105 protein-coding genes and 3 pseudogenes (1 of these 108 cut by a window edge) are annotated in these 114,427 nt (G+C 57.3%); 42 read left to right on the top strand and 66 right to left on the bottom strand.

Features of this window, described 5'->3' with window-relative positions; translation table 11 throughout:
• Together EAW52_RS04955 and EAW52_RS04950 are read left to right on the top strand one after the other, a co-directional pair.
• Positions 1-73, top strand: the end of a protein-coding gene (locus tag EAW52_RS04955) for an efflux RND transporter periplasmic adaptor subunit (RefSeq protein WP_122041632.1). Its footprint begins 1,070 nt before the window's first position; only the last 73 of its 1,143 coding nucleotides appear in the window; its start codon lies beyond the left edge, outside the window; it ends in the stop codon at positions 71-73.
• A gap of 9 nt (positions 74-82) precedes the next feature.
• The gene (locus tag EAW52_RS04950) at positions 83-3,229 is read left to right on the top strand and encodes a multidrug efflux RND transporter permease subunit (RefSeq protein ID WP_122041631.1); all 3,147 of its coding nucleotides are present in this window, start codon (positions 83-85) and stop codon (positions 3,227-3,229) included.
• Between the two features lie 110 nt (positions 3,230-3,339).
• Here the strand turns inward: EAW52_RS04950 and EAW52_RS04945 are convergent, their stop codons facing one another.
• The 5 genes from EAW52_RS04945 to EAW52_RS04920 form a co-directional block, all read right to left on the bottom strand.
• Positions 3,340-3,813, bottom strand: a complete 474-nt coding sequence (locus EAW52_RS04945; RefSeq protein ID WP_122041630.1) for a GNAT family N-acetyltransferase — start codon at positions 3,811-3,813, stop codon at positions 3,340-3,342.
• Between the two features lie 15 nt (positions 3,814-3,828).
• The gene (locus EAW52_RS04940) at positions 3,829-4,458 is read right to left on the bottom strand and encodes a LysE family translocator (RefSeq protein WP_122041629.1); all 630 of its coding nucleotides are present in this window, start codon (positions 4,456-4,458) and stop codon (positions 3,829-3,831) included.
• Between the two features lie 230 nt (positions 4,459-4,688).
• Positions 4,689-7,265 (bottom strand): EAL domain-containing protein, encoded by a 2,577-nt coding sequence (locus EAW52_RS04935; RefSeq protein WP_122041628.1) that lies wholly within the window; start codon positions 7,263-7,265, stop codon positions 4,689-4,691.
• Between the two features lie 931 nt (positions 7,266-8,196).
• Positions 8,197-8,913 carry a class I SAM-dependent methyltransferase gene (locus EAW52_RS04925; RefSeq protein WP_122041626.1) on the bottom strand — a complete coding sequence of 239 codons (717 nt, stop codon included), beginning with the start codon at positions 8,911-8,913 and terminating at the stop codon, positions 8,197-8,199.
• Between the two features lie 240 nt (positions 8,914-9,153).
• Complete coding sequence (locus tag EAW52_RS04920) at positions 9,154-11,418, bottom strand: MHYT domain-containing protein (protein ID WP_122041625.1); 2,265 nt, start codon at positions 11,416-11,418, stop codon at positions 9,154-9,156.
• 534 nt (positions 11,419-11,952) lie between these two features.
• Between EAW52_RS04920 and EAW52_RS04915 the strand changes: the two genes are divergently transcribed.
• Positions 11,953-12,486 carry an AAA family ATPase gene (locus tag EAW52_RS04915; protein WP_122041624.1) on the top strand — a complete coding sequence of 178 codons (534 nt, stop codon included), beginning with the start codon at positions 11,953-11,955 and terminating at the stop codon, positions 12,484-12,486.
• Between the two features lie 38 nt (positions 12,487-12,524).
• Here EAW52_RS04915 and EAW52_RS04910 read toward each other — a convergent pair whose 3' ends face one another.
• Positions 12,525-13,592, bottom strand: a complete 1,068-nt coding sequence (locus EAW52_RS04910; protein ID WP_122041623.1) for an NAD(P)-dependent alcohol dehydrogenase — start codon at positions 13,590-13,592, stop codon at positions 12,525-12,527.
• A gap of 153 nt (positions 13,593-13,745) precedes the next feature.
• Here EAW52_RS04910 and EAW52_RS04905 point away from each other — a divergent pair, with 153 nt between their 5' ends.
• From EAW52_RS04905 to EAW52_RS04875, 7 genes are all read left to right on the top strand, one after another.
• The gene (locus EAW52_RS04905) at positions 13,746-14,696 is read left to right on the top strand and encodes a nucleoside hydrolase (RefSeq protein ID WP_122041622.1); all 951 of its coding nucleotides are present in this window, start codon (positions 13,746-13,748) and stop codon (positions 14,694-14,696) included.
• Between the two features lie 223 nt (positions 14,697-14,919).
• Positions 14,920-15,171: a hypothetical protein gene (locus EAW52_RS04900; protein ID WP_122041621.1), complete on the top strand. Its 252-nt coding sequence runs from the start codon at positions 14,920-14,922 to the stop codon at positions 15,169-15,171.
• 293 nt (positions 15,172-15,464) lie between these two features.
• Entirely contained in the window at positions 15,465-16,484 is a 1,020-nt protein-coding gene (pstS, locus tag EAW52_RS04895) for a phosphate ABC transporter substrate-binding protein PstS (protein WP_010795785.1), read from the top strand.
• Between the two features lie 71 nt (positions 16,485-16,555).
• On the top strand, positions 16,556-17,536 hold the full coding sequence (pstC, locus tag EAW52_RS04890; protein WP_122041620.1) for a phosphate ABC transporter permease subunit PstC: 981 nt from the start codon (positions 16,556-16,558) through the stop codon (positions 17,534-17,536).
• Entirely contained in the window at positions 17,536-18,411 is an 876-nt protein-coding gene (pstA, locus tag EAW52_RS04885) for a phosphate ABC transporter permease PstA (protein ID WP_122041619.1), read from the top strand. The genes pstC and pstA overlap by 1 nt, the downstream gene beginning before the upstream one ends.
• Positions 18,408-19,181 (top strand): phosphate ABC transporter ATP-binding protein PstB, encoded by a 774-nt coding sequence (pstB, locus tag EAW52_RS04880; RefSeq protein ID WP_010795788.1) that lies wholly within the window; start codon positions 18,408-18,410, stop codon positions 19,179-19,181. Before pstA ends, pstB begins: the two co-directional genes overlap by 4 nt.
• Before the next feature lie 127 nt (positions 19,182-19,308).
• Entirely contained in the window at positions 19,309-19,944 is a 636-nt protein-coding gene (locus tag EAW52_RS04875; RefSeq protein ID WP_122041618.1) for a LysE family translocator, read from the top strand.
• 38 nt (positions 19,945-19,982) lie between these two features.
• Here the strand turns inward: EAW52_RS04875 and EAW52_RS04870 are convergent, their stop codons facing one another.
• A complete protein-coding gene (locus EAW52_RS04870) occupies positions 19,983-20,891 on the bottom strand; it encodes a M23 family metallopeptidase (protein WP_010795790.1) in 909 nt (302 codons plus the stop codon).
• Between the two features lie 427 nt (positions 20,892-21,318).
• Between EAW52_RS04870 and EAW52_RS04865 the strand changes: the two genes are divergently transcribed.
• The gene (locus EAW52_RS04865) at positions 21,319-21,909 is read left to right on the top strand and encodes a Yip1 family protein (protein WP_122041617.1); all 591 of its coding nucleotides are present in this window, start codon (positions 21,319-21,321) and stop codon (positions 21,907-21,909) included.
• Between the two features lie 285 nt (positions 21,910-22,194).
• Here EAW52_RS04865 and EAW52_RS04860 read toward each other — a convergent pair whose 3' ends face one another.
• From EAW52_RS04860 to EAW52_RS04835, 7 genes and pseudogenes are all read right to left on the bottom strand, one after another.
• Positions 22,195-22,638 carry a DUF192 domain-containing protein gene (locus EAW52_RS04860; RefSeq protein ID WP_122041616.1) on the bottom strand — a complete coding sequence of 148 codons (444 nt, stop codon included), beginning with the start codon at positions 22,636-22,638 and terminating at the stop codon, positions 22,195-22,197.
• Positions 22,639-23,086: 448 nt separating this feature from the next.
• Positions 23,087-23,677: a methyl-accepting chemotaxis protein gene (locus EAW52_RS26750; protein WP_372238903.1), complete on the bottom strand. Its 591-nt coding sequence runs from the start codon at positions 23,675-23,677 to the stop codon at positions 23,087-23,089.
• A gap of 522 nt (positions 23,678-24,199) precedes the next feature.
• Positions 24,200-24,700, bottom strand: a pseudogene (locus EAW52_RS26745) (MCP four helix bundle domain-containing protein); the annotation flags it as partial.
• Positions 24,701-25,107: 407 nt separating this feature from the next.
• Positions 25,108-25,881 (bottom strand): Fe(3+) dicitrate ABC transporter ATP-binding protein FecE, encoded by a 774-nt coding sequence (fecE, locus tag EAW52_RS04850; RefSeq protein WP_122041614.1) that lies wholly within the window; start codon positions 25,879-25,881, stop codon positions 25,108-25,110.
• A gap of 4 nt (positions 25,882-25,885) precedes the next feature.
• A complete protein-coding gene (locus tag EAW52_RS04845) occupies positions 25,886-26,854 on the bottom strand; it encodes an iron chelate uptake ABC transporter family permease subunit (protein WP_122041613.1) in 969 nt (322 codons plus the stop codon).
• Complete coding sequence (gene fecC / locus EAW52_RS04840; protein ID WP_122044723.1) at positions 26,851-27,813, bottom strand: iron-dicitrate ABC transporter permease FecC; 963 nt, start codon at positions 27,811-27,813, stop codon at positions 26,851-26,853. Before fecC ends, EAW52_RS04845 begins: the two co-directional genes overlap by 4 nt.
• 35 nt (positions 27,814-27,848) lie before the next feature.
• A complete protein-coding gene (locus tag EAW52_RS04835) occupies positions 27,849-28,760 on the bottom strand; it encodes a Fe(3+) dicitrate ABC transporter substrate-binding protein (protein WP_122041612.1) in 912 nt (303 codons plus the stop codon).
• Between the two features lie 249 nt (positions 28,761-29,009).
• Between EAW52_RS04835 and EAW52_RS04830 the strand changes: the two genes are divergently transcribed.
• Positions 29,010-29,462: a hypothetical protein gene (locus EAW52_RS04830; RefSeq protein ID WP_162997587.1), complete on the top strand. Its 453-nt coding sequence runs from the start codon at positions 29,010-29,012 to the stop codon at positions 29,460-29,462.
• Between the two features lie 68 nt (positions 29,463-29,530).
• Here EAW52_RS04830 and EAW52_RS04825 read toward each other — a convergent pair whose 3' ends face one another.
• Positions 29,531-31,147: a catalase gene (locus EAW52_RS04825; protein WP_122041610.1), complete on the bottom strand. Its 1,617-nt coding sequence runs from the start codon at positions 31,145-31,147 to the stop codon at positions 29,531-29,533.
• A 427-nt stretch (positions 31,148-31,574) separates the two neighbouring features.
• On the opposite strand from EAW52_RS04825, the gene EAW52_RS04820 reads away from it, so the two are divergent.
• The 3 genes from EAW52_RS04820 (at position 31,575) to xopAW (ending at position 34,274) form a co-directional block, all read left to right on the top strand.
• Positions 31,575-32,339, top strand: coding sequence for a response regulator (locus EAW52_RS04820; RefSeq protein WP_122041609.1), 765 nt, complete (start codon positions 31,575-31,577; stop codon positions 32,337-32,339).
• A gap of 3 nt (positions 32,340-32,342) precedes the next feature.
• A complete protein-coding gene (locus EAW52_RS04815) occupies positions 32,343-33,455 on the top strand; it encodes a cell wall metabolism sensor histidine kinase WalK (RefSeq protein ID WP_122041608.1) in 1,113 nt (370 codons plus the stop codon).
• Between the two features lie 117 nt (positions 33,456-33,572).
• The gene (gene xopAW, locus EAW52_RS04810; protein WP_122041607.1) at positions 33,573-34,274 is read left to right on the top strand and encodes an EF-hand domain-containing protein; all 702 of its coding nucleotides are present in this window, start codon (positions 33,573-33,575) and stop codon (positions 34,272-34,274) included.
• A 45-nt stretch (positions 34,275-34,319) separates the two neighbouring features.
• On the opposite strand, the gene EAW52_RS04805 is transcribed toward xopAW, so the two are convergent.
• Both EAW52_RS04805 and EAW52_RS04800 read right to left on the bottom strand, forming a co-directional pair.
• Positions 34,320-35,399 carry a M42 family peptidase gene (locus EAW52_RS04805; RefSeq protein WP_122041606.1) on the bottom strand — a complete coding sequence of 360 codons (1,080 nt, stop codon included), beginning with the start codon at positions 35,397-35,399 and terminating at the stop codon, positions 34,320-34,322.
• Positions 35,400-35,465: 66 nt separating this feature from the next.
• Positions 35,466-35,645, bottom strand: coding sequence for a hypothetical protein (locus tag EAW52_RS04800; RefSeq protein WP_074822038.1), 180 nt, complete (start codon positions 35,643-35,645; stop codon positions 35,466-35,468).
• Between the two features lie 351 nt (positions 35,646-35,996).
• Here EAW52_RS04800 and EAW52_RS04795 point away from each other — a divergent pair, with 351 nt between their 5' ends.
• Entirely contained in the window at positions 35,997-36,287 is a 291-nt protein-coding gene (locus EAW52_RS04795; protein WP_162997586.1) for a hypothetical protein, read from the top strand.
• A gap of 23 nt (positions 36,288-36,310) precedes the next feature.
• Here EAW52_RS04795 and EAW52_RS04790 read toward each other — a convergent pair whose 3' ends face one another.
• From EAW52_RS04790 to EAW52_RS26735, 8 genes and pseudogenes are all read right to left on the bottom strand, one after another.
• Positions 36,311-37,012 (bottom strand): response regulator, encoded by a 702-nt coding sequence (locus EAW52_RS04790; protein WP_122041604.1) that lies wholly within the window; start codon positions 37,010-37,012, stop codon positions 36,311-36,313.
• Between the two features lie 60 nt (positions 37,013-37,072).
• Entirely contained in the window at positions 37,073-39,718 is a 2,646-nt protein-coding gene (locus EAW52_RS04785) for a sensor histidine kinase KdpD (RefSeq protein ID WP_122041603.1), read from the bottom strand.
• Positions 39,715-40,260 (bottom strand): potassium-transporting ATPase subunit KdpC, encoded by a 546-nt coding sequence (gene kdpC / locus EAW52_RS04780; protein ID WP_122041602.1) that lies wholly within the window; start codon positions 40,258-40,260, stop codon positions 39,715-39,717. Before kdpC ends, EAW52_RS04785 begins: the two co-directional genes overlap by 4 nt.
• 28 nt (positions 40,261-40,288) lie before the next feature.
• Complete coding sequence (gene kdpB, locus EAW52_RS04775; protein ID WP_122041601.1) at positions 40,289-42,334, bottom strand: potassium-transporting ATPase subunit KdpB; 2,046 nt, start codon at positions 42,332-42,334, stop codon at positions 40,289-40,291.
• A gap of 1 nt (position 42,335) precedes the next feature.
• Entirely contained in the window at positions 42,336-44,036 is a 1,701-nt protein-coding gene (kdpA, locus tag EAW52_RS04770; protein WP_122041600.1) for a potassium-transporting ATPase subunit KdpA, read from the bottom strand.
• Between the two features lie 10 nt (positions 44,037-44,046).
• Positions 44,047-44,136 (bottom strand): K(+)-transporting ATPase subunit F, encoded by a 90-nt coding sequence (gene kdpF, locus EAW52_RS04765; protein WP_010795812.1) that lies wholly within the window; start codon positions 44,134-44,136, stop codon positions 44,047-44,049.
• 149 nt (positions 44,137-44,285) lie between these two features.
• Positions 44,286-45,014, bottom strand: a complete 729-nt coding sequence (locus EAW52_RS26740; protein WP_372238902.1) for a methyl-accepting chemotaxis protein — start codon at positions 45,012-45,014, stop codon at positions 44,286-44,288.
• Between the two features lie 132 nt (positions 45,015-45,146).
• Positions 45,147-45,851: pseudogene (locus EAW52_RS26735) on the bottom strand (cache domain-containing protein); the annotation flags it as partial.
• A gap of 314 nt (positions 45,852-46,165) precedes the next feature.
• On the opposite strand from EAW52_RS26735, the gene EAW52_RS04755 reads away from it, so the two are divergent.
• The 9 genes from EAW52_RS04755 (at position 46,166) to EAW52_RS04715 (ending at position 57,922) form a co-directional block, all read left to right on the top strand.
• Positions 46,166-47,059 carry a chemotaxis protein gene (locus tag EAW52_RS04755; RefSeq protein WP_010795814.1) on the top strand — a complete coding sequence of 298 codons (894 nt, stop codon included), beginning with the start codon at positions 46,166-46,168 and terminating at the stop codon, positions 47,057-47,059.
• Between the two features lie 82 nt (positions 47,060-47,141).
• On the top strand, positions 47,142-47,420 hold the full coding sequence (locus EAW52_RS04750) for a DUF3820 family protein (protein WP_083397824.1): 279 nt from the start codon (positions 47,142-47,144) through the stop codon (positions 47,418-47,420).
• A gap of 177 nt (positions 47,421-47,597) precedes the next feature.
• Positions 47,598-49,721, top strand: coding sequence for a TonB-dependent siderophore receptor (locus EAW52_RS04745; RefSeq protein WP_122041598.1), 2,124 nt, complete (start codon positions 47,598-47,600; stop codon positions 49,719-49,721).
• Positions 49,722-49,814: 93 nt separating this feature from the next.
• Positions 49,815-50,543 (top strand): DUF4198 domain-containing protein, encoded by a 729-nt coding sequence (locus tag EAW52_RS04740; RefSeq protein ID WP_122041597.1) that lies wholly within the window; start codon positions 49,815-49,817, stop codon positions 50,541-50,543.
• A gap of 91 nt (positions 50,544-50,634) precedes the next feature.
• Positions 50,635-52,428: an ATP-binding protein gene (locus tag EAW52_RS04735; RefSeq protein WP_122041596.1), complete on the top strand. Its 1,794-nt coding sequence runs from the start codon at positions 50,635-50,637 to the stop codon at positions 52,426-52,428.
• Positions 52,425-53,759, top strand: coding sequence for a sigma-54 dependent transcriptional regulator (locus tag EAW52_RS04730; RefSeq protein ID WP_122041595.1), 1,335 nt, complete (start codon positions 52,425-52,427; stop codon positions 53,757-53,759). Before EAW52_RS04735 ends, EAW52_RS04730 begins: the two co-directional genes overlap by 4 nt.
• A 193-nt stretch (positions 53,760-53,952) precedes the next feature.
• Entirely contained in the window at positions 53,953-55,263 is a 1,311-nt protein-coding gene (locus EAW52_RS04725; RefSeq protein WP_122041594.1) for an MFS transporter, read from the top strand.
• A gap of 142 nt (positions 55,264-55,405) precedes the next feature.
• A complete protein-coding gene (locus tag EAW52_RS04720) occupies positions 55,406-57,148 on the top strand; it encodes a ClcB-like voltage-gated chloride channel protein (RefSeq protein ID WP_122041593.1) in 1,743 nt (580 codons plus the stop codon).
• Between the two features lie 207 nt (positions 57,149-57,355).
• A complete protein-coding gene (locus EAW52_RS04715; RefSeq protein ID WP_122041592.1) occupies positions 57,356-57,922 on the top strand; it encodes an HD domain-containing protein in 567 nt (188 codons plus the stop codon).
• Between the two features lie 5 nt (positions 57,923-57,927).
• On the opposite strand, the gene EAW52_RS04710 is transcribed toward EAW52_RS04715, so the two are convergent.
• Positions 57,928-59,850 (bottom strand): PAS domain S-box protein, encoded by a 1,923-nt coding sequence (locus EAW52_RS04710; protein WP_122041591.1) that lies wholly within the window; start codon positions 59,848-59,850, stop codon positions 57,928-57,930.
• Between the two features lie 179 nt (positions 59,851-60,029).
• On the opposite strand from EAW52_RS04710, the gene EAW52_RS04705 reads away from it, so the two are divergent.
• On the top strand, positions 60,030-61,379 hold the full coding sequence (locus tag EAW52_RS04705) for a sodium:proton antiporter (RefSeq protein ID WP_177411892.1): 1,350 nt from the start codon (positions 60,030-60,032) through the stop codon (positions 61,377-61,379).
• 12 nt (positions 61,380-61,391) lie between these two features.
• On the opposite strand, the gene EAW52_RS04700 is transcribed toward EAW52_RS04705, so the two are convergent.
• The 4 genes from EAW52_RS04700 to EAW52_RS04685 all read right to left on the bottom strand — a co-directional run bounded on the left by EAW52_RS04700 (position 61,392) and on the right by EAW52_RS04685 (position 64,734).
• The gene (locus tag EAW52_RS04700; protein WP_074822007.1) at positions 61,392-61,754 is read right to left on the bottom strand and encodes a response regulator; all 363 of its coding nucleotides are present in this window, start codon (positions 61,752-61,754) and stop codon (positions 61,392-61,394) included.
• Between the two features lie 27 nt (positions 61,755-61,781).
• Positions 61,782-63,224 carry an ATPase domain-containing protein gene (locus EAW52_RS04695; protein ID WP_122044721.1) on the bottom strand — a complete coding sequence of 481 codons (1,443 nt, stop codon included), beginning with the start codon at positions 63,222-63,224 and terminating at the stop codon, positions 61,782-61,784.
• A gap of 231 nt (positions 63,225-63,455) precedes the next feature.
• Positions 63,456-64,094 carry a peroxiredoxin gene (locus tag EAW52_RS04690; protein ID WP_010795827.1) on the bottom strand — a complete coding sequence of 213 codons (639 nt, stop codon included), beginning with the start codon at positions 64,092-64,094 and terminating at the stop codon, positions 63,456-63,458.
• Positions 64,095-64,152: 58 nt separating this feature from the next.
• Positions 64,153-64,734: an alpha/beta hydrolase gene (locus EAW52_RS04685; RefSeq protein WP_122041590.1), complete on the bottom strand. Its 582-nt coding sequence runs from the start codon at positions 64,732-64,734 to the stop codon at positions 64,153-64,155.
• A 274-nt stretch (positions 64,735-65,008) separates the two neighbouring features.
• Between EAW52_RS04685 and EAW52_RS04680 the strand changes: the two genes are divergently transcribed.
• Positions 65,009-65,182, top strand: a complete 174-nt coding sequence (locus EAW52_RS04680; protein WP_010795829.1) for a general stress protein — start codon at positions 65,009-65,011, stop codon at positions 65,180-65,182.
• Between the two features lie 688 nt (positions 65,183-65,870).
• On the opposite strand, the gene EAW52_RS04675 is transcribed toward EAW52_RS04680, so the two are convergent.
• Entirely contained in the window at positions 65,871-66,137 is a 267-nt protein-coding gene (locus EAW52_RS04675; RefSeq protein ID WP_010795831.1) for a hypothetical protein, read from the bottom strand.
• A gap of 54 nt (positions 66,138-66,191) precedes the next feature.
• A complete protein-coding gene (locus EAW52_RS04670; RefSeq protein ID WP_019367346.1) occupies positions 66,192-66,401 on the bottom strand; it encodes a cold-shock protein in 210 nt (69 codons plus the stop codon).
• A 528-nt stretch (positions 66,402-66,929) separates the two neighbouring features.
• Between EAW52_RS04670 and EAW52_RS04665 the strand changes: the two genes are divergently transcribed.
• A complete protein-coding gene (locus EAW52_RS04665; RefSeq protein WP_010795833.1) occupies positions 66,930-67,139 on the top strand; it encodes a cold-shock protein in 210 nt (69 codons plus the stop codon).
• A gap of 116 nt (positions 67,140-67,255) precedes the next feature.
• Here the strand turns inward: EAW52_RS04665 and EAW52_RS04660 are convergent, their stop codons facing one another.
• Both EAW52_RS04660 and EAW52_RS04655 read right to left on the bottom strand, forming a co-directional pair.
• Positions 67,256-67,606: a DUF3509 domain-containing protein gene (locus EAW52_RS04660; RefSeq protein ID WP_019367347.1), complete on the bottom strand. Its 351-nt coding sequence runs from the start codon at positions 67,604-67,606 to the stop codon at positions 67,256-67,258.
• An 80-nt stretch (positions 67,607-67,686) separates the two neighbouring features.
• Complete coding sequence (locus EAW52_RS04655) at positions 67,687-67,905, bottom strand: cold-shock protein (RefSeq protein ID WP_122041589.1); 219 nt, start codon at positions 67,903-67,905, stop codon at positions 67,687-67,689.
• 348 nt (positions 67,906-68,253) lie between these two features.
• On the opposite strand from EAW52_RS04655, the gene EAW52_RS04650 reads away from it, so the two are divergent.
• On the top strand, positions 68,254-68,871 hold the full coding sequence (locus EAW52_RS04650; RefSeq protein ID WP_122041588.1) for a hemolysin III family protein: 618 nt from the start codon (positions 68,254-68,256) through the stop codon (positions 68,869-68,871).
• Positions 68,872-69,312: 441 nt separating this feature from the next.
• On the opposite strand, the gene EAW52_RS04645 is transcribed toward EAW52_RS04650, so the two are convergent.
• The 14 genes from EAW52_RS04645 to EAW52_RS04585 all read right to left on the bottom strand — a co-directional run bounded on the left by EAW52_RS04645 (position 69,313) and on the right by EAW52_RS04585 (position 80,451).
• Positions 69,313-69,528 (bottom strand): molybdopterin-binding protein, encoded by a 216-nt coding sequence (locus tag EAW52_RS04645; RefSeq protein ID WP_010795839.1) that lies wholly within the window; start codon positions 69,526-69,528, stop codon positions 69,313-69,315.
• 24 nt (positions 69,529-69,552) lie between these two features.
• Positions 69,553-70,356, bottom strand: coding sequence for an aliphatic sulfonates ABC transporter ATP-binding protein (ssuB, locus tag EAW52_RS04640; protein WP_122041587.1), 804 nt, complete (start codon positions 70,354-70,356; stop codon positions 69,553-69,555).
• The gene (gene ssuC / locus EAW52_RS04635; RefSeq protein ID WP_122041586.1) at positions 70,353-71,144 is read right to left on the bottom strand and encodes an aliphatic sulfonate ABC transporter permease SsuC; all 792 of its coding nucleotides are present in this window, start codon (positions 71,142-71,144) and stop codon (positions 70,353-70,355) included. The genes ssuB and ssuC overlap by 4 nt, the downstream gene beginning before the upstream one ends.
• Before the next feature lie 9 nt (positions 71,145-71,153).
• A complete protein-coding gene (gene ssuD / locus EAW52_RS04630) occupies positions 71,154-72,317 on the bottom strand; it encodes an FMNH2-dependent alkanesulfonate monooxygenase (protein WP_122041585.1) in 1,164 nt (387 codons plus the stop codon).
• A 68-nt stretch (positions 72,318-72,385) separates the two neighbouring features.
• Positions 72,386-72,526, bottom strand: a complete 141-nt coding sequence (locus EAW52_RS25845; protein WP_162997585.1) for a hypothetical protein — start codon at positions 72,524-72,526, stop codon at positions 72,386-72,388.
• Positions 72,523-73,512 carry an aliphatic sulfonate ABC transporter substrate-binding protein gene (locus EAW52_RS04625; protein WP_122041584.1) on the bottom strand — a complete coding sequence of 330 codons (990 nt, stop codon included), beginning with the start codon at positions 73,510-73,512 and terminating at the stop codon, positions 72,523-72,525. Before EAW52_RS04625 ends, EAW52_RS25845 begins: the two co-directional genes overlap by 4 nt.
• A complete protein-coding gene (locus EAW52_RS04620) occupies positions 73,509-74,483 on the bottom strand; it encodes a sulfonate ABC transporter substrate-binding protein (protein ID WP_122041583.1) in 975 nt (324 codons plus the stop codon). Before EAW52_RS04620 ends, EAW52_RS04625 begins: the two co-directional genes overlap by 4 nt.
• Positions 74,484-74,578: 95 nt before the next feature.
• Positions 74,579-75,163, bottom strand: a complete 585-nt coding sequence (gene ssuE / locus EAW52_RS04615) for an NADPH-dependent FMN reductase (RefSeq protein WP_122041582.1) — start codon at positions 75,161-75,163, stop codon at positions 74,579-74,581.
• Between the two features lie 228 nt (positions 75,164-75,391).
• Positions 75,392-76,408 carry a TRAP transporter substrate-binding protein gene (locus tag EAW52_RS04610; RefSeq protein WP_122041581.1) on the bottom strand — a complete coding sequence of 339 codons (1,017 nt, stop codon included), beginning with the start codon at positions 76,406-76,408 and terminating at the stop codon, positions 75,392-75,394.
• A 62-nt stretch (positions 76,409-76,470) separates the two neighbouring features.
• Positions 76,471-77,748, bottom strand: coding sequence for a TRAP transporter large permease (locus EAW52_RS04605; protein ID WP_010795849.1), 1,278 nt, complete (start codon positions 77,746-77,748; stop codon positions 76,471-76,473).
• Between the two features lie 65 nt (positions 77,749-77,813).
• Positions 77,814-78,950 carry a gluconokinase, GntK/IdnK-type gene (locus EAW52_RS04600; protein WP_177411891.1) on the bottom strand — a complete coding sequence of 379 codons (1,137 nt, stop codon included), beginning with the start codon at positions 78,948-78,950 and terminating at the stop codon, positions 77,814-77,816.
• Between the two features lie 174 nt (positions 78,951-79,124).
• Positions 79,125-79,553, bottom strand: coding sequence for a VOC family protein (locus EAW52_RS04595; RefSeq protein WP_019367358.1), 429 nt, complete (start codon positions 79,551-79,553; stop codon positions 79,125-79,127).
• Positions 79,553-79,936 carry a DUF3140 domain-containing protein gene (locus EAW52_RS04590; RefSeq protein ID WP_122041580.1) on the bottom strand — a complete coding sequence of 128 codons (384 nt, stop codon included), beginning with the start codon at positions 79,934-79,936 and terminating at the stop codon, positions 79,553-79,555. Before EAW52_RS04590 ends, EAW52_RS04595 begins: the two co-directional genes overlap by 1 nt.
• Complete coding sequence (locus EAW52_RS04585) at positions 79,933-80,451, bottom strand: Rho termination factor N-terminal domain-containing protein (protein ID WP_122041579.1); 519 nt, start codon at positions 80,449-80,451, stop codon at positions 79,933-79,935. Before EAW52_RS04585 ends, EAW52_RS04590 begins: the two co-directional genes overlap by 4 nt.
• A 118-nt stretch (positions 80,452-80,569) precedes the next feature.
• Here EAW52_RS04585 and EAW52_RS04580 point away from each other — a divergent pair, with 118 nt between their 5' ends.
• The 3 genes from EAW52_RS04580 to EAW52_RS04570 all read left to right on the top strand — a co-directional run bounded on the left by EAW52_RS04580 (position 80,570) and on the right by EAW52_RS04570 (position 83,146).
• Positions 80,570-81,100: a GNAT family N-acetyltransferase gene (locus EAW52_RS04580; protein ID WP_162997753.1), complete on the top strand. Its 531-nt coding sequence runs from the start codon at positions 80,570-80,572 to the stop codon at positions 81,098-81,100.
• 476 nt (positions 81,101-81,576) lie between these two features.
• A complete protein-coding gene (locus EAW52_RS04575; RefSeq protein ID WP_122041577.1) occupies positions 81,577-82,476 on the top strand; it encodes an alpha/beta hydrolase in 900 nt (299 codons plus the stop codon).
• Positions 82,477-82,630: 154 nt separating this feature from the next.
• Positions 82,631-83,146, top strand: coding sequence for a hypothetical protein (locus EAW52_RS04570; RefSeq protein WP_010795858.1), 516 nt, complete (start codon positions 82,631-82,633; stop codon positions 83,144-83,146).
• Between the two features lie 86 nt (positions 83,147-83,232).
• Here EAW52_RS04570 and EAW52_RS04565 read toward each other — a convergent pair whose 3' ends face one another.
• Positions 83,233-84,540 carry an MFS transporter gene (locus tag EAW52_RS04565; protein WP_010795859.1) on the bottom strand — a complete coding sequence of 436 codons (1,308 nt, stop codon included), beginning with the start codon at positions 84,538-84,540 and terminating at the stop codon, positions 83,233-83,235.
• Between the two features lie 222 nt (positions 84,541-84,762).
• On the opposite strand from EAW52_RS04565, the gene EAW52_RS04560 reads away from it, so the two are divergent.
• The 5 genes from EAW52_RS04560 (at position 84,763) to EAW52_RS04540 (ending at position 87,879) form a co-directional block, all read left to right on the top strand.
• Positions 84,763-85,455, top strand: coding sequence for a TetR family transcriptional regulator (locus tag EAW52_RS04560; protein ID WP_122041576.1), 693 nt, complete (start codon positions 84,763-84,765; stop codon positions 85,453-85,455).
• Positions 85,456-85,550: 95 nt separating this feature from the next.
• A complete protein-coding gene (ureE, locus tag EAW52_RS04555; protein ID WP_122041575.1) occupies positions 85,551-86,051 on the top strand; it encodes an urease accessory protein UreE in 501 nt (166 codons plus the stop codon).
• On the top strand, positions 86,048-86,719 hold the full coding sequence (locus EAW52_RS04550) for an urease accessory protein UreF (protein ID WP_122041574.1): 672 nt from the start codon (positions 86,048-86,050) through the stop codon (positions 86,717-86,719). The genes ureE and EAW52_RS04550 overlap by 4 nt, the downstream gene beginning before the upstream one ends.
• A 13-nt stretch (positions 86,720-86,732) precedes the next feature.
• Entirely contained in the window at positions 86,733-87,347 is a 615-nt protein-coding gene (gene ureG / locus EAW52_RS04545) for an urease accessory protein UreG (protein WP_019367367.1), read from the top strand.
• A gap of 58 nt (positions 87,348-87,405) precedes the next feature.
• On the top strand, positions 87,406-87,879 hold the full coding sequence (locus EAW52_RS04540) for a hypothetical protein (RefSeq protein WP_122041573.1): 474 nt from the start codon (positions 87,406-87,408) through the stop codon (positions 87,877-87,879).
• On the opposite strand, the gene EAW52_RS04535 is transcribed toward EAW52_RS04540, so the two are convergent.
• The 6 genes from EAW52_RS04535 to EAW52_RS04510 all read right to left on the bottom strand — a co-directional run bounded on the left by EAW52_RS04535 (position 87,851) and on the right by EAW52_RS04510 (position 94,015).
• Positions 87,851-88,474 (bottom strand): phosphatase PAP2 family protein, encoded by a 624-nt coding sequence (locus tag EAW52_RS04535; protein WP_122041572.1) that lies wholly within the window; start codon positions 88,472-88,474, stop codon positions 87,851-87,853. The genes EAW52_RS04540 and EAW52_RS04535 overlap by 29 nt on opposite strands.
• 58 nt (positions 88,475-88,532) lie before the next feature.
• On the bottom strand, positions 88,533-89,777 hold the full coding sequence (locus EAW52_RS04530) for a phospholipase D-like domain-containing protein (protein ID WP_256680734.1): 1,245 nt from the start codon (positions 89,775-89,777) through the stop codon (positions 88,533-88,535).
• 61 nt (positions 89,778-89,838) lie between these two features.
• Positions 89,839-90,489, bottom strand: coding sequence for a MotA/TolQ/ExbB proton channel family protein (locus EAW52_RS04525; protein ID WP_122041571.1), 651 nt, complete (start codon positions 90,487-90,489; stop codon positions 89,839-89,841).
• A 33-nt stretch (positions 90,490-90,522) separates the two neighbouring features.
• Positions 90,523-92,805: a TonB-dependent receptor gene (locus tag EAW52_RS04520; RefSeq protein WP_122041570.1), complete on the bottom strand. Its 2,283-nt coding sequence runs from the start codon at positions 92,803-92,805 to the stop codon at positions 90,523-90,525.
• A 22-nt stretch (positions 92,806-92,827) separates the two neighbouring features.
• Positions 92,828-93,604 carry an energy transducer TonB gene (locus EAW52_RS04515; RefSeq protein ID WP_122041569.1) on the bottom strand — a complete coding sequence of 259 codons (777 nt, stop codon included), beginning with the start codon at positions 93,602-93,604 and terminating at the stop codon, positions 92,828-92,830.
• 3 nt (positions 93,605-93,607) lie between these two features.
• Entirely contained in the window at positions 93,608-94,015 is a 408-nt protein-coding gene (locus EAW52_RS04510; protein ID WP_010795870.1) for a biopolymer transporter ExbD, read from the bottom strand.
• 209 nt (positions 94,016-94,224) lie between these two features.
• Between EAW52_RS04510 and EAW52_RS04505 the strand changes: the two genes are divergently transcribed.
• On the top strand, positions 94,225-94,929 hold the full coding sequence (locus tag EAW52_RS04505) for an aspartate/glutamate racemase family protein (protein ID WP_122041568.1): 705 nt from the start codon (positions 94,225-94,227) through the stop codon (positions 94,927-94,929).
• A gap of 21 nt (positions 94,930-94,950) precedes the next feature.
• On the opposite strand, the gene EAW52_RS04500 is transcribed toward EAW52_RS04505, so the two are convergent.
• From EAW52_RS04500 to EAW52_RS04485, 4 genes are all read right to left on the bottom strand, one after another.
• A complete protein-coding gene (locus EAW52_RS04500) occupies positions 94,951-96,300 on the bottom strand; it encodes a hypothetical protein (protein WP_162997584.1) in 1,350 nt (449 codons plus the stop codon).
• A gap of 157 nt (positions 96,301-96,457) precedes the next feature.
• Positions 96,458-97,831 carry a hypothetical protein gene (locus tag EAW52_RS04495; protein ID WP_122041566.1) on the bottom strand — a complete coding sequence of 458 codons (1,374 nt, stop codon included), beginning with the start codon at positions 97,829-97,831 and terminating at the stop codon, positions 96,458-96,460.
• Between the two features lie 100 nt (positions 97,832-97,931).
• On the bottom strand, positions 97,932-98,987 hold the full coding sequence (locus EAW52_RS04490; protein ID WP_122041565.1) for a hypothetical protein: 1,056 nt from the start codon (positions 98,985-98,987) through the stop codon (positions 97,932-97,934).
• Between the two features lie 135 nt (positions 98,988-99,122).
• Positions 99,123-100,187 carry a hypothetical protein gene (locus tag EAW52_RS04485; RefSeq protein WP_122041564.1) on the bottom strand — a complete coding sequence of 355 codons (1,065 nt, stop codon included), beginning with the start codon at positions 100,185-100,187 and terminating at the stop codon, positions 99,123-99,125.
• A 396-nt stretch (positions 100,188-100,583) separates the two neighbouring features.
• Between EAW52_RS04485 and EAW52_RS04480 the strand changes: the two genes are divergently transcribed.
• Positions 100,584-100,877 (top strand): YciI family protein, encoded by a 294-nt coding sequence (locus EAW52_RS04480; protein WP_122041563.1) that lies wholly within the window; start codon positions 100,584-100,586, stop codon positions 100,875-100,877.
• 33 nt (positions 100,878-100,910) lie between these two features.
• Here the strand turns inward: EAW52_RS04480 and nhaA are convergent, their stop codons facing one another.
• Both nhaA and EAW52_RS04470 read right to left on the bottom strand, forming a co-directional pair.
• Positions 100,911-102,086: a Na+/H+ antiporter NhaA gene (gene nhaA, locus EAW52_RS04475; protein ID WP_122041562.1), complete on the bottom strand. Its 1,176-nt coding sequence runs from the start codon at positions 102,084-102,086 to the stop codon at positions 100,911-100,913.
• Between the two features lie 36 nt (positions 102,087-102,122).
• Positions 102,123-103,211 (bottom strand): AI-2E family transporter, encoded by a 1,089-nt coding sequence (locus EAW52_RS04470; protein ID WP_218567937.1) that lies wholly within the window; start codon positions 103,209-103,211, stop codon positions 102,123-102,125.
• A gap of 463 nt (positions 103,212-103,674) precedes the next feature.
• Here EAW52_RS04470 and ahpC point away from each other — a divergent pair, with 463 nt between their 5' ends.
• Both ahpC and ahpF read left to right on the top strand, forming a co-directional pair.
• Positions 103,675-104,238 (top strand): alkyl hydroperoxide reductase subunit C, encoded by a 564-nt coding sequence (gene ahpC / locus EAW52_RS04465; protein WP_122041560.1) that lies wholly within the window; start codon positions 103,675-103,677, stop codon positions 104,236-104,238.
• A gap of 121 nt (positions 104,239-104,359) precedes the next feature.
• Complete coding sequence (gene ahpF / locus EAW52_RS04460; protein ID WP_010795880.1) at positions 104,360-105,916, top strand: alkyl hydroperoxide reductase subunit F; 1,557 nt, start codon at positions 104,360-104,362, stop codon at positions 105,914-105,916.
• An 86-nt stretch (positions 105,917-106,002) separates the two neighbouring features.
• Here ahpF and EAW52_RS04455 read toward each other — a convergent pair whose 3' ends face one another.
• The 4 genes from EAW52_RS04455 to EAW52_RS04440 form a co-directional block, all read right to left on the bottom strand.
• On the bottom strand, positions 106,003-106,356 hold the full coding sequence (locus EAW52_RS04455) for a rhodanese-like domain-containing protein (protein WP_122041559.1): 354 nt from the start codon (positions 106,354-106,356) through the stop codon (positions 106,003-106,005).
• A gap of 36 nt (positions 106,357-106,392) precedes the next feature.
• Positions 106,393-107,742: a chromate efflux transporter gene (chrA, locus tag EAW52_RS04450; protein ID WP_122041558.1), complete on the bottom strand. Its 1,350-nt coding sequence runs from the start codon at positions 107,740-107,742 to the stop codon at positions 106,393-106,395.
• A 59-nt stretch (positions 107,743-107,801) separates the two neighbouring features.
• On the bottom strand, positions 107,802-108,749 hold the full coding sequence (gene dmeF / locus EAW52_RS04445) for a CDF family Co(II)/Ni(II) efflux transporter DmeF (RefSeq protein ID WP_122041557.1): 948 nt from the start codon (positions 108,747-108,749) through the stop codon (positions 107,802-107,804).
• Between the two features lie 132 nt (positions 108,750-108,881).
• A complete protein-coding gene (locus tag EAW52_RS04440) occupies positions 108,882-110,168 on the bottom strand; it encodes a sodium:alanine symporter family protein (protein WP_122044718.1) in 1,287 nt (428 codons plus the stop codon).
• Positions 110,169-110,502: 334 nt separating this feature from the next.
• On the opposite strand from EAW52_RS04440, the gene EAW52_RS04435 reads away from it, so the two are divergent.
• On the top strand, positions 110,503-111,126 hold the full coding sequence (locus tag EAW52_RS04435) for a hypothetical protein (protein ID WP_122041556.1): 624 nt from the start codon (positions 110,503-110,505) through the stop codon (positions 111,124-111,126).
• A gap of 57 nt (positions 111,127-111,183) precedes the next feature.
• Here the strand turns inward: EAW52_RS04435 and EAW52_RS26730 are convergent.
• A pseudogene (locus tag EAW52_RS26730) lies at positions 111,184-113,961 on the bottom strand (glycoside hydrolase family 5 protein).
• Positions 113,962-114,427: the final 466 nt, after the last annotated feature.

Below are 114,427 nucleotides of genomic sequence, written 5' to 3'. Positions count from 1 at the left end.
CCTGAAGGACGGTCAGGCCGTAGAGCCCAAGCAAGCCGCCCTGACGACCCAGCCCGTCGCCTCAAAAGAGTAAGCGCAGACCATGTCCTCGTTTTTCATTGCCCGCCCGGTGTTCGCCTGGGTCGTCGCCATCATGATTTTTCTGGGCGGCGGCCTCACGGCGCTGCGTCTGGCGGTAGAGCAATACCCCAACGTCTCGCCTCCGCGGGTAGGCATACAGGCCTATTACCCAGGCGCATCAGCCGAGGTTATCGAGCGCACTGTCACCTCGGTGATCGAACGCGAGCTGAGTGGTATCGAGGGACTGCTGTACTTCGCCTCCGACAGTACCGCCACGGGCGAGGTAGAAATCGGCCTGTCCTTCGAGCCGGGCACCAATCCGCAGATCGCTTCCATTGAAGTGCAGAACCGCATCAAGCGCGTCGAGGAGCGTCTGCCGGAAAGCGTGCGGCGCCAGGGCATCGAAGTGGACAAGAGTGGTGACAACGACCTGCTGTTCGTCACGCTCCTGGCAGACAACCCGAACGTCACACATATCCAGATGGGCGACTACGCCACCACCGTGGTACGCCCTGCCCTGCTGCGCGTGCCCGGCGTAGGCAAGGTAGAGGTCTATAGTCCCGAATACGCCATGCGGATCTGGCCGGACGTCCACAAGCTCACCGCCATGGGCGTGACCACTTCAGATATGGTCAGCGCCATCAACCGCTACAACGAGCGCATTACCCTCGGCGCCATTGGCACGCCTCCGGTGCCCGCCAATACCACACTGACGGCCCCGCTGACGGTTGAGGAAACCCTCGATACGCCGCAGTCCTTTGGCGCGGTTCCCTTGCGAGTCAACCCGGACGGGTCGGCCCTGCGCATTCAGGATGTGGCCCGTGTCGAGCTGGGCGGCAACTACTACACCTATCCGTCTTACGTGAACGGCAGGCCTTGCGGCGCCATTTCCATCAAGCTTGCCCCCGGCGCCAACGCGCTTAGCACGGCGCAGGCGGTCAAGGCCACACTGGCGGAGTTGTCCCAGCAGTTCCCACCGGGCATGCACTACCAGACGGCGTTCGATACGACGACCTACGTGCATATGTCCATCGTGAAAGTGGCCTATACGCTGATCGAGGCGATGGTGCTAGTCTTTCTGGTCATGCTGGTGTTTCTGCAAAACCTGCGCGCCACGCTGATCCCGTCCATCGTGGTACCAATAGCCCTGGCCGGCACCTGTGGCGCTATGTTGGCACTGGGTTTCTCCATCAACGTGCTGACCCTGTTCGGCATGGTCCTGGCTATCGGGATTCTGGTGGATGATGCCATCGTAGTGGTGGAAAACGTCGAACGCATCATGCGCGAGGAAGGACTGGCGCCCCGTGAGGCAACGCTCAAGGCCATGCAGCAGATCAGCGGCGCTATTGTGGCAATTACGCTGGTACTCACTGCCGTGTTCATCCCGATGGCGTTTTTCGAGGGCGCTACGGGCTCGATCTACCGGCAGTTCTCCGTGGCGCTGGCCGTGCCGATGGCCTTCTCGGCATTTCTGGCGCTCACGCTGACGCCCGCCCTGTGCGCAACGCTGCTCAAACCGGCAGTGTCCCATACGCTCAGCCTGGGCAAGGTGGGCCGCTGGGCGGCTTCCCTATCGGCAGGCTATCAACGCAGCCTGGGCGGTGTCCTGAATCGCCCGGTGCGCTTCGTGCTGCTGTATCTCGTTCTGCTGGCCGTGCTGGCGCTTCTGTTCAGCCGCCTGCCCGGCTCCTTTGTGCCGAACGAAGACAAGGGCAGTTTTGCCACTGTCGTGCTGCTTCCCACCGGCTCGACGCAGGAAATGACGCATCAGGTGGTAGAGGAGGTACAGGCCTATCTGCGCAGCGACCCTTCGGTCGGCCAGCTCTTCACCCTGCAGGGCTTTAGTTATTTCGGCGGCGGCGAGAATGCCGCCATGATCTGGCCAAGCCTTAAAGATTGGTCCGAGCGCAAGGCCCCTGACCAACATGTGGATGCCATTATCGCGCGGCTGAATCAGCATTTCGCCGATGGCTCTTCGTCTATTCCCAACGTCACTATCCAGGCGCTGAACACTCCGCCCCTGCCCTCCATGGGGCGCACGGCGGGTATCGACATGCGCCTGCAGGATCGCGCAGGGCTAGGACATGAAGCGCTGATCGCGGCAAAGGACAAGCTCCTGGCACTGGCACGGCAGAATCCTGTATTCGCCACCGCCACCTACTCGGGGCAGGACGACACGCCGCAGCTCAAGGTCTCCATCGACCGCTTGAAAGCCCAAAGCATGGGCGTCTCGGTGGATGAGATCAATTCGACCATGGCGACCCTTTACGGCTCGCTCTATGTGGGAGATTTCATCCATGACAATCAGGTCCGCCGAGTCGTCATCCAGGCCGAGGGCAAGGACCGGCAACAACCTGACAGCCTGCTCCAGGCTCGCGTTCGTAATGCCGACGGCGAGATGGTGCCGCTAAGCACCTTCGTGACGCTTAGATGGACGGTGGGCACGATGGCTATCGAGCACTTCAACGGCTTCCCGTCGCTCTCCATCAACGCCACACCGGCGGCGGGCTACAGCACCACCCAGGCGATGGACACCATGGCACGCCTGGTAGGTGAGCTACCCACCGGCGTCGGCTACGAATGGGCAGGCCAGTCCTATCAGGAGCGGCTGTCCGGGGATCAGACACCTCTGCTGTTCGGTCTGTCCATTCTGGTAATCTTCCTGTGCCTGGCGGCGCTCTACGAGAGCTGGTCGGTACCTTTTGCGGTCATCCTGGCGATTCCGCTGGGCATCATCGGTGCGGTCATGGCCACTACGCTGCGCGGACTGCCGGACGACCTGTACTTCAAGGTCGGCCTCATCACCATCATGGGCCTCACTGCCAAGAACGCCATCCTCATCATCGAAGTCGCCCGCGAACTCCAGCTTGAGGGCACTCCCTTGCGTCAGGCCATTCTGGACGCCGCCCGGATGCGCCTGCGCCCTATTGTCATGACGTCCCTAGCCTTTATGTTCGGCGTGCTGCCCCTCATGTTTTCCCAGGGCCCGGGATCGGCCAGCCAGCACGCCATTGGCACCAGCGTTTTCGGCGGCATGCTCTCGGCCACGCTGCTGACCCTGTTTTTCGTCCCGCTCCTGTATGCACTGGTCATGCGCTTCAAACGGCGCACGACCTCTGCTGCGTCTTCCGCCCCTACGGACAGGACGGCGCATGAGCTTACGCCCTGATGCGCCGCTTTTGCTCTGGTTTCGCAACCTATAGGTCCTGCCAAACACTTGGGTTTCCAGTGGGCGGTAGACCGGTTGATCTGGCTTTTAAAGAATGAGCCGCTCGGCTGCTAACCGGCTTGCTCGGCCAGGATCAGTCGCATGCCAATGACATCCACATCCGAGCGCAGCTCCACTGGTTTGAAGCCGAGCTTGTGGTACAGCGACTGTGCCACGGCATTGTCCCGGTAGACGCGCAGCGTAACCATGGAAGCGCCTGTGTCCGCCACAGCCTGCCGAATCAGTTGCTCGCACAACTGCTTGCCATAACCGTGGCCCCGCCAGTCAGGCGAGACGATAATGCGGCACAGGTGGACGGTATCGGGCGAGACGGTTCGGTATTGCCCAAAGGCAAGCGGCCGGTTGACGCCCTCTACCAATGAAAAGCTCTTACCGGGCACCTCCAGCAGTTCCGGCAACTCAGTGGCGGTGAACGGATATCTAAGTTGGGGCCCTGCCCAGCGTGCGCAGGCGTCAGCCGTAGGCACCCAGGCAACCAGTGCCTCGTAATCACTGGGAATCGGTGCGCTTAGTGTGGCAGTCATGGTGCAAACCTCCTCTTAGGCCTGCCGGGCCATCAACAGCTTTACGCCCAGCCCTACGAATAACACGCCGCTGGCCCGCTTGATCGCCGTGACCCAACGGCTCGCGGAAAGCCGCCTGCTGAGCCTGGACACACTGAAGCAATACACACAGTGTACCGTCACGACAATCAAGGCGATGGTCAGGTACATCGTGGTGAACTGTACAACCAATGACCGTCCCGGCTCGATGAATTGCGGCAAGAAAGCGGAAAAGAAGATAAGCGTTTTCGGATTGCTGATTGATACCAGCAGCGCTTCGCCAAAAACCTTGGGCGACGAGACACGGGGCGCACTGGCTGGTGTGACCGTAGACGATCCGGGCTGACGTTTGAGCAGCTGCACAAAACCAAGATAGATCAGATAAGCCGCTCCGATCAGCTTCATCGCCAGAAACGCCATCGGCATGGCTGCCACCAGAGCGCCTATGCCAAGCGCCACAAGAATGATCACGAATAGCTGCGCCGTCAGGTTACCTGCCAGGGTCGCCAGCGTTCCCCGTGCGCCATAGCGCAAGGTATTGCGAATGACCAAAAGGACGTTGGGCCCGGGAGAAAGCGTTGTTACCAGGTAAGCAACACAAAAGACAAACCAGACATGCAGCGTCATGGAGCTCTCCACAGGATCACAGATGTTACCGCATCACTATCGTGACACTTTACCTGCCCTGCCAAGAGAATGCTGAAGTTCGAGCTCGGTTGATGAGAAGGTTAAGACCCTCATTTCAGGTCAGGCCCTTTATGTACTCAGTGAGAGCCTTTTTGTGTAGCCCTTAGGGCATACATCAAGCGATACGGCATGATGATCAAGACGTCAAAACCCAGAATTGGCAAGGATAGTCAGTCGCTCGTCACTGACACCTTATCTACGTAAGCAAGTAGCTCAGGCCACGGTAGCGGTTTTGCGAATAGATAACCTTGCGCCTCGTCGCACTGAGCTTTGCAAAGGAGCTCCAAGGTCTCCTTGTCCTCTACACCCTCTGCGACGACATAGAGCCCTAGCGCATGGGCCATGTCCGATAATGCCTTCATGAACCCTGATGAATTGGACTCACAACCATTGGGTGCGATGAACGTACGATCCAGTTTGACAACATTGATAGGAAATTGGCGCAGATACGATATGCCGGCATGTCCCGTTCCGAAATCATCAACCGCCAATAGTACACCGAGTGATTTCAAGTCCTCCATGGCCAGGGCTGATGCTTCGATGTCGTGAATGAAAGCGCCCTCGGTCAGTTCGAGCTCCAGCTGCTCTGGCGACAGGCCTGCTTGATTCAAAGCACTTTTGACCTTCTGGGTCAGATTGGAGCACATCAATTGTTTGGGCGACAGGTTTACTGATACGCACAGGGCGTAACCCATACGCAAACTTAAGGTCTTTATGTCAGCGCAGGCTTGTCTTAGCACCCAGGCTCCGATTTCGTTAATCAGACCGGTCTCTTCAGCGATTGGAATAAAATCTAATGGCGAAACCAGGCCGCGCTCCGGGCTTTTCCAGCGGATCAGGGCTTCGAAGCCCTTGAGTTTCTCATCGGGTAAACTGACCCTCGGTTGGTAGTAGAGTACGAACTCGCCTCGGTCAAGCGCGCCTTGAAGAGCAATCTCCAATGCCATGCGGTCTTTCATGGCAGTGCTCATTTCTTTTGAGAAGAAGCTATAGCGATTCCCTCCGTCTGCCTTGGCCTTGTACATAGCGATGTCAGCATTTTGTATAAGAATGTCGTTACGCTGACCGTCATCTGGGTACAGGCAGATCCCAATTGATGCATTAGAAAAAAGCTGATTACCACCAACGTATACGGGTAAGGCAACAATGCCCAACAATCTTTTTGCCAGTAATTCCGCCGAAGTTTTTCCATCATTGGCATGCGCTACGATTATGAACTCATCCCCACCCAGACGAGCGACTAGGTTACCTGTCAGAAGCGCGTCCTGCAGGCGCTTGGCAATGATGCAGAGCAGCTCGTCACCTGCCTTGTGCCCCATCGAGTCATTGATGCGCTTGAAACGATCGAGGTCAATTAGCATGATTGCGATACGCTCGGTGGGCGAGGTGAAATCGAGTAGCTCCTGCAAATGCTCGTTAAGGTATGCTCGGTTAGGCAAGCCCGTCAGAGCGTCGTATGTAGCCATGTGACGGAGACGGTTCTCGGACTGCTTGCGTTCGGTGATATCCACGTAACTACCTGCCCATTCTTTGACCGCACCCGAGGAGTCAAGAATGGGCACAGCGTGCAACTCCATTTCTCGGAACTCGCCATCGGCACGCTTCAAACGCACCTCGGTGTGAATAGGGGTAGCCTCGTGGCGCATACGGGAAACTAGATTTAGCATAATGTCGCGATCATCTGGATGAATCGCATTGAGCCACCCCATCCCATCCACTTGTTCGGGAGTGAAGCCTGTAAATCTGGCCCACTCGAGCTGAGGCGTAAAGACTTCGACGTCTTTGGACGTTGTCCAGACGATGGCATTCGTTGCGTTCACCAATGAGCGGAAGCGCAACTCAGCCCTGTTTCGCTCTTGTGTCTCACGATAGCGCTCGATAATCAGTGAAGCGGTATTGGCCAATAGCTCTATCGAGTAAAGCTCCCAGTCGGTGGGGCTTCTCATTTTTCGGCTATAAAGCGCCATTATCCCCTGCACAGTGCCTTTGGTTGAGAGCAGAGGTACTGACCAACAGGAGCGAAATCCGTAGGGTGATACCAAGTGAGAAAACTGACGCCAGCGTTCGTCATTCTCGATATCTGTAGCGATTATTGTCTTGGCAAAAAATGCAGCGGCCCCACAGGAACCAACATCTGGTCCAATGGCTAAGCCATCAAGCGATAGACTGTATTTAGCTGGCAATGATGGAGCCGCGCCGCTTCTTAAATGCTTCTGATCCGTATCGAGCAGCATAATGGACGACACTACCTTGCCACCAATTTGCTCCTCGGCCAGATTGCACAAAAGCTCAAGGACCTCTTTCAGCGGAGCGCTGGTCATGGCTAGCTCAAGAGCTTGCCTTTGACCTTTGGCGATGATGTCGGCACGTTTACTCTCAGTAATGTCTTGAGTAAATCCATACAACCGCTCGATGCAACCAGCTTGTCCCTCCGAGCAGCCGTTGACAGCAATCCAGCGTATGTCACCCTGACTTGTGACAAAGCGGCATTCGTAGCGAAAGCGGTTGGCCTTGAGCAAGATGCTTTTAGTAATACGCTTGGCCACGTCCCTGTCTTCAGGGTGCAGAGCCTCGAAAAAGAGTTCTATGCTGCCTATATCTTTGAATATCCCCGGGTCGGTCGAAAAGGTCAGTCTCCCCGTCTGGATATCTAGCTCCCACTCGTGAACGTCGTTTTTGCCGAGCGCAAAATGGAAACGTTCTGGAATGTTTGCAAGTAAACGATTAAGAGCTGCGGTTATAGACATGCTCAATCTGCACCAAAATATAGGTAAAGTTATAGATACGCTGGAAGTGAATCAGTGCCCGAAAACGTGATACGCAGGCTGTATACGTCTTCATCCATTTGGCATCTCACTCTTACGCACTTACTTTGTTCAACAAGCAGCAAAAAGCTACTAGATCGATATAGGCTGTGACTGTTCCCTGCCGTGTCGGATGAAGATTTCAATTCTTCAGGCTGCAACCGGTGCGGGATTAAATTTACGCAAGCCTCTATTGGCAGAAGCGACAGACCTTGGCTTTAACTTCTCTTTTAACGTCAGTTCAATACATATGCCGTAATGAGTAATAGCCTTCGCCTCAACGTACCCAGTATTTCTAAGGACAACGACATTCGAGTCGTTGTCTAGGTCTAGCATTTTTTTGCAGGCGGCACATAGCAGTACGGGTACATGGGTAGTCTCGCTTGTATCGGTCTGATCCAGTGGTATCTCCCATGCAGGCTGAACCTTGATAGGTATGCCTGCTAAGGGACAGCTGATGCTGGCGACACGACCGAGGTACTCTGAGCCCATGCCGATGATGAAATGGATTTTCGCGGCCATCTGAAGCTGACACGAGTCACCGTCGTCAAGATGCGGCCGCCATGGGAAAGGCTGGTCCGCTATACCCTCTACTAACGGCTCATCCAGTCTACGATCTTGTAGAGAAGCTACACACTGATAGCTAGGGATCACTGATCGAATCGCACGTAAAGGAAAAGCAAGAAACGGCTCGGCCAGCACCGCTGGGGTAATGGAGCATACCCACGCCTGGTGGGCTGATAGGGATAAACTGCGTATTCAGTTTGAACGCGGGCTCGATATTCACCGAACCTTGTTATCCCTAGCCTGCAGCTTCATCTGTCTACATTCATTGGAGGGGGTTTGTTAGCGGCTCTAAGAGCCAATGACTGTTTTAGATTACCTTATGTGTTACCCAGGCGCCCCAGAAAAGGCTACTGAAAAAACGCTGGAAGTCACTAAATCCAGCTTCATACAAAAGGCCCTGAACGGCGGACTCGGAATGAGGCGGATCTGCTCCTTGTAAAATTTTGCCGAGCTTGGCTCTGACCTCATCTGCAGTAGCACCCTGCTGCCGCCAGCGCTCACCCCATACCTTGAGCAAAAATGGTTGATCTGCATAGGCATAGTGGTTAGCTGCCACAACCAGCGGGGCACCCGCTTTCAAGCGAGTCTGGATCGAGCGCAGCAACTTTTTCTTGGGATCATCTCCCGGAATATGATGCAGCACACCGATCAACGTCGCAGCGTCATATGCCGTATCGGTTGGTAGATCCTCAACCGTGCCCAACAGCAATTGAACCTTATCCATCAGCCCATGTTTTTTTAACTGCTCGGCTGCGGTCTCCAGCATGGATGGCGATGGATCAACAGCAACGAAGCTCCACGTTGGCTCAAGGGCCGACAGCGATATGATTTCTTGAGCAGTACCTCCCACGCCAACGACTAAGATACGTGCAGAAGTTATATTTCCAAGACTGGCTGTAAGAACACAGGCAGCTAGATCATGACAGGCTTCATAACCAGCAAGAGCAATTCGGCTCTGTTGTCCATATTCATTAGCGCGGGATGAGTCAAACTTTGCAGCAGGATTTTCAGTGCTGTGGTCCATAGAGATTCTCCAGTTCTCAAGACACTCTATGGCCAATTGTTCAATAAATAAAAATCGGTTTTTTTATATTATCCATTCCTCTTGGGAATGGATAATACTTGGTTGCGCTCATTAGAGAGTTTTGTTAACCGCTCTTGATATAGCTGCAAGGCAGAGGATTACCTTATCCAGGCTTGGAAGGTAGCGGATGGAGACATCTACGATGCCTCCATCCGGTTAGTCATTACCGGAACGGTATCACTACTGCTTTTTAGGTGCGACACTTGCCTCATTGAGTATTTTAGCCAACACCCGTTGAGTAAAGGGTTTTGCCAGCTTTGGTAGTGCTGTATCTGTATAAGAAGACAGATCGACATAACCACTCATAAGCAGGATTGGCAAATCAGGCCTTTCACTTCTTACCATTTCGGCTAGTCGCGTCCCGCTTATCTCCGGCATGACCAGATCAGTTAGCAGGACATCAAGGCGAGGCTCCTGCCTTAAGATTTCCAATGCGGCAGTACCTGTGGCAGCACTGAGCACGGTGTGACCGAGATCTTCCAGCATCGCTACGGTATTTCTCAGAACAAGCGTGTCGTCATCCACCACAAGGATTTTTAACGATTTGTCTGACGGTTCGGCGCTGTTTAAGCCCTTATCAATAGCGAGAGCGGGCTGATTGATGATGAACTCCACTTCAGCTGTAGGGAGCCATAATTCAATCGTTGTACCCTGCCCTTGTTTACTGTTAATCAGAAGTTGTCCCCCCGATTGCTCAGCCAACCCCAGCGCCATGGAGAGCCCCAAGCCTGTGCCCTTGCCAACGGCCTTTGTTGTGAAAAAGGGCTCGGTAGCTCTGGCTTGGGTTTCTTTATCCATGCCTTCTCCCGTGTCGGTTACAGAAAGGCAGACATAGCGACCAGGCTTTAAACGGCTGAGGGAAGCATGGTTTATGCTCCGCTCTATGGCGGTAAGGCTAATCGTACCGCCCTCTGGCATAGCATCTCTTGCGTTTACCACAAGATTCAACAGAACCATTTCCAGCTGATGACCATCCACGTAAGCTTTGGACAACGTGAGGGGAAAGTGGATGTCAATCTGAGTACCATCCCCTACCGAGCGCTCAAATAATTGACTCATACCGCGAATAAGGTCCGGCACATCAACAGCTGCGGGGCTAAGTTGCTGTTTGCGAGCAAAGCCTAGCAAACGTTGCGTGAGGTTAGCTCCACGCTCAGCCCCAAGCAGAGCGTTTTCGATCAGCGCAAGCCCTTTAGGATCATTTACCAGGCGTTTGCGCAAAAGCTCAAGATTACCCATGACCACCGCCAATAGATTGTTGAAGTCATGCGCGACGCCACCCGTTAGTTGGCCTATGGCTTCCATTTTCTGGGACTGCCGCAAAGCCTCTTCAACCCGTTTACGCTCGGTAATATTGATAAGGCCGCCTAAAACATACAGGAAGGCGCCTTGTTCATCTTGCTCGATGCGTGCAGAGACCAATACGTCCAGAACCTCATCTGCACGAGTAACTACCCGGCACTCAAGATCCTTAATCTCACCTGTTTGGAACAGACCTGGCCAGTCATGCTTGATGAATTTACGTGCCGAGGCTTCCGTCATAAAGTGACTCAGAGGCTGGCCAATCACATCCTTTCGCTCATAATCAAGCAACGTCAGCCAAGCCTCACTCACCGACTCAAGTCGCCCGTCATCATCCAGGGAATAAAGTGGAAGCGGCGTTTTTTTGTAAAGCGATCGGAAGCGGGCCTCGCTTAATCGGAGTAAGTCGGCTTCCCGCTGCGCCATAAAGGCAACACGCTTATCGTACATAGCGGCAATTAATGCCAAAAAAAGGATAAGTAGCGTTGAAGCAGAAACAGCAATAGCAAGCGTAACCTGATCAACGTTGTCGTAATAATGAGTCATGCCAGAGGGCATAGTGACGTTAAAACTTGCCCCATGCATCGCTGTGTAATGCATACCAGATATAGCGATGCCCATGGCAAGTGCAGCTAGCATTCTTGCCAACAGTCGATTCGTCCTTCTGGAAAGCCACAGCGAAACGACAGACGCACCTATGGCTATCAGAATCGAAACGCCTACCCAAAACGGATCGTTATCGATGCTTCCAGGCATGTCCATTGCTGCCATGCCTAGATAATGCATACTGGCAATGCCTAACCCCATAAACAGACCGCTCGCTAACAGACCTGCTTTGGATTTGATGTGATTGGCTGACAGAAAGCTGACGCTTGTTACAGCGACTGGGACAAGTAGCGATATAACCGTTAGATAGACGTCGTACTGCATTGGCATTTCCGGCATCTCAAACGCTAGCATGCCGACAAAATGCATCGCCCAAACGCCACCCCCCAAGGCGGTCGCTGCTGTTAATAGCCAGTAATGACGTGCCCATCCCATTGCGGTACGCGCACGTCCAGCAAGGTCTAAAGCAGTAAAGCCTGCAGTTATGGCAATAAGAATCGAAAGACAGACAAGAACAACATTGTAGGAACCATGCATCTTTGGATAGATCTCTTACTCCGGGCAAATGACTTTCCACTAATATGGTCATTGCTTGAGATAAGGAACGCTTTTCTGTCACTCCCTTGATCAAAGCCCTAAAATTTTGATCAGATGCAAGATCTGTTCCCCGGTGCTGAAGGATTGGAATTTCCGGCTTTTCAGTAGTCTATTCTGCTGCTTTTTTAGCTAACTGTATTACTGCTGTCCGAGCCTGCCCGCCTTTAATTAAGAAACCTATCTTAAAAGGCGATCTGTCAAACTTCTGAACAGAGGCCAGAGATAACAGTCCGTTACAAGTGGATTAATCAATCTTAGTAGCTGGCTAGCCGCGACGGACGAACTGCGTATCCGATTTGAGCGCAGGCTTGATATTCCCGAGCACTCTATCTCTAGTCTGCAGCATCAGCCGGGTGTGCTCATCAGAAAGGCTTTGTTAGTCGCTCTAAATATTCCGGGATAACTATCAAATAATCGCACGAACCGTTTAGCGCTTTTCTGCTCTGTCCTCATCTCCAAGGTGGAGCCTGCTTTGTGAACATACTGATTACGGGCGCCTCGGGCTCTGGTACAACAACGCTGGGTGTCGCACTGGCCACACATCTGCATGGCGTGGCCCTGGATGCAGATAGCTATTACTGGTTATCCACTGAAACACCCTATACCCACCAGCGACGCGACAAGTCCGAGCGTAATGCGTTGTTGATTAAAGACATGCAGGCCAGTGAGACGATGATTATTTCCGGCTCGATCATGAACTACGGGGACTCCCTCGAAAACCTGTTCGACCTGACTGTGTTTCTTTACCTGCCCGCTGAAATCCGCATACCTCGCCTCAAGGCACGGGAGGAAGCCCGTTTCGGCTCAGCCAGCCCCGAGTTTCTGGACTGGGCTGCTCAATACGATAGTGGTCCCGCGGTTGGGAGCAGGAGCCTTGCTAACCATACCGTCTGGCTGTGCCAGCGTACCTGCCCGGTGCTTAGGCTGGAAGGTGATATGACCGTGGAGGCACGCGTAAGGTGTGTTGTGGCTGAACTCAAGCGACTGGCCCTTCTACCCCACCCATAAAAAAGCCCGCACAAGGCGGGCTTTTTGTCTGTCAGTGATCAGGCGGCCACAGAAGCGGCCTCTTTCAGCGAGGCCATATCGATCACGAAACGGTACTTCACGTCCCCCTTGAGCATGCGCTCATAGGCTTCGTTGATGTCCTGCATCTTGATCATTTCGATGTCGGAGACGATATTGTGCTTGGCACAGAAATCCAGCATTTCCTGGGTCTCGGCAATTCCGCCAATCAGCGATCCGGCAATCTGACGACGCTTGAAGATCAGATTGAACACTTCGGGAGACGGATGCGGCTCAGCGGGCGCGCCCACTAACGTCATGGTGCCATCACGCTTGAGCAGAGAAATGAACGCGTCCAGGTTGTGCGAGGCAGCTACGCAGTTGAGGATGAAATCAAAGCTGTTCAGGTGTGCATTCATCTCGTCCTGATTTTTCGACACTACCACTTCGTCAGCACCCAGTCTCAGCGCGTCGTCCTTTTTGTTGGGCGAGGTCGTGAACAGTACGACATGGGCCCCCATTGCATGGGCAATCTTGACCGCCATGTGACCCAGGCCGCCCAGACCAACGACACCGACCTTTTTGCCCGGACCGACCTTCCAGTGACTAAGTGGCGAGTAAGTTGTAATACCGGCGCACAGGAGCGGCGCAACGGCAGCCAGATTTTCGGTATGGGTGATCTTCAGAACAAACTTTTCGCTGACGACGATATTGTCGGAGTAACCGCCATAGGTATTCTCGCCGCCAAAGACCGGCCCGTTATAGGTACCGACGAAACCGTTCTCGCAATACTGTTCCAGCCCTTCATTGCAGGAAGAGCATTGCTGACAGCTGTCGACCATGCACCCTACGCCAGCCAGATCGCCTACCTTGAAACGGGTCACATGATCACCAACCGCTACGATACGGCCAACGATTTCATGTCCCGGTACTGACGGGTATAGCGTGTTCTTCCATTCATTACGCGCAGTGTGCAGGTCCGAATGGCAGACGCCGCAGTACAGGATATCGATCTGTACATCGTGTGGGCCTACATCACGCCGGTCGAAATTGTACGGTACCAGTGGATCCTGAGGGGAATGAGCGGCATAGCCCTGAGACTTGATCATGCTTATCGTCCTCTTGCAGAAGGCCGTAACGGCCAGAAAAAGGCAGGAAACAGTGGACTCGTTTCCACCGGCAAAGTTACCGTGCCCCTATCGGGTCCTGGCGCGCCTTGATGCAAACGCCACCACCCACTTTAGCAAGAAGGACATGACCGCATGACAACCCCTATCATTTTCGACACCGATCCGGGCATTGATGACGCCCAGGCCATTGCCATCATCATGGCTGATCCGGGCATCGAAGTGGTTGGCCTGACCACCACCTTCGGCAATGTCTCGATCGAAACGGCTACGCGCAATGCATTATCGCTTGTCGAGCTGGCGGGTCAGGACATTCCTGTGGCCCAAGGCATGGGTACTCCGCTGGAAAAAACGCCTCACCCTGTTCCCGCCCATGTGCATGGCGATGACGGCCTGGGCAACCTGAACCTGCCCGCCCCGACGCGTCAGGCGGTGCCCCAGAGTGCGGCCGAGTTCATTGTCGAGGAAACTCGCAAGCGTCCCGGCGAGATCACCCTGGTGGCTGTCGGCCCGCTGGGTAATCTGGCTAAGGCCCTGGAGCTTGATCCAAAGGTTATCCACCGCGTAAAGCAGGTGATCGTCATGGGCGGCTCGATCCGTGAGGGCGGCAACGTCACGCCACTGGCGGAAGCCAACATGTTTTCCGACCCGCATGCAGCCGCCCGCGTCATGACGGCTGGCTGGCCGCTCACGCTGGTAGGCCTGGACGTTACCCACCGCACCTGCCTTGATCCGTTGCGCATGCAGCGCATCACCGAAGCGCACCGCACCCTGGGTCCGCTCTTGGCCCATAGTTACGCCTTTTACGCCAAGTTCTACAAATCGGCCCTGGGCATAGACGGCTGTACACCCCATGACAGCTGCGCCGTAGCGTTCCTGCGTCATCCGGAGTGGTTCCAGACCGTACGCGGCCACCTGAACGTGATAACCGAGGGGCTTGCCGAAGGCCAGACCGTATTTGCACCCGAAGGCCGCCAGTTCGTAGGAGACCGGTGGAGCCAGTCACCTCTCGTCGACGTGTGCATGGGCATCGATGGCGAAGCAGTCGTGCACTGGATGGAAGAGGTCCTGACAGCCAACACCTAAGCCCGGCCATGGCGCTACGGCTCATTTCGTAGCGCCCGCATGATGGGTGGCGCACAGCGATACCCATCGCCTCTACCGCCACAGCTTTTTTCTGCTCAAGCATTGCCGTAGTTCTCACTTTTCAGGCTCAACCACTGCAGACAGCCGCTTGCGTGGCCCTCGCTGGAACTAACGCAAAGCGGCTGTCTTCCAAGCGACATCATTATGTGAAGGGGAGTACACCATGCGCCAATGGTTAGCCATCCTGTTTACAGCCTTGGCCCTGGCAGGACTCGGCGGGTGTAATGACCAGCCTGAGGACCACCGCAAGGAGGCTGCTGAACACGCGCAAAAGGCCAAGGAGCATGAAGCCGCCGGTAATCAGCAGGCAGCCGATGCCGAGCGTGCCGCCGCGGCAGAAGCCGATCATGCCGCGCGCCTTGAGGAAGCTGAAAAAGATCCTCAGAAAGAAGGTAATGCCGAATCACCGCGTTAAGCCTTCCAGGCTGACTCACGTAATAACCTGTCTTAAAACCGACCGTGACAGCCCCCACACGGTCGGTTTGCACAAATAGACAAAAAATTTCGGATAAACCTTCCATATCCTCCGGAACCCTTTGTTTTCAGGGGGATCAAGACAATTTAAAAGCTAAAAAACACGCCTGGATACAATCTCCTGATGGCTCAGTGCCGCTTGTTCATAATTCTGTAACATATTTGTCGCTTTAATTTCACGTACACAAACTAGCTTCTGCCTCACTTAACAGCCAGACATGCCTAGGAGGCATCGTGTACGCCACTCGCACTTTCCGTCTTGCCGCTCTTCTGTCTGCTCTCTGCCTGAGCACGGTCGCTCATGCCACAGACGTTACAGGCGCCGGTTCCAGCTTCGTCTACCCGGTACTGTCGAAGTGGTCTCAGGCTTACAGCCAGAAAACCCAAAACCGTATTAACTACCAGTCCATTGGTTCGGGCGGCGGTATTGCCCAGATCAAGGCGGGCACGGTTGATTTCGGTGCCTCCGATGCCCCGCTGAGCACTGACGATCTGCAAAAGTCAGGTCTGGGTCAGTTCCCCAGCGTGATCGGCGGTATCGTACCGGTCGTCAACGTGGAAGGTATTGCGCCCGGCCAGTTGAAGCTGGACGGCGAAACCCTGGCCAAGATTTTCATGGGTACCATCAAGACCTGGAACGACCCGGCCATCGCCGCGCTGAACCCGGACCTGAAGCTGCCTTCGGCCAACATCACCGTCGTACACCGCTCCGACGGCTCGGGCACCTCCTACAACTTTACCAACTACCTGGCTAAGGTTAGCCCTGAGTGGAAGGAAAAGGTCAACTTCGGCACCACCATCAACTGGCCGACCGGTGTAGGTGGCAAGGGTAACGAAGGGGTTTCTGCTTATATTAAGCAGATCAAGAACTCCATCGGCTACGTGGAATACGCCTATGCCCTGCAAAACAAGATGTCCCATGCTCAGCTGAAAAACGCGGCAGGCACCTTTGTTGAGCCGAACGCGAAGAGCTTCCAGGCCGCTGCTGATACCGCAGACTGGGGCGCTTCCAAAGACTTCAACCTGTTGATGACCAACGCGCCAGGTGCCGACGCGTGGCCAATCACTGCCACGACGTGGGTGATCATGTACAAGGAGCCGAAGAATGCTGAGCGTAGCAAGGTAGCCTTCGACTTCTTCAAGTGGTCCCTGGAAAATGGCCAGAAAGATGCCGCAGCCCTGGACTATGTCCCGCTACCGGACTCTCTGGTTGAGAAAATCGAGGCGTATTGGGCATCTGACTTCAAGAGCTGATTCCCCTCTGCCCTCCCCGTGCACCCTGCCCCGATCTTCGAGGCGGGGTGCATTGCTAAGGATCCTTTAAAATGCCCGCAATACCCTACACGACCGCCAATCGGGAACAACGGGAGCGCCGCGCCAGACGCGATACGCGCCATGACCGCTGGTTCCGTATTATTTTGTTGACCGCTGCGCTTCTTGTCTTGTCCGTCATGCTGGGCGCTGCGATTTCTACGCTTTGGGGCGGTCGCCTGGCCTTTTCTACTTTTGGCTGGTCCTTTCTGACCAGTAGTGAATGGGACGTGGTCAACGGACGCTTCGGCGCACTCGTACCGATTTACGGCACTCTTGTAACTTCCCTGATTGCACTGATCCTGGCCGTACCGGTCAGCTTTGGTATCGCGCTGTTTTTAAGCGAGATCGCACCACCATGGCTGCGTACGCCGGTTGCGTCCGCGGTTGAACTGCTTGCGGGTATTCCCTCGATCATCTACGGCATGTGGGGCCTGTTCATATTCGGCCCGTTCATGGCGGAATACCTTGCACCTTGGATCAATGATTACTTGGGCGCCATTCCCGTTATCGGCGGCCTGTTTCAGGGTCCAGCCTTGGGTATCGGCATGCTGAGCGCCGGCATTATTCTGGCGATCATGATTCTGCCCTTCATCACCTCGGTGATGTATGAAGTCTTCCGTACCGTTCCACAACAGCTGAAAGAGTCGGCCTATGCCTTGGGCTCAACGACGTGGGAAGTGTGCTGGGACATCGTTCTGCCTTACACACGCTCAGCGGTAGTAGGCGGTATTTTTCTGGGCCTGGGACGCGCGCTTGGGGAAACCATGGCCGTAACCTTTGTACTGGGCAACTCGCACCAGCTGTCTATGTCGCTAATGATGCCCAGCAGTTCTATTGCCTCGGTTATCGCCAATGAATTCAACGAGGCCTACACTGATTTGCATCGCTCCTCGCTGATCGCTCTGGGCTTCTTGCTGTTCGTCGTCACGTTCATCGTGCTGATGCTGGCCCGTCTCATGTTGGCGCGTATGTCGCGCCGGGCAGGTAACTGATGGCCGTTAATGAAAACCTTTATCGCGCACGCAAGATCAAGAACGCCATTGCCATGGCGCTCAGCAGCGCGGCGGCGATCATCGGCCTTGGCTGGCTGGTCTGGATTCTGGCCACTACCCTGATCAAGGGTGGTAGTGCGCTGAGCCTGACGCTCTTCACCGAAATGACTCCTCCACCAGGCGCCGAAGGGGGCTTGGCCAACGCCTTGTATGGCAGCGTGCTGATCAGCCTGCTTGCCCTGGCCATTGGTGCGCCCATCGGCATCCTGGCCGGCCTATGGCTGGCCGAGTTTGCCCGTAACTCCAAACTGGGCACCGTGATTCGTTTCGTGAACGATATTCTGCTGTCGGCGCCGTCCATCGTAATCGGCCTGTTCGTCTATACGGCTGTCGTGATTCCGATGAACCATTACACCAATGGGTCGATCAGTTTCTCCGGCTTTGCCGGTGGGCTGGCGCTGGCCATGCTGGTGGTCCCGGTGGTGACCCGTACCACGGACGAAATGCTTCAGTTGCAGCCTGCGTCTCTGCGCGAGGCGGCACTGGCTTTGGGTATTCCGCAGTGGAAAGTCACTATTGAAATCCTGCTACGTGCAGCCAAGGCTGGCGTAGTAACAGGCGTACTACTGTCCATGGCGCGTATCACCGGTGAAACGGCGCCGCTGCTGTTTACCGCCTTTGGCAATCAGTTCTGGAACTCTAACCTACTCAAGCCAATGGCAAGCGTGCCGGTCACCATCTTCCAGTTCGCCATGAGCCCCTTCGAAAGCTGGCAGGCCCTGGCATGGGCAGGTGCGCTGTTGCTGACTATCTTTGTCCTGGTCCTGAGTCTTCTATCCCGTTTCGTCTTCTCCCGTAATAAAGGTGCCCAATGAGCAATCTTCAGACGCATATGCCAGAAATCTGCGCGCGCAACGTTGGGTTCCAGTACAAGAACCATATCGCGCTGAAATCCATCAATCTGGATATCCCGGCCAACAAGATCACTGCGATCATTGGCCCATCCGGCTGCGGCAAGTCCACGCTTCTGCGTATCTTCAACCGCATCTATGCCGAATACCCCAATCAGAAGGCTACCGGCGAGATCCTGCTTGATGGCGAGAACATCCTCGATCCCAAGTATTCGCTGAGCCGCCTGCGCAGCACCGTGGGCATGGTATTCCAAAAGCCGGTGCCCTTCCCGATGTCGATCTTCGACAACGTGGCCTATGGCATCCGCCATCACGAGAAACTGTCGCGCGTCGAAATGAACGATCGCGTAGAGCAGGCCCTTCGCGGCGCAGCATTGTGGGATGAGGTGAAGGACAAGCTCCAGCAGAGCGCCTTGGGTCTTTCCGGTGGTCAGCAGCAGCGCCTGTGTATCGCTCGGACCATTGCCCTGCGTCCCCGCGTACTGCTACTGGACGAACCCACGTCAGCGCTCGACCCAATCTCAACCATGAAGATTGAACAGCTGATCACGGACCTGAAAGAGCAGTTCACTGTTGTGATCGTGACCCACAACATGCAACAGGCCGCCCGCTGCTCGGATATCACTGCGTTTATGTACCTGGGTGAATTGATCGAAGTGGGGTCGACAGACCTGATCTTTACCAAGCCTAAGCAAAAGCAGACCGAAGACTACATCACCGGACGGTTCGGTTGATGTAACGCAACAGCACGCCACGCCTCGCTTATGGATCTTGAACGAGGCGTGGCGCCTCTATAGATCGCCCCCCTTTACGTTGTACCGCCCTCCCTGCACTATCTCTTGCTCCCCATTACGAGAAGAGATGATTCACATGCTCTCACCTGAGCAATTCTTAAGCTTTCTGGCCGTAGCCCTTTTGATCACCGCCTCGCCGGGTCCAGACAATTTGATGGTCCTGGGTATTGGCGTCTCCAAAGGACGACTGCGCGGCATGGTATTTGGCTTTGGCTGCGCACTCGGCTGTCTGGCGCATACCGCCTTGGCTGCGCTGGGCGTCAGTGCGCTGATTGCCGCCTCGGCCACGGCCTTCACTGCCCTCAAGATTGCCGGCGGGCTCTACCTGATATGGCTTGGTATCCAGGCACTGCGCAGTACCGGGCAGACGCGTATCAACAATGATGTTCAGATTGATGAGTCGCTGAGCAAGCTGTTCTTCAAAGGTCTGTTCGCCAATGCAATCAATCCAAAAGTCGTGCTGTTCTTCCTGTCCTTTCTGCCGCAGTTCGTGATTGCCGAACAGGGTCATGCCAGTCTGCAAATCCTGCAGCTGGGCGTACTGTTCACACTTCAGGCGGCGGTGCTGTTTGGTCTGTTGGGGTACTTCTCGGGCGCAGCTGGGCAATGGCTGCAGCGAAAGCCTCGTATTGGGCTATGGCTCGATCGAATCGCAGGCGGTATTTTCGTTGCGCTGGGTGTGCGTCTGATCGTTTCACGCTGATAGGCAGGCGGGGCCAAGCGGGCCCCGCCATGCGATGTTTACTGCCCGCCCAGCGCGAAGTTGGGCAACTCGCCTACAGGTCTGGCGAAGCGGAAAGGAATGGACACCAGCGCATCCCCCTCGCCCTGCTGAACCACGAAATGCAGGTGCGGCCCGGTACTGCGTCCGGTATTGCCTGACTGTGCCAGGGGTGTGCCTGTCGTAACCTTCTGCCCTTCCCTTACGACAACCGAGCCACGCTTGAGATGCAGATAGGCACTCTGCGTACCATCATCATGCTGGATACGAACAAAGTTGCCTGATGGACTCGGTCCATGCCCGAACTGGCGATTCTGGATCTCGATAACAGTACCGCTACGCGCCGCTACGACGGGCGTGCCTTCAGGCATGGCGACATCCACGGCATAACGGCCTTTGGGCGTATGGTGGCTGAAGTCACCGTTCGCGCCCTGGCTGATGAAGAACGGACCGCCCTGCCAGGGCAAGGAATAGGCGTAGCCGGCTGTAATACTGGCCAAACTGTTGGGGTTGCCCAGCCCGCCGCCACTGCCTGGTGCGAAATGAGGAGAAAAGCTGAACGCCTGGTCATAGTGCATCGGGAAGCCCTGCTGACGTTTCTGTAGCGTGGCTACACGAAGCTGACTATTGGCTGGGACCGTCTGGCGAATCACGCCATTACCAACCCCGCCTACATTGACAGTACGGCTCAAGCGCACCGTCACCGTTACGGGTACGTCCATATCATTGCGGACTTCCAGCGCTTTGCCTGCTTTGGTGTTCAATGTCAGGAGACGAACACCGCCCTTACGCTTGGCACGAGGCTTTTCCGTGAGGCTCGTTTGATCAGCCTTGCTGATCAGGGAGGTTTCCTTGCTTTGCTCTGCCATGGCCCACGTGGGCGAGGCCAGCAGCCATGAAGTCAACAAAGCTGAACACAAATAGCGCATGCTGTGATCCGTCACTCGGTAAGGTCTGTACCCACGCTTGATTGGGCGGGCGAAGGGTCGCCGATTGCATGGCGTGATCGGCCTATGATCCAGAGTGAGGAGGTTGAGTTCCAGCGCACACTTTCAAAGTGAGAGGCAAATCAAACTTCCTGATAGCGACCTGACACCAGGCCTTACCATCTATCGGCTCTATGGTGCCTAGCCCAGCTCAGGTAGACCATTCATCGGTCAGTAAGCAGGTGGCCGATCTCTTCATTTCGGATTGATCTTTAAGGTTTGTTACTTATGACCAAATGCTCATAGCAATGACCTGACCAAGCATTTTGACTTTCTATACTGAAAACAGGCCGCACCTCTCGCAGCGGCCTGCTGCGGAGGACCTACAACGTTTCGCCGATAGCGTCCTTCGGCGAAAGTGAGGTGTGTCATGATCAATCACGTTTGGGGCCTTCTGGCCCATCCTGATCGTGAATGGAAGCAGATCGATAACGAGAGGGAGTCAGTTTCCCATGCGTATGCGCATCACATCCTCTGGTTGGCTGCGATTCCAGCAGTCTGCGCCTTTATTGGCACGACCCAACTGGGTTGGAGCTTTGGCGGTAACCATCTTCTTCGCCTGTCACCCTGGACAGCCTTCACGATAGGGGTAATGTCCTACGCCTTGATGCTGGGTGCCGTTTACGTGATGGGCAGTGTGATTCACTGGCTGGCACGGCGCTATCCTGACCGGCCCAGCAAGGAACGCTGCGTAGTCTTTGCAGGTTACATTGCTACGCCTATGTTTTTAAGCGGCCTTGTTGCGCTTTATCCGCTGGTCTGGTTGTGTGCATTGGTCGGGATTGCCGGGCTCTGCTATACCGCCTACCTGCTCTATGTAGGTATCCCGAACTTTCTGAATATCGATCGCCGTGAAGGCTTCATCATGTCGGGCTCGACACTGGCCATTGGCGTGCTCGTGCTGGAACTGCTGATGGCGATGACCGTATTGCTTTGGGGTTACGGTCTGCAATTTGGCTAATCCATGTGCACCGCTCCTAAAGTCGGAGCGGTGCACACCTTTTTATCGCAAGTGACAAGCAATACATCACTGAACTACACCATGTAATTCAATGTGATCTGAGCATAGGGATCGAATTCAAGCTCAGACAATACGAGTTCGTAATCCGGGATAATCAAGACTTTCATCGTGTCCCTATGAAAAAAACAGCCCCGGTCTTTCAACGGTAGACACTGCCGCTCTGCAGGCCCAGGTTTCAGCCATAGACCGGTTAGTTATCTGGCAAGCCCTTAGCGCAGCGATGCCTTACAAACCCTGTATCCGGTCTCCAGCCTTGATGGCATGCCGCTCGAACCAGCCTTGATTCATCTCTAATGCTCTTTCGACTTTGGCAGGAGCACAGTGGACGGTTTCACTCAGTGGCTCCATATCCTGTATTTCAAGAATACGCCCCCGTTCGTCCACAAATGCAACCGAAAGCGGCAATGGAGTATCCCGCATCCAGAAACAGGCTTTCCTGGGTTGATCGAATACAAACAACATGCCTTGTGTGTCGGGCAGGTGCGTGCGTTGCATAAGACCCTGTTGGCGTTTTTCAGCCGTGTCGGCCACTTCAACCGTTACGGCATGTCCCCCTACCTTTATTGGTCGTACTTCTAACGACTGCGCATAACCCGACCCGGCAGCGATTGCCCCTGTCAGCCCAATAACGCCGGCCGCTACCCATGAGCACAACGATGATTGGGGCATATGGCGAGCCCTTTCCTTTGTGTAATGAAAGAAACCTAAGCGAATCGCCTGGGCTACTTAAATCCCGCGGACCGGGATCAGGTCGATTAAAGGTTATGTCCTGGCAATAAGAATAGCATTTGACTCCTTGGTACTGCCGTCCCACCCGGTTCCTTCACCGTTGAAGAAAGACCATGAGCAGTAAACAAGATACTCATAAAATTAAGGGCTTATAGTGTAAGTGCAGTCCAGCATTGACCAACCAACTATGGCAGCCGTTACCAAGGCTCCACTGCAATAATCACCCAGCCAGTGCCAATAAAATTGCTGTGTATATAACCGGCCCGATTAGCTCAACCTGTGTTCTGATTACAAGAGCTGTTAGCTTATATGCAGATGCAGAGCCAAATATGGAAAGTAGATGGCATCACAACATTATCAATGCGCGATGCCATCATGGAGCCCTGTCTTAGCGCGTTTTGAATTGCGCTGAAATTCGGCTCAATTCATGAGCCAGTTCAGTCAGCTCATTGGCTGTGCCTGCCACCTCATTGGACGAATGGCTGTTCTGCTCGGATAGGGTTGCAATATGTTCTACCGTGCGAGCAACTTCCTGACTGGCAGTAGAATTTTCCCTTACCGCATCGCTGATGTTTCGTACGATACTGACCACTTCTTCTGTAGCTTTCTGGATCGTACTGATTGCTTCAGCACCATGGCTGGCCAGCTGCTCGCCCTGAGTGACCTGCTCTACGTTATGGTCCATGATCGCAACCACAGCCTTGACGTTGCTCTGGATACCCTGGATTTTGCTGGCAATCTCTTGTGTTGATTGCGTCGTACGCTGCGCTAACAATCGCACTTCATCTGCAACCACAGCGAAACCTCGACCCTGTTCACCGGCCCGAGCCGCCTCGATAGCCGCGTTTAGCGCCAGGAGGTTGGTCTGATCAGCAATGGACTGGATCAGTCCTACGATTGAGCGAATCTCATCCGACTGCTGCCCAAGCTCAGCCACTTTACCGGCCGAGTCCCTTACACTGACAGACAATGTAGCCATACCATTGGCAAGGTCCATAACGGTAGAGCTACCGCTTGCAGCAATCTGGCCAGTCTGGCGAGTTGTTTCTGCTGCAGCAGATGCATTGTTTGAAAGATCCGAGATGCTTGTAGTCATCTGTTCGATTGAGGCAGCAATACTTGATGCGGCATCACTACCACGCCCAGCGCCTTGCGCTACGGTCTCCGAAGCCTTCGCCAACTCTCCTGAAAAGGAGACCAGCCGGTCTGCGCCGCCCTTCAGGCGAGCAATAACCGAGTTAAGCTCACACCGCATAGCTTCCAGATGCCCAAGCAGACTGTCAGGGCGGCTACTGGGGATTGGTTGAGTCAGATCACCTTGAGCGATCAATGCAACGCTACGCGCCGCATCGGCAGGTTCGCCACCTAATGTTCTGAAGACAGATCGAGTGATCCAGGTAATCAATGCCAGGGAAGCCAGAATTCCAATCAGCAGCGTCACGACGACAAGGGTACGAACCCGGCTAACCGTGTTAGTCGCAAGCTCTTGATCCTTTTTCAAGGATGCAGCCTGATAGTCACTCATCGTGTTATAGGCGTCCTGATACGCCTTCACCTTATCGCCCAGCTCCCTATCTACCGTAGCCATCAGCGTGGTACGGTCAGCGCCTTTGGACTTCTGAACGAACGCCGCTAACGAATCCAGATAAATCTTTCGCTTTTCCCGCATGGTTTGTAGCAAGGCAATCCCTTCAGGATCCTTGACGCTGGCCTCGAACTCTTTGAGATAAACGTCGTTCAGCTGAACCGTTCGCGCACGCTCAGCGTCCAGAGCACGAATATCTTCTGGATCATCAAGGAATAAACTCTTGATAGCGCGCTCGCGGTTCAAGTTAAGAATACCGGGAATTACGAGGGAGAGCTGGACCTTACGAGCAGCCGATGCCATTTCCTCGGTACGATCCTGCAGAGTCCCAAGACTCCAATAAGCCAGAAGTCCTAATGACAGAATCATTAAGAACATACCGCCAAATGCTGCCCACAATTGATGCTTGAGTTTCATAGGTTTCACAACTGATAGTGGGACTGGCTATGTAGCCAAGCCATTTTATTGGATAAGCCCCACTACTCGAACCCAGTGAGACTGACATGTCTATCACTGAGTTTTTCGACTCAACCTTGGGAAACTTGATGAAAACCCGAACAACCCTGTTTCCGATTTTTACTGTAAATGCGGTAGAAATGACCCATACAGTGTCTATCGCTGGGCTTCCAAAGAAATCGTGCAGTAAGTTTCAAAAACCCGCTAATGTAACTGAACATTTCTAGGCAATAAAAATTAAGCCGGGCTTAAATCAAGAACAATCAAACCAAACAGTTGAGCAACTCACTAAGGCACCTATTAACATCGACTAATCCAATAATAGGTTGCTAAACAATTGCGCTGCATTTGAGTAATAAAAGGAAAATTCAGGCAATACCCTTGATAATGCACATGGGCGCTCCTGTATACGGCTCGTCCATGACGTGGGCCGATACGCCAAACACTTGCTGGATCAACGTCGGGCTCATGATTTCACGGGGCGATCCAACCGCCTGCAATACTCCCTGCTTCATCACAGCCAAGTGATCAGCATAGCGACAGGCCTGGTTCAGGTCGTGCAGGACGGTAATTACGGTCTTGCCCTCTCCTGCAAGCGACTGCATCAATTCGAGCAGCTCGACCTGATGGCAGATATCCAGATAGGTTGTGGGTTCGTCCAGCAGAACCACGGATGCATCCTGCGCCAGTACCATGGCCAGCCAGGCGCGCTGACGCTGGCCACCGGAAAGGTCCGCCAGCAGCCGACCACGCAGTTCGCCAAGCCCCATGCGTTCAAGCGCTGCTTCCACATGGGGTTTGTCCATCTGGCGCAGACGTCCCCAAAGGCCGTTATGCGGGCTACGGCCGTAGCCCACCAGCTGTTCGACCGTCACCCCCTCCGGCACAGGCAACACTTGCGGCAGAAAGGCAACCTGCCGAGCGATCTCCTTCGCAGACAGAGAGGCATACGCCCTGCCGCCCAACCTTATTTCGCCCTGCGTGGGTGCTAGCACTCGGGCAAAGGCCTTGAGCAAGGTCGACTTGCCACAGCCGTTGGGGCCGATCATGGCTGTCACCTGGCCGGCAGGCGCCTTGAAGTGAAGCGTGTCGACAATGGCCTTGCTGCCATATCCCAGTGTCAATGCAACTGCTTCGAGCATGGAGTCACCCCTTGAGCCGCGTGAGCAGCCACAGAAAATACGGCGCGCCAATGATGGCCGTGAGAATACCGGCTGGAATTTCAACCGGTGGGATCAGTCCTCGCCCCAAGGTATCGGCCAGTACCAGCAGAATGGCGCCTACAATGGCGCTTGCTGGCAGTAGCCACTGATGACGGCCACCGATCAGGCGGCGCGCAAGATGCGGTGCGACCAGACCGATAAAGCTGACCGGTCCAATGATCGCCACGCCCAGACTCGTCAGGATCACGGCCAGTACCAGCACGGTGAGTCGTGCTGGGCCCAGGCGAACCCCCAGTCCCGAAGCGGCTTCATCGCCCAACCCGATCAGATTGAGAGGTTTGGCCAGCATAAGCGCCAAAGGCAGCCCTGCCAGCAGCGGTACGGCCAGTCCAACATGGTGCCAGGTGCGGCTCCACAGGCTACCGGTCAGGGCCAGCAGGGCGGTATTGATGTTAAGAGGGTGAGACAGGATCAGAAACTCGATTACGCTGCCAAGGGTGAGTGAAATCGCCACACCCGATAACGCAAAACGTACCCCGGAAAAGGATCGCCCGGCACTGTAGAGTGCCAGGGCACCTGCGCCAAGCGCACCCCCCAGGCAGGCTACCCCGGGTAGCCAGACAAGCGAAAGCGCAGGGAAATAAATCAGCGCGATGGTCAATGCCAGCCCTGCACCCTGGGTTACCCCCAGAATCTCGGGTGAAGCGAGCGGGTTGCGAATCACGCCCTGCACCAACGCGCCTGCCAGGGCAAAGCTTCCTCCGGCCAGCACAGCGATTAATGTTCGTGGCAGACGATGCCGCCAGACAAGAAAGTCCTGCGCGTCATGGGCGATAACGTGCTGGATCGCCTCGACAGGGCTCAACCATTGCGTGCCGATGCACAGACTCGCCAGGCAGACGACGAGCAATACGGCAATAAGCGTGATCAGGCTAGCGGTAGGACGACTCATCGGGAGCGCCTCGCCAGCCATAGGAAAAACGGCGCCCCCACCAGAGCCGTCACTACACCAGCCGGCGTCTCAGCCGGAAACGCCACTACGCGAGCCAGGATATCGGAGGCCAGAACGATGACCGCGCCAAGAGCGGCACTGGCGGGCACCAGCACACGGTAATCGTGCCCCAGCCAGTAGCGGGCCATGTTGGGCGCGACCAGACCGACAAAGCCGATCGGCCCGATAGCACAGACGCTCGCGCCTACCAGCAACAGGCTGACCGCAAAGACCAGCAGCCGCAGCCCGGCAAGCCGAACACCCAGCGAGCGGGCCGCGTCATCGCCCAGGTTGATGAGATTGAGCCGGGGCGCGCAGGCCAGCGCCAGGACGCTGCCGATCAGCACGGCAGGCCACAGCAGTCCAACCTGGCTGTAAGTGACGTTGGCAAAGGAGCCTGCCAGCCAGTTCAGGACATTCTGCGCCTGATCTTCGACCAGAATGATTGTCAGCCGTGTCAATGCCGCACACAGCGCCGCGACAATCACACCGGCCAGTACCAGACGGCCCTGGGTATCCCCCACCGACCACGCCTTGCCCAGGCTGAACACGATCCCCCAGGCAAACGCACCGCCCAGCAAGGTCATGATCATGGCGCCGCCCGGCAATGGCAGCGCCACCAATCCGGTTGAAAAGAGCGCCAGCCCCAGCGCCGCTCCCGCCGTGACACCAAACAGAGAAGGCGATGCCAGCTCATTCCGAGTAATGCCCTGCATGAGCGCGCCCGCCATAGCCAATGCAGCCCCTACCAGGGCGGCCGCCATTGCTCGGGGCACACGCAGCTGCGCAACAACAAAGGCAATCTGCGTACCGCCCTGGCCGCCGGAAAACAGCCCGTGGAAGGCATCCTGCCGGGTAATGACGAAGGGCGAGTAGACCGATAACGACAACCAGAACAGCCCAAGGCCTACCGCACTCATCGCCCCGAAAGCAAAGCACAGCGCCAGGGTACGGTTCACTCCTGGTCCTTGCCGGTCAGGATCTTCAGCGCATCCTCGGCAATCTGCTCGGACGCCATGATGCCGCGGTTGCGTGCCCAGACGTTACCGTCCACATCAGCCACATGCCCGGCCTGTACCGCACCCAGGGCCTGCCACAGCGGCTGTTTGCTCCAGGCATCCACCAGACTCGGGTGGCGATAATGCCCGACCAGCAGCCAGCCGGGGTTAAGCGCCAGGAGCTGCTCGAGGCTTACGAACTCAGTCGGTGCTGCGCCAGCACGCACGCTTGGTACCGTCAGGCCAATGGTCTTGAGCACGCTGCCAGCATACGAGTCAGGACCGTGTACGGAAAAGCTTTCTTCCCGGGCCACACCAAACAGGACCTGGGTGTTGGCAGGAATATTCGCCGCAATGTCCTTGAGGTGCTGGCGATTGGCCGAGATACGATCCTGCATGTCCACGGAACGGTCCAGCGCCTTGCCGATCAATTCGGCTGAGGTAAGACTGCTTTCGTAATTCTCTCCGCGAGACGGTAGCAGCAGCGTAGGGGCAATGCTGGAGAGTTCGTCATAGAGGCCGGCATGACGGCTCTCGTCCGCAATGATGAGGTCCGGCTTCAGCCGGGCAATGACCTCGATATTGGGTTGCGAGCGCAAACCGACAGACGTCCACTCACCAATGGCTTCCCGAGCGCGAGGCAGGACGCGGCTGGCATCACCGTCATCGGCAACGCCCACCGGCGAGACATGAATTGAAGCCAGCGCATCGACAAAGGAAAACTCCAGCGCTACGACACGCTTGGGTGCTTCTGGCAAGGTAAGGGTGTGCTCGCCGTCATTGAGCGTGATCGGATTGGCTTGAACCGCTTGGGCGAAAACAACCGCCAGGGAAAACAGACAGAGAGACAGAAATGAGCGCTTGAACATGAGTGACCTGATAGCCCACGGGGCCATTAACGGTAAGGCGAAAAAAGCGGGCACTATTCCATATTGGCTCCGCGGGATCAAAACTCTTCACCGCAGCAAGTAAGAGTCATTACCATTTTCCAACCTTGCGGTGACGAATGAAACCCTCGCCGTCTTATGCTGCGTACTTTGCATACAGGCTTTGAACTTGCGCGTTGTTTCAAGCCTCCTTGTTTACAGGTACATATTCAAATCGAAGATGAGGTCTGCATGAGCATCGAGTCATTGAACAGTGAAGAGCATGTCCTGGGAGCCGTTCTGGACGGTGACCGCGAACATCCGCTTTTCGAAGCCTATGTGGCCTATTGCGATGAACGCACCGAGGCCATGCTGGCCTGCGTCAGCTTTCGGCAATGGCTGTCGGAACGTACCCATATCGAGCACATTGCGGCTGAGCTGGCGGAGCGTGCCCGTCAGGCTGGTATTCGGGAGTCGGCTCTGGATGAACTGGTTCGCGATGCGTCAGGGGCTAACCAGCCCGATGTCATCAGCATTCGTACGGACGAGGCGCCGGAGGATGAGGAGGGTGAGATGGAATCGCTGGATACGTTAGAAGCCGAAGATGCGCCACATGGGCTGGAAAGCCAGATCATTTTTCTGATGACCCACTTTGGCATCTCAAAGGTGGAAATCGAAAAGGAGCTGGGACTGCCGCTTGAATAAAAAAGCGGCTACGTCGCTCATGAGTCGACGTAGCCGCCAAACCAGGCCTCAACGGCCTTTTGGGGAAATTACTTGACGCTGTCAGTCATGACGCTGGCCTGCGTGGGATTGCTTTTGCTATCCCCTTCCGGCTCGCCGGTGTCATAGAGGGTCACGTCCAGATCCTGGCCCGGTGCCGGACGGCCTTCCAACGGAGGCAGTGCCTTGGCCTTTTCGATATCAACGCCCACACCGTCGGCCAGACGCTGACCGTAATCCGGATCGCAATGCCAGAAGTGCCAGATCATCCGCAGCTGAATGTTTTCTGGGCACTGCTTCAGATCGCCTGTGATGTTGTTGATCAGGTCCTCACGCTCCCAGTCCTCGAAGGTGCGATAGCGGTCACCGGCCTGCTTGTAATCCGCCGCGGTCTTGGTGGTCTGATAACGTCCCAGATGCCCTTCGACCCACTGGTGGTAGTCCTTCTTGGGCTTGGGTGCTTCACGCAGACCGCCCTGGGTGCTGGGCTCGTAGTTCACATGGGGGTTTTCCCCGCCATTATCCACGTTGTGGGCCATGAAGCCGTCGCGCTGGTTGGTGGCTACCGTTGTTTTTGCCGCATTGATCGGGAGTTGCAGGTAGTTGGCGCCTACGCGATAACGCTGGGTATCGGAATACGACAGCGTCCGACCCTGCAGCATCTTGTCGTCGGAGAAGTCGATACCGTCTACCAGCACGCCAGTACCAAAGGCAGACTGCTCGGTCTCGGCAAAGACATTGGACGGATTGCGATTCAGGACGATTCGGCCTACCGGCAGCAGCGGAAACTTGTCTTCCGGCCAGCGCTTGGTGTCGTCCAGTGGGTCGAAATCCAGGTTCAGGTGCTCATCCTCGGACATGATCTGGACGCACATTTCCCACTCAGGGAATTCACCGCGCTCAATGGCGTCGTACAGGTCGCGGGTGGCATGCCCCACGTCATTTTTCTGGATTTCAGCAGCCTGCTCGCTAGTCAGGTTCTTCACACCCTGCTTGGGTTCGAAGGAGAACTTGCACAGTACCGCTTCACCCTTGTCATTCACCAGCTTGTAGGTGTTTACGCTGGAACCCTGCATGTTGCGGTAGGTAGCCGGACGGCCCCAGGGGCTCTTGACCCAGGTCACCATGTGTAGCGCTTCAGGATGATGCTGCACAAAATCATAGAAGCGCCAGGGCTCCTGACGATTGCTGACAGGGTCCGGCTTGAACGCGTGGATCATGTCCGGAAACTTGATCGCATCACGGATAAAGAAGACCTTGAGGTTGTTACCGACCAGGTCCCAGTTACCGTCTTCGGTATAGAACTTGATGGCGAACCCACGGGGGTCCTGGGCTGTTTCCGGTGACTCCTTACCACCGATCACAGTGGAGAAGCGCAGGAAGATAGGCGTTTGAACGCCGGTCTTGGTAAGTACCTTGGCTCGGGTGTATTTGCTGGCAGGCTCGTCGCCGATCTTGCCATAGGGTTCGAAATAACCATGCGCCGCCGTACCACGGGCATGTACGACGCGCTCCGGGATGCGTTCGCGGTCGAAATGGGTAATCTTTTCAATGAATTGGTAATTTTCCAGCGTAGCCGGACCACGCTCGCCTACACTGCGCAGGCTCTGGTTGTTACTGACAGGGTGCCCCTGACGGGTTGTGAGTGTTTTCTGTTCGTCAGCCATAGCGATTTCCAAGCCTAAATTCACGGTTGTTGGAATTATTTAGGTCTGGAAAGCTACGGGGAGTTCGGCCAAGCGAAGCGCCATTAGGCGGACATAGCATGACAATCAGGTTTCAGGCAGCATGGCAAAATGCCAATGAGAGCGGTCTGGCAAACCGTCCCGCCACAAGCGCGTGAACACTTGGAGCCCTTGCCTAGCCTGCCTTCGGGCATGGTTTGAGCACTTGGGAACAGGTGTTATTCGAAGTTGGCTTTCACCTTTATTCAAGTGTCCTTATTGATAACGTTAAAGCCCTCCATTAGTTCTTCTCATCGATTGAATGTATCGCTTTGTAAAGAAGAGGTAAGGTCGGCCGTTACCTATAGATGCCTGTAGAGTGACTCGCTAGCATTCCGGGCACCGCCTTTCTGTTTTCGCCCGAGTATCTATGGACTGCCAGCCTTTTCCTGCATCGCCCGTTGCCGATGAGCCCAGCCGCTGGACGGCCAGGGTATTACTGGTCGATGACGACGCCCCCATGCGCGAGCTGATCGGTGATTATCTGGCGCGCTTCAATCTCTATGTCGATGCCGTGGCCAGTGGCGCCGAGATGCGGCAGAAGCTGGGCGCCAACAGCTACGACATCATCATTCTGGATCTGATGTTGCCTGGTGAAGATGGATTGTCTCTGTGCCGGTGGCTGCGTCAGGACAGCAGTATTCCCATCCTGATGCTGACGGCCCAGTCGGAGCCCATGGACCGGATCATTGGCCTTGAGCTAGGTGCCGATGACTACATGGCCAAACCCTTCGAACCACGGGAGCTGGTCGCCCGTCTTCAATCCGTACTGCGTAGAACTCAGGATACGCGAGGCGTACGCCGGAATGTTGCACGCACGCATATCCGCTTCGATGGTTGGAAGCTCGATGGGGTGCGGCACCAGCTGCACTCACCGGACGGCATGGTCGTTCCGTTATCCAACGCCGAGGTGCGAATGCTCTGGGTGTTTATCGATCACCCGCGTCAGGTGCTCAGCCGCGACAAGCTACTGGATGCCACCCGTGGACGCGCCATCGAGGCGTTCGACCGGAGTATCGACCTGCAAGTCTCACGGTTAAGGCAAAAGCTGGGAGACGACCCCCGCTCACCAACGCTTATCAAGACGGTGCGCGGCGAAGGCTACCTGTTCGACGCCCAGAAAATCGGAAACTGACCCGTGCGCCGTCTGGACACCTTATTTGCGCGTCTGTTCGGCGTACTGGTCATTGCCATCGTACTGGGCCACCTGCTGGCCTTCGCCTGGTTCCATTATATGGGAAGGCAGCCCGGCCCATCCCTGCTGCCGCCAAGCGCTGAGTCTCGTCTACCACCACCCGCGATCACAGCATTCAGTGGTCCTCACCCTCCGCCGCCTTTTGCCGCCAAGCCATCGCTCCCGCCTCCTGCCGGACCGCCAGGCTCGGTATTGAGTCAGCTTGGCTGGATTTTGGGCGGACCGTTCCCCTTCCAGCTAGGCACTCTGCTGGTTGCTGCCTGGATCAGCGCCCGTCTACTGACCCGTCCTATCAGCCGTCTCACCGCGGCAGCGCAGGACCTGAGCGATAACCTAGACAGCCCTCCCATACCGGAAACGGGCCCTCACGAAACCCGTGAAGCGGCACGGGTGATGAACCAGATGCGCGAACGCATTGTGGCGCAGATCCAGCAACGCGGACGGATGCTGGCGGCGGTTTCCCATGATCTGCGTACACCACTGGCCCGCGTGAAGCTTAGGCTGGAAGACATCGACGATCCTCAACTGCGCAGCCGTGTAACGCAGGATGTGGACGACATGATTAACCTGCTCAACGCAACACTGGAGTACCTGCGCGAGCAACGCAGTGAAGAGCCCTGGGTGCTGTTCGATATTCAGGCTCTGGCTGAATCACTGACGGAAAACGCTCTGGATGACGGAGCCGATGTATCGCTGAGTGGCCAGTGTAAGCCTGTTCGGGCCCAGGCCATGGCCCTGCGCTCATGCCTGACCAACCTGCTCGATAATGCACTGCGCTACGGAGGTAGCGCCGAAATCGTATTGAAGGAACATCCTGACTCCATAGAAATACAGGTGCGCGATCACGGTCCCGGCATTTCTGCCCAATACCGCGAGGCAGTATTCGAGCCGTTTTTCCGCCTGGAAGGCTCCCGTAACCGTAACTCCGGCGGCGTGGGGCTGGGCCTTGCCATTGCGCGGGAGTCCATTCAAAACCAAGGCGGCACGTTGCGCCTGGAAGAAACCCCAGGCGGTGGACTGACCGCCCTTATCATGCTGCCGATACGCTCAGCATGATGCCTTCAACCGCTGTGTATCTCGCCAGATACAAAGTCACGATACCCACGACATACTCATGCGCGAAGCTTGAACCTGAGAACTCCCCTTAGCCCTTTCTCAGCCAGGTAGCCCGTCATGATCAGTGGAATAGGTAGCAGTCATTCCAGCTATTTCAGCAGTTACACTGCTAACAAGAACAGCACCACCGTACCCGCCAGCACCACGAGTGATGATGAAAACCCACTCAAGAATCTGTTCAAGGCCCTGGATGCCGACGGTGATGGTTCGATCAGCCAGAGCGAGCTGACCGCAGCCGCCTCCAGCAGCGGAGAGAGTGACGACAGCACGGCAATTGATGTCGACCAGCTGCTCAGCCTGATGAATCAGGACAGCAGCGATAGCATCAGCCAACGTGAATTTGCCAGTGCATTCGCACCACCACCGCCTCCCCTGCCGGTAGCTGATGCAGACAGCGACGATCTGGCCGACGAGCTGATCGTCAGCCTGGATGCTGATGCCAGCGGTACACTCAGTACCCTCGAACTGGCCGCTCTGGACGACACTAACAGCACGTCGCTGATGTCCACACTGGACGAAGACGAGAACGGAGAAGTCAGTCAGGATGAATTGAGCCGTGCATTGCAGGCCTCGATGATGGCGCAGACGGACAATGACGATAGCAGCGCGTCTGGTACGGTCAGTGCAGCCAGCACCTCATCAACAGCCGCCAATGATGCCGTTAACCTGCTGGCGCAAGCGGTGATCCGCAAGTACCAGAGCGTTAGCAACTATTTATTGGATGCGTCCAAGGCGTCCCGGATCAGCGTATCGGTCTGAGTGGACACGAGGCCATTCTCCGAATGGCCTTTCTCTACGGGATCACTATCCGTTCACAGGCTTGCCAATCAGGTATTCCGTCAGCGTTCGGGCGCAAGCATCCATGCCGTCATGCAGGACCACCTCATAGCCATGAGTATTTTCAGTTGGGATGGCGATACACCCTGCCTTACCTTTCGAGCCGGAACTGAGTATGGCACTGGCATCGGAAGCAAAATCCGGCATGAGCGCTGGTTGCGGATTGAGTCCGCAACGCTCGGCAGCCTGCAACAGATCGTCCGTTACGGATTTCGAGTAAAACCCTTTTTCATCACCGGTCAGCACAATCGGGTCGGCGCTAAGCTGCGTATCGTATTCCTCGGCGATAGGCCCTACCTCGACGGCAATGACAATTTCACCGGGCAGCGTTCGGGCTGCATATTGAGCACCGCCATTGGTTTCCTCCTCCTTGGTCGTAAAGACAAACACGGCATCGCGCTTGAGGAGGGAACGGCGCGCAGCCGTCAACGCAGCGGTCTTGAGCGTCGCCACGATAGGCGCACGATCATCCAGAAAATGGGCTGCGATAGCGTCATTAACATTGAAGGGCTGGCGCCAATGCTGACTCAGCACAACTCGTGTACCAGCCCGTATGCCTGCTTCGCCCAGTTCATCCTTCGAGCGCCGGGTAAGCACATGCACATCCTTCCACTGCACATTGCCGCTGAGCACATCGGCTCCTTGAGGCGATTCGGGCGTGGCGTGCATGGTTCCGAATGACAGTACACCTGGCAGCAGGGCGTGCTCACCCATGATATCCACCGGGCACATGCCAAAGTTCACCGGAAAGGCTCCACCCAGTGCGACGACGCTCAACGTACCGTCAGGGTTGACGCGTTTGACGACCATGGCGATTTCATCCTGGTGCGCCATGATCACGACGCTGCGCTGTGCAGCCTCTTCCCGGGAAATCTCCTCGGTGACCCGCACGACTCCGATCACGTTATCGGCCGCGTCGACCCATACCTCATCACAGCTGCGCTTGAGCTCACGCAGGCAGATGCGCCTGACTTCATCCTCCTGCCCGCCCGGGCCTCGGGCCAGAAGCAGCTCTTCCAGCAGTTTCAGATCCTCGGTGTTCGCCATGCCTTACCTTCCTGCTCCGGGCGACCTGCCGGGCAGGCCGCCAATCTTCAATCGCGCCCTATTGCCTTACTTGCCGCTGTTGGCGTCCTGGTTGTCCTGGCCGGTGGCGTCGTCCTGGGGCGAGTGCATCTGGATGGATGCCTTCTCGGAGCTGGATTCGCTGGATTTGTCATCGGAGCTGCCAAAGCAGCCACTGAGCAGCACGGCACATAGGGTGAGTCCGACCATGCCTATTCTGGAAACCATCTTTCTACCTCCACATCGATTTCCGGACCCGCCAATACCGGGGCCCGTGTAAGAAAGTCGACCGTCGATCGTCCTGGATGGTTCGAAGCGGAGTGAGGGAAACCGGATACAGGTAGTGCCTCTTTCGTGATACAGGTCAACCCCACCGGTCAGTCTTTCACGCTTTTTTGACAATTGGATGATTTCACATCGCTACCCTGACATTTCATTCATCGAAAGGGAGCCCTTACGTGCTAAAAACGTATCCGCTCATCTCCAAAATGAATCATTACGGGCGCAAGGTATGGTCGGCCAGATCGGGAAATGGCATATTGCCATTCCACGATTTAGTTGATGATTGAGAAGTACATCATGACTTTAGCGCCTAGTACCGATCAGGTAATCAGTACCCCTCGCCGTGCCCGTCGTACCAAGCACTACGAATCCCAGTACGACTTTCACAATCGCTTGCTCACCCGGTGTGAAGACCGGATCGAAGAGCTTGGCATGCTCGACAATATAAGTCGGGATGAAAAGATGACTCACCTGCAGAACATCGAACTGCTGGCCAATACCGTCTTGGCCCAGACTGAAGAAGAGGACCTGATCAAGCGCGCCCAGGCTGCACTTCGGTACAGTCGCGAGCAAATGCTCGAAGCGTGATCAGCCAGAGCCCAGGGATGGGCTCAAGCATCATGCCTGTCACGTAGCCGGTAGCCGACCCCAGGCTCGGTGATGATGTACTGCGGAGCAGCAGGGTCATCGCCCAGCTTCTGCCGCAAATGCCCTACCACGACACGTAGGTAATGGGTGTCCTCAACATGGGACGGGCCCCAGATTTCCCTGAGCAGATGTTGCTGGGTCACGACGCGCCCCAGATGGCGGGCAAGATGCTCAAGCACTGCGTATTCCTTGCGCGTTAGGGCGATGTCGTCGTCCTGCACCGTGACGCGGCGAAACGCGAAATCTACCTTGAGTGCCCCTAGGGTAAGGGCCGATTCTGTCTGCGGTTGCATGCTCCCCTGCCGTAACAACGCCCGAACACGCGCCAAGAACTCCTGGATTCCGAAGGGCTTGGTAACGTAGTCGTTTGCGCCTGCATCCAGCGCACGGACCTTTTCCTGCTCATCAGCCCGGACCGACAGGATCAGCACCGGCACGGAGGACCACTCGCGAATCTCCTTTAACACGGTCTGCCCATCCTCATCCGGTAGCCCAAGGTCCAGCACGACCAGATCAGGTCGCTCCAGCGCCGTCTTGGCCAATCCTTCTGCACCGGTGGCAGCCTCGATGACCCGATAGGTTTGGGCCGTCAGGCTGATGCGCAGGAATTTGCGAATCTGCGGCTCGTCATCGACGATCAGGATCAAGGGTGCATTTGTGGTCATGGAAGCCTTCAGAAAAAGCGAACACTTGCCGCATGCTACGTTATTGAAAGGCGAAACGCCTCAGCCCTCGCTGTCGCCGAGCGGTTGTGGATGCAGCGGCAGATGCAGGGTCAAGGTCGCCCCCCTTCCGTCCAGGCCGGTATCAACGGTCACGCGACCGCCATGCGCGCCCACCATGCCTTGGCAGATTGCCAATCCCAGCCCGGTCCCCTGTCCGCCTCGGTCACCCCTCGCAGCGGTGTAGAACATATCGAAAATCCGGGCACGTTCCCCCTCTGGAATACCGGGGCCCTGGTCGCTCACAGCAAGGCGGATCTCTTTATCATCATGCTCGACCGCAACACGCAGGCGCCCGTGCTCCGGGGAAAACCGCGCCGCGTTTTCCAATACGTTAATCAGGGCCTGTTCGATCAGGGCAGGATGCACATAGAGCAGCGGCATATCGGGGGGAACCGATGTTTCGACATGCAGCGGTGCCAGTACAGGCTTCAGTCGGCTCAGGGCGCTGGCCACGACGTCGCCTGGGGAGACCCAGTCGCGGGCCAGCTGCAGCCCGCCATGACCCAACCGGGTCATGTCGAGCAGGTTCTGGATATACCGATCCAGACGTTCGGCCTCAAGGCGTGTCGTGTCCAGAAGCGATTGGCGATCCTCGGCGCTGATACTGTCGCCCAGCGTGGCCAATGTGTCGATAGAGCCGCGCATGGCGGTAAGCGGGGTGCGCAGGTCATGCGATACGGAGGCCAGCAAGGCGCTGCGCAACTGCTCGGTTTCCCCATGCAGGCGTGCAGCCTCCAGGTCCTCGGCCAGACGCGCCCGCGCCAGCGCCTGGGCCAGCGGCTGACCCAGCGCAGCAAACAGCCGACGCTGCTCGGCGCTCAGGCTCCTGCCGTCTTTCAAGGCGATACCCAGCAGCGCCAGAGGGCCTTCTTCGGACGCTAGGGGCCACCACCACCAGCGCCCATGGGGCAAGGTATCCGTTCCATGGCCGGCTGGCTGCTCGTGCTTCCACGCCCAGTCAGCCGCGGCACGCTCGCTTTCATTCAGGACGCTGGCGGCTCCAGCCTCGACATGCCACAGCTCATGGCTATTCCGGCTCATCAGGCAGACCTCGATGTCGGTGGAACTCAGCTGCTGCGCCGCAGCCTTCAGTACTGCCTGCCGGTCAGTGGCGGCCGTCAGCTTGCGGGAGAGTTCAAGCAGGGCGCCGGTTTCGGTCTGGGCCTGTCTAAGGCTGTTCAGCTGCCCTCGCTGGCGGGCCGCCAAATTGCCGGTGAGCGTTGCCATGAACAGAAAGAACATGAGTGTCAGCACATCCTGTTCACGTTGAATGGTGAACGAGAACAACGGCGGGATGAACAGAAAGTTATAGGTCAGAAAACTCAGGACCGCGCACAGGATGGCCGGACCACGGCTACTACGAATGGCGACCAGCAAAACGGCGGTCAGGAACACCAGCGAAATATTGGGAAGCTCCAGCAGGCTGGAGGCGGCCTTGGCCAGAAGGGCAGCGCCCACGGTAGCGCCGATCGCCAGCAGGTAATTCCGGCCATTGCGTTGGGGCACCTTTGGCAGGGAGGTGCCTACCTCCTCACGGGCGTCCAGCACACTGATCTCAAGCCCCGCCTCGAACTGTAGCAAGCGCGAGGCCAACCCAGTACCAAACAGACGGCGAACCCAGGTGGGCCGGCTGCGCCCGACCAGCAACAGGCTGGCCCGTGTCTCTACGGCGTGATTCACCAGGGATTTCGCCACCTCCCCGGCCCGTAGAATGACCACTTCACCCCCGAGCCGCTCGGCCAGACGCTGGGCGGCTTGCAGGCGGGCGCGCTCGGCCTCGTCCTGTGTCCGGCCGGTCTCGACATGCACCAGGCTCCACGGCAGATGCCGGCGCTCCGCCACGCGGCTCGCATGACGCACCAGCCGCTCCGCCTGACCGTCACCGTTGACCGCCACCAGCAGACGCCCCAGGAGCGCCGGGGCATCCTCCCCCTGGGCGCGATAACGCCGGGCCAGATCCGAGTCGACCCGCGCCGCTGCCGTCTGCATGGCCATCTCGCGCAGGGCGGTCAGATTGGTCTGACTGAAAAAGGCATCGATGGCTGCCCGCGCCTGCTCGGGCACATAGACCTTACCCTCACGCAGCCGCTCCAGCAGCTCGCGCGGCGGCAGGTCGATCAGAACGATCTCATAGGCATCCTGCAACAGCCGGTCCGGCACGGTCTCGCGCACCTGTACGCCGGTCACATCACGAACCTGATCGTTCAGGCTTTCCAGATGCTGGACGTTGACGGTGGTGTAGACATCGATCCCGGCGGCCAGGAGTTCTTCGATGTCTTGCCAGCGCTTGGCGTGGCGGCTCCCCGGCGCATTGGTATGCGCCAGCTCATCGACCAGCACGAGCCGGGGTGGATTGGCGAGTACGCCGTCCAGATCCAGCTCCGCCAGATGCATGCCCCGGTAGTCGTATCGCCGTAGCGGTTGTTGCGTAAGACCGGCGACCAAGGCTTCGGTCTCCGCGCGTCGGTGGGTTTCCACAACGCCGATCCGCACGTCCACGCCCTGTCGCTGCAAAGCCTGGGCAGCCTGGAGCATGGCGTAGGTCTTGCCGACACCGGGCGCCGCGCCCAGGAATACCTTTAGCCGGCCACGTCCTTCGGCGTGGTCGGCAAGCAGTGCATCGGCGCGCTCGGCGGCATCGGTCATCGCGTACGCTCATCTAGGGCCAGATTAAGTTGCAGCACATTAACCACTGGCGGCCCGATCAGGGAGCGTTCCGTATGCTCGACGACCAGTTTTTCCAGCTCATCGGCCGGTATGCCGCGCGCCTGGGCTATCCGGGCGATCTGATAACGGGCGGCAGCCGGTGGCAAATCCGGGTCAAGTCCGCTGCCCGACGTCATGACCAACGCCAGCGGCGTCGGCCCACTGCCCTGCTCATTCCCCAGCGACTCGGCGATTCGCTGTACCAGTGCCGGGTTGGACGCCGCGAGATTGCTCGCACTGCTGGACACCGTGGCAAAATCACCCGCCGAGGGACGCGGGTGGAACCATTGGTTTCCGGTAAAGGGCTGTGCGATCAATGCCGAGCCGATGACCTGACCCGCCGGGTTGCGAATCAGACTTCCATTGGCCTGGCTGGCAAAGGCGGTCTGCCCGACACCAGCGACCACTAGAGGGTAGGCCACTCCAGTGATCAGGCTCAGGACCAGCATCATGGCCAGGGCGGGACGAACGTGCGCAAACATAACGATTCTCCTAAGGAAGACTGGGCGCTCAGGCCAGCCCTACGGCAGTCAACAGCATATCGATCACCTTGATGCCCACGAACGGCACCAGCAGGCCGCCGAGGCCATAGATCAGCAGGTTACGGCGCAGCAACTGGCTGGCATTGGCGGCCTGGATACGCACGCCGCGTAGTGCCAGGGGAATCAGCACCACGATAATCAGGGCATTGAACACAATGGCGGACAGGATCGCGCTTTGTGGACTGTGCAGACCCATCACGTTAAGCGCGCCCAACTGCGGATAAATACTGGCGAACAAGGCTGGCAGAATGGCGAAGTACTTGGCCACGTCATTGGCGATGGAAAAGGTGGTTAGCGCACCACGTGTAACCAATAACTCCTTGCCCACCTGCACGACATCCAGAAGCTTGGTAGGGTCGGAGTCCAGATCCACCAGGTTGGCCGCTTCGCGAGCCGCCTGGGTGCCGTCGTTCATGGCCATGCCTACATCAGCCTGGGCTAGCGCCGGAGCATCGTTGGCTCCATCACCGCACATGGCAACCAGCTTGCCGTCCGCCTGTTCCTCACGGATGCGGGCCAGCTTTTTCTCAGGCGTGGCTTCGGCGATCACATCATCAACACCCGCCTCGGCCGCAATCGCCGCGGCGGTCAGCGGGTTGTCACCGGTTACCATCACGGTGCGGATACCCAGCTTGCGCAGCTCGGCGAAACGCTCACGGATACCGGGCTTGACCACATCCTTCAGGTGAATGGCTCCGAGCAGCTGCCCATCGGCGCAGACCAGTAGCGGTGTTCCGCCATCCTTGGCAATGCGGTCGATCTCGCGGGCCAGCACATCCGGCAGGTGGCTGCGTGTCATGCCTAGAAAACGCAGCACGGCGTCCACTGCCCCCTTGCGGTAGACGTGGCCGTCCCAATCAATACCGGACAGGCGTGTCTCGGCGCTAAAGGTGATCGGCGTGACCGCATCACGGGCAGGCTCGTTCATGGGATGTAGGGCGCGCAGGTATTCGACGATGGATTTGCCCTCAGGGGTATCGTCCACCAGTGACGCCAGCAGGGCGCCTTCAGCCAGCTGTTTGGCCGTAACGCCGCTTGCCGCATACATGGCGCTGCACCGGCGGTTGCCAAAGGTGATGGTGCCGGTCTTGTCCAGCAGCAGCGTATGCACGTCCCCGGCAGCCTCCACAGCACGGCCGGATTTGGCAATCACGTTCAGTCGCACCAGACGATCCATTCCGGCAATGCCAATGGCCGAAAGCAGGCCGCCAATGGTGGTCGGAATCAACGTCACCAGCAGCGCTGCCAGGTACAGCATGGGCAGGTCGCCACCGGCATAGCGAGCAAAGGGCTGAAGCGTAGCGACCACCAGGAGAAAGATGAGCGTCAGGCCGATCAGCAGGATATCCAGCGCGACCTCGTTAGGCGTCTTTTGCCGTTTGGCCCCCTCCACCAGGGCGATCATGCGGTCTAGCGTAGATTCGCCCGGATTGGTTGTGATGCGCACCAGCAGCCAGTCCGAGACGATCTGGGTATTGCCAGTTACGGCCGAGCGATCCCCGCCGGACTCACGGATGACCGGGGCGGATTCGCCTGTAATAGCCGCCTCGTTGACAGCAGCGATCCCCTGGACGACCTCACCATCTCCCGGAATCAGCTCACCTGCCTCGACGCGAACCACATCTCCTTTGCGCAACCCCACGGCCGGCACCATTTCGAACAGACCGTCCGCGGTCTGGCGACGGGCCATAAGGTCCTGCCCTACGCCTTTCAGGCTATCGGCACGCGCCTTGCCGCGTCCTTCGGCCAGGGCTTCGGCAAAGTTGGCAAAGAGCACCGTGAACCACAGCCACAAAGTGATTTGTACGGCCACGGCAGTACTCACTCCGGCTTGCGGCAAAAAGCACAGCACGGTGGTGAAGACGGCGGTCAGCTCCACAACGAACATGATCGGCGAGCGCACCAGCTGCCGTGGGTCCAGCTTCACAAAGGCCTGGACCAGCGCTGCCTGCCAGAGCGGTTTGCCGGGCGCAGGCGCAGCGGCAGCAGTGGTCGGTTGGGTATGCATGTTCATATCAATGTCCACCGAAAAGCATCAGTTGATCGGCAATCGGCCCAAGGGCCAGGGTCGGCAGGAAGGTCAGGCCACCTACTAGGAGGATGGTCAGGGTTAGCAGCGTGACGAACAGCGGGCCGTGAGTAGGAAAGCTGTTTGGCCCCTGCGGTACGGTACGCTTGGCGGCGAGGCTCCCGGCAATGGCCAGTACCGGCAGGATGTAGCCATAACGGCCAAGCAGCATGGCCAGCCCCTGCATCAGATTGTGAAAGGGCGTGTTGGCACCGAACCCGCCAAAGGCCGAGCCGTTATTGGCGGTGGCGGAGGTATAGGCATAAAGCAATTGGCTGAAGCCGTGGGGGCCGGGGTTGCTGATGGCCGATACCGGTCCCGGCAAGCTGATGGCCAGAGCCCCCAGCACCAGCACGCCCAGCGGCATGACCAGGAGTGTTGCCACCAGCAGGCGAACTTCCCGTGCTTCAAGCTTCTTGCCCAGGTACTCCGGGGTGCGCCCCACCATAAGCCCGGCCAGGAACACCGCGATCAGCACGTTGAGCAACATGCCGTAGAGCCCGGCGCCTACCCCGCCAAAGATGACCTCGCCCAGCATCATGTTGAACAATGCCACCAGCCCGGACAGCGGCGAAAGGCTGTCATGCATTGCATTGACCGACCCGTTGGAGGCCGCCGTGGTGGCAACCGACCAGAGTACCGAGGCCGTGATGCCAAAGCGGCTTTCCTTGCCTTCCAGCGAGGCGTTCTGCTCAACCGCCAGCGAGGCCAGGGCCGGATTGCTCTGCCATTCGGACCACAGCGATACGCCTATGCCGATCAGCAAAAGGCCCAGCATGCAGGCCAGAATCGCCCGGCTCTGCCGCAGATCCTTCACATAATGGCCAAAGGTAAACACCAGTGCGGCCGGGATCAGCAGCAGCGAGACCATTTCCAGGAGATTGCTCAGCGCCGTCGGGTTTTCGAAGGGGTGCGCGGAGTTCACTCCGAAAAAGCCACCGCCATTAGTGCCCAACTGCTTGATGGCGATTTGACTGGCGGCTGGCCCCAGCGGCAAGGCCTGCGTACCGCCCTGGACCGTCTGGGCGTCAATATAGGCCGAGAAGGTTTGCGGCACGCCCTGCCAGATCAGCAGCACGGCCAGCACCAGGCTAAGCGGTAGCAGAATATAGAGCGTCGCGCGGGTCAGATCGACCCAGAAATTACCCAGCGCCAGCGCGCTGCGGCGGGTAATGCCGCGGCTCAAGGCTACCAGCACGGCAATCCCGGTCGCAGCGCTCACGAAGTTCTGTACGCCCAACCCTACCATCTGGCTGAAATACGACAGCGACGCCTCACCGCTGTAGGCCTGCCAGTTGGTGTTGGTGACAAAGCTGATCGCCGTGTTCAGTGCCAGGGTCCATTCTAGCCCCGGCAGATGCTGCGGATTGAGCGGCAGATACGCTTGCAGCAGAAGCATCAGGAACAAGGCCAGCAAACCGACCAGATTGAACATGAGCAGTGCCAGGGCGTATTGCTGCCAGCTCTGCTCATGATGGGAATCGACTCCGCCAAGGCGATAGCCCACCCGCTCCAGCGGTGCCAGGACCGGGGTAAGCCAAGTGCGCTCGCCTTCGATGGCACGGTAGAAAAAACGCCCCAGAAGAGGCGCTGGCGCTAGGAACAACGCCAAAAACAGGACAATCAACAAGCCATCGGCAGTGCTCATGGTCGTGGCCTCACGAACGGTCGGCGCGCATCAGCGCCACCAGCAGGTACACGAACAGGCCCACAGCCAATAGCAGGCACAGGCTATCCAGAACGCTCATGACTCTCTCCTTTACGCGGCACGACCGCTGATGGAGAGCATTGTCGGGAGGAGTCCTGTAAAGGATCGAGACGTAAGCCCCCAGGGAGGCGTAAAGAAAGCGTTAAGAAATGCAGGGCGACCCGTCAGACCGGCCCTGCAAGGGAAGCATTACACCTTGAACTGGCCGAGCAGATGACCCAACTGATCGGCAATGCCACGCAGCTGCTGACTGGCCTGACTCGTCTGCACGCTTGCAGTGGCGTTGATCTGAGCAAGGCCGGCCACCTGTACGACGCTCTGATTGATCTCCTCCACCACATGGGACTGCTGCAGGGTAGCGCTCGCAATCGAGGCGTTCACCGTTGCAAGGTTACGCAGGGTCTGGTTGATCTGCTCAAGGCTGTCGCTGGCCTGACTGGCCTGCTCGATGGTGTGCTGCGAAGCCTGCCGGCTCTCCTGAATGACCCGAACCGCCGCGCCCGAATTGGCCTGCAGCCGCTCGATCATGGCATGAATCTCCTGGGTGGACTTCTGGGTGCGCTGTGCCAGAAGCCTGACCTCATCGGCCACTACCGCAAACCCGCGCCCCTGCTCACCGGCACGTGCTGCCTCGATAGCAGCGTTAAGAGCCAGGAGGTTGGTCTGGTCGGCAATGGAGCGGATCACATCCAGTACGGTGCCGATCTGGGTACTCTCCTGCGCCAGTGATTCAATGACCTCGGCGGCCTGAAGAATGGTGTCTGACAACCCTTCGGTCTGGTGGAGGCTGGTCTGGATACTGACCTGCCCCTGATCGGCCCGACGCTCAGCACTCTGCACCTCGCCCGAGGCTTGCTCGGCGTGGCGGGCCACATCCTGGATGGCATGTGTCACTTCATTGATAGCCGTGGCGAGCATATCCATCTGCTGGGTCTGGGTGTCGCTGTGCCGCTGGCTTTGGGCCGCAATGGCACCCAGCTCGCCCGAATGACGATCCAGCGAATGAGCGGCCGTCAGTAGCTGACGAATGAGTTCACCCAAATGCTCCGAAAACCGGTTGAAATGACGGCCCAGTTCAGACAACTCATCACGGCCCGACGTGTCGAGCCTGTGGGTCAGGTCGGCCTCACCACTGGCGATATTGGCCATCGCCTTAACGGTCGACGTCAGCGGTCGGGTAATGCTGCGCTGAATGAGAAAGATCAAGACGCCCATGAGCAATACGATGACTGCCCCGACGCCTGCCGTCTGCCAGACCTGTGCGCGAAACTCGGCCTGCAGATCATCCAGGTAGACGCCTGTTCCCAGCACCCAGCCCCAGGGCTCGAACTGCTTGACGTAGGAAACCTTGGGCACCGGCTCACTGGCGCCGGGCTTGGGCCAACGGTAGGCCACAACCCCACCGCCGTTTTTCGCCACGACTACCATCTCATTGAACAGCGCTTTGCCGTCAGGATCTTTATAAGTAGAAAGGTCCTGCCCGTCGAGCTTGGGGTTCATCGGATGCATGACCATGCGCGGTTGCAGATCGTTGACCCACAAGTAGTCGTTGCGATCGTAGCGAAGCGCTTTGAGCACGGCCAAGGCGCCTTGCTGCGCCGCCTCACGGCTGAGCGTGCCGCCCGCTTCCAACGCCTGGAAATGTGTGAACACACCCAGGGCGGTTTCGACCACATGCTGCGTCTTTTCGGCCTTGCCCTGATAGAGGTGCTCATAGGATGCCCTGAGCGTCAGCGCGCCGAAGGCCAGCAGCATCAGCGCCGCGACAGTCAGGATCAACCACAGACGCGCGCGAACGGGGTATTTGCGTAAGACATCCATGCAACAGGCTCCTGTTTATTCTTGTTGAAGCTCACATGACATGACGGTGCCCGGACTCTTTTTGGGCTATCTTTAGATTCATCGACTCCCTTTCAGGGATCTGAAGCCCGACCCGATGACTGGCTACGCTCGCCCGGCCAGTGGCCCATCGGGCGGATGCGACGGAATGAAGCAAACTTTCGCCTAAACCTTCGCGTCTATTGGCCGATAGTCCTGGCAGCTAAGTTGAATTCCTGAACAGGTCACCCATGCCCAAGCACAACCCGTCCGATGACTCCCTCTCGCTGCTGCTGTTCTCACTGCGCAGCGGAAAGCTCATGGCCATCAACCTGCTCAAGGTCAGCGAAATCATTCCGTGCCCGCCCCTGACACGCATGCCTGAGTCGCATCCGCACGTCAAAGGCGTCACGACCCTGCGAGGCGCCTCGCTATCGGTGATTGACCTGAGCCGTGCCATTGGCGAACAGCCCCTGGCCGACCCTTCTGGTGGCTGCCTGATCGTGACCGAGATCAGCCGTACCAAGCAGGCGCTACACGTCCAGAACGTTGCCAAGATCATTCACTGCCGGTCGAGCGATATCATCCCGCCCCCCTTCGGCTCTGGTAGTCGCGCGTTTGTCACCGGCGTGACCCAAGTGGAAGGCACGCTGGTTCAAGTGTTGGATATCGAAAAGGTTATCCACGGTATTGCACCGCCTGCCATACCGCAGACGCCTTCGGCTCTGAACGAAGAAGACATCGAAGCCCTGGAGGCAACGCGTATCTTGATCGTGGATGACAGCCAAGTCGCGCGCAACCTGTCGCTTCATGCCCTGCAGACATTGAATATCCGCTGCCATGTTGCCCGCAGCGGCAAGGAAGCCATTGAAAAGCTTCTAGAGCTACAAGGCACAGATGATGAGATCAACGTGGTTGTCTCCGACATTGAAATGCCGGAAATGGACGGCTACGCCTTTACCCAGAGCCTGCGCGAGAGTCCGGACTTCAGCAGCCTCTATGTGCTGCTGCATACGTCACTGGATAGCTCCATGAACAGCGACAGGGCCAAGAAGGCAGGTGCCAACGACGTACTCACCAAGTTCTCGCCACCGGAGCTGACCCGCTGCGTGATTCGAGCGGCCCATGCCGTTCAGGGGCGCTGACCTCGCCTGCCAGCCTCGATACGGTAGAATGTCCGGGTCCGGTGAAGATCCGGGCATTCCAACCGTTACCCTGTGAGGCTTTATGGACCCGAAGGATCTGCAACTGCTGGTGACCCGTGAAATGCCCTATGGCAAATACAAGGGTCGCGTCATTGCCGATCTACCCGGCCATTACCTCAACTGGTTCGCCCGTGAAGGATTTCCCAAGGGCGAAATCGGCCGCCTGATCCAGCTGATGCAAGAGATCGACCACAACGGTCTGTCACCGCTGCTCGAACCGCTGCGCAAAGCGCACCCGCCCAAGTCTGGAACCCGTTTTCCAGACAAGCCCCCGCGACCCAAGCGGTTCTCCTTCGACTAGCCGTCTCTCTTCCGCCTGAACACCTGAGGCGTTAGGACAGCGCGCTCCGTGTTCATCGCATTCCAGACGACGCAATCAAGTTGCTATCAACTCGTTATTGATAACGATTATCATAATATATAGCATCCGCATCCTATCTCCGCGTCTGGCGGTTCTTACCAAGGAAAAGAAGAAGAAATGCGGCGTCTTATCGTCCCCGTGCTCTCTCTGCACGCCTTCACCTGCTATGCCCAGGAAACCCCATCCGACTCCGAGCCAGCCTCGTTATCGCAGATGGAAATCACAGCCAACGTGACCGAAAGCGCTCAAGGCCCCGTTGAGGGTTATCGGGCAACCCGTTCGGCCAGTGCCACCCGTACCGATACAGCCATCCACGAGACGCCGCAGTCCATTAGCGTAGTGCCGCGTCAGGTCGTAGAAGATATCGGTGCCACCCGCCTTGAAGATGCCCTGGACTACGCGGGGGGCGTAGAACGAGGCAACAACTTTGGCGGACAGGGTCTGACTGAGTTCCTGGTGCGGGGCTTTAGTACCCAGGAGTTCTACCGCAACGGTTTTGCCGTCAACCGTGGCTATCCCAACATGCCGGATGCCAGCACGATCGAGCGCCTGGAGGTACTTCGTGGCCCTGCATCCATGCTCTATGGCCGAGGCGATCCGGGCGGCACGTTCAATATTGTCAGCAAGCAGCCCCAGGCCGATCGGAAAACTGTTCTGGGCAGCCAGTTCAACACCCAGGGGCTGCGCCGCGGTACGCTGGACACCACCGGCGCACTGGATGAAAACGCCGAATTTACCTATCGTCTGAATCTGGTGGCTGAAGGCAGCGACAGCTTTCGTGACCATGTGGAAAGCGAACGGTACAACGTAGCACCCGTGCTGCGCTGGCAGCTGAGCGACCGTACCGCCGTGATCCTAGAGGGCGACTACCTGCACAACCGCCATCCTATGGATCGGGGCGTTACCCGTTATGCCACCCAGGCCGGTCAGCTTCCACGCGATCGTTTCCTGGGCGAGGAGGACGCCGGCAAACTTCGTAATGAAAACGCCACCACCCAGCTGCGTCTGGAACACCAGCTCAATGACGACTGGGCCATTCGTGGCGGCGTGCAGTATCTCGACGGTAGCCTGGACGGCGGCGCCGTAGAGAACAATGGACTGGCAGCCGATGGCCGCACCATTGGCCGGAACTATAGCGAGCGCACCCTGGAATGGGACGATATAGCCTTCCAGACCAACGTTGAAGGCCACTTCAAGACGGCGGGTTTTGCTCACACCCTGCTGGCTGGTGTCGAGTACGACGATTTCAATTACACATCCTTTATCCGCCGCTCCAGCGGCAGCGCCAGTGCCTTCCCGCTCGACCTCTATGCGCCGGTGTATGGCCAGCCGCTGCCTGCCCTGACCCGTACGACCACCCATGATGACGAGAACCTGAAGTCTTACGCGCTGTACCTGCAGGATCAGGTCGAACTTACCGACCGACTCAAGGCCCAGGTTGGTGCGCGGCTGGAGCGCTTCGAGCAGCAGTACACGAACTACCTGTCCGCATCAGGCAGCTGGGAGCAAGCACATAACGCCGTCTCGCCTCGCTTCGGCCTGGTGTATGACCTGACCGACTCGCTGGCCGTGTATGCCAACACGGCTCGCTCGTTCAAGCCCAACCGGGGCGCCGATCGCAGCAGCCAGGCCTTCGACCCGGAAAAAGGCATCGCCTACGAGACCGGCATCAAGTACGACGTGCCGGAGCATGACCTGAGTATTACGGCAGCCCTGTTCCATATCACCAAGGAAAACGTCCTTACATCGGACCCGCTCGACAGCAATTACCAGATTGCGGCAGGCGAAGTGCGCAGCCGTGGCTTCGATCTCAGCCTGGCTGGCAATATCACGCCGCAATGGCGCGTTATTGGCGGTTATGCCTATGTCGATGCCGAAGTGACCAAGAGCACGACGTCCACCATGCCCACCGGCAGCCGTCTGGCAAACGTTCCCAAGCACAGCGTGAATCTGCTCAATACCTATGAATTCGATTCGGGTCTGTTGAGCGGGCTGGGCGTGGGCGTAGGGCTCAAATACGTAAGCGACCGCAAGGGCAGCACCTCGTCCACGGCGTTCGACATGTCGTCCTATACCGTTGTCGACTTGCTTGCCTATTACCCGCTGACCGACCGTATTCGCCTGAACCTCAACCTCGACAACGTCTTTAACGAGGAATACGACGAACGTGCCTGGGGTTCGATCTGGGCTTACCCCGGTGCGCCACGCACCCTGCAGGCCGGAGTTTCCATCACCTTGTAAGCCGAACGCGGCGTGTGCCGGATTCATCGCCTGCACACGCTTCGCTTTTATCGAAACGCTGTATCCCGTCACGCTCGCTACAGGAACCTCGACATGAATACCAAGCACACCCTGGTGGCCGCCACCCTTGCGCTGTCCGTTTTCAGCGACTCGCTGTTTGCCCATGCGCTCTGGCCGGAAGAGCGCCGCGGCCAGATCGAAGTGGTCTTTGGCGAAGGCGCCGAAGAAGACGCCTATGACCCGGCCCGGATTTCCGGTGCCTGGGCATACGACACCTCCGGCAAGCCCGTACCGATCACGGTTGAAAAACAGAGCGACCATGCGCGTCTGAAACCGGCCGCTACACCAGCGGTGCTGGCGGTTGCTCTGGACAATGGCTATTGGGCACAAGGCCAGGACAAGAAGTGGGTGAACAAGGGGGCAACTGAGGTATCGGGCGCCCTTGCCTCAGGACGCTATTACAAGTACAGCCTCGCGGTTATGGAAAAAGGCGCCAAGCTGCCCTCTCTGGACGCACTTAAATTCGCCATTATTCCTCAGCGTGATCCACTGGCCGTAGAGCCCGGTGAGACGCTGGAAGTGCAAGTCCTGCTCGACGGCAAGCCCGCCTCCGGTATCAAGTTGTACGACGATGTGATCAATGACCCTGATCACGTCAGCGTCACGACCGATGCCCAGGGCCGGGCACAGATTACGGTGCGCCATCATGGTCGTAACGTGATCGGCGCCAACACGGAAGTCAAGCAGGACGACCCCAACGGCCGCGTGCGCGGGATGTTTTCCACCCTGGTCTTTGTCAGCCCGAGCGACCACCACCATTGATGCCGGCGTAGACCTCTGAAACAGCCCAGTCACCGCAAAGCCGTTCAAGTGCATTTCGGTAACCGGGCTGTCAGTACCGGCCGAACGCAGTATGATCCGTGCTCCGCTGATCGCGAAGTCTGCCATGCGCCTGTCCCGTTCCTCGCGTCTGTTCGTTGCCTCGCTCGTCATCGTGGCCGGTGCCGTGCTGGTGGCCTATGCCGCCACACGTCAGGCTGAGCGCTATGCCCTGCGCGAAGCCGGTGCCCTGAGCGAAGAGCAGCTGCACCTTTATGCCCGCAACCTGCAAACCCTGATCGACCGCTACCGCTCCTTACCCGCCGTTCTGGCACTTGATCCCGAGATGAGCCAGAGTCTGGCCGGGCCCCTGAGTACCGAAGCCCAGCATCGGCTCAACCTTAAGCTCGAACAGCTCAACCGGGCCGCTGGCTCATCCACGTTAGAACTGCTCGACCGCACGGGCCTTGCCGTGGCTGCCAGCAACTGGCGCCTGCCCACCAGTTATGTAGGGCATAACTACGGGTTTCGTCCCTATTTTCTACAGACGCGCACCCGGGGGGCAGGTCGTTTCTATGCAGTAGGCGTCACCACAGGCATACCCGGCTACTTTCTCTCCCAGGCGGTGACGGCCGACGATGGCACCTTTCTTGGGGCCATTGTGGTCAAGCTGGAATTTCCAGAGCTTGAACACTCCTGGAGCCAGCAGCCGGATATCATCCTGGTAAGCGATGCGCGTGGAATCGTGTTTATCGCCAACCAGCCGGGGTGGCGCTACCGCATCCTCGAGTCGCTAAGGCCCGATGACCATGCCGAACTTGAGGAGACCCGGCAGTACAACCGTCAGCCCTTGTTGCCACTCACTTATCAGCCCATGAACACCCTGGCGCAGAATCAGCGCCTCACCCGGGTCCACGGCCCCCTGGGCGTGCAGGATTTTCTCTGGACCTCACTGCCCCTCACCGAAGAAGGCTGGACGCTGCACCTGCTGCGCGACCGCTCTCGTCTTCCTGCCACGGCCCAGACCACGGGCCTTGCGGCCGCCGGTGCCTGGTTTGCCCTGGTCTTCGCCCTGCTCTTTCTTCAGCAGCGACGGCGTCTGGCCCGTGAGCGCCAGCGCAGCCGTGATGAGCTGGAGCGTCTGGTCGAGGCCCGTACTGCCGACCTGCGAACCGCCCAGGACGGTTTGATCCAGGCCGCCAAACTGGCCGCGCTCGGGCAGATGTCCGCCGCCCTCGCCCATGAGCTGAACCAGCCGCTCACAGCCCAGCGCATGCAGCTGGCCAGCGTTCGCCTCCTGCTCGACCAGCAGCGTCACGATGAGGCTCGCCAGAGCCTTGTCCGTATCGATGAACTCCTGGGCCGCATGGCTGCGTTGACCGGTCATCTGAAAACTTATGCCCGCAAGACGCCTGCCGGTCTTCGCGAACCGCTGGATCTGGCCTGCGTAGTAGACAAGTCCTTCGAGCTGCTGGCACCACGGGTCCAGAACGAGCGGGTCGACGTCAGCCTGCGCATGAGCCGACCCGCCAAGGTGCGTGGTGATGCCATCCGTCTTGAGCAGGTGCTCGTCAATCTCCTGCGCAATGCACTGGATGCCATGGCGGATAAATCGATTCGCCAGCTGGATATTGCCCTGACACCCGAGCGAGGCCGTTGGCTACTGTCCGTCACGGACTCCGGCGGCGGGATCGCGGAAGAACATCTGAGCCAGGTTTTCGATCCGTTCTTCACCACCAAGCCGGTCGGTGAAGGATTGGGCCTTGGCCTGGCCGTGTCGTACGCTATCGTCCACGAACTGGGCGGCGAGCTGACGGTTGACAATACGGCCCAGGGCGCGCGTTTTATGTTGGCCCTGCCCATGGTGATCGAAGAGGACCCGACATGACGGACCGCGTAATCGTCATCGATGATGAATCCACTATCCGGGAAGCCATCCAGCAATGGCTGCAACTCTCGGGGTTCGAGGTCGCGTTGTATGCCAGCGCCGAGGCCTGCATGGCGCAGCTGACGCCCGACTTCGCCGGTGTGATCATCAGCGATGTCCGCATGCCCGGCCTGGACGGGCTCTCCCTGCTCGAGCAGCTTCAGACCCTGGACAAAGACCTGCCGGTCATCCTGCTGACCGGCCACGGCGATGTGACCATGGCCGTCGAAGCGATGCGCCAGGGTGCCTATGATTTCCTGGAAAAGCCTTTCAGCCCCGAGGCCCTGCTCGGCAGCCTCAAGCGCGCCCAGGAAAAACGCCGTCTAGTGCTCGAGAACCGGCGCCTGCACGATCACTCGGACCAGAAAGCTCAGCTGGCTGCACGGCTGATCGGCTATTCACGCCCCATGGAAACGCTGCGCAGACAGGTGCTTGAACTCGCCAATACGCCCGTCAATATCCTTCTGCGGGGTGAAACGGGTAGCGGCAAGGAGCTGGTCGCCCGTTGCCTGCATGATTTTAGCACCCGTAGCGCCAAGCCCTTTGTCGCGCTCAACTGTGCCGCCATCCCCGATACGCTGTTCGAGGCTGAGCTGTTCGGGCATGAGAGCGGCGCCTTTACCGGGGCAACCGGCAAGCGGATCGGCAAACTGGAACATGCTAACGGCGGCAGCCTGTTTCTCGATGAGATCGAAAGTATGCCTCTCGCCCAGCAGGCCAAGCTGCTGCGAGTCCTGCAGGAGCAGCAGCTGGAGCGGCTCGGCTCCAACCAGAGTATTCCTGTGGACCTGCGCATCATTGCCGCCACCAAGCCTGATCTGCTGGAAGAAGCCCGTGCCGGCCGGTTCAGAGAGGACCTTGCCTACCGTCTCAACGTAGCGGAGCTTTATCTGCCACCGCTGCGCGAGCGCCGTGAGGACATCCCCCTTCTGTTCGAGCATTTTCTCCAGCAGGCTGCCAAACGCCTGGGACGCGAACCCGGCACGCCCAGTGGCAACCAGTTGGCACGCCTTCTGGCCCATGACTGGCCGGGCAATGTCCGGGAGCTGGCCAACGCGGCCGAGCGGCATGTGCTGGGCCTGGATAGCGGCGCTTCGCAATCAACGGCGGACCTTTCCCTCTACGAGCAAATGGAAGCCTTCGAGGCGCAATGCCTGCGTAATGCGCTGGCCCGGCACAAAGGCGACATAAAGGCGGTACTGGAGGAACTCAAGCTTCCACGTCGTACCCTCAATGAAAAAATGCAGCGCCATGGGCTGATGCGGGAAGTCTTTCTGGAAACGGACGGCTGACCCAGGCGTAACCGCCGGCGACCATAGGCGGAAATCCGCTTATGGTTTAAAGGCCTTCGGCAAGATTCCGCTTACATCCTCCTCTACAACCCTCTGGATACGGCCAGCACCCTGATGGCACGCCTCGTGCAGTCAGGATGACAAGCCGTGCGTTCACGCAGCGGCATACAACAATGATAAGAGAGGATTCCGAATGGAAAGCACCGCCACCCTGGCCGCGGGCGTAACGCCCAAGACCACGTCACAGCGCATCAGATCCATCTTCAGTGGCTCCGTTGGTAACCTGGTCGAGTGGTACGACTGGTACGTCTATGCCGCCTTCTCGCTTTATTTCGCCAAGGCCTTCTTTCCTCAAGGCGACCTCACCGCTCAGCTGCTGAACACGGCCGCCATCTTTGCCGTAGGTTTTCTGATGCGTCCTATCGGCGGTTGGCTGATGGGCGTTTATGCCGATAAAAAAGGGCGTAAGGCTGCGCTGATGCTGTCGGTCGTCATGATGTGCGGCGGCTCGTTGATCATCGCACTAACGCCCAGCTATGCCACCATCGGGGTAGCCGCTCCCGTCCTGCTGGTGCTGGCCCGCCTCTTACAGGGGCTTTCCGTAGGGGGCGAATACGGCACCTCTGCCACGTACCTCAGTGAGATGGCAACCAAGGAACGCCGTGGCTTTTTCTCCAGCTTCCAGTACGTCACACTGATCTCAGGCCAGCTCATCGCCCTGGCAGTATTGATCATCCTGCAGCTGACATTGACCAACGAGCAGCTGGAAAGCTGGGGCTGGCGCATTCCGTTCCTGATCGGTGCGGCCTGCGCTGTCACCGCGCTATACCTGCGCCGTGGAATGGAAGAAACCGCCTCCTTCAAGAAAAAGGATGAAAGTGTCGTCCAGGAAAGCCTGATGCGTACGCTGATGCGCCACCCCAAGGAGCTGCTGACCGTGGTAGGCCTGACCATGGGCGGCACCCTGGCGTTCTACACCTACACCACCTACATGCAGAAGTATCTGGTAAACACCGTAGGCATGAGCAAGTCCGACTCGACCATGATTTCGGCGGCCACGCTGTTTCTCTTCATGCTGCTGCAACCCGTAGTAGGCGCGTTGTCCGATAAGATCGGCCGTCGCCCCATCCTGATCGCCTTCGGGGTACTGGGCACGATATTCACCGTTCCGATCCTGTCTGCGCTGCACACCATCCAATCCATGTGGGGCGCGTTCTTCCTGATCATGGCGGCACTGGTCATCGTTAGCGGCTACACCTCGATCAATGCGGTGGTGAAAGCCGAGTTGTTCCCCACTGAAATCCGTGCCCTGGGTGTGGGTCTACCTTATGCACTGACCGTTTCGATCTTTGGCGGCACCGCGGAATACGTAGCCCTGTGGTTCAAGAGCATCGGCATGGAGACCGGCTACTACTGGTACGTTACCGGCTGTATCGCCTGCTCGCTTCTGGTCTACCTGTTCATGAAGGACACGCGCGACCACTCCCGCATTACCCACGAGTAACCCTTCCCCAGAAGGCCCCGCAAGGGGCCTTTTTTGTCGCAGCCAGCATCAATCAGGACGCTTTTGCCATAACTAGGGGATAGCCCTTGCGCAACGCATGGTCCATGATCCGAACAGCATTTCTTGTGGCTTCGGATTGTTTATGAGGGTCATCACCCGGCTGGTATCATCCTTTCGTCAAACCTGGCAGCACCTGAGCGAACGACTCGGCGATGCTGAAAACCTGAGTACCCTGCTCTGGGCCATTCCAATCGGGATCGTCGGGGCGCTGGTCACGCTGGGCTTTCGCCATGCGATTGACCTCATCCATCTCGCGGCCTTCGGCAAAACGGCCGACGTGGTCGAGCTGGCCCAGTCCAGCGAATGGTACATGCGCCTGATCGTGCCTACGCTGGGCGGGATCGTGGCGGGCTTCCTGCTCCTGCTCAGTCGGCGCTATACCAAAGCCACGGCGCATTCGGATTACATGGAAGCCATCACCTTGGGCGATGGCCGTATCCCGGTTCGGCAGACCCTGGCACGCAGCTCATCTTCGCTGTGCTCGATTGCCACCGGCTCCTCCATTGGTCAGGAAGGCCCGATGGTGCAGCTGGCCGCCCTCTGCGCCTCTTTGGTGGGTCGCTTTCGCACGATCTCACCGGAGCAGATGCGGACCCTGGTGGCCTGCGGGGCCGCAGCCGGGATTACCTCTGTATACAACGCCCCGATTGCCGGCGCCTTCTTCGTGGCGGAGATCGTATTGGGCTCCATCGTGGCGGAGCGCATGCCTCCGCTGATCATGGCGTCCGTGGTAGCCAACCTCACCATGCGCTCACTGCCGGGGTATCACTCGATCTACAGCGTACCGCTGTTCGAGCCCCTGAGCCTGTCGCAAGACCTGATGTTCATCCTGCTGGGTATTCTGCTCGGCGCGCTGGCCCCGCTCTTTCTCTGGCTGCTGGAACACTCACGCAAGCGAATCGACCAGATTCCCCTGCCGCTGCCCATCAAGCTGGGGTGCGGCGGGCTCGTGGTCGGCCTGATTTCGATCTTCTATCCACAGACCTGGGGTAACGGCTATAGCGTCATCAATGACTTCATCAACCACCCCTGGCCCTGGACAGCCGTGGCGGCTCTGCTGGTCTTCAAGGTCCTGGCGACAACCGCCTCAGCCGGTACGGGAACGGTAGGCGGCATCTTCACGCCGACCCTGTTTGTCGGCGCCGCCATCGGTGTGCTGTTTGCCAGCCTGGTCGAGCATCTCGCTCCTACCCTGCATGCGCCAACCTTTACCTATGTCGTGGTCGGCATGGGCGCGTTTCTCGCTGCCACCAGCCGGGCGCCGCTCATGGCAATCCTCATGGTGTTCGAGATGACGTTGAGCTATGACATCGTGCTGCCGTTGCTGCTGTGCGTGGTGGCTGGCTACTACATCAGTGGCGCATTCTCGCCCCGCTCCATGTACGCCGTGACCGCCAAAAACAACGAACTCTGGAAAGCCCGTAACCAGACGCGCAACCTCAAGGTTAAAGCCATTCTTAACGAGGGCGCGCAAACCGTACCAGCATCAGCCACGCTGGAAGAAGTGCTGCAAACGTTCCGCGAGCAGATCGTCAAGTTTGTGTACGTAATCGACGAAAATGGCCTGCTGGTCAAGATCGTCGCGCTGCGAGACCTCAACAGAGCCCAGGCGGCTGGAACACTTGATGCCAACCTGCTCGCCAGGGACCTGCCGGGTCATACACTTCCCCTGCTGCACCCCTACGATAACCTCACGGTTGCCCTGGAAGCCTTCCTGAACCATCCCGGCGAACGCCTGCCGGTGGTAGAAAGCCAGTCCTGCCCCAGGCTTTTGGGCTATATATCGAAAAGTCAGGTCCTGGCGCACCTGAAGCTGTATTTATAAGGCGGGTCTTGCAGGGTATCGCCCCGGTGGCAATGCCCTGCTGTCTCTTGCGTCAGGCTTCAATGCGGGAAGACCCAATCCTCTCTCACCTTTTCGCCTTTGTGCTGTCCAAGCCATCATCTATCGAGCGTCCCGCGCCGCGCCTGCACATTCAGGCCCTGCGCACTCGATTCGTTGAATTGATTCACCCTGACAGGAGTGACCTGCATGACACTAAGCGAATTAATGGGAACACTCCGCTTTCTCAAGGATGCCGAGATGCTGAAGGATACCCTTCGCACCGCCTATACCCGCTCGGGAAAGCAGGAGAGCACCGCGGAACACACCTGGCGGCTATGCCTCATGGCCATGGTGTACGAAGACGAACTTCAGGGCATCGACTTTGCCAAGCTGCTGAAAATCTGCCTTATCCATGACCTGGGCGAAGCCATCAGCGGTGATATTCCGGCCGTGCTGCAGCGACCGGGCCTGAGCAAGTCCGGGCAGGAGCGCCAGGACTTGCAAACCCTGCTGGCCTCGCTCCCCGCGGAGCGTCAGGAACGTTTTCTGGCGTTGTGGGACGAGTACGAGAACGGCTCCTCTCCAGAGGCCAAGCTTGCTAAGGGCCTGGATAAGCTCGAGACCATTCTCCAGCACAACCAGGGCTTGAATCCGCCAGACTTCGATTATGGCTTCAACCTGAACTACGGCCGCCAATACACCTCCGCACACCCACTACTGGCCGCAATCCGTGAGCAGCTGGACGAAGAAACCGAACGAAAAACCGTCGTATAGCAGACTTACATCAAGTGATACCGGGCCTTCCCGGCCCGCTTCGCCTCGTACATCGCGGTGTCGGCAGTATTGATAAGATCATCTGCCGTACGGGCCGAGCCCGGTATGTAGAGCGTGATGCCTATGCTGGCACTTACCTTGGCTTCATAGCTTTCCAACCAGATCGGCTTCTGGATTTTCTCGAGCAGTTGCCCCGCTAATCGACATGCATCGTTCACTCCGTCGACCAACCCTTCCAGAATGACCGTAAACTCATCGCCGCCCAGGCGGATAGCCTCATCGGACTTGCGGATACTACCTTGCAGCCGTTTCGCGATTTCAATGAGCAACGCATCGCCGGCATTATGGCCTTGAGCATCATTGACAGCCTTGAAACCATCGAGATCAAGAAACAGTAGTGCCAGCGTCGCCCGAGTACGCTCAGCCCGTGCAATGGCCTTGGGCAGGACCTCAAGCAGTGCGCGCCGGTTCAGCAACCCCGTTAGCGCATCATGACGCGCCTCGTGCTCACGCCTCGCTTCGGCAGCCTTGCGCTCAGAGATATCATGCAAAAAGGCACTAAAAAAGGATTGTCCCTCCACATTCAGTGCTCGAAGGCGTATCTCTATTGGAACATCGGACCCATCTCGCCGTATCGCAGGCAACTCCAAGCGTTGATTGAGGACTTTCGCTTCCCGAGTCGCCAGATAGCGTGCCATTCCTGCCAGATGCGCCTCACGCATCGAAGGAGGAATAATCAGCTCGCTTACTGGCTGGCCCAGGGCTTCTTCTACTGTCCAGCCAAACGTTTCGACGGCCTGACGGTTCCAGGCTGTGATAATGCCGAGCTCATTAACGCGGACATAAGCATCATTAGCATGCTCGATCACGCTACTAAGTTCCGCCTCCCGGCGACGAAGCGCCTGCTCGGAGTGTAGCTGGTGCGCCATCGCCTGAGATAACTGCTCATTGGCACGTTGAAGCTCATAGGTTCGAAGCACTACGCGCTGCTCCAGATCCTCCCTCAGGGCCGCCAGTGCCTCTTCGGCTTCCTTACGCGCATGAATATCGGTAACGATCGTCACAATACTGCTGGCATTACCGTTTTGATCTTCCAGCCGGCTGACATTCAAACGAACCCATATCGAATCGCCCTGCTTGTTGAGTGCGCGCCGTTCCAGGTCGATGGCATCTACCTTTCCGGTAATCAACCCCTCAGCCAGCTGCTTGAACTCGGCTAGATCGTCTGGATGAATGAGTTCCCAGAACGTCAGTTTCTTAATTTCATCGCGGCTGTAACCCAACATTCGACAGAGTGCATCATTGATATCGATCCAATGATCATTTTTGCCTACCAGGGAAATTCCTACCGCGGCCCGTTCGAAAATGGCACGAAAGCGCGCCTCACGTGTCTCGAACACCGCTTTCGACCGTTTGACGTGACGGCGGGCCAGCAGGGTTGTTTCGCGCAGCTGAACCTCATGACAGACCAGGGCGGCCAGGTCGTTGAGCGCCTCAAGCTCCTCTGCTTCCAGCCTGCGCGGCGTTGTGTCCATGACACACAATGCACCGAGCGCCAGTCCTTCGATACTCGTGATGGGGATCCCGGCATAAAAGCGAATATGCTTGCCACCCTTGACGAGATGATGGTTTTTAAACCGCTCATCCAGCGTTGTGTCTTCGATAAAGATAGCCTGCTGCGCCAATACCGTATGAGCGCAGAAAGAGGACTCCCGACTGGTTTCCACGATATCCAGGCCAATCTGGGACTTGAACCATTGCCGCTTGTCATCCACCAGCGAGATATAGGCGATGGGCATACCCAGTGTACGTACCGCCAGCCGGGTAATCCGGTCGAAAAAAGGCTCGGCAGGCGAATCCATCAGCTCAAGCGCATTCAGGACGCGCAAGCGCTCGGTTTCGTAGGAAGGATCGGCTGCTGGCAACATGGCAATGGTCAGGCTAAAGCGGGACTATTTCACAGTCTGACAGATAAGCAGCCGTTTCTGCTCATGGTTTCGTCAGGCCACAGTATGTCATTGATAGCGTTTTGATCCGATCAACCTGAACCAGTACGCCTTGTCATGTCTCGAACCATAACGTTTCAGTATCAGGTATCCATGAGCGCATGACTTTCATTCAATGGGCAGGCGTACTCAGTACGTTACTGCTGGTTCTGGCCTTGGCATCGGCCTACCTTCGCTGGCTTCCTGTCACTACATCCGTCGTTTGCCTGGCATTTGGCATTGCTATTGGCCCGCTGGGGCTGGGTCTCTGGCAGGAAAGCTTTCAGGACGTGGCCCCCTGGATGGAGCATCTGACGGAAGTTGCCGTTCTGATCTCCCTGTTCGTGACCGGACTCAAACTGCGATTACCCCTGACGGACCCGGCCTGGCACGGTGCCTACATGCTGGCCGGACCGATCATGCTGTGCTGTATTACCGGCAGTACTCTGGTCTGCCACTACCTGTTTGGTCTCAACTGGGGCACCTCCCTTCTCATCGGCGCGGCACTGGCCCCTACCGACCCTGTTTTGGCCGGGCTCGTCCAGGTCGTTCATGCCCGGGACTTCGACCGGGTGCGCTACTCGCTGTCCGGTGAGGCAGGCCTTAACGACGGCACGGCCTTTCCGTTTGTTGTCCTGGCCCTGCTGGTCATGCACCACGATAGCGTACAGGCCGACTGGCTGGGTGAATGGGTTCTGCATCGCCTGCTCTGGGCCGTGCCTGCAGGCCTTCTGATCGGCTACACCCTGGGGCGGTTGATGGGGCGATTTTCCATTTACCTGCGGATCAAACACCGCGACAGCGTCATCTCTCCCAATGACTTTCTTGCACTGGCCCTGATAGGTCTGGCCTATGTACTGGCCGATCTGGTCGGCGCCTGGGGCTTTCTTGCTGTGTTTGCAGCGGGCGTGGGGTTGCGTCGAGTGGAGGTCTCATCCTCCGGCCACGCCAAGATTCCGGCCGAGGAGCAGACCCAGCCGGTACTGGGCCACATGACCGGATCGGTCGTACAGGCCGACCGGCTCGACCATAACAAACTGAGCAACGCCACGGTGGCAGCCGGCGTACTGATGGGTGACATGCTGGCCTTTGGCAACCTGCTGGAACGCTCCCTGGAAGTGTTGCTGGTCACGCTGCTGGGCGTATTGCTCTACCCCCACTGGGACTGGCGCGCGGCAGGGCTGGCGCTGCTATTGTTCTGCGTGATCCGCCCTTTAAGCGTGTACTTGCTGATGGGTCGACGTTGGGCGACCCCTGCCCAGCGCACACTGATCGGCTGGTTCGGCATACGAGGGATCGGCAGCCTGTACTACCTGAGTTATGCCCTGAACCACGGCCTTACGGAAGGCTCACTCAAGGATAGTATCGACATCACTTTAACCGTCGTGACTATCAGTATCCTGCTGCACGGAGTCACTACCCAGCCCTTGCTGGATCGCTATGAGCGTAAACATGCTAAAGAACAGGCATGAGCTAGCGCGGGCTTATACCGTGTCGGTAAGTGCTTTGACCGTGTCGATGACTTTGAAGACGTCGAAAGGCTTTTCGAAGATGGCATTGAACAGATGCTGGTTCTGCTGAGCGATATGCGCCTGCGCACCGGTGGTCAGGATGATGGGTATCGCCTTGAGATCGGGATGGTCGTGAATGGCCTGGGCCAACTCCATGCCATTCATCAAGGGCATCATGAAATCCGTGATGACCAGCGCAGGCTGCTCGCGCAGCAAGGCATCCAGCGCCTTTTGGCCATTGCTGGCCGTTTTGACCTGGAACCCGGCATCCTCAAGCGCGAACGAGAGAATTTCAGCGATTAAAAACTCATCATCGACCACCAGAATCGTCGTCATGTATTTACCTTCCCTGTAATGACGACATCAGCCCTGACTGTTCGACGTTGCTGAGCCTGAAAGAACCATCTCCGCATTTCTGAAAGCCTTAGCTAAATCAATACCACTATCACTGATAACAATTTCACGAAGTGACGGGTCGAAGTGGCTGTCCCGTACCTTCAATATGGAAATGACCCGCTTGAGTTCGGCATTCAATTCCGCATAGCGCATCATGAACAGATTGTCTGTAATGCCTGACAGTTCAGGCGCAGGCGCATGAATATCCGACCCGAAGAGGTCTTTCATCTCCCACGTGCCATACACTGTGACACCCATAGACCTGAGCTGGTTGGTGAGCGCGGTAAAGAATTCCATGAGTCGATCCTCCTTGCCGGCCATGCGCGCAATGGCGCCGAGGCTGTCAATCAATAACCGCCTGGCCTTCAATCGGCGGACCTCATCAATAATCTGATGGCCTACTTTATCCAGCTGCAACTCAACCGTTGGCTGCCAATGAATATGTACAGCGCCGCTATCGATCAGGCCGCCCAGATCCAGCCCCATGCTGCGTGCCTTGACCCGTAGCCTGTCTGGCGTCTCGTAAAACCCGAAGATCACCCCGGGTTCCTCCAGAGAGGATTGGGCAATAAAGCTCAGGCCCATAGAGGTTTTGCCGCTGCCTGACGGCCCCATCAGCAAGGAGATGGAGGATCGGCTAAGGCCTCCTGCAAGCATCTGGTCAAGACTGGTCAGCCCTGTGCCGACTCGGCGCTCATCAATCTGCTCCGGACGATAAGGCGTGTTGTAGACAGCCTCGAGCCTTGGATAGACCACAAACCCATCTTCAGTGATCTGATACTCATGCAGCCCAGCAATCGCAGGGCTGCCACGCGTCTTGCGCAGGGTCATGCGACGAATGGAGCGCACGCCACGAATCTCCTCGCCCACGTCCAGCACACCGTCGACCATGGTCAACTCGGGGCTGCCGTCATCGAGACGCGAGCTGGTCAGGAACAGAACCGTACAATTGGCAAAGGCGGCATGGGCCTGCAATTCGGCGATAAACCGCTTCGTGTCCAAAGGCGTTTCGGCTCTGGAGCGGGCATTGAGCAGTCCATCGACCACCAGCAGCGTCGCCTTTTGCCGGGAGATTTCCCGGCGCAGCAGCTTGACGACCGGCTCAAGCCCTTCCTGCTCCATGGTGTCGAACGCACTAAGGTATTGGATATCACCGCCGATCTGGCTGTGATCGAAAAAGCTGAGCGTGGAAAGAAACTGGAACATCCGCTCATGGGATTCGGACAACAACGTGGCGAACAGGACACGCTCACCCTTGCGCACATGGTTGAAGGCAATCTGATTGGCCAGAATTGTCTTGCCAGAACCCGGACGGCCCTGAATGACATATGACGCGCCGGCCACAAAGCCGCCCCGTAATAAGGTATCCAGCCCCTCGATTCCACTTTCCAGGCGCGTTAGTTGCTTCAATTCGATTGGCCCTGCCAGAGAGTAAAAGATCATTGATCGACCACACCGTGGCGGTCTGAACAGGTCGACAAGACTATGGCTCAGCGCCTGAAATATCCAGATGAATACTTCTGTGAGGTGATCAGGGTACTCACCAGAGATGACAAATGAGCAGGAGTTCTCAGACAGAAAGACATGGAGCACCACGTCTTTAGAGACGGGAGCGGCAGCTGCCGCTCCTCAAGGGGAACGTTACTTGTCTGGCTGCGGCGTCATGCGCAGGTAGGGACGTAGCGCCTGATAGCCTTTTGGGAAGCGCTGCTTGATCTCGTCTTCATCCTTGAGCGAAGGCACGATCACCACATCGCCACCCTGCTCCCAGTTGGCTGGCGTAGCCACCTTATGGTTATCGGTCAGCTGCAGCGAATCGATCACCCGCAGGATCTCATTGAAGTTACGTCCCGTGCTGGCTGGGTACGTGATGATCAGCCGGACCTTTTTGTTCGGGTCGATGACAAACAACGAGCGAACCGTCAGCGAGTCGTTCGCGTTCGGATGGATCATGTCGTACAGGCCCGACACTTTTCGATCTTCATCGGCAATGATGGGAAAGTTGACGGTGGTCTTCTGAGTGTCGTTGATGTCATCGATCCAGCGGCGGTGAGAATCGGCCGGATCGACCGACAGGGCAATGACCTTAACGTTTCGGGCTGCGAATTCGTCCTTTAGCTTGGCCGTGAACCCAAGCTCTGTCGTACAGACGGGCGTGAAATCGGCCGGGTGCGAGAACAGCACGCCCCAGCTATCGCCCAGCCACTCGTGAAAACGAATACGGCCTTCGCTGGAATCCTGTTCGAAATCGGGTGCTATATCGCCCAATCTAAGGCTCATGGTGATCCTCCTGTATCGGTTCAAGGGGCCACCTGCCTGGGCAGATGGTCCGGATAAGTTAAGCCCGGTATCGTGACGTTCGCTCGATTTGATGCTGCAGCTGGTACAGGAATGTGAAACCGTCCTCCCAGCGTTCATGACCGGACCTCACATTGATGTGACCGACATCGGCCAGGATCGTTGAGGCGGCACCCCAGGTATTCGCCAGATAACGCGCGCGCTCCGGTGTGGCAGCGGGGTCGTTACCGGAGCCGACAAGCAGCGCCGGAAACGGCAGAGCCTGCCGAGGCAATGGCGCAAAATTCTTTAGCGGCGCAGGACAGGCCGGCCGCTCGACGTCTGCGGGTGCAACCAGCAACGCACCGACTACACGCTGTCTTGTTTCAGGGTCGGCCTGCTCGGCCCAATGAGCCACGGTTGCACAGCCCAGACTGTGAGCGATCAGGATAACCGGAGCGTGGCAGGCCTTCAGACTGCGCTCCAGCTCATCCACCCATTCCTGACGTTGCGGCGTGAACCAATCCTTTTGCTCTACCCGAGAGCAATCAGGCAGAACACGCTGCCAGTGGCTTTGCCAATGATTGGCAGGCGAGCCCTGCCAACCGGGAACAATCAGGTACTGTATCGGGGTGGTGCCCATGGCGATGCCTCTACAGGAGTCATGTCAGCAGTGTACGCACGCCTAAAATACGCACAAAGAATAAGTAATAATTTATTTATTCTTTAATGGAATATGGCTCATTCCTCAACAAGCTGCAGCGCTTTGGCCTGAATGATTACGCCCTCCTGCGCCATTGGTCTTCTTTCTTACCATCAGCCCGTAATATCTGAACTCCCCGCGGATATCCCTCTCCTTACCTAGGAAGGCTGTTGATCATCAATAGCCGAATCAGGGTTTCCCCTGGAGAATTCAAATGACTGCTAAAAACGACAACCCAGGAAATTTTGCCAACGACCGCGAAAAAGCCTCCGAAGCAGGCAAAAAAGGGGGTCAGAACAGCGGCGGTAATTTTGCCAACGATCGCGAGAAAGCCTCTGAAGCAGGCAAAAAAGGTGGCCAGAACAGTCATGGCGGCGGCCGCAGCTAGCAGCTGAGTGGTTGAGCGGAGGCCCAGCTTCCGCTCAAGCTCTGTTTTCAGGCGCTGCTGAAGACGCTTCCTACCGTTTGAGTAAATCCACGCTTTTACCGACCTCTAATGCCCTCTTTGATCGTCACCATCCCTGACACGACCTGATCGCTCGCTTCAGACGTATCTGCCTGAGCGATAGAAAGAACCTGCTACCTGGAGTATTTCGGCCTCCAGAAGAGCTCAAGCGCATGAGGGTCTGGTATAGCCTCTCTAAAATAGAGCTACACAGAGACATCTGCCTTAAGCGTGTAAAGGTAATAACCTGATGAGGGCAATTGAGAATTGCCGGAGGGCTTATGAATTAAATTGACAGAACAGACACACCGATAACCAGAGCTCAAAAAACAATACCGGTAAAAAGCCGATTTCATCTTCCTATGGTTTGCACAATAGCGGCATCGCTGAACTCTTCCATCCGCAACAATTTCAGCGAAGCGAGAAACGCATGAGCCTGATGTTCATGGCGAAATTCAATAGACGGCCGCTGGGATTCAGTACACATAGCCGGTATGTTTCTTTCCTGCCATACCACCGTGACCAACTTTCCTCGTAATGAACAGCTATGTAGCGTTCTTCCGTCACTGGTCTTGATCGTCCAGGCAGTCATGAAGTACCTGTATAGTTAATGAATAACCGTTGCGCCTCGTTAAACTTTGGCCAGACTATTCTTTCTTCGAATATCAAACTGATTATCTATTTCACGCTTGATGCCCGTCACCCACACTTGCGCCTCAGCCTGGCTCATTTGATAAGGTGAACTATTTCGTCTGGCTTCTAGAATGGTAATACCGCTTTGCTGATTGAAGATGCGCACGGCGAAGCCTTTTTCGCTCTCTTCCAGCACTTGGAAACCCAAGGGCAGAAACTGCGACTTCATATAGGTGAGAACAGGGGCTGATACGTCAGTTGACATGAATTTTCCTTACGCTAATAAACGTGAAAAACCCCGGCTTGGCGGGGCCTTATGTCAACGCTCTCTGACCTGTCCCGCTTCGAAGCCCTTAGGCCCTACGATCAACTGATAACTCACAAGCTGGCCTTCATTCGGGCCTCTGAAGCTTCGGTTTTCAAAAGATTTCGTATGAATGAAAAGGTCTGGTCCTTCTTGCGGAATAATAAAGCCAAATCCTTTATCTTCACTAAACCACTTGATAGTGCCTTGATGTCTAATGGACATGATTTTTCTCCTGGGTATGAATTACGGCAGCCTTTGAAATGCGCCGAGACTGCACCTAACGGGCAGAGGAACCGAGGAGATGATTTCAGACAGGCCATCAAGTCAGCATCGCGGTGACAATTAGCTATACAGTAAGGCCACTGTACTCTCTTTCACGTCCATGTGTTGCTTTTATACTGAACCTAGACGGACGGAATAAATGAAAACAAATATGACTATTATTACTCCATTATTTATGCTTCCCAAATATTATAGGCCTGCCATTTATTTGGTCTAACACTCTGATTTCATTGAGCAAGTGTTATTTAAATCGTTTCTTAGCAGAGAAAATAATCGAGAAAATAAAAATAAAGGTATACAAGAGCTGAAAAAAGCGTATTGTGATCTCACTGCTTTGCAACTGCTACTTCGATACCTGGCTTGATGTTCTGTTTTTCGTTTCATCTCCTCGGCTCGTTTTACTTTCGCACCTCAGTCTCGGCCTGAATGTTTCAGCGCCGCAGCCTTATTTTACCCTGGAGATACATCATGTCTGGTCGTCAAAATGGCACCGTCAAATGGTTCAACGATGAAAAAGGTTTTGGTTTTATCACTCCTGAGAGTGGTCCGGACCTGTTCGTCCATTATCGCTCGATCGAAAGTTCAGGCTTCAAGAGCCTGAGTGAAGGTCAAGCAGTGTCCTTCGTGGCCGTCAAAGGTCAGAAAGGCATGCAAGCTGATCAGGTTCAAGTCGCTTAAGACACCTGATCCAAAAAAGCCCCGCACTGCGGGGCTTTTTTATTGCCTTGGAAAATAGCCTGCCAACCGATTCGCCCAAGGCATACCCCGTGGGCATGCCTGCACCTGGACAATGATCAGGTAGGCATGGGCCCATCCGGTGATATAAATGGCTTTGTAAAACCCGGTGCCAAGGGTGCCAATGCCCACTCACTGCGGAATCGGCTGAGGTACACCATGTTGCTGCGGGTGGCGGCTTTTCGGTTCATTTTCCCAGCCATAACCGCGAGCTGCGTCTTGATACCATCAATAACCGTATGTAACCGCTCCTGATCATCCAGATCGGCCGCGGAAATCACACGTATGGCCACCACATCCTTGTTTTGCGTTGAAAACGTTAGCGTCAGACTGCCGTCAGGTCGAACGGCTGAAATGACGGGCCGGTTAACCTCAAAGGAGGATGACAGGGTCTTGAGATACGCCTTCATGTGAAACACCTCGCCGAGCAGAATGGTAGATATTGGCAGCCAGCGCTGCGTTTATGGCTCCACAAGCCAGTGCGAGGCACCTAGAGTGCCTCGACATGTTCAGCCTGCATGCCCTTCCCTAATTTGCCTTCAGCGGCAATGTAGGAAACCGGCTGGCCCGCGATCAGCTGCTTGACCACATGACCACCGTTGACCGACTTGTGGTGCACAAACAATTCAGGCCCCTGGGCCTGAACAATGAAGCCATACCCTTTGACACGGTCGAACCATTTGACGGTACCGGTTTGACGATCAGACATGAAAGGCTCCTGGATAAGGTAGGCCGCAGGGAAACATCCCGTGCGAGCCGAGGCGGCAGTGATCCAAAGAGAGGCTGGGGTGTAGATAAAACACCCTCAAGGGGTCATGGCAGCATGATAGCAACGTAGTTACTTCACCATAGGCGCATTCGGCCTGGGGTGTGCGGCTATTTAGCTGTGCGGCGACGGGTGGGAATCCTTGCTCTGCCATGCGATCAAAGCGACAAACTGCTCAGCACAGCGGCAGGCCTGATTGAGCACGTGTAGAAAGCCCATGCCAGACGGGTTCTTGTCGCTGATGCAGGCGCGGTACTGATATGAACCGAAGGCATTCAGCCTGGGAGAATTATGTACTACGGAGAGCGATTCAACGCCTGGACGCACCTGATCGGCGCAGCCCTGGCGTTCATGGGTGCGGTATGGCTACTGGTACGGGCCAGCCTGGACGGCTCACCAACCAAGGTCATCAGCATCATTATCTATGGCGTCACGCTGGTGCTGCTCTATAGCGCCTCGACGATTTACCACAGTGTGCAGGGCCGTGCGAAAACGGTCATGCGCAAGGTGGATCACCTCTCCATCTACCTGTTGATTGCTGGCAGCTACACGCCTTTCTGCCTGGTGACACTGAAAGGCCCCTGGGGCTGGACGCTGTTCGCTATCGTCTGGGGGCTGGCGGTCATCGGCATGCTGCAGGAGATCAAACCCCGTTCCGAGGCCCGCGTTCTGTCCGTTGTAATTTATGCCGTGATGGGCTGGATCGTTCTGGTCGCGGTCAATCCATTGCTGGCGTCGCTGGGCGCGGCAGGCTTTACCTGGCTGGTCACAGGGGGTTGCCTTTATACACTAGGGATCGTTTTCTTCGCGTTCGATCACCGTTTTCGCCACTGGCATGGCATCTGGCACTTATTCGTCATGGGGGGCAGCCTGCTGCACTTCATTACCATCGCCCTGTATGTGGTGTGATACCTTCAATTCAGTAGTATTCAGCGAACACAGGTATCAGGCCGGAGTCAGGCCACTCGTCTGTTACTGAAAAAGACCTGAATCAGGCGCTATGCTTGAAGGCCTTTGCTCACCGCATTGTTTCTAATTTTTGAGCGCTGTCTTGGACCATATAAAAGCTTTAACAGGTTTGCCTGACAGCGCTCCTGCGCAAGGCTTGTTACTTACATTTCGCCTCTCCCATAGGCGACCCGCTGGATCGTACGGGGCGGACGTCGAAGGCCATGCAGGCGGGCTTTGACGCTCATTTAAGCAAGCCCATCCAGTTCGATACGCTTATCCAGCACACGCTTGAAACGGTCAATCGGCGTCGGTCTTAAAAAGAGCCCGCCTCGCGGCGGGCTAAAGGTGCCTTATAGGGGAATAACTACAGGCAGCGTGACGTGGGTGACCGCGTGGCAATCAGAGTTTGGCGATCGAGACCTCCGTGGACTTCACGAAGGCAATCACCTCGCTTCCGACCACCAGTTCCAGCTCCTTGACCGAGCGCGTGGTGATCACGGAGGTAACGATCCCGGCAGCGGTTTGTACGTCGATTTCGGAAAGCACCGACCCTTCGATGATTTCCTTAATGGTGCCTTTGAACTGGTTACGAACGTTGATGGCTTTAATGGTCATGGTTGTGCTCCTCAACTCAAGTGATCAAAGTGCCCAGCGCAGTTGCGTGGGACGGTAGTCGGTGTCGTGATGGTCGGGCAGTGAAGGTTGGGCCAGTACGCGGGCCAGCACCTTAGCCTCCAGTGCGGCAAGCCCGCCCGAGCCGCGGTTGCGCGGACGCGGCAGATTGATGCCGAGGTCCAGGCCGACCCGGCCCTCCTCGATCAGCAGGACGCGATCCGCCATGGCTACGGCTTCACCCACGTCGTGCGTGACCAGCAGAACGGTGAATCCATGCTGCTGCCAGAGACGTTCGATCAACTGCTGCATCTCGATGCGGGTCAGGGCGTCCAGCGCACCCAAGGGCTCATCCAGCAGCAACAGGCGCGGCTCATGAATCAGAGCCCGCGCCAGGGCCACACGCTGTTTCTGTCCACCCGACAGCGCAGCCGGCCATTCATGGGCCCGCTCAGCCAGCCCCACGGCGTCCAGCGCCTCTAGCGCCTTCTGCTGCCAATGGCCTTTGAGGCCCAGGCCGACGTTATCGATGATGCGTTTCCAGGGCAGCAGACGGGCATCCTGAAACATAAGACGGGTCGCGTCCTGATGCCGGGCAAGCGGCTCCTTGCCCGCCAGCAGTTGCCCGCCAGTCGGCTTATCCAGTCCGGCCACCAGCCGCAGCAAGGTGCTCTTGCCGCAACCGCTGCGCCCCACCACGGCCACAAACTGACCAGAGGGAATCGTCAGGTCGATACCCTGAAGCACGTCGCGCTCACCGAACCGCTTGCCGACCCCTTCCAGGGTCAGGGCTGTTCCCCGCTTGTAAGGGAGACTGTGCAAGGCCGTCATGCTGCACCTCCTGTTTTCTGATAGGCCGGATGCCAGCGCAGCCATGCACGCTCAAGGCCGCGGGCCGCAAGATCTGCCAGCTTGCCAAGGACGGCATACAGCACGATTGCCAGTACCACGATGTCGGTTTGCAGGAATTCACGGGCATTCATGGCGAGATACCCGATGCCGGAACTGGCCGAGATGGTCTCCGCCACGATCAGGGTCAGCCACATCAACCCAAGCGCAAAGCGCACCCCCACCAGGATCGACGGCAGCGCCCCAGGCAGCACGACCTGCGTGAACAATCGATAGCCGGAGAGCCCGTAGCTGCGCGCCATTTCCACCAGGGCCGGATCGACGTTGCGAATGCCGTGATAGGTATTGAGGTAGATCGGGAAAAACGTACCCAGGGCGACCAGGAAGATCTTGGCCGACTCATCGATCCCGAACCACAGGATGACCAGCGGGATAAGTGCCAGATGCGGCACGTTACGTACCATCTGTACGGAGCTGTCCAAAAGACGCTCGCCCCAGCGTGAAAGCCCGGTAATAAAACCCAGCAGCAGGCCGATACCACCTCCGATAGCAAAGCCGATACTGGCGCGCCAGCTGCTGATGGCGAGGTGTTGCCAGAGCTCGCCACTGCGCACCAGGCTCCAGCCTGCTTCCAGCACTGCACTGGGTGCCGGCAGGATACGGCTGGACAAGAGGCCGGTTTCCACAGCCACCTGCCACCCGGTCAGGAGCAGCACGGGCAGCACCCAGGGCGCTACGCGTTGCAGAGAGGTGTTGATCGTATGATTCATACCGACTCCTCAGCTCTGCGCGGCATACTTCGTGGTTGAGGATGGCACGATGTCGTTGGCCACGATCTCGCCGAAGGGGCTGATGTTATTAGCACCCGCCGGCTGCTCGGGTCGGCTAAGCGGCAGGTGCGGGAACAGGAGTTCGGCCACACGGTAGGACTCTTCCAGGTGCGGATAGCCGGACAGGATGAAGGTATCGATGCCCAGTTCGGCATACTCCTTCATCAGCTGGGCCACGGTGGGGCCATCACCGACCAGGGCAGTCCCTGCCCCACCGCGCACAAGACCTACACCAGCCCAAAGGTTGGGCGCGATTTCCAGCTTGTCGCGTCGTCCGCCGTGCAGCGCAGCCATGCGCTGCTGACCAACCGAATCGAACCGCGCAAACGAGGCCTGGGCCTTGGCGATGGTGGCATCATCCAGATTGGCGATGAGCCGGTCGGCCGCCTTCCAGGCCTCTTCATTCGTTTCACGCACAATCACATGCAGGCGAATCCCAAAGCGAACAGTACGGCCATGGCGCGCCGCTTTTTCACGGACGGCTTCGATCTTTTCGCGTACCGCCTCAAGCGGTTCACCCCAGGTCAGGTACAGCTCGACCTGCTGGGCAGCCAGTTCCTGGGCAGGCTCGGAGGAGCCTCCAAAGTACAGTGGCGGACGTGGCTGTTGCAGTGGCGGATAGAGCAGCTTGGCGCCCTTGACCTTGATGTGCTTGCCGTCAAAGTCGACCGTCTCGCCTTCCAGCACGCGACGCCAGATATGGGTGAACTCTTCCGAGGCCTCGTAGCGCTCCTCATGGCTCAGGAACAACCCATCTCCGGCCAGCTCTTCCGGGTCGCCGCCGGTCACGAGGTTGAACAGCGCCCGCCCGCCGGACAGGCGATCGAGCGTAGCGGCCTGACGAGCAGCAACGGTGGGTGAAATGATGCCGGGGCGCAGCGCTACCAGAAACTTGAGTCGCTGGGTCACTGGGATCAGCGAGGCCGCCACCAGCCAGGAGTCCTCGCAGCTGCGGCCGGTAGGAATCAGTACGCCGCCAAACCCGAGGCGGTCCGCCGCCTGGGCGATCTGTTGCAGGTAGCCGTGGTCAACGGCGCGGGCGCCCTCTGCGGTGCCAAGGTAATGGCCGTCGCCGTGGGTTGGTAGAAACCAGAAAACGTTGAGATTGCTCATGTACAGTGCTCCGTCAGATGGAAATCTGGGTCAATTCAAATGTGGGCTTCAGGGTGCTTTCAGCGGCATCAGCCGTGGGTACCAGGGGCAAGGGCTGCACATGGGCGTCGACAAAGGCACACCATGACGCGTGCCATCGCCTGATCCATCCCATTCAGGTAGCGCTCGACCAGACGGCTGGCGATCGTAGGCAGGGGCTTGGTACTCATGGCGTCACCTCGGTGTTGGTTTGGCGTTGCGCAGTAACCGGTACGGCAGGCGTCGCAACATCGGCCACGCGTATCGGCTTGGGAATCAGGCGGTTCTGGTAGAACAGGTCAGCGGTTTGCTGCTGGTTTTCGATGTCCCTGGCGGCAATCGGGCTGATGGGTGAATCCGGACGGTGGCTGAAATAGGAGGCCACCACGGCCTGCGGCAGTCCCAGCTGGCGCGTCATGATTTCGATGCTGCCTTCGGGATTGGCCCGCGTGAGCGCCTCGGCCTGGTTCAGCGCATTGAAGATCTGCGGGATAAGGCCTGGATTGCGCTCGGCAAACGGACGGGCTGCCAGATAGAAGGAGCCTGAATTGGAAAGCCCGTTACGGCCATCGGTCAGCACACGCACCTGACCGGTTAACAGCGCCGCCGAATAGAAGGGATCCCAGATGGCCCAGGCGTCCACGTTGCCCTGATCGAAGGCTGCACGGGCGTCAGCAGGCGGCAGGTAAACCGGTTGGATATCGGTGTAGTTGAGGCCTGCCTGATTAAGTGCTCGAAGCAGCAGCGCATGGGAGCTGGAGCCTTTCTGGAAGGCTACCTTTTTCCCCTTGAGATCCGCCAGGGTGTGGATCGGGCTGTCCTTGCTCACCAGAATGACCTCAGCCAATGGTTTGGCGGGCTCGGTGCCAACATAAAGCAGATCGGCCCCGGCGGCCTGGGCGAAAATCGGCGGGATATCACCTGTCGCCCCCAGATCGATGCTGCCTGCGTTCAGGGCTTCGAGCAGTTGCGGCCCCGCCGGAAACTCCACATAACGAACCTGCGTATTCGGGAAGCGCGTCTCCAGGAAGCGCTTCTCCCGCGCCACCACCAGATTCACGGCACTCTTCTGGTAACCGATGCGCAACTCGGCGGGATCGGCCGAGGCGCTCTGGAACGCGAACGCTGCCAGCGTACCGAGCAGGATCAGGCTGCGGGTCAGGAAAGCAGGCTTCATGGTTTTACCTCCGCGCGCTGGGCAAGGTTGGCAGGCGGTGTCCAGATCACGTCACGAACCGCCAGCGTTTTGGGAATCAGACGAATCTGCGTAAAGGCATCGGCAATCTTCTGCTGCGCAGTTACCACCTCGGGCGTAATGAACTGGGCCCCGTAGCCCTGCCGCGCCACGACCGTACGGGCAATGTCTTCCGGCAAGCCGAGCAGCGGCGCGACCTGCTTGGCGACCTCCTCAGGATTGGCCTTTGCCCACTTCCCTACCGAGCGAACCTCGTCGACCAGCGTGGCAATGACTTGCGGGTGCTGTTGGGCGTAAGGGCGTGTTGAGAGATAGAACTGGTGGTTGTCGACCAGCCCGGTACCGTCGGTAAGCGTGCGCGCCTGAAGCTGTTTTTCTGCAGCCGCCTGATACGGGTCCCAGATGACCCAAGCATCGGCGCTGCCGCGTTCGAAGGCGGCGCGGGCATCAGCCGGAGGCAGGTAGATTGGTTGAATGTCGCTGTATTTCAGGCCTGCCTTTTCCAGCGCGCGAACCAGCAGGTAATGAACATTGGAGCCCTTGTTCAGGACGATCTTCTTGCCCTTGAGATCGGCCAGCGTCTGGATGGAAGAATCCTTGGGCACCAGGATCGCTTCGCTGGTGGGCGCAGGCGGTTCATGGGCGACATATACGAGGTCAGCACCCGCCGCCTGAGCGAAAACGGGCGGGGTTTCACCAGTAACGCCAAAGTCGATGCTGCCAACATTCAGCCCTTCCAGTAATTGGGGGCCGCCGGGAAATTCAGTCCATTGCACGTTAACGCCCTGCTCGGCCAGGCGTTTTTCCAGCGTGCCACGGGCCTTGAGCAGCACCAGCGTGCCGTATTTCTGATAGCCTACCCGTAAGGTTTCGGCGGCTTGAACAGTGGCATCGAGCGACAGGGCCAGCAGCAGCGCGGCAACCCATCTTCGATGCAAGGGTTTGACGCGCATCGCGTGCTCCTTGGCTTCGAGTGGTGTCCTGCCTGCTGCCCCGTTGTCGGGTCAGTAAGGTGGGTAATCTGTTCTCCCGTGTGGGAGTGGTTACATCAGATGCTCCAGCGTGCCTGTGTCAGCTGCGCTGTCAAAACATGTGGCTCGACCGGCTTCGGTCGGCGGGCCAGTGCGGCCAGAAAAAGCTCCAGCGACTCGTCCAAACGCTCCGCCAGTGCAGGTGAGAGCGGTGTTTCGCTTTCATAACTAATCTGGCTGTCATCCGCGAACACACCGGGCACGATCTCCTGCGCCTTGAGCGCAGCCAGAACCGGCTTGAGCGCATAATCCACTGCCAGCATGTGCGCAATGGAGCCGCCGGTTGCCAACGGCAACACCACCTTGTGATTGAGTGCCCGCTCCGGCAGCAGATCGAGTACCGTCTTGAGCACCCCGGAAAACGAGGCCTTGTAGATCGGTGTGGACACTACGAGGCCGTCCGCATTGTGCACGTGCTCGACAAAGGCCTTGACCTGAGGGCTCTCGAACCGCGCCTGGATCAAATCTTCGGGCGGGAAATCCTGGATGCGCCAGGAGGCTACCTCGACCCCATGTGCGTTCAGCCATTGCCGGGCCTCGCCGAGCAGTACGCTCGATCGGGATCTGGCCCCTGGGCTGCCCGCCAGCGAAACCACTAGCATGCCGTTCCCCTTCAACTGTCCTGTTAGGGTCGGTATGCCCCTCAGGTATGTAGCGAACCATAGCAAGCCTTAGCTTATGCCTAAAAATCATTTTTATTCATTTGCTTATAACTTTTTGTATAAATGAAAAACCCCAGCGCGCGGGCTGGGGTTTTCTGGTGTTGTAAGGCTTGCAAGCAGAGTGCGGAAGATCGGTACTGCACCCTCGATTTACAGGGTGAAGCGCCCTTACTGCGGCGCTTTCTGGATTTCAGCCTGAACCTGATCGAACAGCGGTTTGCCCACGGTATCGATAACCGACTGGATGGCCGGCTGCGCCTTTTCACGCATGCGCTGGGTTTCCTCTGCGCTTACCTGGTTGATCTGCATTCCGTGGGCCTTCAGCTCTTCCAGGGCTTTTTCGCCTTCGGCGCGTGTGTCCAGCCGCTCGGCATCACGTGCCTTCCTGGCTGCCTCCATCAGGATGTCCTGCTCGGTCTTGGACAACCCGTCCCACCAGCGCTTGGAGGCCAGCATGATCCAGGGACTGTACACATGGTTGGTCACGGTCAGGTACTTCTGCACCTCATAAAACTTGGATGACAGAATCGTGTTGAACGGGTTTTCCTGCCCATCCACGGCCTTGGTCTCCAGGCCGGTAAAGAGTTCGGAGAACGGCAGCGGCACGGCATTGGCACCCAGTTGCTTGAAGGTATCCATGAAGACCGGGCTCTGCATCACCCGCACCTTGATGCCGGAGAAGTCTTCCAGCTTGTTGATCGGGCGAACGTTGTTGGTCATGTTGCGAAAGCCGTTCTCCCAGTAGACAAGGCCGACGAGGCCCTTTTCCTGGAGCTTGTCCATAACCTGCTGGCCTACTGGTCCGTCGAGTACATAATCCGCCTGTTTTGCATTGGAAAACAAAAAGGGCGTATCCCAGATCGCCATCTCCTTGGTGATGCCGACCAGCGTCGCGGTAGAACCCACCATCATTTCCTGCGCCCCGCCAATCAACGCATTCTGCATCTGGGCATCCGGGCCAAGGCTTCCGGCACCAAAGGTGCGCACCTTGAGCTTGCCACCTGAGGCCTTGGCCACCTCCTCTGCAAATACCTTGGCGCCGCGTCCCTGGTTACTGTCTTCGTTTAGGCCATAACCGAAGCGGATCATGCGGGGGCGAATGTCATCGGCGGCCTGGGTTGTGAGGGTGGCTAGCGGGCCGCAGAGCACAGCCGTGGCCAGGGTTGCGAAGAGAAAGCGTTTCATGGGCGTTCCTTTTATTGTTGTTGATAAAGCCTGATGCCTGGGCCCTGCGGGGCCCAGGCCGTTCAATGCAACCACTTCAGCGGTACGGTAATGATCTCGGGAAAGATCACCAGCAGGACAACAATGGCGATATAGGTAAAGAAGAAGGGCAGCACGCCCTGCACCAGCTTTTCCATGCGGATACGTCCGATCCCTCCAACCACGTTCAATACAGTACCCACCGGCGGCGTGATCAGGCCAATCGAGCCGATCAGCACAAACATCACCCCAAAGTAGACCGGGTCGACGCCCGCCTTGGCTGCAATGGGTGCCAGGACAGGTCCCAGGATCAGGATGGTGGGCGTAAGGTCCAGCACCATGCCGATGGCCACCATCAAGAGCATGATGGCGGCTACCAGCAGCTTGGGATTGTCGGCAATCGGACCCAGCATGGCGGCGATTTCATCGGGGAGCTGGGCCAGTGTGACCATGTAGGCCGAAACGGTTGCGGCCGCACACAGGAACATCACCGAGGCCGTGGTGCGGCTGGCCCGGGTCAGCACCTCAACCAGTGCGTTCCAGCTCAGTTCCCGGTACAGCAGCGTGGACACCAGTAGCGCATATACCGCCGCGACCACGGCTGCCTCGGTGGGCGTGAAGATACCGCCCCGCAGACCGCCCACAATAATCACCGGTAGCATCAGGGCGGCAATGCCATCCACGATGGCATGACGGCGTTCCGCCCAGGAAGCCTTGGGTTGCGGCGGCTCGTGAATGCTTCGGGCGATCAATGTCCAGGCGATGATCAGCCCGGCCCCCATGATGAGCCCAGGAACCAGACCCGCCAGGAATAACTGGCTGATCGAGGTATTGGTTACAACGCCGTAAATCACAAAGGGCATCGACGGCGGAATGATCGGCGCAATAATGCCGCCTGCCGACACCAGTCCACAGGAAGAGCTGAGCGGATAGCCGCGCTGACGCATCATGGGCAGTAGCAGGGTCGCCAACGCCGCGGTATCGGCCAGGGCCGAACCCGACATGCTGGCCAGCAGCACCGAGGCGGCAATGGCAACGTAACCCAACCCGCCCTTCTTGTGGCCGACAAAGGCTTGGGCCATGGTGATGATGCGTCGGGAAATGCCGCCTGCGTTCATCAGCTCGCCAGCCAGAATAAAGAATGGCACAGCCAGGAGCGGAAAGCTGTCGGCACCGGCCTGTAGATTCTGGGCCAGCAGTTGCACATCCCAAAAGTCCAGGTACCACATCAGCACCGCGCCGGTCAGCAGGAGTGCAAACGCAATCGGCATCCCGAACGCCATGAAGCCCAACAGGGAGGAAAGAAAGACAGCAACGGTCATGATCAGCCCTTAAGGGAGGCAGCGCCTCGTAGTCTTGTTATTGGAATCGACTGATTACACCGGGCTCAGTCTGCCGTGACATTTGCCAGGGCTGGCGGTACCTCCCGCTCGGTACGCCAGGCATTGAGCAGTTGCACCAGTGCCAGCACCGCGAGTGCGATCATGCTGACCAGCACCGGCAGCATGGCGATAGCCAACGGGTAGCCCACCACAGGGCTCGCGTTCTGCCAGCCAAACTGCATCTGATACCACGCGCCCCAGGCAGACAGGCCGCTGCCTGTGGCAATCAGCAAGGCACTGACCGAATCGACAAGCCGCCGGGCAATGCGCGGAAACTTGTCACGGATCAGGGTAAAACTCATCAGCTCGCCGCGACGCATGCTGGACGCAACGCCAACAAAGATCAGCCAGACGAAGGCCAGCCGGGACAACTCTTCGGCCCCGGCCCATCCGGAGCCGAACGCATAACGCAGCACCACATTGACAAAGACAGCACCCACCATGAAGGCCATCAGAATGGCCATCATGCTGTCGGTGAGCTTATCGAAGCGCTGGGCCGTGCGGTTGTTATAGATCGGCTCGCTGGTCAGGGGCGGCTCGTTCCGCGGAGAAGGTGCATCGGGCATCTTTGAGGCCAGGCTGATCAAGGCAGCCATTTCGCTACTTGGAATTGGCGCATGCATCCAGGCGCTTACCTCCTGAACAACCGCATCGCTGGCCTTGGAGGCATCGACATACAGCACCCCTGGCTCTCCTCTGGGAGATTCGAGGGTGTCGAACTGGCTCTTGACGAGTGACGTAGGCATGTAATGGCCAGAACGCTCTCCGACTCGCTGTAGCGCCGTTTCGTAATCGACCGATAGATACGCGAAACGCAGGCCGGGTACAGCATCACGCAGACGGTCCCGGTAGCTGCGACGCAGTGCCGAGCAGGACAGCACGAATCCCGTGCCATCCTGAACGGCCTTTTGCATCTCAAGCCGCAGGCGATCGAGCCACTCGATACGGTCGGCATCGGTCAATGGCGTACCGGCCTGCATGCGGGCCACGTTTTCAGCGGAATGGAAATGGTCGGCTTCGATATGACGAAAGCCAAGACAGCGGGCAACGCCCAGGCTCGTCTCGGTCTTCCCTGAACCGCTGACGCCCATGATGACAAGGGCCTGAGCGGGTGTAGCGGAGGTACTGACGGGTGAAGTCATGGCGCTCTCCAGAGCGCCTTTCGGTGCGCTCATTCTTATTTTTGTTTGATGTTAGCGCTAACATCACAATTGGGCAATGAGACTGAAAGGCCACCAGTCGAACGTGTCCCGTATAGACGTAACAAGATATTTCATGAACCGAGTGGGATGCCCTGCGCTAGAGCAATGGGCAGATCAGTAGTTTTCCCACAGCCCCGGCGTTGCCAGCTCAACCAAATGCCCGTCAGGATCACGAAAGTACAGGCTCACTCCGCCCTTCGGCCATCGCACTTCACCTTCGATCACAATCCCGTGAGTCGCCAGATGATCACGCCACGGCTGTAGATATTCAGGAGCAATGGAAAAGGCGTAATGAAGTCTGCCTGAACCGTCATGGGGTGGAATGGTGCCGCCGGGAAGCTGAGCAGGCGTATCAGTTGTGCCCTGCTGGAAAAGCAGCAACACACTGCCCGGTGCGGCGTCATAGGCCGCGACACGCTCATCATGAAACATGACGCTCAGGCCCAGCAGTTCCTCATAAAAACGGCGAGCCTTTTCCAGGTCAGCCACATAAAGACCGGTTTCCAGTACTGGACCAAGGGGCGGAGCGGTTGGGGATGTCATCAGCCGGCCTTTTGCTTCATGGGATCATGCCCCCAGTTCATCAGGGACTTGCGCCAGCGCGTATCACCTACCTCACCATCCGGGCGCTGCTTGATGTGCCGATGCACATAGCCGATGACCTTACGCATGGCCAGGTAGTCATCTTCACTCAGCTCAGCCTGCCGCTTGCCTTTGATCTCGAGAATCCGCTCGCCCATCTCATGGCCAACCGCCTCGCCGTCAGCCTTTGCCTTGACCTTTTGGCCTTTGGCCGTCATGCCGACAGACTGGCTCTCCTCGCCCTGCAACCACTTGCGCAGCTGGGCAGGCGGCATGTTGACCACCTGTTTGAATTCACTGCGCAGTTCTTTCTTGTCCGCATCGGTAAGGGCTTTGGCCGTCATTGTTCACCTGCCTGCTTGAGTGCATGAATCAGCTCGTCCTTTTTCATCCGCGAGCGCCCACGGACCTGATGGTGTGCTGCACGCGCCATCAGCTCGGTCTTGGTCATATCGGATAGAGCGGTCTTACGGGCAGACGCCGTCTTGCGGGCAACATCCTCCGGCTGTTTGGAGTGCTGCTTGCCTCGACGGGTATCGCGCCGCTTATTGGCAGTGCTGCGGGCATATTCGCTGTCGCTGATCTGCTCTCGTGCCTTCTTAGGCAGATAGCGCTCACCCGTCTCGGTAGACTTCTCGCCAGACTTTGTCCCCCAGTCCTGCTCGGTCCATTGCTGGAGATGGTTATCGGGGCCCTTGCCGCCCTCATAACCCCCACCCCGCTTCTGGTATTCCTGGCTCGCCAATTGCGCTTTTCGCGCCGACCACTGGCCGGCACGACCACCCTTCGAGCCACGCGTCACATCCTCTTTCACACTGTTCCACAATTCCGGATCGGTCTTCCTGGCGGTAGCAGACATCTGTCTTTCTCCTCAGTAGAGTTTCGGACCCCTCGGAAATGGGGACCACCTATCGAGACGCTTGTTCTAGCCAGGCGACGGGGTGTATCAAGAAGGACGCTTCAAGAAGGACATGGTCATGCCGCTACCCTCGCTTCAAATCCGTGATGCCACCGAGTCGGATATTCCTGCTATCCAGGCCATTTATGCCCATCATGTTCTGCATGGAACGGCCACCTTCGAAGAAATTCCACCCGATGAAGCCGGCATGAAACGACGCCTGCGGACCCTTCAGGAAGCTTCCTTGCCGTTTCTGGTCGCCGAGCTGGATGGCATGGTACGAGGCTACTGCTATGCCAACTTCTATCACACGCGATCGGCCTATCGTTACACCCTGGAAGACACGGTTTATCTGGAGGAAGGCTGGCGTGGCCGCGGCCTGGGTAAAGCCCTGTTGAGTGCACTGCTTGAGCGCTGCGAAGCGGGAGGTTGGCGGCAGATGGTGGCGCTTATCGGCGACAGCAGCAACGCAGGCTCCATCGAGCTCCATCGCAGCCTGGGCTTTCGTCAGATAGGTATTCTGGAAAAGGTCGGCCTCAAGTTCGGCCAGTGGCATGATGTGGTGATGATGCAGAAAAATCTGGGTAAAGGCAGCAGCGATACACCGTAAGTCGGCTGTACAGAACTTCGGCTATTTCGGCTCCTCACAACAGGTACACCTACTCAGAGGAGACCTAGCATGGCCGATAAATCGCCAGTAGCACCAGAGCGCCAGGAAGCGGAACTGTCCCCGGATGACTTTGAAGAAATGCCTGAGGACGAAGAAGAGTAACGCATGCGCCCATAAAAAAGCCCACCGCATGCTCAGGTGGGCTTTTCATGAGCCTCGCATCAGAAGATCAACTTGATGATGCCGATAACCACGATCAGGCCGATGATGAAAATAACGCCGGCGGTGCCCCCAATAAACTTCAACATACCCATGCTCCTTGATTAAGTGCGTTCACTTATTAAGACGCCAGTTGTTCGCAGACGTTCGCTGAAATATTCATTAAAGGCTTCTGCCGAACGGCCAGGCAGGTTCCCCAGTCTCTCTTAGGTAACGCGCCTCCAACGGTCCATCCGCATTTCGCAAGAGCCCTGTTCATGTCTACCATATTGATTCGCCGCCGCTGGCGCCCCTTGGCCTTTCTTGCCTTGTTGCTGGGTGTGGGTCTGCCGTTTGGCTGTTCTGAACTCGCCCACAAAGAGCGTGAGTTGGTGTTCAACATCGAACCCGGCACTGCCAGTTGGTTCTCGGGCGTGCCCGCCGGCGTCCAGCAGTTCAACATCCCCGTCACGACAGGGATCAGCAAGACGCAATATGTCCATGCCTGGTGGTGGCCTGCTGCAAAGAAAGATGCCCCTGCTGCCCTGTACCTGCATGGAACACGCTGGAATCTGACCGCCCAGGTGCGTCGCATCACTGCCCTGCGCAGCCTGGGCTATTCCGTCCTGGCCATCGACTACCGGGGCTTTGGTGAAAGCCCTGGCGATCTGCCCTCGGAAAGCACGGTGTATGAGGATGCCCGGGTGGCCTGGAAGCGCCTCGTTGAGCTGCAGCCCGACCCTGAAAAACGCTACATCTATGGACACTCGCTGGGCGGTGCAATAGCCGTCAACCTGGCTCAGCAGATTTCAAAACAGAAAGACCCGGAGGGCGACCCCGCCGCCGCAGCCGGCCTGATCATCGAGTCGACCTTTACCAGCCTGGCGGATGCGGCGGCTGCCGTGGTCGACACCTCGTTGCCGATCCGCTGGATCATGTCGGAGAAATTCAATTCCATCGACAAGATCGACCAGGTCGATATGCCGGTACTGATCGTCCATGGAACAGGTGACCAGTACGTACCCTCCCGCTTCAGCGAGGAGTTATTCAGGAAAGCTCAGGATCCGAAGCGGTTATTGCTCATTGAGGGAGGCAACCACACCAACAGCATGTCCATCGGAAGCCAGGAATATGCCCGGGCAGTACGGGACCTCTTTGGGCTGAAAGGCGCGTACTAGAGATCAGCGCGCCCCGCACTATCAACGAGAACATATGCCACCTCGATTGGGCATCATTTCCGGTGATGTTTGGTATGCCTACGATCCATTTTTTAATGGGTCAACTCGAACCGATACTGAATCTGTCGAAACGATCCCATCGAGGAAACAGATCATGAAACGCACTATCGCATTCGGTATCGGCCTCACCGCCCTGGCATTCAACACTCTGGTTGCTGCTCAATCCCTGCCCCAAGCCGCTCAGCTGTACGCAGAAGATGGCAGCCAGTACACCGTGGACAAGATGATCAACCGTCAAACCAAGAGCATTGAAGAACGTCTGCTGACCGAGAACGGCTCCGACCAGACCTTGGGCCGCCTGATCGAGCGCCAGCAAAACCGCCTGAATACTCCTGCCCAACTGGCCGAAGACGGTACTGAGCAGACCATCGACAAGATGATTCATCGTCAGCAACATCAGATCCAGTTAGCCGAAGATGGTACCGAGCAGACCATCGATAAGATGATCCATCGCCAGCAGCACCAGCTTCAGGTAGCCGAAGACGGTACCGAGCAGACCATTGACCGGATGATCCAGCGTCAGCAGGAGCACATTCAGCCGCAGCTGGCTGCCGATGATTCACAGCAAACCATCGACCGCTCGCATCACCGCATGCACCGGATTGTCTGATGCTGGCCCCATAAAAAAGCCCGACCAGTTGATCGGGCTTTTTTATTTATAGCGACTGCTTCACGCGACTATTTCATGCGACCGTTTCACGCGACCGGTTTTTCATCCGGGAGGCCATCGGAGCGGCCAATGTTAGGCGGCGTATCCACCATCAGCTCCTCGGGCACTTCCTCCACGCGGGGGTCGAGCGTTGCGGCCATCGGGCTAACTGTATCCGGCATCGCCACGTGATGCAGTGGTGCTTCATCCACGAGATGCTCATTTGTTACGAAGCGAGGCTGAACCCAGATGATCAAAATGACGGCATAGATCGACACCAGAATGTAGAACATGCCGGGACCAAACTGATTCATCAGCGCACCGGCCAGCAGCGGTCCGATACAAGCGCCTACACCATAGGTGGTCAGCAGCATGGCGGAGAGCTCTACACGGCGCGAGGGCTCCACATGGTCGTTGGCATAGGCCACTGACAACGGATACAACGTGAACAGCAGCATGCCGGTCAAAAAGCCGGTGCCGAGTAATCCGGCATAGGGCAAGGTGATATATCCCCACATCGGAATTGCCGCCAGGCAGAGCAGCACGGCGTTGGCGCGGATCAACTTGCAGCGGTCGACCCGATCGGACAACCAGCCTAGCGGCCACTGTGCACAAAAACCTGCCACGATGCATATACCCACAAACATACTCGACTGCGCCGTATCGAGCCCGTTGCGGTTGGCATATACCGGCGCTAGACCATAGAAGGCACCGACCATCAGGCCAGCGGCAAAGATCGTGACCAGTGACTGCGGTACGCGCTGCCAGAAGAACTTGATTTCAAGGGGCGCGGCGACCAGCTTGGCCGGGTGTACGCGACGCGTCATGGCGATGGGAATCAGGCAGGACGCAAAGCAGATTGCTACCAGCAGCAGCGGCTTGTAATCCAGTGCCGGGTGTACGGCCAGCAAGGCCTGCCCAACCACCAGTCCCAAGTCCACCGCCACCATGTAGCCAGCAAACACCTTGCCCCGCTGGTGGTTTTCGGCCTGCTCGTTGAGCCAGCTTTCAATCACCATGTACTGGTTCATCATCAGAACACCCATGATGAAGCGCAGCACCAGCCAGACGCCCAGATGATCGGTCAGGGCGTGAATGAGTACCGTCACCGTCGCGCCGCCGGCGCAGGCGACGTATGAGCGGATATGCCCTACGTTGGCGATCAGCCGGTGGCCGAGTTTGCCACCGCAGACCAGCCCGAAATAATACGCAGCCATCAGGCAGCCGACCCACAGATCGCCCGCCCCCTGTTCGGTCAGGCGAAGGCCGATGTAAGTGGTGAAGAGGCCGGAACCGGCCAGCATCAGGAGCGTAGCAATATAGAGCGCGGGAAATGTGACAAGCGGGCTGAACATGAGTCGTCTGATTTGAGCTGAGCCAATCCTGGCGGGAAGAGAGCGATCGAAGGCACGGCTATCGGCCGTGGGTGCTTCATCTTTAAGCGCATCGATTATCACCTGGATGATGCGCCATATGCAGACAGACTACCGGCGCCCGGATTTTGTCACACGACAAGTGTTTCAACCGGACGTGCGGGTATTTGATAGAGTACCCCCTTGCCTGATTGGAAAACCGCCATGTCCTCCCGCGCCGAGCAAAAACTGCAAACCCGCCATGCCCTGCTGGATGCTGCACGTATGCTCATGAGCAGTGGCCGCGGCTTCGGCAGCTTGAGCCTGCGAGAGGTCACCCGAAGTGCCGGCATCGTCCCGGCGGGCTTCTACCGGCACTTTCCCGATATGGATGCCTTTGGACTTGCGCTGGTCGCCGAAGTGGGCGAGACCTTTCGCGAAACCCTGCGCCGGGTACGTCATAACGAAATCGAGCTGCGTGGTGTGATTGATGCCTCGGTCGGCATCTTTATTGAAGCCGTCGCTGAACACCGTAGCCAATTCATCTTTCTTGCCCGGGAGCAGTACGGCGGTTCGCTGTCGATTCGTCAGGCCATCAGTGAACTGCGCCAGCGCATCACTGATGACCTTGCATTGGACCTGTCCCAGCTCAACCGGCTGCCCCACCTTTCGTGTCAGGACATCGATGTTCTGGCGGATCTGGTAGTCAAGACCGTATTCGCCACCCTGCCCGAGCTGATTGATGTGCCTGACGAGGGGCTGGAGCCGCACAAGACGCCCCAGGCTAAGATCATTCATCAACTACGCTTCATCATGATCGGTGCCAAGCACTGGCGCGGCCTTAACATGCTGTTCGCACCAAATCAGGGCGAACCCCTGCCCTCCGACCCGCTGTTGCACCGAAATCAGGCAAACTGAGCATACAATCCCCTGTGCAACGCCGGTGAAACGAGCCGTTGCGTTCTGGCAGGCCGCTTGCTGTAGTCTTCATAAAGCACAGCGGATACTGCTCTATGTTGGTCATTCATACCCGTCTGCCCTCTCCCGATACTTGGCACGAAGAAATTCACCTTGGCTTCGAGGCGCGCAGCAAGAGCCGGCTGCGAACCTTGACGGCCAGCGGTGAAGATGTCGGGCTGTTTCTCGAACGCGGACAGCCGCCCCTGTTTGACGGTGAAGGGCTGCGTGCCCAGGACGGCCGTATCGTACGCGTCTGCGCCCGCCCCGAGGCTCTTTTGCACATCACCTGCGCCAATGCCCATGAGCTGACCCGCGCTGCCTACCACTTGGGCAACCGTCATGTTGCGCTGCAAGTAGGCGATGGCTGGCTACGCATTCTGGAGGATCACGTACTCAAGGCCATGCTGGATCAACTGGGCGCTACGTGTGAATCGATCCAGGCGCCTTTCCAACCTGAGCATGGCGCTTATGGTGGTGGGCATCACCATTCGCACCACGGTGAGGCTGATTTCAATTACGGCCCTCGGCTGCACCATTTCGGGGTGCGGATATGAGCCCGGCCTGGGCGTTAATGCGTCTGGCCAGCCCGCAGTTACCCATCGGCGGTTATAGCTACTCCCAAGGGTTAGAGGCGGCCATCGAGACCGGCCTCGTAACCGACTCAAGCTCGGCTCGCGTCTGGCTCGAAGATCAGCTGGAGCTTAACCTTGCCCGCTTCGAAGCGCCCTTGCTGCTGGCTCACTGTCAAGCCGCAGCCTCCGGTGACTGGCTGCTGCTGGCTGAATTAGCAGCTCGCCATTCAGCCAGCCGTGAAACCCGAGAACTGCGCCTGGAGAGCCGCCAGACCGGTTTTTCCCTGACGCAACTGCTCAAGGACTTGCCCGAACTGGACCCCGAAGCACGCGAGCACCTTTTGGCCAGCGAGCCAACGTTTGCCCTGGGTTGGGCGGTTGCCGCGCGTGCCTGGGCCATTACCCCGGCAGAAGCCGTCTCGGCCTGGCTCTGGGGGTGGCTGGAAAACCAGCTGGCCGTTCTGATGAAAACCCTGCCCCTCGGCCAGCAGGCAGCACAGCGACTGACCTCTGAACTCCTGCCAGCCCTGGACGCAGCCCTCGCAACTGCCCGTGCGTTGCCGGAAACCCTCTGGGGCAGCGCACCGTTTGGCCTGGCGCTCGCCAGCATGGCCCACGAACAACAATACAGCCGTCTTTTCAGATCCTAGGAGAACAAGCGCGATGAACACTCAACCCCTGCGCGTTGGTATTGGCGGCCCGGTCGGTTCCGGCAAGACGGCCCTCACCCTCGCCCTCTGCCGTGCCCTGCGTGATCGTTACAACCTGGCGGTTGTCACCAACGATATCTATACCCGCGAAGATGCCGATTTTCTCGTGCGCAACGAGGCGTTGGCTCCTGAGCGCATCATCGGCGTGGAAACCGGTGGCTGCCCGCACACGGCCATCCGTGAGGATGCTTCCATCAACCTGGAAGCGGTAGACCAGCTCAACCGCCGCTTTCCTGGTCTTGATCTGATTCTGGTCGAATCCGGCGGCGATAACCTTTCCGCCACGTTCAGCCCGGAGCTGTCTGACCTGACTATCTACGTGATCGACGTGTCTGCGGGCGACAAGCTCCCCCGCAAGGGCGGCCCGGGCATCTGCAAGTCTGACTTGCTGGTTATCAACAAGGTGGATCTTGCCCCAATGGTCGGTGCCTCACTTGAGGTGATGGACCGTGACGCCCGCAAGATGCGGGGCGAGAAGCCGTTCGTGTTCAGCAACCAGAAAGTGGGCCAGGGCCTGGATGACATCATCGCCTTTATCGAAAAGCAGGGCATGCTGACGGCTGCGTAGCGCCCCATACTGCAAGGCACATGCGCAGCATAGCCAAACCAATAGTAAAGGGGTTCCCATGAGTCACGCTGCTGCCTTGCACTGGATCGTCGATCAGCTGAACCAGCGACGCATCCCTTTTCTTTTATGCGGCGGTCTGGCGGCCCATGTTTATGGCGCCAGACGCCCGCTGAACGATATTGATCTCCTGGTTCCAGCAGACCGTTTGCAAGAAATAGCCGCTGCCGGCGCTGCTGTCACGACCAAGCCCCTCGAGCGCCGCTGCGAGGAAGGCTGGGATGTGGAATACGTGCAGTTCAAAGTTGAAGGCGTGAAGATCGAGATAGGCGGCACGCCCGGTGCCCGGATTTTCGATAAGGGCCACTCAACCTGGAGAGACCTTGAGGCAAACCTGGCCAAAGCCCACCCCTCCACGCTACTGGGCGTAGCCCTTCAGGTCATGGACCGTGATGAGCTGGCCGCCTACAAAGCTATGCTCGGACGCGAAGTGGATACAGAAGACCTTATCGCCCTTTCGACGCCACACCCATGACCTTGGTGACGAGTACCGCTACGCTGGCGCCAAGCAAGCCACCGGCGACCACATCGGAAAAGAAGTGGTAGTTACACAGCAAAAGCCCCACCGGTACCACCGCGGCTATTACTACCGCAAGTCCCCTCAGGCGGGGCCAGCACAGGGCAATCGCCACGGCGGCAGCGTAGGCAACTGTGGTATGTCCGGAAGGAAAAGACGCGTACCAGTCTCCGCCGTGAAACCAGTTGAAGCCATAAGCCTGATTATGGATCAGCGAGGGATTGCCATGGGTCCAGGTCTCCGGCCAATAACGACCGAAGACAGGCTTGAGCGAATCCTTCACGCCCTTGGCGACCAGTACGCTGAAGGCCAGCACGAAGCAGCGATGACGATGCACAGGCAACAATCGCTGACCGATGCCCAGGACAATGACCAGCAGTACCGCCAGCACCGTCAGCCAGTCCGCCACATGGGTCATCAGGTTGGGCCACGCCAGACGGCGCAGGTCGCCTGCATGGGCCCAATAGGCAATGGGCTGGTCGATCACGCCATATCCCAGCAGGATCAGCACAAGGCCACCTGCCCAAGCGATCAGCAGCGGTTTACGTGTCACGGTACAGACTCCTTTCCAGGGTGAGCGGCATTCAGCCCGATACCCGTCCCGTTGGCAATCACGGCGTACCGGGATGCGGCTCCGGGTAAGTACGCATCACGCTGATCATGTCGGCATAGGGGCTGTTCCACAACTGCTCATGGAGCTGACGAATGCGCTCGGCCATGGCGTGATCCTGCATTACTACCTCCAGGTTGCGGGAGTTATCCAGATAGCCGCCTAGCCAGTTGCTGGTGCCTACCCAGGCCAGGCGTCCATCGATTTCCATCGTCTTGCTGTGAATCACCCGCGCAAAGGGAATGAAACCGCTCGGATCGGCCGGCAACGTGACGATCTTGACTTGTACATTCGGTAGCACGCCCAGGCTTTTCAGGTAGTCGATCTCCGGTGCGCCCGTGTTCCAGTGGGACACCATCAGCTTGATGGATACCCCTCGGGCGGCCGCCGCGCGCAAGGCATTGTCGATCACCGGGTAATACGGGCGGGTCTTGTCCGGTCCGTAGGATAACGGCGCGTAGTCGAGCAACTGCACACGCACTTCATGCCGGGCCTGAGCGAGCAAACGCGGTAACTCTATCTGGGAGTCACGCACGTCGGGCGGGTTGTAGCGCGCAGGGCTGGCGACCAGATAACTGCCGGTCGGAGCTGGTTGGTCCAAGGATTGATGCCGGGGCTGAGGCACGGGTTTACCTTCAGCCAGCGCTTTCTGCGCCTGCCAGTCCTGATTGAAGATAGCCTGTATTTGACCCGCTACCGTGCGGTCGCTGATCCGCACACCTGTTTCATGGATATGCGTAAGGGAACGCCAATCAAAATTCTGGCTACCCACAAATGCCTCGCGGCCATCCACGACCAGATATTTGGCGTGAATGACCCCCCCGGTCAGCTGGCCATACGGCAATACATGCAAGGTCAGATTAGGAATGCTGCGTAAGCGGTCCAGCGTGGCAGGGTCCGACATCCGCAGCCCCTTCTCTTCCAGCAGGAAGCGAATCGTCACGCCGCGCTGCCCGGCCGCCTGCAAATGCTCGATCACAGTATCCAGTTGCGAACCCGGCTGACCGGACGCATAGAATTGGCCAATGTCGATACGGTGCTGGGCCCGGTCGAACATTTCGCTCCAGACCTCGACCGGGTTACGTAGGTCATTCGTTGCCAGATCAGTCGCCACCGGCACGGTATGCACCAGCTCGAACCCTGGAATCTTGAAATCGGCCCAACTGAGCGTACTGGCGCTGAGTAAGAAAAACCCAAAACATAGGCGTCGAGCGCCACGGATCGGCAAACGGGACAATACAGGCATGGAGGTCTCAAACAAGAAGGAAAAGACTGGGCGAGGACCGACTGGCCCTCGCCGCAACCGATCAGGCGGTACGGTACTGCGCCATTGGCTCTGCAGATTGAACGTGGGCTTCATCCACAGGCTGAGCACCCATGCTGGCGCGAATCAGCAGGATCTTGAGCTGATCGTTGATGCGCTCCAGGCGATCCTGGAAGAAGTTATGAAAGACCACGCAGCCCAGCGCAATCGCAATCCCCAAGCCGGTCGCAAACAGCGCCGTTCCGATGCCTGCTGAGATCTGACCCGGGTCGGATACACCCGCTGAAGCCAGCGCTTTGAAGGTATCGATAATACCGAGGATGGTCCCGAGCAGCCCCAGCAGCGGCGCTGCGGTCGTAATGGTTTCGATGATCCACAGACTACGGGCCAGCGGTGCACGGGTTGCGAGGTACTGCGCTTCGATAATCTCGTCCAGCTCCTTGCGAGTGCCGCGCTGCGCCTTTTGCGCCAGCACCGGCCGCACCATGGTAAGCGGCAAGCTTTCGCGGCGGGTGAAGGACTCCGGCAGGTCACGGTCGCTGCGTACCTTGGCCGTCAGCAATGACTCCAGTTGGCGCGCCTGTCTGCGGGTATAGGCAAAATACAGGCTCCGCTCGATGATGACGAACAGGGCAATGGCGATGGCGCCATACATGACATAAAACGTGATGTCATGCAGTAGGTCGGTATTCATATTCAGCACACCTCGTTAAAGAAGGTTCGAAGGTCAGAAGCTGGCTTCCAAGGAGACCGTTACGGTCCGCTCGACACCGACGATGTAAGCCGGGTCGCCGTCGCGGTAGCCGTTATAGCTCGCTGAGTTGGTCTTGTAGGTGTACACACCGTCCAGATACTTCTTGTCGAACAGGTTGTCGACGTTCAGACGCAGGGTGGCGTCCTTGACGATGTGCTTGTCTACCGGCAGGTATATGCCAGCCCCGAGGTTGAAGATCGTCCGCCCCGGAATGCTCTCGTCATTGGTCAGGTCACCGTAGAGCTTACTGGTGTACTTGGCGCCGAAAGTGCCGTAATAGCGCCCGTCGTCATAACCGATATTGGCTGCCAGCATGTTCTTGGGCACGTTGGCAAACTGCTTGCCGCTGGTAGGCAGCTCCACCGCAACGCCATTGTTGTAGGCAGTGATATCGTCCTTCTGCTTGGCACGGGTGTAGGTGTAAGAGGTGTAGTAATTGAAGTTGTGCGGCAGCAGACCGCTCCACTCCAATTCAAGACCCATGTTATCTACATCGCCTGCGTTGATATCGGCGTAGTCGCCGTTCTCGTCACGCGAGGAGACCTGACGATCCTTGAACTTCAGGTAGAACAGGGTGGCCGACAGGGCCATGTCTTCCTGGGTGTAGCGCCAGCCCAGCTCGTTGCTCCAGCTGGTTTCAGGATTGAGATTGATCGAGCCTTCACCCTGATCGTACAGCACGTAGTTGTACGGTATGCGCATGTTACGGGTCAGGTTATAGAAGAACTGGTTCTGCTCGTCGAAGCGGTAGCCAATACCAAAGGTCGGCAGCACCTTGCTATAGTTCTGGTGACGCTTCTCCGGCAGCTCGGTCAGGCTGCCATAGTTGGTCCCCTTGCGGTCGACATCCATGTAGGCCACGCCGGCGTTGAGCGTCCAGTCCGGGTTCATGTACCAGGTATCTTGCACCCAAACCTTTTGGGCTGGCGTAACGGTGTAACGGTCGCGTCCCTGAATGATGTTGCCATTGGCATCGCGGGTCTCGTCCGAATCAGACCAGACGCTTTCAGGCTTGCCACTGGCCTCGAGTGCAATAAACGGCTGGGTCTGCCGCTGGCGGGCGCGTTCGTACCAATAACCAAACTGGAGGCTGTGATCGCCCAAGTCCCAGTTCAGCTTGGTGGTAATACCAGGACGCCAGGTTTGAGTCCGGGAAGGACGATAATAGACACCAGTATAGGACAGGCCGTCGCTGGCATAGTCAGCGGCTGAGGGCAGGTTGCTCAAATCATAGACGCCATTACTGCTGGTGCCGCTGTTAAGCGAATACGTCGAACTGCCTACGCCGCTGCCGTCCCCCCAGTAGTAATAGGGGATGACCGACAGAGACATATCATCCCGCAGGCGGAATTGGGTGTTGAGCACGCCGGTAAAAGTCTTGAAGGGATTCTGTGCCAGCTCGTAGTACTTGGAAATCTTGCCGTTGGAGCCCAGCGCAGGCGGATTGGGGTTAGGATCGTATTTGCGCCCGTACTGGGTGAATTCACTCTTGGTGAGCTGGCTATAGCTGTTGTTGTCCTGCTCATGGTACTTGAGGATCAGGTTGGCCGTATTGCCATCCCCGGCGTCGAAAAAGCTATTCCATTCCACCTTGTCGGCCCGAACGGCACCGTGACCGCGCCACATCTGACCTTCGGTATGCGAGGCAGACAGCCAGTTGGACAGGCCATTCCACTCACCTGTATTCAGACGGGCAAAGGTCTTGTAAGTACCGTTGCTGCCTGCAGTCTGTTTAACAAATGCACCGGTCTCTTTGGTTGGTCGGATAGTTGTCAGGGTAATGTTGCCGCCACTGGAGCCAATGTGCGGACCGTCGGCATCCGAGGCGCCCTGTACTACGGAGATCTGGTCGATGTTCTCCGGATCGCCCAGCAGGTTGGAGTACAGCGCATAGTTGCCCGAGTCGTTGATCGGCATACCGTCAACAGACATGCCAACCTGATCGGAGTTAAGCCCCCGCAGGGTGAAGCGAAAGCCCGACAGCCCCGTGGCGTCTTCGCTGGAGATGTTCAGTCCCGGTGTGTACTTGAGACGATCGACGGCATTGGCGGTTGCCGTCTGCTTGTTCATGGCTTCGCGAGTGAGGGTGGAGCGCGACTTGGGGCTTTCTTCAGGGGTCATGTACCCGCTGCCCAGCGTGGTCTTCCCTTCAACACCAATGGTGCCGACATCACGCTCACCGGTTTCCTGTGCCATGGCCACACCATGGCAAAGACCAGAGGCAACCAGCGCCAGGTAAATCCTTGTGTACTTCATTGGAATTCCTCGAATCGGATAATCACTGCATGCTGTAACTGAAGGTGGCGGTAAAGCGGAGCTGGTCCTTGCCGGCAAAGGCCTCGGACGGGAACGGCTTGACGTTCTTGATACGGTTCAGGCTGTTGGCGGCCGCGCGGTTGAGCAGCATGCTGCTGGCCTTGTCCTGTATGCCGGAATCCAGTACGCGCCCGGCGCGGTCGACCAGCAGCCAGATCACGACATCGCCGTGTGGCCGCTCAAGCGATGCCTGGCGTCCGGTGGGGTACTGCTTGTAACGATCCAGCTCGGCACGCAACCCCTGTACGTAACCGCCTTCCAGTGCCTGGGCATTGACGGTCGGCTTGGGGGGGGCGGCGGGTGCCGGCTTGGCCGCGGCCGGAGCAGGTGCCGAAGCAGGCGTCGGCTTGGCTACCGGTTGCTCGACCTTGGCCACGGCAGGCTTGGCCACTGGCTTTGGCTGTGGTTTCGGCTGAGGCTTGGGTTGCGGCTTCGGCACTGGCTTGGGCTCAGGTTTGGGTTGCGGCTTGGGAGGTGGTGGCAAGGCAGCCTCCTCTTCCTCCACGACAGGCTCCGGTGGTGGTGTAGTAACGGGCACTGCCAGCGGCTCAGGCGGCGTGGCAACCGGCTCGGGTGCCTGGACCGGATCGGGTTCGACCAGAGCCAACTCAACGGCTGATTCGTCGTATACCGGCTGAACTTTCAGCGGCGTACGCTGGGCATACAGGGCAATCAGTACCAGCGCAGCAAGCGCAGGTAGCCAGCCCAACACATGGCGGGAGCGATAGAACGTATACATGGATCAGGACTTGCGCGTGGCGATGGAGACGGAGGTAAAACCGCCCAAACGAAGGGTGTCCATCACCTCGACCAACCGGGCCACTTCCACGCCCTTGTCGCTGTTGACGATGATGGTGGTCTTGCTGTCTGGTTTCTCCTGCGCCTTGAGCGCCACGACCAGGGCATCGACCTGAATGTCCTGACCATCCAGCTGCAGCTCACCGTTAGCGCCCAGCGTCAGGATGGCCTTGTTCTGCGGTTTGAGCTGTTGCGCGCTACTGGCGCTAGGGAGCTGGGTTTTCATTCCCAGTGCCGGGATCACGTTCAGACTGACCAGTACAAAGAAGACCAACAGGAACATCATCACGTCGATCATCGGGATAAGCTCGATATGAGCCTTGCGCTTCTTGGGTTCTTCCCAGGTTCTCATGATGACTGCCCTCCAAAATGATGGGGGCACGCTAACAACCGAAAATGACAGCAGGGTTAAGTATTCTTGACCATTTAAAGCTCTAGATCGAGCTTTTTACTGAACAATCGATACAGCTGTTAACTATCGGATCGGTACAGTGGCCTCTTGCCTTGCTGCATTGGACTGGCCTGTGAGACGGTTCCACTCCCTCATCAAGGAGCAGAATCATGCGAACGCTAGGACTTCTTGCCGGCATGAGCTGGGAAAGCTCGGTCACGTACTATCGCCTTCTCAATCAAATCGCCCGGCAGCGCCTTGGCGGTTTGCACTCGGCACCGCTGCTTATGTGGTCAGTCGATTTTGCAAAGGTTGCCGAACTGCAACATCACGGCGATTGGGACGGTTGCGCCAGACTGCTGGTAGATGCAGCACGCCGCCTGGAAACGGCAGGCGCCGAAGGTCTGCTCATCTGCACCAACACCATGCACAAGCTGGCCGAACCTATCCAGGCGGCAATTGATATCCCGTTGATCCACATCGCTGACGCGACCGCTAAAGCGTTAACAAAAGCTGGTATGCAGCGCCCTGCCCTGCTCGCCACACGCTTTACCATGGAGCAGGACTTCTATGTCGGCCACTTGCGCGCCCACGGTCTGGACTCGCGTATCCCGGACGCCCCAGGTCGCGAGCGGGTTCACCAGATCATTTATGAAGAGCTGTGCCAGGGCGTGGTTCGGGACGAATCCAGACAGACCTATGTGGCAGAAATCGGCAAGCTGGCCGACCAGGGTGCCGATAGCGTGATCTTGGGCTGTACGGAAATCGGATTACTGCTCAGCCAGAAGGATCTTGCCCTTCCTGTCTTCGATACGACCGAAATTCACGCCGAAGCCGCAATGGATTTTGCTCTAGGTAACGAGACGCTGCCGTAACGCACGGCAGCGTCTGCTCCCTCATTGCTGAAGCACAGAAGCCACGTTGTTCAAGCCATTCTGAACGATGGTCGCCGAGTCATTTCCGCTGTTGAAGTCACCATTGACCAAACCGCCCTGCACCACCGTTGCCACGTTGCCGCTCAGGCTCTGGCTGATACTGGCCTCGTTACCGCCATTGCTCCAGCTTTGCGTCAGGCTGGCGCTGTTGAGGTCACCGCTTTGGGTGATTTCAGCCATGGCCGTCCCAGTGGGGTTGGCCTGGGTGATGTCGGCCTCGTTGTCATTGCCAGTCTGGGTAATCTCGGCCTGCCGGCTGCCCCAGAACTGGTCAATCGAAGCAGTGTTGCGATCACCCTCCTGGGCAATCCGCGCCACACTGTCATACACCATAGGCCCACCACCACCTTGGGCAGCCGCGGCCTGGTTGGCATTACCGGTTTGACTGACATCAATCACGCTACGGTCCGCCTGTTGGCTTAGTGTTGCGCTATTGGTGGAACCTAGTTGATCGAGATTAATGGTGTTGGTAATCCCATCCTGATTAATCGAAACGGTATTCTCATCACCAATGGAACTGCCACGCACCGTGGCGCCGAGCCCACTCTGCGCGCTGGTCAGCTGGTTGGCATTACCTTCCTGACGGAAAATGAACGACGCATTCGAGCCTTGATCAACCGTCGCGGAATTGCCATTACCTACTTGATCCAATGTCATCTCGGAAAGATAACGTGAGGTACTCTGAGTGACAGACGCCAGATTTTCGTTACCGTTTTGGGTAACCGTAGCAACAGCTCCCGAATCGCTACTGCCCTGCTCCAGGATAATCGTATTGTTATCGCCTAATTGGGTAGTCTGTCCAACACCATAGCCGGTCTGAGTCACCTGAGTGGCGTTGCCGTTACCCACGCTGGAAGTATTAACGGTATTGGCGTACCACTGTTGCTGGATGGTATGTGTATTGTTGTTGCCTTCCTGATAGACCGTGGCCTCGGAGCCCTGCCCATCCTGCTGATACAGCGACACGCTGTTGTCATCGCCTGCCTGGGTTACAGTAGCCGATTGTGAGCCGCTGTCCTGATAAAGATAGGCCGTGTTCCGGTTACCGGTCTGGCCCAGATCGATAGTGTTGGAAGAAAACGTAGTGTCCTGAACAGTCTCCGCGACGTTGTCATCGCCGTTCTGGACAATGGCAGATCGGCCGAAACTTCCCGTCTGTGTTTGCGTCGCCTGATTTCTTGCGCCCTGCTGCTCCAGCGTGGCCTCGTTGTTGTCTCCTGCCTGACTCTGGGTAGCGGTATTGCTTTCAGCATAGGCATGGCTGCCAATAACCAATATCAAGGCAACAGCCAAGGGTTTTAAACTGAACATATGCATGTCCCTCAGTAGCGTTATTGTTGTTGTCCGGGCCCGTATCTCACAGGATCGGACAGGCGGTAACGCACGCCTGGACTACGGCAATAATTTTCAGGCCCAGACGCTAGAACAACAGGTGCTGCCTCATTCAGGACAACACCTGTACCGTCGGTTATTGCTGAATAACCGAAGCCACATTGTTCATACCGGTTTGAGAGATAGTGGCTACACGCTCACCGACCACCACTTCGCCATTGAGCAGGCCGCCTTGTGTGATACTCGCTACATTACCTGCCACCTGCTGGGTAATTGTGGCCTCGTCGAACCCTACCGTGTCATGTTGAGTAATCGAGGCCTTATGGTCATTCCCGGTCTGCTGGATGCCAGCTGTTGTCCAACCCTCAATATTGCTGTGATCTATAGTCGCCTGGTTGGCTGCTCCGGCTTGCTCGATAAAACCTCTCGCCAAAGGCCCAAAGCTTTGATTCAACACAGCGCTGTTTGCCTCTCCTTCCTGAAGGACATAGGCACTGCTGTTAGGCTCGTAATCACTAACGTAATCATCTTGCGTAATGGCCGTCTCGTTTCCTGTTCCGGTCTGACGAACAGACGCGGTATGACCAAGCCCTCTTTGAGAGACAGCTATACGGTTGTTATCACCGTTCTGCTCCAGCCATGCATTCAAGTACGTCCCTATTTGACTGGCTTCTATGACGTTGCCATTTCCAACCATGGCGCCGCCCAAAGAGCCTCGCCAGATGCCTTGGTCTGCAACCAGATCATTGCCAGTGCCATCCTGAACGAACTCAAGCGTTGCCATATCGGAACGTTGAGCCAAGTTGGCTGTATTGCCATCACCTACCTGATTCAGGATCAAGTCGATTTGCCCATACCGCGACGAGGTTTGATAAAGCGTCGCCGCCTGGTTTGTACCCTCTTGGTAGACCTCGATATTGCCCCCGGCGTAGCCTACACTTTGGGTCAGCTCAATCGAATTACCCTCGCCTCGCTGCTCAGCACGCGCAGGTCCGCCTCCATACTGCGTAGTGGTTGCGCTATTTCCATTACCCACACTCGTTACGCTTAATTCATTGCCGTAGCGCAGCTGCTGGATGTTATGGATGTTCCCATTCCCCTCCTGATACAAGCTGGCAACCGAGCCATTTCCGTCCTGTTGGTAAAGCGTTATGTCATTGCCATCTCCTCGCTGCAAAACAGTAGCCTGATGTCCGTATCCCAGGTTCTGTTGATTGAGCAGCGCGGTGTTCTGATTGCCAATCTGTTCAAGCCGCAGACTGTTTTCAGGGGTAGAAGCCTGGGATACCTGCTCGATTTGAGCTGAATTACCGTTACCGGTCTGCACAACTTCCGAGCGACTGAAGTCACCCCTTTGAATCTGGGCAGCGTTATTACCCTCACCGCCCTGCTCCAGAAGAGTATCGTTGTAGTTACCGTCTTGTGTTTGGATAGCAGTGTTATTTGCGGCAAGGGCATAACTGCCTGAGAGTATCAGCAGTGCCATAACCAAGGGCTTGAGCGTAAACATGTAGAAGTACCTCTATGAGGTCACACGAACGGGCGAACTCTGGCCTTACCAGCCCAGTACTCAGGGCTGGCGCTAACCATGTCAGCGCCAGCTGCTTACATCACTGCTGGGTAATCCTGGCAATGTTTCCTGTACCGTTCTGCAGGACGGTAGCTGAGTTGCCGTTTATATCTACTGGCGTGGCCTGAGTAATGGCAACCTGATTGGAGAAGCCTATCTGGCTGACCGCAGCCAGGCTGTTGTTGCCAGACTGGTCGATTGTGGCGAGGTTACCGTCACCCTCCTGTACGAGATCTACACGAGCGAAATACAGGTCCTGGGTAATAGCAGCCACGTTGTCATTGCCCGTAGAGCGTCCTGTAATGGTGCCGCTGATACTAAACTGATCAATTGTCAGGTCGTTATTATTGCCCTGCTGGGCAAAATCAACCGTACTAAATCCGCCGTTTTGATTGATCGTGGCGGTATTGGTATCACCTTCCTGCGCTAATGCCACACTGGTCGCAGGATAGCGACCTGAGCTTTGGGTAACGGAAGCCAGGTTTTCATTGCCGTTCTGCTGGATTGTGGCTGTACCACCTGAGGAGCCGCCAGTTTGATCCAGGTTGATAACATTGTTATCGCCTGTCTGTATCGCGTCTGCCTGCATTCCATGCCGTTGTATAGCATTCAGAGCGTTGCCATTACCAACCGTACGGGCTTCAAGCGTATTGCCGCCATAGCCGTTCTGCTCGACATTATGCGTATTGTTGCTGCCTTCCTGATACAGCGTAGCGACAGCGCCATTACCGCCTTGCTGATACAACGCTACGGTGTTTGTATCGCCCAACTGGGTAACAGTAGCGCTATGCTCTAGATCGAAGCTCTGCTGGTAGACCTGGGCTACGTTGCTATCTCCTGTCTGATAAAGATCAACCGTATTTCCAAGCCCCAGCTGCGTTGTTTCAGCCGCGTTGGTGGCCCCATTCTGAGTAATAGCCGAGCGATGTTCGTTGCCCTCTTGAGTTTGGGTAGCGGTATTGCCTTCGCCCGTCTGCTCCAGTGTCGTTTCGTTGTAATTACCGTCCTGCGTTTGGGTAGCGGTGTTGTTTGCAGCCAGGGCACAGCTGCCGGAGAGCATCATCAATACCACAGCCAAGGGCTTGAGTTTGAACATGAGAGATCCCTCTAGACGTATAAGTTAACCACTAAGGCCCATACCGAGCGCAGGGAATGATCCCTACGCCTGGTTAGGTAAATGGGACCGCTACGCTTGGGCAGGCAGTAACAGCCCCAAATGCTCTACTGACTGCTACTGTTGGGTAATCCTGGCCACGTTGCCGGTACCGCTCTGCATGACGGTCGCTGCGCTCCCTTCACCGAATACACCAGCTATACCGGTTTGCATCAGCGCAACCTGATTGGCAGAGCCCATTTGATTGACGGTTGCGATACTTCCACTGCCGCCCTGGTTGATCGTGGCCAGGTTGGCATCACCCTCCTGCACCAGATCTACCTTCGTGTAGTAGTCACCTTGCATGATGCTGGCAACGTTGTTGTCACCGACTGAACGCCCGGAAATGGCTCCGTTAGTGCTGAACTGATCGACATTCAACTCGTTGTTGTTACCCTCCTGGGTAAACTCAACAACATCAAAGCCACCGTGCTGATTGACGTTCGATGTATTGGCATCACCGTCCTGCGTCAGCGTCACTCGCTCGGCGGGGTAGCGGCCGGAGGTTTGCGTTACAGACGCCAGGTTGCTATTGCCGTCTTGGGCAATCGTGGTCCAGCTTCCGCCCATACTGCCAGACTGATCCAAACTGATGAGGTTGTTGTCTCCGGTCTGGATAGTCTGTGCGAATACACCCTCATTTCGTTGAATGGCATCAAGCCTATTGCCGGTGCCTACCGTACGCGCTACCAGCTCTTTGAAACCTTCACCGTTCTGTTCAACGTCATGGATATTGTTGTTGCCCTCTTGGTACAAGGTTGCCACAGAGCCATTACCGTTCTGCTGATACAGCGTCACGTGGTTCGTATCGCCCAACTGGGTAACGGTAGCGCTATGCCCATACATAAAGCTCTGCTGGTAGACCTGAGCTATGTTGCCATCACCCGTCTGGTAGAGATCGACCGCATTTTCAATACCTAGCTGTGTCGTTTCTGCCGAATTAGTAGCCCCATTCTGAGCAATGACGGAGCGATGCGCTGAGCCAGTCTGGGTCTGCGTTGCGGTATTGCCCTGCCCGCTCTGCTCGAGGACAGCTTCATTGTTATCGCCATCCTGCGCTTGGGTGGCACTATGGCTGGCAGCAAAGGCGGTAGTACCAAGGGAGATGAGAAGAATTAATGCCAAAGGCTTGAGCGTAGACATGAGTACTTTCCTTGATTAGTCGTAAGGCCGATAAGCTGAGCAAAAGGCAAAGCTGTAAAACCATTAACTACTCATGAAGGCACACGTGAAGGCGTGCCCAGTGACTCCTGTAACAGTTGATCGGCAGGTTCGATGTCCAGCATCCCCGGCAACGGATCGTCCTACTCACCCGCGCGAGCACGTATGGCAGTGCCCCACGGTAACAACCTGATCTCCAGCATAGAGATACGGAGGCGAAGATTCGTGCAAATCCGTCTTTACGAATATCCATCGAACGGTGTAATACGATGAATGGTATTCATCCTAGACACTTGCGCTGGTTTATAAGACAGAACTGTCAGGCACTCGAATCGCCTGGACTGATCTCCACCAACACAATTAAAAACAGGAGCCACCATGCAATTTGTAGTAACCGCCTACGACCATACCGATCCAGAGGCCTTTAATCGTCGACTGGAAAATCGCCAGGCTCATCTGGAAGGAATTCGAGCCATGGCCAAGGAAGGAACATTTATCAGCGGCGGGGCCATTCTGAACGATGAAGGTCGAATGGTAGGCTCGACCGTACATGTCGAATTCGAGAATCGCGAGGCATTGGACCTCTGGTTGAAGAACGACCCTTATGTCACGGGTCGCGTCTGGAATGAGATTGATGTACGAGAAATCAAGCTCGTTAACATCACCACATGATGCAAAAAGGGCACCTTCCGGTGCCCTTTGCTCTTAGGCGTTTTTCTTTTTGCCGACCGCAATCAGCATAAGCGCACCCAGACAGCCGGACGTAATCGACCCCAGCAGTACACCAATCTTGACCGCATCCACCAGTTCTGGCGAATTGGGGAATGCCAGCAGGCCGATGAAGAGGCTCATCGTGAAGCCGATTCCACACAGCAGGCCGATCCCGTAAAGCTGCTTCCAGGTGGCATGTTCCGGCAGTTCGGCCAGCCCCAGGCGAATGCTCAACCAGGCAAACGAGAATACGCCCACCTGCTTGCCAACCAAGAGGCCCAGCGCGATCCCCAGCGGAACCGAGCCCATCAAGGAGGCAAGGCTCACGCCATTGAACGAGACACCAGCGTTGGCGAATCCAAAGATCGGAATGACCAGAAACGCGGTGTAAGGGTGCAATGTATGCTCAAGACGCTCCAGCGGCGGATGCTTCGAGCCGGTACGCAGCGGGATGGTCAGGGCCAGCGCTACCCCGGCCAGTGTCGCGTGTACGCCCGATTTGAACACGAAGAACCACAACACGATACCGACCAGCAGATATGGCAGGATTCGCGTTACGCCCAGCTTGTTCATGGCAATCAGCACCAGCAGGGTGAGACCCGCCAGTCCCAACATCGGCAGGGACAGATCTGCCGTGTAGAACACCGCAATGATGCACACGGCGAACAGGTCGTCGAGAATCGCAAGCGCGGTCAGGAAGATCTTGAGCGATACCGGAATACGCGAGCCCAGCAGGGAGAGTACCCCGAGTGCAAAGGCGATATCGGTCGCCGTGGGAATCGCCCAGCCTTGAAGTAAATGCGCATCGTCATGGTTGAGTGCCGCGTAAATCACCGCTGGCACGACAGCCCCGCCTAATGCCGCCAGCCCTGGCAGTGCACGCCGTCCCCAGGTGGACAACTGCCCGACCAGCATCTCACGTTTGATTTCGAGCCCGACCAGCAGGAAGAAGACGGCCATGAGCGCATCGTTGATCCAGTGCAGAACACTCATGCCCAGCACGTAGCGCTCCAGGGTGCTGAAGTACACACTGGCCAGCGGCGAATTCGCCACAATCAGAGCAATGGCTGCCACGGCCATCAGAAGCAATCCGCCCGAGGCCTCGCTTGTCAGAAAGGCCCTGTAAAAGGCCTGGAGGCCATTCGAGCCTCGGATCTTGTTGTCTTGCATCTTTTCAACCTCACGCCTGAAAATGTAATCGAAGCCTTAAGGGCTTTTCTCTGATGTGTTGTTATCGGATACGACCACGGCATCCCGCGGCCATGCGCTCCAAAGCGCCTTGAACAGGGTCGCCAGCGGGATCGCAAAGAAGATTCCCCAAAAGCCCAGGGTGCCGCCAAAAAAGAGAATGGCCAGGATAATGGCTACCGGATGCAGATTGACGGCACCTGAAAACAGCAGCGGTGAGAGAACATTGCCATCCAGTATCTGAATGATGGTGTAAGCCAGAATCGCATACAGGAACTGATCGCCCAGACCAAAGCTGAAGCCTGCCACAGCCGCAACGGGCAAGGTCGCGACGGCAGCACCGATGAAGGGAATCAGCACGGACAGACCGACCACCAGCCCGAGCAACATGGCATAGGGCAACCCCAGGATATAAAACGTGGCATAGCTGACCGCCGCCACGATCACGATCTCGATGACCTTGCCGCGCACATAGTTGGCGATCTGCTCGTCGACTTCCTTCCAGACTCGGGTCATCAGGGTCCGTTTACGTGGAAGTACAGACAGGAAGAAGCCCACCAGCAGGTCCTTGTCCTTGAGCATGAAAAACACCAGGATCGGCACCAGTACCAGAAACGTACCAAAGGCGATGATATTGCCCAGCGAGGTCAACGACAGCCGGACCGCTCGCTGCGCAAGGGCAGTCAGCTCACTGCCTGCCGTCCCGATCCAGCCCTGAATCTGCTCATGAGTAACGACACTGGGATAGCGCTGCTGAAGCTCATCCAAGAGGACCTGAGCCTGGGCAAACATCCGGGGCGACTCCTGCAACAGCGTCACCAGCTGATCCCATACCAGCGGGAGCACAAACAACAAGAGGCCCAGGAATATGCCTAAAAAAGACAGGAACATGAGCGATATTGCCCAAATCCGGGGTACTCTCCAGTGCTCCAGACGGCTGACGCCACCCTGTAGGAGAAAGGCGACGACCAGCGCCGTCAGGAACGGCGCCAGGGGCTTGCCCAACAACATGACTAGAGCAAAGCCCAGGGTGAGCAAGACGCTGAGAACCACCGCTTCATCTTGGGAGAAATAGCGGGCAAACCACTGCGTAATGACGCGCCTGATCGCCATGACTAATGCCCTCCACGCTGGGCAGGTTCAGGTCGGCAACCTGAAAAGACAGCGATCAACAGTGAAGTGAATCTGCTTGGAAAGTCGAAGCCCTCAGGAAACAACTGGACGAATGCGGCTCCTGACATGTTTCTCCTTCGTCATCCTGTTTATCGAACACGATCGACAAGGAAATCATATTTTTCAGCCCAATGCTTAACAGCTGTTTTTCATGAAATGTCTGAGCCAGGCAAGCGCACGCTTGAATTCCGACATTTCAGCCATACCACTAGTGCTTGCGGCAGTGTTTGTTGACCTCAGAACCTCCAAGTGCTCCGCCTGAAAGAAAGACTTAATGATCCTGAATGGCTGGATAGGTCAAACTTATGAGATTGATGCCCACATTCAATTAAGTCTAATGTGCATAAGCGAGTATCTTATCTCTCGCCAATTCTTAACCCCTGATGGAGATTCAGTGATGTCTTTGATCAATTCCGAGATCAAACCGTTTAAAGCTACAGCGTACAAGGATGGCAAGTTCATCGATCTGACTGAAGCTGACTTCAAAGGCAAGTGGTCTCTGGTTGTTTTCTACCCAGCTGACTTCACCTTCGTTTGCCCGACTGAGCTGGAAGACCTGGCTGACCTGTACCCTGAATTCCAAAAGCTGGGCGTAGAGATCTACGGCGTATCGTGCGATACCCACTTCGCTCACAAAGCGTGGCACGACACTTCCGACGCTATCAAGAAGGTTCAGTACGCCCTGGTTGGCGACCCGACTGCAACTCTGGCTCGCAACTTCGACGTTCTGATCGAAGAAGAAGGCCTGGCGCTGCGTGGTTCTTTCCTGATCAACCCGGAAGGCCAGATCAAGCTGTGTGAAGTACACGACAACGGCATCGGCCGCGACGCGTCCGAAATGCTGCGTAAGGTCAAGGCTGCTCAGTACGTTGCCTCCCACCCGGGCGAAGTTTGCCCTGCCAAGTGGAAAGAAGGCGAAGCTACTCTGAGCCCGTCTCTGGACCTGGTTGGCAAGATCTAAACGCCAACACACGGTTATCTGCGCTTAGGAGCCGGCTTCCGGCTCCCTCTAGTGCCCGAACGCCCGGGCGGAACACGTCCGGGCGTTTTTATTCCCGAAATTTGTCGAGAGGTAATGCCTCATGTTGGACGCCAGTCTTAAAACTCAGCTTAAAGCCTATCTGGAAAAGGTTACCAAACCCTTCGAGATCGTCGCGTCCCTTGATGACGGCGCTAAATCTCAAGAAATGTTGGGTCTGCTCCAGGACATCGTCAGCCTGACTGACAAGATCACCCTGCGCACCGATGGCAATGATGCTCGCACACCTTCGTTTGCCCTGAACCGTCCGGGTGAAAACATCAGCCTGCGCTTTGCCGGTCTGCCCATGGGCCACGAGTTCACCTCGCTGGTTCTGGCGCTGCTGCAAGTGGGCGGTCACCCGTCCAAGGCCAGTGCAGATACTCTAGAAGCGATCCGCTCGCTCAAGGGCGAATTCAATTTCGAAACCTACTTCTCGCTGTCCTGCCAGAACTGCCCTGACGTTGTTCAGGCGCTGAACCTGATGGCCGTACTGAATCCGAACATCCGCCACGTTGCGGTCGACGGTGCGCTGTTCCAGGACGAAGTTACCGAGCGCCAGATCATGGCCGTGCCCAGCATCTACCTGAACGGCGAGCCGTTCGGTCAGGGCCGCATGGGTCTGGAAGAAATTCTGGCCAAGCTCGATACCGGCGCCAGTGCCCGTGACGCTGAAAAGCTCAGCGCCAAGGACGCCTTTGACGTACTGGTTATCGGTGGTGGTCCTGCCGGTGCTTCCGCTGCGGTGTATGCTGCCCGTAAAGGTATTCGTACCGGTGTTGCAGCCGAGCGTTTTGGCGGTCAGGTACTCGATACTCTGGCGATTGAAAACTTCATTTCCATCAAGGAAACCGAAGGCCCGAAACTGGCCGTAGCCCTTGAAGAGCACGTGAAGCAGTACGACGTCGACATTATGAACCTGCAGCGTGCCGAGCAACTGATTCCTGCCACCGAGGCGGGCCAGCTGCACGAAGTCAAGTTTGCCAATGGTGCTTCGCTCAAGTCCAAGACGCTGATCATCTCCACCGGCGCTCGCTGGCGTGAAATGAATGTCCCGGGCGAGAAGGAATACCGTAACCGTGGTGTAGCTTACTGCCCGCATTGCGACGGCCCGCTGTTCAAGGGCAAGCGCGTTGCAGTTATCGGTGGCGGCAACTCCGGTGTGGAAGCGGCAATCGACCTGGCCGGTATCGTGGCACACGTGACCCTGATCGAGTTCGACAGCCAGCTGCGTGCGGATGCGGTACTACAGCGCAAGCTGCACAGCCTGCCGAACGTGACCGTGATCACCAGCGCCCTGACCAGCGAAGTGAAAGGCGATGGCCAGAAAGTGGTTGGCCTGACCTACAAGGACCGCAACTCCAGTGAGTTCAAGTCCATCGACCTGGAAGGTATCTTTGTCCAGATCGGTCTGGTCCCCAACACCGAATGGCTCAAGGGCACCGTCGAGCTGTCGCCCCGTGGCGAGATCGTTGTAGATAGCCGTGGCGAAACCTCGCTGCCGGGTATCTTTGCGGCCGGCGACGTAACAACCGTACCGTACAAGCAGATCGTGATCGCGGTCGGCGAAGGTGCGAAGGCTTCCCTGGCTGCATTCGATTATCTGATCCGCCAGGTGTAAGTTTGACTGTGTACCGCTCTGCCGGTACACAGCACTCTCAAAACGCAGGGTATCTAAGATGCCCTGCGTTTTTTATTGCTCGTTGATCAGTCTTTCTGGGTATTGCAGGCCGCAAGGCCTCCCTCGATGGAGACGACTTGGGTGTATCCCATGCGCTGCAGGCTTTCGGCGGCCAACGCTCCCCGGTTACCGCCACCGCAATAGCAGACGATCGGTGTGGCCTTGCTGGCTACCAGTTCGCCGATGTGCATTTCAAGAATTCCCCGACTCATGTGGGTCGCGCCGTCCAGGTGTCCCCGTTCGAACTCGTCTCGCTCCCGAACGTCCAGAAGCAGCGCGCCCTGATCGACCAGTTGCTCGGCTTCAACGGGCGAAACCTGCCGAATACGAGACTTGGCGTCGGCTGCAAGTTTGAGAAAATCGTCTGAATGGTTAGCCATAGTGCATCCTCTCTTCTGCAGCCAAGCTGCTCCTTGTCACATGAATACGACGTGCATTAACAACCCTACTGTTGCACAGGCTAGCAGCACTTCCATAACTGTGCGCTTGAACCGGAAGAGCGCTATCGCTGCCAGCAGTGTGATCAGAGCGGAGAGTAGGTCGAACGATCCGCTCAAGCCCTGCGGCCAGAATACGTGGTAGCCGAAGAACAAGGCCAGATTCAGGATTACGCCGACGACCGCCGCGGTAATGGCGGTGAGCGGAGCTGTGAAGCCCACCACATTATGGGTGGACTCCACCAGAGGCCCGCCGGCCAGAATGAAAAGAAACGAAGGCAGAAAGGTAAACCAGGTCACCAGCACGGCAGCCAATGCCCCGGCGGCAAACATGTGCTCGTCCCCTAATGCCGCCTGCCCATATCCGCCTAAAAACGCGACAAACGCCACCACCATGATCAATGGTCCGGGTGTGGTTTCCCCCAGGGCAAGGCCATCGATCATCTGGGCTGGACTCAGCCAGCCGTAGTGTGTGACGGCACCCTGATACACATAAGGCAACACCGCATAGGCACCGCCAAAGGTCAGCAGTGCAGCCTTGGTAAAAAACCAGCCCATCTGGGTGAAGGTATGAGTCCAGCCAAACAGATAGACCAAGGTCAGCATCGGCACGATCCAGAGAAACATACCCGTGATCAGTAATTGCGCCAGCCTCGACCAGCGAAAACGGGCATGCGCTGGTGGTGACGTGTCATCATCGATCAGTGCGGGTCCGAACGAAGCCGCCTGATTGGCATGCCCTCCCCCTACCCTGAACCGCTCCGGAGCGTACCTGCCTCCAAGAAAGCCAATAACCGCCGCAGACAGTACAATCAGGGGAAACGGCACGTTGAAGGCAAACAAGGCGATGAACGAAGCCGCCGCAATGGACCAGAGCCAATGGTTTTTCAAAGTACGTGTTCCGATGCGATGGGCCGCCTGCACAACAATGGCGGTCACCGCTGGCTTGATGCCGTAAAAGATACCTGCCACAACTGGAGCGTTGCCCCAGGCCAGATAGGTCCATGACAGGGCGATCAGGATAAGCAGCGAAGGCAATATAAAGAGCGCTCCGGCGATCACCCCACCCCAGGTCCGGTGCATCAACCAGCCGATATAAGTCGCCAACTGTTGGGCTTCAGGTCCGGGCAGTACCATGCAGTAGTTGAGCGCATGGAGAAAGCGTCGCTCGGAAATCCAGCGTCGGCGCTCCACCAACTCCTGATGCATGATTGCAATCTGTCCAGCCGGTCCGCCAAAGCTGATAAAGCCCAGCTTGAGCCAGAATAGAAACGCCTGAAACAGGCCTACCGGGGCAGGAGACGGCAAGCGAGGCTCGGAAGAAGGCATGTTGAATCCTGTCGTTGACCAAGACCCGGTTATATCACTTGCCGCTGTCGCCCACCTCCTCAGCGTACCGGACAGATCCCGTCTCTGTTGATCTCAACCGTGATGTGGACAAGTTCTTCATGAACGGAAAGCTGCTGTTTGAAGTCTTCAGGCGAGGCATTACTGGTCGTGGCGATGCTGACGATGCAGGCATATTTGCCCTTGCCTACTTTCCAGACATGCAGGTCACAGATCTTGGCCTCGATGGGACTGCCTGCTATCACATCCCTGACTTCCTGTACCACCGGATCGTCCATCTGCGCATCCAGCAGCACACGCCCGGTTTGCTTGATGAGCCCAACGGCCCAGATGGCGACCAGTATGCCGCCTACGATTCCCATGACCGGGTCGAGCCAGCTGGCCCCCCAGAGCATGCCACCAATCAGCGCGATGATAGCCAGGACGGAGGTTGCCGCATCAGTAATGACATGGATGTAGGCCGAACGTAGATTCAGGTCCTGATGCTCACTATGACCATGATGATCGTGACCATGGCCATGATCATGCCCGTGGGAATCCTTGAGCAGCCACGCACACACCAGATTGACCAGCAATCCCAGAATGGCGATGGCGATGGCCTGCGTATAGTGAATCGGAGCAGGTGTCACGAGCCTGATCACGGATTCATACAGCATCAACAGAGCGATGCCAATCAGCGCCAGCGCACTGGTATAGCCAGCCAGCACCTCCATTTTCCACGTTCCAAAGGCAAAGCGCGCGTCGGTCGCATACCGTCTAGCCGCCGCATAGGCGAACAGCGAAAGCCCCAGCGCCAGCACGTGGGAACTCATATGCCAGCCATCCGCCAGCAGCGCCATGGAGTTGAAGGCCCAGCCGCCCACAATCTCGATCACCATCATGATGGCAGTAAAAATCACGGCGCGGCGGGTATTCTTTTCCGCCAGCGGGTTTTCCTCGTTGAAGACGTGCGGGTGAGAACAGGAATGCTCAAGCGAAGATCGGGACATCGGAATGCTCTATCCAGAAAGGCCAGGAAAACAGCGTTAGCGTTTGGACCACAGCATCGCGATTTTCACCCATTTTCCAGGTCCGGGCCTCGCGAGCCCCAATGAAAAAGGCTCGCCGCAGCGAGCCTTCGTTTATTTGCTGGCGAAGTATTCTCGCGTCAGCCGGAGCACCACCGGGCTGAGCAACAGCAGCGAGATCAGGTTAGGAATGGCCATCAGACCATTGAGCGTATCGGCCAGCAGCCAGGCGAAGTCCAACTGTGCAATCGCTCCAAAGGGAACGGCCAGTACGAAGATGATGCGGAACGGCAGAATGGTCTTGGTACCCGCAAGAAACTCCCAGCAGCGCTCGCAGTAATAGCTCCACCCCAGGATAGTGGTAAAGGCAAACACTACCAGAGCGATGGTCAGGATGATGCCGCCAAAACCGGGCAGCGCCGTCTCGAAGGCCGCCGCTGACAAGGCCGCCCCACTCTGCCCGCTCGTCCAGACGCCGGAGCAGATAATGGTAAGACCCGTCATGGTGCAGATGATCAGAGTATCGATAAACGTTCCGAGCATACCAATCATGCCTGAGCGTACGGCGCTGTTGGTCGTACCGGCTGCCTGGGCGATACCGGCGGTACCCAACCCGGCTTCGTTGGAGAAGATGCCACGCGCCACCCCGAAGCGAATGGCAGCCATGACCGCCGCCCCTGCGAAGCCGCCCGTCGCCGCCGCCGGAGTGAAGGCATGGGTGAAGACCAGGCTGAGCGCATGGGGAATTTCGGACGCATGGGTCACCAGCACGGCAATGGCCGCGATGATATAGCCTATGCACATGGCAGGGACCAGGGACGAGGCAACCGCCCCGATCCGCTTAATACCGCCCAGGATCACGAGCCCCACAACCACCATCGTCACGACACCGGTCAACCACAGGGGCACGGAAAAGGTTGTCTCCAGGGCCTGCGCCATACTGTTGACCTGCACCATATTGCCGATACCGAACCCGGCCAACCCACCGAACAGGGCAAAGGCGCCGCCTAGCCAAGCCCAGCGCTTGCCCAGGCCGTTGCGGATGGCATACATCGGGCCGCCGACATGCTCGCCACGCTCGTCCTTTTCACGAAAATGTACAGCCAATACTACTTCGGCATATTTGGTAGCCATACCAACCAATGCCGTACACCACATCCAGAACAGCGCGCCGGGGCCACCCAGGAAGATCGCGGTAGCAACACCCGCGATGTTGCCGGTTCCCACGGTGGCAGCCAGGCAGGTCATCAAGGCCTGGAAAGGACTGATCTCACCGCTTTCGTCGTCATCCTTGGTCCGGCCCTGCCACAGCAGGCGAAAGCCGGTGCCCAGTCTTACGATCGGCATCAGTTTGAGGCGTAGCATCAGATAAAGACCCGTGCACAGGATCAGTACCAGCATGGGCACGCCCCAGACAAGGCCATTGAGGTCGTTGACCAGGGTATGGAGAAATTGCACGTAGAACTCCTTACATTCATTCAACGCCAGGAAACGGGCGCTGAGCCATGAGGTCTAGCCAATGAGCGTCGCGCGCTGGAAACCACGCCAGGAAAGCCGAGTACAACTCAGCGGGAAGAAACGTCTGTGCGGTGCTCAATGAGGCTAGTAATAATGCGGCACCCCGGATCAATGGGTTAAACGTCATCCGGAGCGTGGACGGATGCTAGCACGTGTCTTTCGGAACGGGTCGGAAATTAGCACGTCCGCCGCCCTCTCTTCATACCAGGAGCACGCCATGCCGCTTTCCGCCGAAGTCCGCTGGTTTTGGCCCGCACTGCCGGGTACTGATCTGATCGACTGGTTTCACCGGTCCGATCTGTGGGATCAGCCACCGGGAGGCGGAATACACAAGATGCACCACTATCTCCGGGACGCCAGTCAATCTGACCTCGGTATCAAAACCCGTGGAGACTCAACCGTTGAGGTAAAGGGACTGGTCATACCTAACTGGCATACTCTGGACGTCTCGCCGTTCAAGGGGCCTGTCGAGTTATGGCATAAATGGCATTCCGAGGCCTTGACGCTGACACCGTATCCTACGGTTGCCGTTCAGAAGCAGCGCAGGCTTCGCCTGTTTACGGTCGAGCAGGCCGCTCTGCGTGAAATCGCATTGGATGAAAACGAATCCCCTTACGAAGCCATGCCGTTCGCAGGCTGTACCGTAGAACTGACTCAACTCTGGGTTGATGGCCATGCGGCCGGCTGGACGCTGGGGCTTGAGGCCTTTGGTAATCGGCACGTTCTAGCAGCGCAGTTGAACGCGGTGGCAGCCTACCTGAGTACTCGCCGCCCACCGAGATGGCCCGAGGCTACACGCAACCATTATCCCGGCTGGCTGAAGCAGCAGGTAGAACCTTGACGTTATCAACAGCCGGGCCCTCCCAATGCCCGGCTGTATAGTCTCGTTGAAGCGGTTTTACCGGCCCGGACCGATTGCGGTACAGCTGGTGTCGTTCAGGTGCTTTCTCAACGTGGGCCACTGCGGGCGGCTTTGTCCGTTAATAGGCTCGACGGACAGACTGTAATTCCCCCAACCCGGACCGGCGGCCCAGTAGGTGGCCGGTACGCAATGCTGCTTGAGGTAGGTCAGCATGTTGTCCATGACTACATTCCAGCGGGAATCGCTATCCGGTACGCCAAACTCTCCAATAAAGCCCTTCTTGTTGTTCTGCTTGAGCCACTCCACAAAGGGCTTCACCCGATTGACGCCAGCCTGAGCAGACAAACTGTCAGCGCTCAGCTGGGTGTAGGAGCCACCGCCATCGGCGTCGAAATAGACGTGCGCCTCATAGATCAGCTTGTTGACAGGATCCTTCAAGTCCTTGAGAGAGTCGCTCCATACCGGCCACCGTTCGGCGCTGGCCCAGGCATTGCCCTCCACAAAGATCAGGTGAGCCTTGTCAGCCTGCCGGATCCCGTTGATGGCGTACTGCGCCGCTGTAGGCCAGTACGCCACGGCGCCGTTGGGCTCATTCATGATGTCGTAGCCATAAATGGCCGGGTGGCTACCCCACTTCTGAGCGATCCGGTTCCAGACATTCTCGAAGCGATAATACGGTACGCTGCTCGTACCGATGATATGGCCGCGATAGCGCGCATAATTATGCAGATCCAGAATGACCCGGATGTTGTATTTGTGGGCATAGTCCAGTGAGCGGGAAATCAGTGAGGCGTAGGTCTGATCGAGGGAATATCCCAGCCCTGGCTGGAGCCGCTCCCACAGAATGGGAAAGCGGACCAGCCTGATTCCTCTTGCACTCCAGTTCTTGAAGGTCTCTTCCTTGGCAAAGATATAGTTCTTCTCGTTGATTCCGGGCAAAACCGTACCTGCAAACTCGGCACCTGCCATGTTAAGTCCGACGAGATTAACTTGCTCAGCCTGTACCGCAGTACTTCCCAAAGCCAGTAACGCAGTTAATGAAAGTGCCTTAGATACGCCTCGCGTTATACCAAAATGTTGGGTTACAGATAAAAACTCATATTCACCAAATTGCCAGTAACTTTTTTACGCGCGAGCAATGCCCTGACTCAAAAGAGCCATATAAAAAAGTCCCAATTGACCGGCTATATTGTTTTAGCCGACGGTTATTTCATCCTTACGATGAACTTCCCGACCTCAACCCTGAGTGATGGAAGTATTTGCCAGCTAATCATCGAGCTGGCGACAACAATGAACGGCCTAAAAAGCCGCCATTGAGGGCATGCGTATCGGTGAACAGGCATTGCCCGCACAGTCGAAACGCAACTATTTGCCAATACCAGGAATGGCGAATAATGAACGGGGTATGAAAACGCCCGCCGAGAGGTATCGCATGGCATCGAAAACGCAGGATCGTTCAGTGCCTGCCAAGCCTTTTACAGCACGTTGGCTGACCCGATAAATACCTTGCGCAGGCCAATATCGATACAGGAACCGGTCCTGGGAAAACCCAGCCAGCATGCGGCCTTTAGCCATCATCCGGGTCGTGTTAACCGGGGGGACGCAACCATAAGCGTTTGCGCTGTGATCAGGGCGACCGCTCGTCGAGAGAAGGGAAATTTATCTACTGGATCAAGGATTTAGATCTGAACCCAAAGGGCCCGACAGCAAAAAGCCCGGACCAGTAGGCCGGGCTTTTTCGAACCGCTTTTATTTAAGCGGACCGTATGCGGTGCAGCTGGTATTGTTAATGTACTTCTTCAGCGTCGGCCACTGCGGACGCTCCACGCCGTTGACAGGCTCTACAGCCAGGCTATAGCTGCCCCAGCCCGGGCCTGCGGCCCAGTAGGTAGCCGGTACACAGTTCTGCTTCAGGTAGGCCAGCATGTTGTCGACCAGGGTATTCCAGCGCGGATTGTTATCCGGTACGCCGAACTCACCGATCATGCCTTGCTTGCCGTTCTTCTTCAGCCACTCCACGAAGGGTTTCACACGCTCGACGCCATAATTCACGTCCAGCTTGTTTACATCAACGGTTTCGTAGGTGCCGCCAGCGTTTTCATCGAAGTAACTATGGGCTTCGAAGATAATCTTGTTGGACGGGTCTTTCAGACTCAACAGGGAGTCGTTCCACTGGGCCCAGCGGGTCGCTTCGGCCCAGCCGTTACCCTCTACCAGGATAGGCCTTACCTTATCGACTGCCCGGACGCCATTGATCCCGTACTGAGCAGCAGTAGGCCAATATGCCAATGCACCGTTGGGTTCGTTCATGATGTCGTAGGCATACAGTGACGATTGCCCACTCCAACGCTGAGCGATGCGGGTCATCACGTTCTGATAACTGCTGTACGGGACGCCGCTCGTACCAATGATCTGGCCGCGATAACGCGCATAGTTATGCAGATCCAGAATGACCTTCACGTTGTATTTCTGCGCATACGCAAAGGTCTGGTCGATCAAGCCTGCATAGGTTGCGTCCAGATTGCCATTGAGCGTTGGCTGCAAGCGCTCCCACAGGATTGGAAAGCGAATCAGCTTGATGCCCCTTGCGCTCCACTGCTGGAAATAGGACTCGGTTGGAAAGATGTAGTTAGTACCATTCACGCCAGGCAAAACCTGTCCGGCAAAATCGGCACCGGACATATTGAGACCGACGAGATCAACCGGCTCAGCTTGGACAACCGAGCTGAACAACGCTCCTGCTGCCAGCACAGGCAGCACTTTTTTCAAGACACGAACAGACCTGATTGCATTCAGGACGGACAGAGATTTCATTAAGCTCACCATTACTGCTAGTGATGTTCAAGGCGCAGAAAGCCAGCCCCTGGATCGGGGAAGTCGACAAGATAAATCTGGCGTACGCCGTGAACCGGCCATGGGTGGCCGAGCCGAGTGTCATCCTTACGATGAAACTTTCCGGCACTCAGTCCTGAGCTGTGGAAAGTATTTGCCAGCGCGAACAGCCGCTGACGATAGCAACAGACAATCTAAAAAATTGCCCTGCCAGGCGGGTGTGATACAGCGGTACAACGCTGCTTCATTACACCCTGGATGCCAATACCTGATGGCGAAATAACCGCTGGGGCCGCGTTGTGAACGGCTTCAGTGTTGAGAAAGCTGTCAGTTTTCCAGCGTCGACCCTTACTATTCAATGTCCATGCCAAACAGCGCACGTTGGCCTGAGGCACCGCCTTATCAAAGGCTGGAAAACACTTGGGATGAAGAATCGAGCCCTATAAAA

The sequence above is a fragment of the Pseudomonas sp. LTJR-52 genome, from assembly GCF_003691465.1.
Lineage (GTDB): Bacteria > Pseudomonadota > Gammaproteobacteria > Pseudomonadales > Pseudomonadaceae > Chryseomonas > Chryseomonas luteola.
This window is presented reverse-complemented; position numbering and strand designations above follow the sequence as displayed.

Excerpts from the sequence above, each read along its gene's own strand:
- EAW52_RS04710 (WP_122041591.1), bottom strand. The coding sequence starts at position 59,850 with ATGTTGCCAGCAGCCGATCCTTCCTACGAAACCGAGCGCTTGCGCGTC.
- EAW52_RS04800 (WP_074822038.1), bottom strand. The coding sequence starts at position 35,645 with ATGGTTTCCAGAATAGGCATGGTCGGACTCACCCTATGTGCCGTGCTG.
- EAW52_RS04790 (WP_122041604.1), bottom strand. The coding sequence starts at position 37,012 with ATGACCACAAATGCACCCTTGATCCTGATCGTCGATGACGAGCCGCAG.
- EAW52_RS04495 (WP_122041566.1), bottom strand. The coding sequence starts at position 97,831 with ATGTTTACGCTCAAGCCCTTGGTTATGGCACTGCTGATACTCTCAGGC.
- EAW52_RS04515 (WP_122041569.1), bottom strand. The coding sequence starts at position 93,604 with ATGTATACGTTCTATCGCTCCCGCCATGTGTTGGGCTGGCTACCTGCG.
- EAW52_RS04830 (WP_162997587.1), top strand. The coding sequence starts at position 29,010 with ATGAGCATCGAGTCATTGAACAGTGAAGAGCATGTCCTGGGAGCCGTT.
- EAW52_RS04590 (WP_122041580.1), bottom strand. The coding sequence starts at position 79,936 with ATGACGGCCAAAGCCCTTACCGATGCGGACAAGAAAGAACTGCGCAGT.
- fecE (WP_122041614.1), bottom strand. The coding sequence starts at position 25,881 with ATGCTCGAAGCAGTTGCATTGACACTGGGATATGGCAGCAAGGCCATT.
- EAW52_RS04820 (WP_122041609.1), top strand. The coding sequence starts at position 31,575 with ATGGACTGCCAGCCTTTTCCTGCATCGCCCGTTGCCGATGAGCCCAGC.
- pstC (WP_122041620.1), top strand. The coding sequence starts at position 16,556 with ATGCCCGCAATACCCTACACGACCGCCAATCGGGAACAACGGGAGCGC.
- EAW52_RS26740 (WP_372238902.1), bottom strand. The coding sequence starts at position 45,014 with ATGCTCGCCACGGCTATCAATGAAGTGACACATGCCATCCAGGATGTG.
- EAW52_RS04575 (WP_122041577.1), top strand. The coding sequence starts at position 81,577 with ATGTCTACCATATTGATTCGCCGCCGCTGGCGCCCCTTGGCCTTTCTT.
- EAW52_RS04500 (WP_162997584.1), bottom strand. The coding sequence starts at position 96,300 with ATGTTCAGTTTAAAACCCTTGGCTGTTGCCTTGATATTGGTTATTGGC.
- EAW52_RS04690 (WP_010795827.1), bottom strand. The coding sequence starts at position 64,094 with ATGAGCCTTAGATTGGGCGATATAGCACCCGATTTCGAACAGGATTCC.
- EAW52_RS04645 (WP_010795839.1), bottom strand. The coding sequence starts at position 69,528 with ATGACCATTAAAGCCATCAACGTTCGTAACCAGTTCAAAGGCACCATT.
- chrA (WP_122041558.1), bottom strand. The coding sequence starts at position 107,742 with ATGCCTTCTTCCGAGCCTCGCTTGCCGTCTCCTGCCCCGGTAGGCCTG.
- EAW52_RS04705 (WP_177411892.1), top strand. The coding sequence starts at position 60,030 with ATGACTTTCATTCAATGGGCAGGCGTACTCAGTACGTTACTGCTGGTT.
- EAW52_RS04870 (WP_010795790.1), bottom strand. The coding sequence starts at position 20,891 with ATGCGCTATTTGTGTTCAGCTTTGTTGACTTCATGGCTGCTGGCCTCG.
- EAW52_RS04505 (WP_122041568.1), top strand. The coding sequence starts at position 94,225 with ATGCGAACGCTAGGACTTCTTGCCGGCATGAGCTGGGAAAGCTCGGTC.
- ahpF (WP_010795880.1), top strand. The coding sequence starts at position 104,360 with ATGTTGGACGCCAGTCTTAAAACTCAGCTTAAAGCCTATCTGGAAAAG.
- EAW52_RS04715 (WP_122041592.1), top strand. The coding sequence starts at position 57,356 with ATGACACTAAGCGAATTAATGGGAACACTCCGCTTTCTCAAGGATGCC.
- xopAW (WP_122041607.1), top strand. The coding sequence starts at position 33,573 with ATGATCAGTGGAATAGGTAGCAGTCATTCCAGCTATTTCAGCAGTTAC.
- ssuE (WP_122041582.1), bottom strand. The coding sequence starts at position 75,163 with ATGCTAGTGGTTTCGCTGGCGGGCAGCCCAGGGGCCAGATCCCGATCG.
- EAW52_RS04945 (WP_122041630.1), bottom strand. The coding sequence starts at position 3,813 with ATGACTGCCACACTAAGCGCACCGATTCCCAGTGATTACGAGGCACTG.
- EAW52_RS04510 (WP_010795870.1), bottom strand. The coding sequence starts at position 94,015 with ATGAGAACCTGGGAAGAACCCAAGAAGCGCAAGGCTCATATCGAGCTT.
- EAW52_RS04675 (WP_010795831.1), bottom strand. The coding sequence starts at position 66,137 with ATGTCAACTGACGTATCAGCCCCTGTTCTCACCTATATGAAGTCGCAG.
- EAW52_RS04680 (WP_010795829.1), top strand. The coding sequence starts at position 65,009 with ATGACTGCTAAAAACGACAACCCAGGAAATTTTGCCAACGACCGCGAA.
- EAW52_RS04845 (WP_122041613.1), bottom strand. The coding sequence starts at position 26,854 with ATGAGTCGTCCTACCGCTAGCCTGATCACGCTTATTGCCGTATTGCTC.
- EAW52_RS04825 (WP_122041610.1), bottom strand. The coding sequence starts at position 31,147 with ATGGCTGACGAACAGAAAACACTCACAACCCGTCAGGGGCACCCTGTC.
- fecC (WP_122044723.1), bottom strand. The coding sequence starts at position 27,813 with ATGAGTGCGGTAGGCCTTGGGCTGTTCTGGTTGTCGTTATCGGTCTAC.
- EAW52_RS04950 (WP_122041631.1), top strand. The coding sequence starts at position 83 with ATGTCCTCGTTTTTCATTGCCCGCCCGGTGTTCGCCTGGGTCGTCGCC.
- EAW52_RS04650 (WP_122041588.1), top strand. The coding sequence starts at position 68,254 with ATGTACTACGGAGAGCGATTCAACGCCTGGACGCACCTGATCGGCGCA.
- EAW52_RS04685 (WP_122041590.1), bottom strand. The coding sequence starts at position 64,734 with ATGGGCACCACCCCGATACAGTACCTGATTGTTCCCGGTTGGCAGGGC.
- EAW52_RS04940 (WP_122041629.1), bottom strand. The coding sequence starts at position 4,458 with ATGACGCTGCATGTCTGGTTTGTCTTTTGTGTTGCTTACCTGGTAACA.
- EAW52_RS04565 (WP_010795859.1), bottom strand. The coding sequence starts at position 84,540 with ATGTTCAGCCCGCTTGTCACATTTCCCGCGCTCTATATTGCTACGCTC.
- EAW52_RS04530 (WP_256680734.1), bottom strand. The coding sequence starts at position 89,777 with ATGCCTGTATTGTCCCGTTTGCCGATCCGTGGCGCTCGACGCCTATGT.
- EAW52_RS04920 (WP_122041625.1), bottom strand. The coding sequence starts at position 11,418 with ATGCATGGTTCCTACAATGTTGTTCTTGTCTGTCTTTCGATTCTTATT.
- ureE (WP_122041575.1), top strand. The coding sequence starts at position 85,551 with ATGTTGGTCATTCATACCCGTCTGCCCTCTCCCGATACTTGGCACGAA.
- EAW52_RS04750 (WP_083397824.1), top strand. The coding sequence starts at position 47,142 with ATGGACCCGAAGGATCTGCAACTGCTGGTGACCCGTGAAATGCCCTAT.
- EAW52_RS04935 (WP_122041628.1), bottom strand. The coding sequence starts at position 7,265 with ATGTCTATAACCGCAGCTCTTAATCGTTTACTTGCAAACATTCCAGAA.
- EAW52_RS04560 (WP_122041576.1), top strand. The coding sequence starts at position 84,763 with ATGTCCTCCCGCGCCGAGCAAAAACTGCAAACCCGCCATGCCCTGCTG.
- EAW52_RS26750 (WP_372238903.1), bottom strand. The coding sequence starts at position 23,677 with ATGGCTACATTGTCTGTCAGTGTAAGGGACTCGGCCGGTAAAGTGGCT.
- EAW52_RS04620 (WP_122041583.1), bottom strand. The coding sequence starts at position 74,483 with ATGCGCGTCAAACCCTTGCATCGAAGATGGGTTGCCGCGCTGCTGCTG.
- ssuC (WP_122041586.1), bottom strand. The coding sequence starts at position 71,144 with ATGAATCATACGATCAACACCTCTCTGCAACGCGTAGCGCCCTGGGTG.
- pstA (WP_122041619.1), top strand. The coding sequence starts at position 17,536 with ATGGCCGTTAATGAAAACCTTTATCGCGCACGCAAGATCAAGAACGCC.
- EAW52_RS04860 (WP_122041616.1), bottom strand. The coding sequence starts at position 22,638 with ATGCCCCAATCATCGTTGTGCTCATGGGTAGCGGCCGGCGTTATTGGG.
- EAW52_RS04875 (WP_122041618.1), top strand. The coding sequence starts at position 19,309 with ATGATTCACATGCTCTCACCTGAGCAATTCTTAAGCTTTCTGGCCGTA.
- ssuB (WP_122041587.1), bottom strand. The coding sequence starts at position 70,356 with ATGACGGCCTTGCACAGTCTCCCTTACAAGCGGGGAACAGCCCTGACC.
- EAW52_RS04670 (WP_019367346.1), bottom strand. The coding sequence starts at position 66,401 with ATGTCCATTAGACATCAAGGCACTATCAAGTGGTTTAGTGAAGATAAA.
- EAW52_RS04805 (WP_122041606.1), bottom strand. The coding sequence starts at position 35,399 with ATGGCGAACACCGAGGATCTGAAACTGCTGGAAGAGCTGCTTCTGGCC.
- EAW52_RS04745 (WP_122041598.1), top strand. The coding sequence starts at position 47,598 with ATGCGGCGTCTTATCGTCCCCGTGCTCTCTCTGCACGCCTTCACCTGC.
- EAW52_RS04720 (WP_122041593.1), top strand. The coding sequence starts at position 55,406 with ATGAGGGTCATCACCCGGCTGGTATCATCCTTTCGTCAAACCTGGCAG.
- EAW52_RS04540 (WP_122041573.1), top strand. The coding sequence starts at position 87,406 with ATGAGTCACGCTGCTGCCTTGCACTGGATCGTCGATCAGCTGAACCAG.
- EAW52_RS04525 (WP_122041571.1), bottom strand. The coding sequence starts at position 90,489 with ATGAATACCGACCTACTGCATGACATCACGTTTTATGTCATGTATGGC.
- EAW52_RS04595 (WP_019367358.1), bottom strand. The coding sequence starts at position 79,553 with ATGACATCCCCAACCGCTCCGCCCCTTGGTCCAGTACTGGAAACCGGT.
- EAW52_RS04835 (WP_122041612.1), bottom strand. The coding sequence starts at position 28,760 with ATGTTCAAGCGCTCATTTCTGTCTCTCTGTCTGTTTTCCCTGGCGGTT.
- EAW52_RS04480 (WP_122041563.1), top strand. The coding sequence starts at position 100,584 with ATGCAATTTGTAGTAACCGCCTACGACCATACCGATCCAGAGGCCTTT.
- EAW52_RS04625 (WP_122041584.1), bottom strand. The coding sequence starts at position 73,512 with ATGAAGCCTGCTTTCCTGACCCGCAGCCTGATCCTGCTCGGTACGCTG.
- EAW52_RS04655 (WP_122041589.1), bottom strand. The coding sequence starts at position 67,905 with ATGTCTGATCGTCAAACCGGTACCGTCAAATGGTTCGACCGTGTCAAA.
- kdpF (WP_010795812.1), bottom strand. The coding sequence starts at position 44,136 with ATGAGCGTTCTGGATAGCCTGTGCCTGCTATTGGCTGTGGGCCTGTTC.
- EAW52_RS04725 (WP_122041594.1), top strand. The coding sequence starts at position 53,953 with ATGGAAAGCACCGCCACCCTGGCCGCGGGCGTAACGCCCAAGACCACG.
- EAW52_RS04570 (WP_010795858.1), top strand. The coding sequence starts at position 82,631 with ATGAAACGCACTATCGCATTCGGTATCGGCCTCACCGCCCTGGCATTC.
- EAW52_RS04660 (WP_019367347.1), bottom strand. The coding sequence starts at position 67,606 with ATGAAGGCGTATCTCAAGACCCTGTCATCCTCCTTTGAGGTTAACCGG.
- EAW52_RS04730 (WP_122041595.1), top strand. The coding sequence starts at position 52,425 with ATGACGGACCGCGTAATCGTCATCGATGATGAATCCACTATCCGGGAA.
- EAW52_RS04435 (WP_122041556.1), top strand. The coding sequence starts at position 110,503 with ATGCCGCTTTCCGCCGAAGTCCGCTGGTTTTGGCCCGCACTGCCGGGT.
- EAW52_RS25845 (WP_162997585.1), bottom strand. The coding sequence starts at position 72,526 with ATGAGTACCAAGCCCCTGCCTACGATCGCCAGCCGTCTGGTCGAGCGC.
- EAW52_RS04610 (WP_122041581.1), bottom strand. The coding sequence starts at position 76,408 with ATGAAACGCTTTCTCTTCGCAACCCTGGCCACGGCTGTGCTCTGCGGC.
- ssuD (WP_122041585.1), bottom strand. The coding sequence starts at position 72,317 with ATGAGCAATCTCAACGTTTTCTGGTTTCTACCAACCCACGGCGACGGC.
- pstB (WP_010795788.1), top strand. The coding sequence starts at position 18,408 with ATGAGCAATCTTCAGACGCATATGCCAGAAATCTGCGCGCGCAACGTT.
- kdpB (WP_122041601.1), bottom strand. The coding sequence starts at position 42,334 with ATGAACATGCATACCCAACCGACCACTGCTGCCGCTGCGCCTGCGCCC.
- EAW52_RS04485 (WP_122041564.1), bottom strand. The coding sequence starts at position 100,187 with ATGTCTACGCTCAAGCCTTTGGCATTAATTCTTCTCATCTCCCTTGGT.
- ahpC (WP_122041560.1), top strand. The coding sequence starts at position 103,675 with ATGTCTTTGATCAATTCCGAGATCAAACCGTTTAAAGCTACAGCGTAC.
- ureG (WP_019367367.1), top strand. The coding sequence starts at position 86,733 with ATGAACACTCAACCCCTGCGCGTTGGTATTGGCGGCCCGGTCGGTTCC.
- EAW52_RS04905 (WP_122041622.1), top strand. The coding sequence starts at position 13,746 with ATGACAACCCCTATCATTTTCGACACCGATCCGGGCATTGATGACGCC.
- EAW52_RS04925 (WP_122041626.1), bottom strand. The coding sequence starts at position 8,913 with ATGGACCACAGCACTGAAAATCCTGCTGCAAAGTTTGACTCATCCCGC.
- EAW52_RS04550 (WP_122041574.1), top strand. The coding sequence starts at position 86,048 with ATGAGCCCGGCCTGGGCGTTAATGCGTCTGGCCAGCCCGCAGTTACCC.
- kdpC (WP_122041602.1), bottom strand. The coding sequence starts at position 40,260 with ATGTTTGCGCACGTTCGTCCCGCCCTGGCCATGATGCTGGTCCTGAGC.
- EAW52_RS04740 (WP_122041597.1), top strand. The coding sequence starts at position 49,815 with ATGAATACCAAGCACACCCTGGTGGCCGCCACCCTTGCGCTGTCCGTT.
- EAW52_RS04440 (WP_122044718.1), bottom strand. The coding sequence starts at position 110,168 with ATGCTGGTACTGATCCTGTGCACGGGTCTTTATCTGATGCTACGCCTC.
- EAW52_RS04580 (WP_162997753.1), top strand. The coding sequence starts at position 80,570 with ATGCCGCTACCCTCGCTTCAAATCCGTGATGCCACCGAGTCGGATATT.
- EAW52_RS04755 (WP_010795814.1), top strand. The coding sequence starts at position 46,166 with ATGCCCAAGCACAACCCGTCCGATGACTCCCTCTCGCTGCTGCTGTTC.
- EAW52_RS04600 (WP_177411891.1), bottom strand. The coding sequence starts at position 78,950 with ATGACTTCACCCGTCAGTACCTCCGCTACACCCGCTCAGGCCCTTGTC.
- EAW52_RS04735 (WP_122041596.1), top strand. The coding sequence starts at position 50,635 with ATGATCCGTGCTCCGCTGATCGCGAAGTCTGCCATGCGCCTGTCCCGT.
- dmeF (WP_122041557.1), bottom strand. The coding sequence starts at position 108,749 with ATGTCCCGATCTTCGCTTGAGCATTCCTGTTCTCACCCGCACGTCTTC.
- EAW52_RS04795 (WP_162997586.1), top strand. The coding sequence starts at position 35,997 with ATGACTTTAGCGCCTAGTACCGATCAGGTAATCAGTACCCCTCGCCGT.
- EAW52_RS04490 (WP_122041565.1), bottom strand. The coding sequence starts at position 98,987 with ATGTTCAAACTCAAGCCCTTGGCTGTGGTATTGATGATGCTCTCCGGC.
- EAW52_RS04665 (WP_010795833.1), top strand. The coding sequence starts at position 66,930 with ATGTCTGGTCGTCAAAATGGCACCGTCAAATGGTTCAACGATGAAAAA.
- EAW52_RS04865 (WP_122041617.1), top strand. The coding sequence starts at position 21,319 with ATGATCAATCACGTTTGGGGCCTTCTGGCCCATCCTGATCGTGAATGG.
- EAW52_RS04585 (WP_122041579.1), bottom strand. The coding sequence starts at position 80,451 with ATGTCTGCTACCGCCAGGAAGACCGATCCGGAATTGTGGAACAGTGTG.
- EAW52_RS04455 (WP_122041559.1), bottom strand. The coding sequence starts at position 106,356 with ATGGCTAACCATTCAGACGATTTTCTCAAACTTGCAGCCGACGCCAAG.
- nhaA (WP_122041562.1), bottom strand. The coding sequence starts at position 102,086 with ATGCAAGACAACAAGATCCGAGGCTCGAATGGCCTCCAGGCCTTTTAC.
- EAW52_RS04900 (WP_122041621.1), top strand. The coding sequence starts at position 14,920 with ATGCGCCAATGGTTAGCCATCCTGTTTACAGCCTTGGCCCTGGCAGGA.
- EAW52_RS04605 (WP_010795849.1), bottom strand. The coding sequence starts at position 77,748 with ATGACCGTTGCTGTCTTTCTTTCCTCCCTGTTGGGCTTCATGGCGTTC.
- EAW52_RS04910 (WP_122041623.1), bottom strand. The coding sequence starts at position 13,592 with ATGATCAAGTCTCAGGGCTATGCCGCTCATTCCCCTCAGGATCCACTG.
- EAW52_RS04700 (WP_074822007.1), bottom strand. The coding sequence starts at position 61,754 with ATGACGACGATTCTGGTGGTCGATGATGAGTTTTTAATCGCTGAAATT.
- EAW52_RS04520 (WP_122041570.1), bottom strand. The coding sequence starts at position 92,805 with ATGAAGTACACAAGGATTTACCTGGCGCTGGTTGCCTCTGGTCTTTGC.
- EAW52_RS04785 (WP_122041603.1), bottom strand. The coding sequence starts at position 39,718 with ATGACCGATGCCGCCGAGCGCGCCGATGCACTGCTTGCCGACCACGCC.
- kdpA (WP_122041600.1), bottom strand. The coding sequence starts at position 44,036 with ATGAGCACTGCCGATGGCTTGTTGATTGTCCTGTTTTTGGCGTTGTTC.